The organism is Variovorax flavidus (genome assembly GCF_030317145.1).
GTDB classification, from domain to species: domain Bacteria; phylum Pseudomonadota; class Gammaproteobacteria; order Burkholderiales; family Burkholderiaceae_C; genus Variovorax; species Variovorax flavidus.
In genome coordinates, this window is the sequence record NZ_JASZYE010000003.1 from 168,023 (window position 1) to 281,817 (window position 113,795).

Here is a 113,795-nt window from a genome sequence, read left to right on the forward strand (position 1 = left end):
GGATCGCCGCGTTGTGCGGCAGCGAAGTGCCCAGCGCCTCGGCCATGCAGGCCATGGTCGAGGCCGTGCCCATGGTGTTGCAGGTGCCGGCCGAGCGCGACATGCCCGCCTCGGCCGAGAGGAACTGGTGCACGTTGATCTCGCCGGCCTTCATCGCCTCATGCAGCTGCCACACGGCCGTGCCCGAGCCGATGTCGCGCCCTTCGAGCTTGCCGTTGAGCATCGGCCCGCCCGTGACGACGATGGCCGGGATGTCGCAGCTCGCCGCGCCCATCAGCAGCGCGGGCGTGGTCTTGTCGCAGCCCGTGAGCAGCACCACCGCATCGATCGGGTTGCCGCGGATCGCCTCTTCCACGTCCATGCTCGCGAGGTTGCGCGTGAGCATCGCCGTCGGCCGCAGGTTCGATTCGCCGTTGGAGAACACCGGGAACTCCACAGGAAACCCGCCCGCCTCCGAGATGCCCCGCTTCACATGCTCGGCAATCTTGCGGAAATGCGCGTTGCAGGGCGTCAGCTCCGACCAGGTGTTGCAGATGCCGATGATGGGCCGCCCGTCGAACTCGTGCTCGGGGATGCCCTGGTTCTTCATCCAGCTGCGGTACATGAAGCCGTTCTTGTCGGCCGTGCCGAACCATTCGGTCGAACGCAGTTTTCTCGGGGAGTCGGACATGCGATGGGTTCCGTGAAATGGGAGAGGGAGAAAGCCGTCAGTGACGCTCGGCCGCACGCGCAGAGAACAGGCGCTGCAGCAGGCAGAACACGAAGAGCAGCACGCCGACCACGATGCGCGTCCACCAGGAACTCAGCGTGCCGTCGAAGGAGATGAGCGTCTGGATGATCCCCAGCATGAGCACGCCGAACAGCGTGCCGACCACATAGCCGACCCCGCCCGTGAGCAGCGTGCCGCCGATCACCACCGCCGCGATGGCGTCCAGTTCAAGACCCACCGCGTGCAGCCCGTAGCCCGACAGCATGTAGAAGGTGAACACCACGCCGCCCAGCGCGGAGCAGAAGCCGGAGAGCGTGTAGACACCGATCACCGTGGAACGCACCGGCAATCCCATCAGCAGCGCGGATTGCTCGTTGCCGCCGATGGCATACACGGTGCGGCCGAAGGGCGTGTAGTGCGCGACGAACACCGCGATCGCCACCACCCCCAGCGCGATCAGCCCGCTGATCGTGATCGATGCCCCGCCCCACACCGGCATGCGCCACTGCGACACCTCCGAATAGAACTCGTTGGTGATGCTGATGGAGTCGATGCTGATCAGGTAGCAGAGCCCCCGCGCGAGGAACATGCCCGCCAGCGTGACGATGAAGGGCTGCAGGCGGAAGCGCTCGATCAGCACGCCCATGAAGGCGCCGAAGAGCGTGCCCATGACCAGCACCAGCGGGATCACGATCGCCGGGCTCCAGCCGTGCTTCTCCACCAGCGAGGCCGAGACCATCGTGGTCAGCGCGATCACCGAGCCCACCGAGAGATCGATGCCGCCCGACAGGATCACGAAGGTCATGCCGACCGCGACGATGCAGAGGAAGGCGTTGTCGATCAGCAGGTTCAGGAACACCTGCGGCGAGAAGAAGCCGTCGTAGAAAACCGAGCCCAGCGTCGCCATCAGCACGAAGAGCGAGATGGTTGCGCCCAGCGGCAGGTACTTGGGATTGAGGCGCGTGCGCGGTCGCTGCACCGACGTGCTGGACTCCGGCCCGCGCGCTGTGGACTCGGGCACCACGGCGCTCATCGCACCACCTCCCCACGCGCCGGCCGCTGCACGAGCTGGCGAAGACTCGCGCGGAACTCGGCCGACTGCAGCAGCATGACGACGAACACCACCGCCGCCTTGACGACCAGGTTGATCTCCGGCGGCACGCCCAGCGAATAGATGCCGTAGGTCAGCGTCTGGATGATGAGCGCGCCGATCACGCTACCTACGAGGCTGAAGCGCCCGCCGGTCAGCGCCGTGCCACCGAGCGTGACCGCGAGGATCGCGTCCAGTTCCAGCAACTGCCCCGCGTTGTTGCCATCGGCGCTCTTGACGTTCGAGCTGATCAGCAGCCCGGCCACGCCTGCGCAGAAGCCGCAGAACATGTAGGCGCCCACGATGATCCGCCGCGCCCGCACGCCCGCCACCCGCGCCGCGTTCGGGTTGATGCCCACCGACTGGATGAACAACCCGAGCGCGCTGCGCGTGATCGCGAGGTACAGCACGATGAACACGAACGCTGCGATGTAGACCGAGAACGGCAGCCCGAAGAGATAGCCGCTGCCGATGAAGAAGAACGGCGCGTAGTAGATCGTGATGATCTGCCCGCCCGTGATGAGCTGCGCGATGCCGCGCCCCGCGACCATCAGGATCAGCGTCGCAATGATCGGCTGCATGCCCACCCGCGCGACCAGCAGCCCGTTCCACAACCCGCACACCGCCGCCACGGCGAGCGCAGCGACGATCGCCAGCCACATCGGGAAGCGGCTCACCTCGGCCGCTGCACCATTGCTCACCACCAGCGACCCACCGATCATCCAGGCCGCGAGCGCCGCCGCAATGGCGACGACCGCCCCCACCGAAATGTCGATGCCCCGCGTGGCGATGACGAGCGTCATGCCGAGCGACACCAGCACCAGCGGCGCCGCGCGGTTGAGGATGTCGATCAGGCTGCCGTACAAGTGCCCGCTGCGCACTTCAATGTGCAGGAAGCTCGCGTTGAACGCGGCATTGATCGCCAGCAGAAGAAGAAGCGTGACCACCGGCCACGCCAGCCGATGCCGAAAGATGGCGCTCATGCCCGCACTCCAAAGAATCGCGCCTGAAGGCGCAAGCGAAAAGTCCCGCGGAACCGGCTCCGCCGGGCCGCCGGGGCTGCCCCCGGCACGGGGGTGGGCGGCCACACGAAGTGGGCAAGCCTGGGGGCGAGCTCAGTGACTCCGCGGAGCCGGCTCCGCCGGGCCGCCGGGGCTGCCCCCGGCAGGGGGTGGAGAGCGACACGAAGTGCGCGAGCCTGGGGGCGAGTCATATTTCAGCGATCAGGTCGTACACCGCGTCCTCGCTGGTACCGGCCGGCAGCTCGCCCACCTTGCGCCGCTCGCGCAGCACCGCGATCCGGTGCGACACCCGCACCACCTCGTTCATCTCCGACGAGATGAACAGCACTGCCATGCCACTGCGCGCGAGGCGCAGGATCTCGTCCATGATTTCCTGCTTGGCCGCGACGTCGATGCCGCGGGTCGGCTCGTCGAGGATCAGCAGCCGCGGCTCGATCGCCAGCCAGCGCGCCAGCAAGGCCTTCTGCTGGTTGCCGCCAGAGAGCAGGCCGATGGGCGTGTCGACGCTGGCCGTCTTGATGCCCAGCGCCTTGACGAAGCGCTCCGCGAGCGCGGTCTGTTCCGCGCGCGACAGCGTGTTGCGCACGCCGAGCCGTGCCTGCAGCGCCAGCGCAATGTTCTCGCGCAGGGACAGGTCGGCCACGATGCCATCGGTCTTGCGCTCCTCGGGGCACAGCGCGAGGCCGTGCTTCACCGCATCCGCCGGGCTGCCCAGCTCGACCGCGACGCCGTCGATGCGCAGGCTGCCGCCATCGGGCTTGGCCAGGCCGAACAGCAGCCGCGCCAGTTCCGTGCGGCCGGAGCCGAGCAGGCCGGCCAGCCCCACGATCTCGCCTGCGTGCACGCTCAGGTCCACGGGCTGCAACTGCCCGCGCTGGCCCACGCCCTCGGCCTGCAGCACGGCGGGCGCGCCCTCCTCGATCGGCGGAAGCTGCGCGTGGCCCGTGGCCTGAGCCGCGAGCTCGCGCCCGACCATCGCGGCGATCAGCGCCTGCGGCCCGAGGTCGCCCGTCGCCCACTCGCCGACCCAGGCGCCGTTGCGCAGCACCGTGATGCGGTCCGACACGGCGTAGACCTGGTTCAGGAAGTGCGTGACGAACAGGATGGCCAATCCCTCACCACGCAACCGGCGCAGCACGGCAAAGAGGCTCTTCACTTCGTCGTCGTCGAGGCTCGAGGTCGGCTCGTCGAGGATCAGCACCTTCGACGACAGGCCCAGCGCCCGCGCGATCGCCACCAGTTGCTGCACCGCGACCGAGTAGCTGGAGAGCAGCCGCGTGACATCGATGTCCACGTCCAGCCGCGCCAGCAGCGCGCGCGCCTGCCGGTTGACTTCGGCCCAGTCGATCCGGTAGCCCTGCGCCAATCCGCAACGCGGATAGCGCCCCGAGAAGATGTTCTCGGCCACCGAGAGGTTCGGGCAGAGATTCACTTCCTGGTAGACCGTGCTGATGCCCATGCGCTGGGCTTCCAGCGGCGACGCCGGGCGGATCGGCTGCCCGGCCAGCAGCATCTCGCCGCTGTCGGCAGCGTAGACGCCCGTCAGCACCTTGATGAGCGTCGACTTGCCCGCGCCGTTCTGCCCCATCAACGCATGGACCTCGCCGGCCCGCAGTCGCAGCGCGACGCCGCGGAGTGCCGGCACGCCGTTGAACTGCTTGTCGATGCCCGTGAGTTGCAGCACGGGTGCATCGGTTGAGGATTCGTTGGTCATTTGTTTTTGTTGTAGACGTCGATGAAGACTGCGGCCAGCAGGACCAGTCCCTTGATGACCTGCTGGTAGTCGATGCCGATGCCGAGGATCGACATGCCGTTATTCATCACACCCATCACGAAGGCGCCGATCACAGCGCCCATGACCTTGCCCACGCCGCCCGAGGCCGAGGCGCCGCCGATGAAGCAGGCCGCGATCACGTCCAGTTCGAAGCCAAGCCCGGCCTTGGGCGTCGCCGTGTTGAGCCGCGCCGCGAACACCAGCCCCGCCAGCGCCGCGAGCACGCCCATGTTCACGAAGGTCAGGAAGGCCAGCCGCTGCGTCTTGATGCCCGACAGCCGCGCCGCCTTCTCGTTGCCGCCGAGCGCATAGATGCGGCGGCCCACCGTCGTGCGGTTGGTGACGAAGTCATAGGCCACGATCAGCACCGCCATCACGATCAGCACGTTCGGCAGCCCTTTGTAGGTCGCCAGCAGGTAGCTGAGGAGCAGGATGGCCGCCGCAAAGAACAGGTTCCTGCCGAGGAAGAAGGCGAACGGCTCCTGTGCCATGCCATGCTGCGCGAGCCTGGCGCGGCCGCGCAGCTTGAAGAACACCAGCGCGGCGGCCGCCAGCGCACCGAGCAGCAATGAAGTGGTGCGCAAGCTCTCGCCGCCGAACACGTCGGGCACAAAGCCCGAACTCAGCTTCTGGAAAGCCTCGGGGAACGGCCCCACCGACTGCCCTGCCAGCAGCGCCAGCGTGAGCCCCTTGAACACCAGCATGCCCGCCAGCGTGACGATGAAGGACGGGATCCGGAAGAAGGCCACGAACCAGCCCTGCGCCGCGCCGATCACGCCGCCCGCGATCAGGCACACGATGAAGGTCGGCACGAAATGCCATTCGTATTCCACCATCAGCACCGCCGCGAGCGCGCCGACGAAGCCGCACACCGAGCCCACCGACAGGTCGATGTGCCCGGCCACGATCACCAGCAGCATGCCCAGCGCCATGATGACGATGTAGCTGTTCTGCAGCAGCAGGTTGGTGAGGTTCAGCGGCCGCATCAGCGTGCCATCCGTCAGCACCTGGAACAGCACCATGATCGCGACCAGCGAGATCAGCATGCCGTACTCGCGCAGGTTGTTCTTGAGGAAGCCCGCGTGCTCCCCGCCGGTCGAGGCCGGTGCGCTGATCGGGGTGGCCGGCTTCACGGCATCGACTTCAGGCGGCATGGACGCTGCTCCCGGACGCGACGATGACACGCATGATCTTCTCCTGCGAGGCCTCGGCCGCTGGAAACTCTGCGACGAAGCGCCCCTCGTTCATCACGTAGATGCGGTCGCACATGCCGAGCAGTTCCGGCAGTTCGGACGAAATCATGAGAATGCCTTTTCCCTCGCTCGCCAGCTGGTCGATGATGGTGTAGATCTCGTACTTGGCACCGACGTCGATGCCGCGCGTCGGCTCGTCGAGGATCAGCAGTTCCGGCTTGGCGAACAGCCACTTGCTCAGCACCACCTTCTGCTGGTTTCCACCCGACAGGTTGACCACGCGCTGGTCCACCCCGGCGCAGCGGATGTTGAGCGCCCGCCGGTAGTCGCTCGCCACCTTGAACTCGCGGGCGTCGTCGATCACGCCGCGATCCGACACCGCAGCCAGGTTGGCGAGGCTCACGTTCTTGCGGATGTCTTCCTCCAGCACCAGGCCCGCGCTCTTGCGGTCCTCGGTGACGTAGGCGATGCCGTGGTCGATGGCCTTGCGGATGGTGCCGACGTCCACCTCCTTGCCATGCATGAAGACCGAGCCGCTGATGCGCTGGCCGTACGAGCGGCCGAACACGCTCATCGCGAACTCGGTGCGGCCCGCGCCCATCAGGCCCGCGATGCCGACGATCTCGCCGCGCCGCACGTGCAGGTTCACGCCCTTGATCTGCTCGCGGTCGGCGTGCAGCGCGTGGTGCACGTGCCAGTCGCGCACCTCGAAGAGGGTCTCACCGATGTCCGGCGTGCGGTCCGGGTAGCGGTGTGCCATGTCGCGCCCGACCATGCCGCGGATGATGCGGTCCTCGCTGATCGGGGCCGCGCGGCATTCCATCGTCTCGACGGTCGCGCCATCGCGCAGCACCGTGATCGAATCCGCGACCTTGGCGATCTCGTTGAGCTTGTGCGAGATCAGGATGGACGAGATGCCCTGCGCCTTGAGTTCCAGCAGCAGGGCCAGCAGCGCGTCGCTGTCGCTCTCGTTCAGGCTCGCGGTCGGCTCGTCGAGGATCAGCAGCTTGACCTCTTTGGAGAGCGCCTTCGCGATCTCCACCAGTTGCTGCTTGCCGACTCCGAGGTTGGTGATGAGCGCGGTCGGCTGCTCCTTGAGCCCCACCTTCGCCAGCAGCTCGCGCGTGCGCGCATAGGCCTCGAACCAGTCGATCACGCCGCCGCGCGCGGTCTCGTTGCCGAGGAAGATGTTCTCCGCGATGGACAGCAGCGGCACCAGCGCCAGCTCCTGGTGGATGATGATGATGCCGAGCTTCTCGCTGTCGGCGATGCCCCTGAAGCGGCGCAGCTCGCCCTCGAAGTGGATCTCGCCCTCGTACGAGTCGCAGGGGTACACGCCGCTGAGCACCTTCATCAGCGTGGACTTGCCCGCGCCGTTCTCGCCGACCACCGCATGGATCTCACCCGCGCGCACCGCGAGGTTGACGTTGTCCAGCGCGTTCACACCCGGAAAGGTCTTGGTGATGCCGCGCATCTCCAGAATCACTTCGTTCACCCTGTCTCCTTCGAGCCTGCGGGGCCGGACGGCCCCGCATCGCATCCGGCGGCCGCTACTTGATCTGGCTCTCCTTGTAGTAGCCGCTGTCGACCAGCGTCTGCTTCCAGTTCGATGCATCGACGCTCACCGGCTTCAGCAGGTAGGACGGCACGACCTTCACGCCGTTGTTGTAGGTCTTGGTGTCGTTCACCTCCGGCTGCTTGCCCGCCAGCATGGCGTCGACCATGCCCACCGTGACCTTGGCCAGTTCGCGCGTGTCCTTGAACACGGTGGAAGTCTGCTCCTTCTTGAGGATCGACTTCACCGAAGGCACTTCGGCATCCTGCCCCGTCACCACCGGCATCGGCTGCTGCGCCGTGCCGTAGCCCACGCCCTTGAGCGAGGAGATGATGCCGATCGACAGCCCGTCGTAGGGCGAGAGCACGGCATCCACGCGGTCCTTGGTGTAGTAGGCCGACAGCAGGTTGTCCATGCGCGCCTGCGCGACCGCGCCGTCCCAGCGCAAGGTCGAGACCTTGTCCATGCCCAACTGCTTGCTGCGCACCACCAGCTTGCCGCTGTCGATGTAGGGCTTGAGCACCGACATCGCACCGTTGTAGAAGAAGAAGGCGTTGTTGTCGTCCGGCGATCCGCCGAAGAGCTCGATGTTGTAGGGGCCCTTGCCTTCCTTGAGCTTCAGCGCCTGCTCGATGTAGCTGGCCTGCAGCACGCCGACCTGGTAGTTGTCGAAGGTGGCGTAGTAGTCGACGTTCTTCGAGCCCTTGATGAGCCGGTCATAGGCGATGACCTTCACGCCCTTGTCCGCCGCCTTCTGCAGCACGTCCGACAGCGTGGTCCCGTCGATCGCGGCGATCACCAGCACCTTGGCGCCCTTCGTCACCATGTTCTCGACCTGCGCGAGCTGGTTGGGAATGTCGTCGTCGGCGTATTGCAGGTCGGTCTTGTAGCCCTTCTCGTTGAAGTACTTGACCATGTTCGACCCGTCGGCAATCCACCGCGCCGACGACTTGGTCGGCATCGAGATGGCGATGAGCCCCTTGTCCTGGGCATGGACCCACGGCGCGATGCCGACGAGCAGCGTGGTGGCCGCCCCGGCCAGCAGGGTCTTGAGAAAGTTGCGTTTCATTTGAAGCTCTCCATCATTCAGTTCATCTCGATCCGCCTGACGGCGGCCGCGCAGCGCGCCGCTGCTCGTGGGCTGCCGCGGATCCGGCTCCGCCGGTCCGCAGGCAGCGCCCCCTGAAAGGGGGTAGGCGAAGCGACACGAAGCGCGCAGCCTGGGGGTCAGTACTTCCGGTTCGGGAACTCGGCCTTGGCGACTTCCATGGGGAAGATGCCTTCCTTGGTCAGGATGCGCTTGGGAATGGGCTTGCCCGCCTTGATGTCCTTCACCGCGCTCATCAGTTGCGGGCCCAGCAGCGGGCTGCATTCGACCGACACGTTGAGCTTGCCGGCCATCATGGCCTCGAAGGCGCCCTTCACCGCATCGATCGAGATGATGATGATGTCCTGCGCCGGCTTCATGCCTGCTTCCTCGATGGCCTGGATGGCGCCGATCGCCATGTCGTCGTTGTGCGCGTAGAGCACATTGATCTTCTTGCCCTCGGCCTTCAGGAAAGCCTCCATCACTTCCTTGCCCTTGGCACGCGTGAAGTCGCCGGTCTGCGAGCGGATGATCTTGAACTTCGGGTCGGCCTTGATGATTTCCTCGAAGCCCTTCTTGCGGTCGATGGCGGGCGCCGAGCCCACCGTGCCCTGCAGTTCGACGATGTTGATCGGGCCGGCGTTGCCCTTCTCCTTCTCGACCAGCCAGCGGCCGGCCTTGCGGCCTTCCTCGACGAAGTCCGAGCCCATGAAGGTGACGTAGAGCGAGTCGTCCTTGGTGTTGACGGAACGGTCGGTCAGCACCACCGGGATGTTGGCGGCCTTGGCCTCCTTCAGCACGGTTTCCCAGCCCGATTCGACCACCGGCGAGAAGGCGATGACATCGACCTTCTGCGCGATGTAGGAGCGGATCGCCTTGATCTGGTTCTCCTGCTTCTGCTGCGCGTCGGAGAACTTGAGATCGATGTCGGACTCCTTGGCCGCCGACTTGATCGATTCGGTGTTGGCGGTGCGCCATTCGCTTTCCGCGCCGACCTGGGCAAAGCCCAGGACGATCTTCTTCTGCGCCAGCGCCGTGACGGGCAGCAGCGAGGACAGCGACGCGGTGGCGAGCGCAATGTTGAGCGTGCGACGGTTCAGTTTCATGTTGTCTCCTGGTTGACGTGGTGAAAGAAACTCTTCTTCTCTTGTTATCTGCTTCTCTTGTCGCTCAGGCCAGCACGTAGCCGGTCTTGACGGTGGTGTAGAACTCCGCGGCGTGGCGGCCCTGCTCGCGCGGCCCGTAGCTCGATGCCTTGCGGCCGCCGAAGGGCACGTGGTAGTCGACGCCGGCGGTCGGCAGGTTGACCATGGTCATGCCGACCCTGGCGTGGCGCTTGAAGTGCATGGCCCGCGCCAGCGATGTGGTGCAGACGCCGGCGCACAGTCCGAAGGGCGTGTCGTTGGCCAGCGCCAGCGCGTGCTCGTAGTCGTCGGCGCGCAGCACGCAGGCCACAGGCCCGAAGATCTCGTCGCGCGCCACGCGATGCTCGGGCCTGGCGAGAAAGAGCGCCGGGCTCATGTAGTAGCCCGGGGTCGCGCGGTTCAGGCGCTCGCCGCCGCCCATGTGCTCGGCGCCTTCGGCCGTGGCGCTTTCGATGGCGGCGAGGTTGCGTTCGAGCTGGTGGCGGTCGACCACCGGTCCGATGTCGGTGCCCTGCGCCAGCGCGTGGCCGATCTTGAGTGCCGCGAGGCGGTGGCGCACGCGCGAGACGAAGGCGTCGTGCACGGACGCTTCGACGATCAGCCGGCTCGACGCGGTACAGCGCTGGCCGGTCGAGAAGTACGCACCCTGCACCGCGCAGTCGACGGCGCGATCGAGGTCGGCATCGGCGAGCACCACCAGCGGGTTCTTGCCGCCCATCTCCAGCTGCACCTTGGCGCGCCGTCGCGTGGCGGCCTGCAGGATGTGTTCGCCAGTCGCGACCGAGCCGGTGAAGCTGATCGCATCCACGAGCGGGCTGTCGACGATGGTCTGCCCCACTTCGCGCCCGCTGCCCATCACGAGGTTGAAGGTGCCGGCCGGCAATGCCGCGCGGCTGATGATCTCGGCCAGCGCCCAGCCGCAGGCCGGCACCAGCTCGGCCGGCTTGAAGACGACGCAGTTGCCGTAGGCCAGCGCGGGCGCGATCTTCCATGCCGGAATGGCGAGCGGAAAGTTCCAAGGCGTGATGAGCCCGACGACGCCAAGGGGTTCGCGCGTGATGTCGACCTGCACGCCCGGCCGCACGGAGGCGAGCGTCTCGCCGTCGCCGCGCAAGGCCTCGCCGGCGAAGAACTTGAAGATGTGGCCGGCGCGTGCCGCCTCGCCGATGGCTTCGGGCAGGGTCTTGCCTTCTTCGCGGGCGAGGAGCGTGCCGAGTTCTTCGCGGCGCGCAAGGATCTCGCTGCCGATCTGGTCGAGCACGTCGGCGCGCCGTTGCGGCGTGGTCTGGCTCCAATGCGGAAAGGCATCGGCGGCCGCGCGAATCGCCAATTCGGTCTGGTTGCGATCGGCGCGTGCATATTCCGCGACGACTTCGCGGGTGTCGGACGGGTTTTCACTGATTCCCGTGGTGACACCCGTCTCCCAACGGCCGTTGATGTACTGCCGGGCGTTCTGTTGGAGGTCGCTGCGCTTCAAAGTGGGGCGAGTGTAGGAATCGCCCTCATATCTTTCCAATCAATATTTCGGTGGAATAGATATCAGAACCAGCATTCAGGTAAACCCCATATGACCAACTACACGCACTGGTTCATCCGTGCGCGCCTCAAGACCCGGCAACTGCTGTTGCTCGTGGCACTGGCCGAAGAGGGCAACATCCATCGCGCGGCGCAGGTGCTGAACATGACGCAGCCGGCTGCCTCGAAGCTGTTGAAGGACCTGGAGGACGTGCTGGAGGTGCCGCTGTTCGATCGTCTGCCGCGCGGCATGCGGCCGACCTGGTATGGCGAGACGATGATCCGCCACGCGCGCATCGCGCTCGCGAGTCTCAACCAGGCGCATGACGAACTCACCGCCCTCAAGGCGGGGAGCGCGGGTCAGGTCAACATCGGCGCGATCACAGCGCCCGGGCTGGTGCTGCTGCCGCCGGCGGTGGCAGCGGTGAAGCGCGATCATCCGAATCTGCGGGTCTCACTGGAGATCGAGACAAGCCCGGTGCTGCTGGAGCGGCTGGAGCAGGGCAAGCTCGATCTGTTGGTGGCTCGGCTTTTCGCGGAGCACGACAAGAACAACCTGCGCTACGAGGCGCTCACGGAAGAGCCGGTTTGCGCGCTGGTGCGGCCGGGACATCCGCTGCTAGGCATGACGGGGCTCGGCCTGCGCGACCTGGTGTCGGCGGGCTGGATCGTGCCGCCAGCAGGCAGCGTGCTGCGCCATCGCTTCGAACTGATGTTCCAGGAGGAAGGACTGGCGCCGCCCATCAACGTGATCGAGACGGCGGCACTGCTCTTCATCACGCGGATGCTGCAGCAGAGCGACATGGTGGCGGTGCTTGCTACGGACGTGGCGCGCTATTACGCGGCGCATGGGATCGTGTCTCTGCTGCCGATCGAGATTCCTTGCCACATGGATGCGTTCGGGATCATCACGCGCACCGACCGTTTGTTGTCGCCTGCGGCCAAGGTGATGATGAAGGCTTTGAAGGCGCAGAGCTTTGCGGCTTATGGGCGGCGGCTTGAGGACTGACCCTGCTTTTTTCGGCCGTTGGGGAGGCGTCGTCGGGCGGTGTGCCCTGGGCTGGCCGACGTCACCGGCCGCTTCGCGGCTGCCCTGCGCTGCTCACGACAGGCGGGGTCCGCGCAAACTCGCTTCGCTCAAACACGCGCGGCCCTTATCCGCCTGTCGCTGCGCTGCTCGGCGGTGCCTCAACGGCCGGCCCAGGGCACACCGCCCGACGACGCTGGGGACGCTGCGGTTGAACTGTCCGCCTCAACGGTTGTGGATACGCGCAGGCTGTGAGCGTTGGAGGCGCGCAGAACCGTTGCACACCCCAAAGCCCGGCAGGCGGTGCGGGCTGGCCGACCCCTCTGCGCCGCTGAGGAGCGCAGCTTCAGGCGGATCAGGGCCGCGCGTGTTTGAGCGAAGCGAGTTTGCGCGGACCCCGCCTGAAGCGAGCACCGCAAGGAAGCCCGAAGGGCCGGCGCAGCGGGGTCGGCCAGCCCGCACCGCCTGCCGGGCGTCCACCCCAGCGGAAACCCCGGCGGACAAGACACTTCCCTTGCCCCCTAGATAAGTACACAGTGCGGAACCTCCCGCCCCCAGGAGACATCCTTGAACGCAACACCCTCTGCCACCCGCCCCACAAACCCCGCAATCCTCGAAGCGCCGCGTTGCGTCTGGCCTGCAGGTGCGACCTTGGGCGAAGGCACCCTGTGGTCCCAGTGCGAGCAGGTTCTTTACTGGGTCGACATCGTCGACCGCCGTCTGCATCGCTTCGACCCGTCGAGCAACGGCCAAACGAGCTGGAACTTCGACGAAGAGATCTCCGCGGTCGCCGAACGAGCCAGCGCGCCCGGCCTGATCGTGACGTTGCGCCGCGGCTTCGCCCTGTTCGACCCCTCCACGAGCGACGTCGCACCCAAGTACCTGCATCAGCCCGAACCCGAACTCGCCGACAACCGCTTCAACGACGGCAAGTGCGACGCTCAGGGCCGCTTCTGGGGCGGCACCATGGACGTCGCGTGCGTCGCCCCCACCGGCTCGCTCTACCGCTTCGATCCCGATGGAAGGTGCAGCCGGCACGACCAGGGCTTTGCGGTCACCAACGGTCCCACGTGGTCACTCGACGGGCGGACGATGTACTTCAACGACACCGTTACCAGCCGCATCCACGCCTATGACTTCGATGAGGCCGAAGGCACCCTCTCCAACAAGCGACAGTGGCTTCGCCTTGCACGCGGCGACGGCTTTCCCGACGGCATGACCACCGATGCCGCAGGCCGGCTCTGGATCGCGCACTGGGGCGGCGCCTGCGTCACTTGCCACGATCCGGTGAGCGCCGACGAACTCTGCCGCATCCAGCTGCCGACCAGCCACATCACCAACTGCGCATTCGGCGGACCCGACCTGCGCACGCTCTACATCACGAGCGCGACCAGCGGCCTCACGCCCGCGCAGCGCGAGGCCGAGCCCGAAGCGGGCGGCCTCTTCGCCGTTCAACTCGACGTCCCCGGCCTGCCCGCATCGCTGTTCGGCGGCTGAGGCCGGGCTGTTCACGCTCGCAAGCGCAGGTCATCGGCGGCCGGTCGCCTGCGCCGCGCCGCCCCCGGCGACACACCGATGTAGCGCTTGAAAGACCGGCTGAACGCCGCCTCGGACTGATAGCCGAAGCGGCTTGCGAGATCGCAGAGCCTTGCATCCTTCTCCTGCAGCGAATTGAGCGCCAGATGCATGCGCCAGCGCGCCACGTAGCGCATGGCTGGCTCGCCCACCAGCGCCGTGAAGCGCGCTGCAAAGGCAGAGCGCGACATCGCCACTTCGCGCGCCAGCGCCGCCACGGTCCAGGGCCGCGCGGCGTCGCGGTGAATCAGCGAGATGGCGCGCCCGATCTGCTTGTCCTGCAGCGCGCCGAGCCATCCGGTCTGTGCGGCCGGGTCCTTCGCCATCCATGAACGGATCGCCTGCACCACCAGGATGTCCGCCAGCCGCGTGATGACCGTCTCGCCGCCCGGCTGCAACTCGCGCGCCTCCATGGCCATCAACCGGAGCAGGCTGCCGACCCAGTCGAGTTCGCGAGCGCCCGGCGCATCGATGCGAATCAGCGGCGGCAGAAGCTTCACGAGCTGGTGCGCGGCCGGATGGTCGAAGCGCACCGCGCCGCAAACCAGATGGGTCTGCGCCCCGCCGCCGCCGTGCTGCAGGATCTCGTAGCGTTCGCTGACCTGCTCGCGCGGCAGGTCGAACAACTTCGCGGTGCCGGCACCGGGCTCGCACGTGAGACGGTGGCCCTCGCCGTGCGGCACGAGTGCGAACTCGCCCGGTTGCAGCAGATGCGGTTCCGCGCCGTCGACCTCGAGCCAGCACTGGCCCGACGTCACGACATGGAACATCAAGCTGTCTTCCATCGGCGGCAATGCGAGTCCCCACGGCGCTGTGAACTCCGAGCGGCAATAGAAGATGCCGCTCATCCGCAGGAAGTGCAGCGCCTCGCCGAGCGGGTCGACCGGGGCCAGCGCTTCCTTGAGGTTCATGCGGCGCAGTATGCGCAGGGTGCATCTCATCGTCCAGCATGCCTGGACGCATGAGCATGAAAGCGCGACCGTTGGACATTGATGCGCCGGCCGCCGCGCACGATAGTGGACTTCATGCAAACAACCTGCTGGAGCAACGAAGCATGAACACCACCACCCACACCGTCACCGTCATGGGCGCGACCGGGCACACCGGCATGAAGATCACCCACCGCTTGCTGCAGTCGGGCGCCAAGGTCCGCGCTCTGGGCCGAAGCCAAGACAAGCTCGCGGCACTGCAGGGCGCTGGCGCCGAAGTGCGGGCCGGCAATGTGGCCGATGCCGGCTTCCTCGCCGAGGCCTTTCGTGACGCGGACGCCATCTACACCCTGCTGGCGACGGATCGCCACGCACCCGACTACACGGCTCGGCAGGCGCGGGAAGGCGAAGCCATCGCGAACGCCGTCCGCGAAAGCGGTGTCTCCCACGTCGTTGCGCTCAGCAGCCTGGGCGCGAACCTGCGTGAAGCAACGGGCGTCATCGCAGGCCTGCACGCGCAGGAAGAACGGTTGCGGCGTATCGCTGGGCTGAACCTGCTGCTGCTTCGCCCGGCGTCATTCTTCGAGAACTTCTTCGAGGCACTGGATGCCGTCAGGCAGATGGGCGTGCTGGCCGATTCCGTCGCGCCGGACATCGCGATGCCCATGGTCGCCGCCGACGACGTCGCCGCGGCCGCGGCCAAGGCACTCATGGCGCGGGATTGGAGCGGCATCGCCGTGCAGGAGCTGCTCGGCCCGCACGACCTCAGCCATGCCGAAGTCGCCCGCATCCTGGGCCGGCGCATCGGCCAGCCTGATCTCCCCTACGTCCGGCTTCCCGATGCCGAGATGACGGATGCACTCGTCGGCGCCGGGCTCTCGGCGGACTTTGCCGGTCGCTACATCGAGATGACGCGCGCCTTCAACGACAACAGGGTCCACCCGCTCGACGGACGCACCGCCCGAAACAGCACGCCGACCACCTTCGAGGCCTTCGCCGGCGAGCTCGCCGGCGCCTACATCGCGTTACTCGAAAACCGTTAAATCATTAAGACAAATTAGCTACATTTTCAAGTCCCTTCGTGGTGCCTTACACCAAAGGGCAGGTTGTCATGCACCTTGGCTGCGTGTTCAATGCACGTCCAGTCCTCGCTGTTTCAGCGCCCTACCTTGTACGGCCGCCGCGTGCGCCGGCCCGGGAGATGTGGAATGAGTGAAATGACGGCTTTGAATTCAGCGGAAGAAACCCCGGTCATTCGCTTGATCGATGACGATGTGTCCTTCAGGCGCGCGGTGCAGCGGCTGCTGCGGGCAGCTGGTCATCGGGTGGCGGAGTACGGCTCCGTGGGCGAAATGCTTCTGGAAGGCATCGGCAGCGCACCGGGCTGCCTGGTACTGGACATCCACATGCCCGGCCCCAGCGGGCTCGATCTCCAGGAGATGGTCGCCACGCAGCCCGAGCCCTTGCCTGTGATCTTCGTGACGGCCGAGGCGACCGTGCATGAAACCCTCCGCGCCATGAAGGCCGGCGCGGCGGACTTTCTCTTCAAGCCTGTCGATGGCGAGGCGCTGCTGTCCGTCGTGAACAAGGCTGTCCACGAGGATGCCATCCGGCGGCAGGCGCACCGGCGGCTGTCCGCCTTGCAGACCCGCTACTCGCGCCTGAGCCCACGCGAACGGCAAGTGCTCGATATGGTCGTCAACGGCGCGCTCAACAAGCAGATCAGCGCCGAACTCGGCGCGGCGGAGCGCACCGTCAAGGCGCATCGCGCGCATGTGATGGAGAAGATGGAAGTCAGCTCGCTGGCCGACCTCGTTCGGGCGGTCGGGCAACTCGGCGCCACGTCCGAGTCCTACAGCCGCGTCGGCGCCTGAGCGCTCGCGTCCCAGACCTCACCAGGCGCCATTCCACATGTCGCCCAAGCCCGCCGCAGGGATCGCGGTCTCGGCGTTGATCGCCTTGCTGCTGGCAAGCGCGTGGCCCGCATGGGTGTCGAGCCATCGGCGCGCGTCGATGGGGGGCCGGACAACGCAGCGGCGACCGTTCATCGCCGCGAGCACCAGCCCGATCCATGGCGTCGACGAACTGACGGCGTCCATCACCCACGAGATCAACCAGCCGCTGAGCGCCATCCTCGCGAACGTGGATGCGGGCGCCCTGCTGTGGAAGCAGCAGCCGCTGCCGGCGGAAGAGCTCAAGAGCATCCTCACGGACATCCGTGACGACGTCCTGCGGATCAGACAGATCATCCAGAAGCTGCGGACGCTGCTCGGCAAGCGTTCGCTCGAAGCCACGGTGCTCCAACTGAACGACGTGATCGCTGCAAGCAAGGGCCTGCTCGGCCAGCTTGCCCAGCGACACCAGACTCGCCTGCAGTTCGACCTCGCGCCCGGCCTGCTGCCGGTGATGGGCGACGGCATGCATCTTCAGCAAGTGCTGGTGAACCTCGCGACCAACGGCATGGAAGCGATGAGCCATCTGCCGCCCGGCCAACGCACGCTGAAGTTGACAACAGAAAAGGGCGACAAGGGCACTGCGGTCTTCACCGTGGCGGACACCGGTCCCGGCGTGGGCGCGAGCAAGCTGCCGGAGATCTTCAAGGTCTTCTATTCGACGAAGCCGGAAGGCATGGGGATGGGGCTCTCCATCGTCAAGACCATCGTCGACGCGCACGGCGGCAAGATCGAGGTCGGCACCAATGGCCGGGCCGGTGCGCTGTTCAGGGTCTCCTTGCCGACCATCGGCGTGGTGCGCAAGCGCGCAGGCCGCAAGCCGGCCACCGCGATCCCGTCGGCCTAGGACGCGCGCATTGACTGCGAGCGCAACGTTTCGCCCGATTGCCCCAAGGTGCAGGCCGTGTTGCCCATCGGGCCGATGGGCAATGCACGCCGGCCACTCCATCATCGATTCACCGAGACTGGCGATCCTTCATGACGACTGAACTACAGAGCAGGACGCGGACCGATGGCATGGTCTGGATTCCCGACGGTGCCTTCCTCATGGGCTCGGACCGGCACTACCCGGAGGAAGCCCCCCCGCACAAGGTGGCCGTGAAGGGCTTCTGGATCGACACACACACCGTGACCAACACGGAGTTCAAGCGCTTCGTCGAGGCGACGGGTCACGTCACGCTGGCCGAGCGCCCGGCCAATGCGGAGGACTACCCTGGCGCCGACCCCGCACTGCTCGCGCCTTCCTCGGTCGTGTTCCGCAAGACACCCGGGCCGGTAGACATGGGCAACCCGTACAACTGGTGGACCTACCAGCGTGGCGCCGACTGGCGGCATCCGCGCGGGCCCGGCAGTTCGCTGCAGGGCCTGTGGAAGCACCCGGTGGTGCATGTCGCCTTCGAGGATGCGGAGGCCTATGCCAAGTGGGCCGGCAAGGAACTGCCGACCGAAGCCGAGTGGGAATACGCCGCACGCGGCGGCCTTGAAGGCGCGCAGTACACCTGGGGCGACGAATTCAGTCCCCGCGGCAAGTTGATGGCCAACACCTGGCAGGGCGACTTCCCCTGGCAGAACCTGCTGCAGGACGGCTACGAATGGACCGCTCCGGTCGGCTCGTTCCCACCGAACGGCTACGGGCTGTACGACATGGCCGGCAATGTCTGGGAATGGACGACCGACTGGTACCAGGAGCACGGCAAGATCACCCACGCCTGCTGCACGCTGGACAACCCGCGCGGCGGCCCGATCGATGGCAGCTACGACCCGCGCACGCCGGAGGTCCGCATACCGCGCCGGGTGATGAAGGGCGGCTCGCATCTCTGCGCGCCGAACTACTGCCATCGCTACCGGCCGGCGGCCCGGATGGCGCAGCCGATCGACACCGCGACCTGCCATCTGGGCTTTCGCTGCATCGTGCGCAAGGAGCAGGCGCACCCATGAAAGGAAGAACGATGACGAAGCGCCTTGTCCGGCACACGTTGTGGTCGGCGCTGATGCTGGCCTCCTTCGGGGCGGCGGCGACCGAAGGCGGCATCGGGCGCCCCATCACGGGCCAGCAGGTGTACTCCGATGCCGGGATCGTGCCGCCAACGCCGGGCTTCGTGCTGTCGCTGGCCAGCATCTACTTCAGCGGAGATCTCGGCGGTTCCCGCCAGGTTTCGCTTGGCCGGACCCTCGCCGTGGGGCTCGACGCGACGGCGGTCTACAACATCGCGAACCTGACCTATGTGTGGAACACGGGCCCAGGCCGCTGGAACTTCGCGTCGTCCATCGGGCTGCCGGTGCAATACACCAAGGCCGAGATCGGCGTCTCCGGCCCCCTGCGCGGCGGATCTGTCAGCGACAGCAACACGCACTTCGCCGACATCCTGGTCAACCCGGTCGTGGCGGGCTATCACATCAGCGAGACGGAGCATCTCGCGCTGTCGGTGCCCTTCTATGCGCCGACCGGTTCGTACGACCCCGATCGCCTCGCCAATGCGGGCCAGAACACGTGGACCTTCTCGCCGACGATCGCATACACCAGGCTGCTCACCGGCGGGGGCGAATTCACCACGGTGGCCGCGTTCGACTTCTACACGCGCAACGACGACACCGACTACAAGAACGGCGCCGTGTTCCGCGTCGATGCCATGTGGACCACCACCATTGCGCCGCAATGGCACCTGGGCGTGGTCGGCGGCTGGATCGAGCAACTCGAGGACGACACGGGACCTACGGCGGACAAGCTCAACGGCTTCAAGGGTCGCTCGGTCGGCCTGGGGCCCATCGTCACCTGGAGCGGAAAGATCGGCAACCAGCCCGCAGCTTTCTCGGCGCGATGGGTCTATGACGTGGAAGCCAAGAACAGGCCCAAGGGCAACGGCGTGTCGGTGAGCCTCACGCTGCCGTTCATGTAAGGCCTGCGCGCCGCCGCCTCAATCGGGTTTGACGCCCAGCGACTTCAGCAGCACCTGGAATTCCGGCGAGCGCCGCAGCACGTCGCGACCCGCCTCGATCAGTTGAGTGACTTCCCAGCCGCTGATGGAAAACGCCGTCGGCGTCTGGAGCAGCTCGCGGCGCGTGTCGCCCTTGGCGTCGCGCAGGTTGACGGCCACCACATGGATTTCCGCATCCGCCGCGAAGGCATCGGAACCGTCGCCGCGATTCGCCTTGAGGTCTGCACGCCACTGGCGCGTGATGTCGGCGAGGAACTCCTGCGTCTCGATGGTCGCGCGGGAGCCGGTGCCGAACAGCAGCGCATCGCCGACCTGGGCGAGGCTGGGCACCTTGTCGTCCGCATCGATGTTGTTGGCCGGGTCGCGCTCGGAGTTGACGGTGACCAGCACCAGCTTGCGCACGCTGCCGGGCGGCAGCCCCGCCTCGGACAAGCTCTTGCGCAAGCCGCCTCCGGCCAGCGCGCGGTCGAGCATTCTGCGCACGCCGAGGTTGTCCGCCAGTCCGCCGTCGACCAGGTGAATGTAGGGACGCCGCTTCGCATCGAGGTAGCTCTTGGCCTGCGAGCGGTACATGCGCGCACGGTAGTCCGTGCCGGCACCGAAGACCTCGGGCGCGCGGATGCCCTGCTCGCGGCACTCGCCCGCGTAGTTCTTCAGCCCCATGGGGCTCAGCACGATCGGCACGGCCGATGAGGCCGCCACCGCAAAGGCCAGCGGCACGCTGCGCAGGTCGGAGCAGATCAGCGCGAACTGCTCCGGCGTGAACTCGAAGGTGGTGCCCAGCGACATGTCGGTGGCCGCGATGACGAGTTGCGTGCGCGGCGGGTTGTCCTCGACGTCGGCGAAGGTGCGGCCCTCGTAGAGTTCGTCGAGCCGCTCTGCGAGCACGTTGCTGCGGCCATACCAGGGCGAGGTCATCTTGTAGAGATGCACCGGGCGCAATGTCTGGGTGATGAGGCCGTTCTGGAAGTTCTGCCGTAGGAAGTCACGTTCGAAATCCGGCAGGCGGTCGGCGCCGAAGGCCGCGTAGTACGCGGCGAGGATGCTGCCGCCCGACACGCCGGTGATGACGTCCGCGGATGTCAGCAGGTCCGTCTCCCGGCCGTTCCACTTGAAAGTGGTGCGATGCAGCTCGGTCAGCACGCCGTAGCCGAAGGCCGCGGCTCTCGCGCCGCCGCCGGACAGGGTCACTGCAACGACGATGCTCGGGTCGGCAGAGGCGGCGATGGGCGGGGTGGTCGCGCCGTCGGCGACCAGCGGCGCATTCATCCACGGCCGCACGGACGAGCAGCCCGCAAGGCACGCGGCGATCATCACGCCGCAGAGGACGACGGTGCGGATCGCGGCGGCCAAGCGTTCAGCTCATGGGGCGCGGCCCCACGCTCACTGCGGAAGGATGCGGGCGCCCTCGCCGCTTCCTTCGATGTACACGCGCTGCCCGACACGCAAGGCCGGGTTGACCGGCTGGGTCACCGTCACCAGCACGCCGCTCTTGGTGCGAACGATGACCTGCTGACCCGGCTGCGGACGGTCGTAGCGCTTGGCGACCTGTGACCCGGCGATGGAGCCGCCGATGGTGCCCAGCACCATGGCCACGTCGCGTCCCGTCCCGCCGCCGATCAGGCTGCCGATGCCGAGGCCCGTCAGGCCGCCGACGACCGCGCCCACGCCCGTGTGCGAATCGCTCTGGATGTCTGCCGGTGCGATCTGCTCGATCACGCCCTGGCGCACTTCCATCGAACCGGACTGGGAACCGGGCGCCGCACAGGCCGCCAGAACGAGGGCCATTGCCAATGCTGCGATGCGAGAGAAAAGTTGAGTCATTTTGCGTCTGCTCCTTCTACGTTGTTGAAATCAGCCAAGGGGTTCAGGGGCGTTTCAGCCGAAGACCCGTCACCAGGTACGTCAGGCCCGTCGCCAGGGCGAAGATGCCGATGAGCGTTCGCCGCCCGTCCGCGGTCGAGAATCCGAACATGAGGGCGATGCCGAAGGCCAGCGTGCATGCGCTCGCGATGGCCGCCGGCATGTGCCCTTCGCGCGGCCCTTCGGGCGAAGCGCCGCGATTCATCATCACGTAGATCAGTCCCACGACGCCCAGCGCGATGCACACCGTGATGAGCGTGCCGAAGAACGCGACGGCGCCGACGATGCGCGCCTCGATGTTCGGATACGCGAAGGCCACCACGCCGATCACGAGGCGCATCAGGGCGTCGGCCAGCACCAGCGCGAAGAGCCATTTGCCCGGCGCATAGCGGGTCAGGACGAATGCCAGCGCGAGAGCGATCAGGCCGTCGACGATGCTGAAGTAGCCGTTCCGGCCGAGTTGCTGCCCCAGCTGCGCCACCGGGGGCGCGATCATCACGTACAGCCCGAACAGGACGCCCAACGCGCCTCGCACCAACAAGACGGATCGCAGGTTCATGATGGGTCTCCCCCGTCAGTTGGCGACCCAGGGGCCGACCACTTTCCAGGGCGTGGCCTTGACGGTGTTCGGGTCCTTGTTCCTGCAGAAGATGAACGACCCCGTGTTCTGCAACGAGCCGTGGCGGTTCTCTACCCGCGCCAGCTTGCAGTCGGCGCGACCCTGCGGGTCCTTGGCGGGCGTGACGCTGCCGCTGTTGGGCGTGCCCGGGTTCTCCCATTTGACCGTGACGCCGTCCTCGCCCGAATCCAGGGCCCGGAAGACCGTCCGCTTCATCAGGTCGACGTCGGCCTTCTGGAATCGCGTGATGGGCGTGTCACGCATGGAGTTGTAGATGTCCAGCGGCCTCGCCGCGGCCGGGAGCGCGGCCCCCATCGCCACGGTGATCGCCACCCACTTGATCCCCTCGCTGACTCGCATGATGGGCTCCTCATTTCGGCAGAATGAAATTGACCTGGAAGCGCACGAACCAATCCGATGCATTGTCCGGCCGAATGACGTTGTAGCCCGCTCCGGCCACGAAGTTCATCGGCACAAAGCTCTCCGGCTTGACCAGAAGCGAATACGACACGCCGAGCGGCACCGTCCAGCGCTGGCTCGACCGCTTTTCGTTCCAGTCCGCGGTGATGATCCCGATGTAGCCGATCGACTGCTTCGCGTCCAGCCGGTAGCTGACGATCGGCTGCAGCGAAAAGGCGTTGACGTTGGGCCGGCTGTCGTCGCCCGCGAAGGACCACACCTGCGTCGCCAGCGCGCCGACACTCCATGCACCCGTTTCCTTCAGCGCGACCACTGCCGGCCCGAGGGACCACTTGCCCTGGCCCAGCCGTTCATCGGTGGCCGTCCGCATGATCAGCGCGGGCCCCACGCCCCAGATCAGGCCGCCCTCCTTGGCTGGCGGCGCAAAGAAGCCCTCGTAGGTGATGTCGCCCAAGCCGTACTCACGGTCCTGCCCCGGCAGCACGGCCGGGTTGGACAACAGCGGCACGATAGCGCGGTTGATGAGCGACCAGCCGCCATCGAGCCTGACCGGATAGACCGGCTGGATGTTGAGCGTGTGCTGCGGCTTGCTGAACGGCCCGGTGTCGAAATTGGTCGTCCACTGGAACGGCAGCGTCACGATGTCGGCGATCGGATTGACGAGTTTCTTCTGCAGGTCCTCGTCACTTTGCTGTGCGCATGCGTCGCAGGCCACGAGCCATGCCGCGGCCGCGACACAAGTCGTTCTCCACGGCGGGTGCGGCGTTCGGTGCATGACGCACCGATCTTGGGGTGTGGGCGCGAAAGCTGCAAATCGGCCCAACGGGCAAGCGCTTCTGCACCTTCGGGCAATGGCCGGCATGAACGCCAGGTGCCGGCGGCGGCGCACTTTCATGCCGTTCGCGACGCTTCGACTCGAAAGGCGAACCTGATCCGCAATAGTTCACATGGTCGATGGCGCAACACGCAGACGCCCCCTTAGGATGCAACCGCAAGAAGCGTGATTGGATTCAGGGGGGTCGTATGAAAGCGCATTTCGAAATCGGTGCCGTCGTTGCGGCGTGCGTCATCGCCGTCCCGATGACGGCCAACGCCCAGTCGACGGGAAGCTTGGGCTCGATGGTGTCCAGCGAACAGCAGGAGGCCGACTACCGCGTGGTCGCCGCGCGATGCGGCACGCCGGCGTACGAGAAGGCCTTCTTCAAGCAGTCGAAGGCGGCGGTCGCAGCCGGCCTCGTCTCCAAGGGCCGCGATCCGGCGGAAGTCGAGAAGACCATCACCGCCCTGCGGCGCAGCCCCTTCGTGCTGGTCGCGGCGCCCGCCGACTGCCCCGAGCAACTGAAGATGCTCGCGGAGCTCCGCAACAGCCGGAGCATCCTCCTCAAGTCCAGACGCCTCCAATGAATCCGCGTCCCGAGCCGGCAATGTAGGCGGCCGGGCGCGGCACGGATGGGCCTCTTCCTACGCCCGGAATTCCGGGCGCGGTGCATCAAGCTCCTGGCGTCGGGCAACTCGTTCGGCGCATTGAAAACAGGAGACATCCATGCGCATCGGCGGAGTTGAATCGCGGACATCGACAACCTTGGCCCGTCTGGCGGGCATGGCCGTCGCCGTCGGGCTGGCGGCCTGCGGCGGTGGCGGAGGGCACGGCGGTGGAGGCTTTCCGGTCGTTCCCGGCCAGGCCAAGCTGACGTGCGACGAGTCGATGAAGACGCGCTTCACGCCGGACCCGCTCACGCAGGTTCTGCTCGTCAAGTCGTTCAAGGCGGGTGATCCGCTCCTGCTCTCGGGCACGGCCGGCGCCAACACGCCGGTGGCCACGAGCGATGTGTGCGTGGTGAAGCTGCTGGTCGGCCCCGGCAATACGGGACCGGCGGACGCGCCTTCGACCTCGCAGGGCATCGGCATCGAGATCTGGCTTCCCAGCGAGAGCAAGTGGAACCAGAGGATTCACGTGAAGGGCGGCGGCGGCTGGGCCGGCGGCGTGCACACCTCGCTGACCGCGCTCGCGGGCACGTCGGGCGGTACCTCGGGCGCGCCGGCAACGACCGCGATGGTCGAAGGCGCGGTTTCCGCCAGCACCGACACCGGCCATGCCAACACTGCCAACGGCGGTTCGTTCGCGATGAATCCGGATGGCTCGATCAACACCGTGCTCTGGAACGACTTCGCGCAGCGCGGCATCCACGAGATGGCCGTCAAGACCAAGGCGCTCACGCAGGCCTACTACGGCACACCGGCCAAGCGCGCGTACTGGAACGGCTTCTCGACCGGCGGTCGCCAGGGCCACATGGAGGCGCAGGCCAATCCGGCCGACTTCGACGGCATCCTGGCCGGCGCGCCCGCCATCAACTGGACGAAGTTCATCACCTCCGAGCTGTATCCGCAGATCGTCTACCAGCGCGACCTTGGCGGCGTGCCCCTGACCAGCGGACAGGCGGCGGTGCTGGGCAATGCCGCGATCGCTGCCTGCGACGCGGTCGGCAACCGGCATCTGGGCTACATCCCCGATCCGTTCCAGTGCCGCTACGACCCGACGCAGGATCTGAACGTGATCTGCCAGTCGAGCGGCGGCAACGCGCCCTCGGGCGACTGCGTCACGCAGGTGCAGGCCGTGGCGATGAACAAGATCTGGTACGGCCAGACGGCCGACGGCTCGGTGCCCTCGCCTTCGGCAGACAACGGCACCGCCGTCGAACCGCAGGGCGCGCAGCGCTGGTACGGCCTCACGCGCGGCACGAACATCGGCGGCCTCGGCGGGGCGACCCCGTTCACCATTGCGAGCGACCTGGTCGCGCTGGAATTGCAGAACGCCAGCTATGCATCGAGCAACTTCATCAACGCCACCCGCAACGGCGCGGACCTCTGGAAGACGCTGTCGTACCTCGACCTGTCGAACGCGTATGACAGGGGTGTGGCGCTGCAGGCGTCGTTCGCCAACATCAACACGGACGACAACAACCTCGGTGCGTTCGCGGCGCGGGGCGGCAAGATGCTGGTCTACCACGGCCTCTCGGACACGCTCATTCCACCGCAGGGCACGCTCAACTACTACAACCGGCTGACCGCGAAGATGGGCGGCGACACAGTGGTGAAGAACTTCTACCGGCTCTTCCTCGTCCCGGGGATGGCGCACGGCTTCTCGAACGGCACGAGCAACCCGGCCGCGAATCCGCCGCTGCCGACGATCGACCAGCTCTACCTGGCCCTCACGACCTGGGTGGAGGAGGACCAGCCGCCGAGCCGGATCGACATCTCGTCTCCGGTGACCGCGGCCAATCCGACCGCCACCTCGCGGCCGATCTGCATGCATCCGACAAAGCCTGCGTTCGTGGGCACGGACCCGCTGGTCGCGACTTCATACAACTGCTCTTGAATGGGCGGCGGCGTTCGCGCCACCAAGGACCCGCGTGGCTGCGGGTCCGGCTCAACGGCTAGAGCTCGCCGTAGATGCTCGCGTCGGGCTCGGCCCGGTCATGCTTCTTGGAGGCCGTGCGCAGGCTCATCACCCACAGCCGTGCGTGACGCTGTTCGCGGCTTTCGAAGCGTTCGGTGAATCGTCGGATGCCCGGCCGCTCGATGGCAGCGATGGTCATCCAGTCGGTTCCGCCGAAGGAAGCGGAGTCACTGCTTCGTTCGACCAGCGCCGGCCGCAGCGACATCACCCATTCGGTGGGAACGCGCGGGTCCCGGTCCAGCATTCGCAGCGCGATCTTTGCGGCCTTGGGGCTGAGCGCCTGAACCTTGTGCAGGTGGAAATCAACATCCATGGGGCGTCCTTTTTGAGACACACGAGGATACATGTGTAGCAAAATGACGCAAGAGTGGTAACTAGGATCCGCCGCTTTCCATCCGCTTGTATTCGTTGCGTTTCATCGACAGGTAGTCATTCCGTTCTACCTCATGCAGTTGGCGCGCGTAGCGCTCGGTGCTGTCGAACCAGGTGGCGAGCCGCCCCGGCAACTGTTTTGCATCGGGCGCGCCCAGATAGGCATCGATCGCGAGGTAGTAGCGCATCGTGTTGCGCTCCACCACGCCGCGCACGCCACCGACGTAGTCCTGCTCGCCCGACGCATTGGTGCCGGTGGCGGTGAAGCCGACCTTGTCGCTGCCGATCGTCGCGAGATAGCCCTGCATGGCGATGCGCGCCGCCGTGCCGTACGCGTAGCTGTAGCCGAGATGGATGAAGGTCTTGCCGCCGTCCAGCGGGGTCGCTTCCAGCTCGATGCGGTAGTCGCGGGTGGAGAGCGGGCCCTTGTCGGCGCTCAGACGCGCGCTGAAGTAGTCCGGCGAGACGGTCGCCGGCTGCCAGACGAAGTCGACCTTCTGGGCCTCCGACAGCGGCTGGTCGAACTTGCGGCCGACCGCGACCGCCACGGTCTTGGCGCTGTCCGTCTCGCGCACCGCGCAGTGCTTGGTGTTGAGGTGCAGCATGAGCACCTCGCACCAGCCGGAAGGCTTGCCGAGTGCGGCGCTGACCTGGTCGAAGGGATAGGCCACCACGGCGAAGATGTTGCCGCTCAGCTGGCCGGACGCCTCGGTGGATTCGAGTACCAGCGGGCGCCCGAAGACGTTCTTCTCGAGTTGGCCTTTCACGGAAGCATGCTTGGCCTGCATGGCCGCAGCGCTCCCCAGTTGCGTCTGCGCCAGCGCCAGGGCCGGCAGCAGCAGCAACCAGACCCAGAGCACAGTCCGGCGAATCGTCGCGTGATTCATGATGCCGCGCATTGTCACGCGGGATCACGCATCTGGCTAGCGACCGCCGCCGGACGGCGCTGCCGGGCGTCAGACCGCCATGATCGACACCGCCTTGGTGATCAGGTAGGCCTCCATGGCTTCCGGTCCGCCTTCGGAGCCGTAGCCCGAATCCTTCACGCCGCCGAAAGGCATCTCGGGCGACGGGGCTGCCGGCTGGTTGATCCACAGCATGCCGACTTCCATCTGCTGCGACAGCAGGTGCGCGTTCTTGATCGACTGGGTGAAGGCGTAGCCGGCCAGGCCGTACGGCAGGCGGTTCGCTTCCTTGATCGCTTCCTCGAGCGTGTCGAAGCCGCGGATGGCCGCGATCGGGCCGAAAGGCTCGTTGTTGAACACGTCGGCTTCCAGCGAGACATCCGTGAGCACGGTGGGCGCGAAGAAGTTGCCGTCCGTTCCCACGCGTTCGCCGCCGGTGGCGACCTTGGCGCCGGTGGCGCGCGCATCGTCGAGCACCTTGGCCATGGCGCTGAGGCGCCGTGAGTTGGCCAGGGGGCCGAGCGTCGTGCCTTCGGCGAGGCCGTCGCCCAGCTTGAGGCTTTCGGCGTGCTTGACCATCGCGCGCGCGAATTCATCGCGGATGCTGTTGTGCACCAGGAAGCGCGTGGGCGAGATGCAGACCTGCCCCGCGTTGCGGAACTTCGCGCCACCTGCAGCCTTGGCCGCCAGGGCGACGTCCGCATCGGCAGCGACGATCACGGGGGCATGGCCGCCGAGTTCCATCGTCGCGCGCTTCATGTGCGCACCCGCCAGCGCGGCGAGCTGCTTGCCCACCGGCGTGGAGCCGGTGAAAGTGACCTTGCGGATGATCGGGTGCGGGATGAGATAGCTGGAGATCTCGGCCGGATCGCCGAACACCAGGCCGACCGTGCCCTTGGGCACGCCGGCGTCGACGAAGGCCTGCAGCAGCGCGGCAGGCGATGCCGGGGTTTCTTCCGGCGCCTTGACCAGGAAGGAACAGCCGCTGGCCAGCGCGGCGCCAAGCTTGCGCACGATCTGGTTGATCGGGAAGTTCCAGGGTGTGAAGGCGGCGACGGGGCCCAGCGGCTCCTTGATCACGAGCTGCTGCGCCGACAGGTTGCGCGACGGCACGATCCGGCCATAGACACGGCGGCCTTCGTCGGCGAACCATTCGATGATGTCGGCGCCGGCCAGCACTTCGCCGCGGGCTTCGACGAAAGGCTTGCCCTGCTCCTGCGTGAGGATGCGGCCGATGTCGGCGGCGCGTTCACGCAGCAGGCCGGCTGCCTTGCGCATGGTCGCCGCGCGCTCGTTGGCCGGGATCCGGCGCCAGGCTTCGAAGCCGCGCTGCGCCGCGTCGAGCGCGCGGTCCAGGTCGGGGATGCCGGCGTGCGCGACCTTGCCGATGGGCTTGCCGGTCGCGGGATTGATCACGTTCTGGGTCTTGCCGCTCGCGGCGTCGCACCACTCGCCGTCGATCAGGAGGCGGGTGTCGGGGTAGCTGGGGGTCGTCATGCGAAGTCCTTGAATACGCTGAAGGGTGGGTCGAATCTCACCGATCCTAGCGCCCTTTTCCGGACCGCCTCGCCGCCGGCTAGGTGGGGTTGCGCCTTGTTTCAGCCGCCGACGACTCCGCGCGCACCCAGTAGAACTGCCGCGGCACCGGCATGGACGGCGCCCGCATGCGCCGCGTCGGCGTGAGCCGGATCGAGCCGTCCACCGCGCAGTAGAGCGGCTCGCCTTCCGGCAGCGTGCGATGGGCATCGAGCATCTGGCGCAGCGGGATCTCGGCGCTGTCGCACCACGGGTTCATCGAGCGGACGATGAAGAGTTCGCGCGTGGCGATCAGCTGGCTGGGAAAGGTCGAGTCGGCCTCCATATCCGGCGACCCGATGCCTTTCCACGTCGCATCGACATCGAAGGCCAGCATCACGGCATCGGGCGTTTCCATGCCGTGGAGCGAACCGCTCTGGGCAGCGGCCAGCCAGCCCAGCAGCTGCGGGGTGAGGTCGAACCGGACCGAGGCGGAAAGCGCCGAGCCCGGCACGTCGACGAACACGCTGCGCGACGTGCGCAGCGCTGCCTCGGCCTTGAGCGTCTGCTTCCGGCGCCGCGACGAGCGCACGTGCGCCACCGCCACCAGCCCCGCCACGGGGCCGGCTGCCGCGAGCACCTTCAAGGCGTCGATGCCATAGCCGGACAGGGTCATGCCAGTTCCCCCGCTCGAATGCCGCCACGGCTGTTTCCGACTCTCACGCTCACTCCTCGCAGGGCAGGCTCGTCCGACACGACGAGTTGCATGCACGCGATGGATATATCGGCGGGGTTCCCGAAAACTTGAGGCCTGCCCGAAGGGGCAGGCGGAACTGCACGTTCGGCCAATTGCCCGGTGCGGTCGGGGTGCCATCATGAAATTGACAACAACCCACCTCAGCAAAGGAAAAAGCCCATGGCAACCCGACTCTTCTCGCGCCTCGCGGCATTGGCCCTGGCACTCGTCCTGGGCGCCTGCGCGGCGCCAGGCGGCCCGGCATCCGGTTCGACGATCATTCGCCAGGGCGTGGTCGAGCAGATCTCGCCGACGACCATCCGCAGCCCGGCCCATACGGGCGTCGGCGCAGTGGTCGGCGGCCTCACCGGCGTGGGCCTGGGGAGCCTGATCGGCGGCGGAACGGGTCGCGACGTGGCGATGGTCGCAGGCGCCATCGGCGGCACGCTGGCCGGTGCCGAGGTCGCGAACCGCTCGGCCCAGTCGATGCCGGGACAGGAAGTCTTCGTGCGCACCGACAGCGGCGTGCTGATCGAGGTGACCCAGCCGGTGCAGCCCGGCCTGCGCGTGGGTCAGCGTGTCTTCATCCAGGGCAACGGCGACGCCGCGCGCGTCATTCCGCAATGAAGGCCACGGGCCGCGGCGTGATGGCGTCGGCGATCTCCACCCAGCCGCCGCCCATGGCCTGGTACACGTTGACGACCTGCGTGTAGCGGTCGGTCGTCAACGCCACCGATGCGAGTTCGGCGGCGAAGAGTTCGGTCTCGGCCACCAGCACTTCGAGGTAGCCGATCAGGCCGCTCTCGAACTTCAGCCGCGACAGCCGCGCGAACTCCCGCAGCGCCTTCACACGTTCGCGCTGCAAGGCCACGCCCTCGATCGTCTTCTGCGAACCGGTGAGCGCATCGTTCGTGTCGCGGAACGCGTTCAGGATGGTCTGCCGGTAGACAAGCTCCGCCTGCTCCTTCTGGGCCTCGGCCGACTTCACCTGTCCTTCGATCGCACCGAACGTGAAGATCGGCCCGGCCAGGCTGGCCGCCGCCTGCCATGCGGTCGCCGGCCCCGACAGGAAGTTGCTTGCGGCGGTGCTCGTCGATCCATAGGCGCCCGTCAGCGAAATGGTCGGGTAGTACAGCGCACGCGCCGCGCCGATGCTGGCATTGGCGGCCACGAGGTTCTGCTCGGCCTGCAGGATGTCGGGCCGCCGCCGCAACAACACTGAAGGCAGGTCGGCAGGGATGAGCGGCGCCGCGAGCTGCTCGATGGTCTTGCCGCGCGGGATCGGGCCCGGATTACGGCCGAGCAGGATCGAGATGCGGTTCTCCACCGCGGCGACCTGCTGCTCGATGGCCGGAATGGCGGTCAGCGCCTGCTGGTACTGCGAGCGCACCTGGTTGACTTCCGTCTTCGAGACGATGCCCGACTTGAAGCGCAGATCGAAGATGCGCGCCGTCTCGCCGAAGTTCGCAGCCGTGGCCACCGCGATCTCGCGCTGCCGGTCCAGCCCGCGCAGGGCCAGGTAGCTTGTCGCGACACCCGCCACCAGCGTGAGCACGACGCCGCGCTGCGCCTGCTCGCTCGCGTAGACCTGCGCCTGCGCGGCTTCGCTCAGCCGCCGCACGCGGCCGAAGAGGTCGATCTGCCAGGTCGCGCCGAGCGCCGCCTGGTAGAGCGAGAAGTAGGGATTGGCGGGTTCGGGGATCGGCGGGAACCCTTCCCGGCTCGCACGGGTGCGGCTCGCCGCGCCGCTGTAGCCGATCTGCGGGAAGGCCTGGGAGCTGGCCGTGCCGAGCGTGCCGATGAACTGGTCGACCCGCGCCGCCGCGACACGCACGTCGAGGTTTTCGCGCAGCGCCGTCTCGATGAGTTCGTTCAGCACCGGGTCGCCGAACTGCTCCCACCACTTCGTGTTCGCGACCTCCACCGCCTTGGGGTAGTCGATGCGCCAGGCCGTCGGCGCCTCCACCGCGGGTCGCACATAGTTCGGGCCGACGGTGCAGGCGGTGAAGGAGAATGCGGCGGCGACCAGCGCTGCGACCGTGTGCGTCCTCATGGCGTGTTCCTCGATGAAATAGGGATGGTGGGCATGTCAGGCCAGGAGCGTCCAGCCGAACAGCAATGACACTGCCAGCAACGCGATGCTGGCGACCGGCCAGCGCCGCAGGAAGGTGTCGGTGCATTCGAAGCGCGCGGCGGTCGCGCTGCATGCCCATTGCAGATGGCCCAATGCGATGCCCAGGTCGCCGGCGGGAATGCGCGGCAGATGCCGACCCGCCCGGTCGAGCACGACGGCCAGCACCGCGCCGATCAGCATCGGCCAGAGTGCCGACCAGAGCGCGGCCGGGGCCAGCGCGTCGGGCCGCATCTCGCCCGGGATCGCCAGATAGAACGCCCAAGGCACCGCCACCGACGCCACCGCCATCGCGAGCCACGACACCACGAGCACGGCAGGCGCCCGCGCATCGGGGTCCGGCGCCGCGTCCGCACTCAGGCGGCGGATGAAATGGATCATCAGCAGGGTGGAGGCCACCGAGGACACGACGGCCATGGTGCCGGCAAGCCCGTCGCCGAGGATGTCCTTGGCCGCGTACTTCGTCAGCGCGCCACCGGTCAGCGGCAGGCCGGCCAGCCCCAGCCCGATCACCGCGGCGGGAATGAGCATCGGCCACAGGTGCCGGCGGCCCGTGAGCACGATCACGCCGACGGCCAGGAACAAGGCGCCCTTCACCAGCAGATGATGCGCGGCATAGAAGGCGGCGGCCATGGCGGTGGAGCCGTCGCCCGCGGCGAGGCCCATGCCGATCACGGCAGCGACGAAACCCATCTGGCTGACGCTGGAGTACGCCAGCACGACCTTCGGCTGCGTCTGGGTGATGCCGATGGCGACGCCATAGAGCGCACCCACCATGCCGATCGCGGCGAGCGGGAGCCCGAAATCCGGCAACGCCACATCGAGCGGCAGGAACCGGATCAGCGCGATGACACTGGCCTTGACCACCGCGCCGCTCATGACGGCGGCGGCCGGTATCGGCGCGGCGCCGTAGGCGATCGGCATCCAGAAGTGCAGCGGCACCAGCCCCGCTTTCATGCCCAGGCCGACGAGCAACAGCACGAGCGTGAGGTCGCGCGTGGGAGACGTGGGCAATGCGGCTGCGGCATCACGGATCAGCAGGCTCCCCGCCGGCGTGGCCTGCGCCAGAAGAATGAGACCGGCGAGCAGGAAGGCCTCGGCCAGCAAGGCAAGTCCCAGGTACAGGGCGCTGGCGCGCAGGGCATCCGGCCCCTCGCCCTGGAGCACGAGCCCGCTGGCGCCCACGCTCAGCACCGCCAGCAGGAAATAGAAGGCGATGAGGTCGGCCGCGAGGAACACGCCGACGCAGCCGGTCAGCGTCATCAGCCAGCAGACGATGAACCCGTCGGCGTCCGGCCGGTCGCGCAGGGAGCGCGCGGCGTAGAGGCCCGCCAGGCTCCACAGCAGCGCCGCGACGGCGAGCAGCATCGCGCCCGGCGCATCGAGCGTGAGCGTCAGCGCGTAGCCCGGGTTGCCGATGATCAGCGCGGAGTCGCCCCCGGCGAAGAAGGCCGCCACCAGCGCGGGCAACGGCGCCAGGACGAAGAGCGCGGGCATTCGGCGACGCAGGACCGGAACCGCGCAGGCCAGCAGCAACACCAGCGGAACGGCGATGGCAGCGGCCAGCAGCCCCGCGGCGCCCAGGAAGATCACAAGCAGGCTGGCGGACCCGATGATCATCGCGCCCCCGCCAGCGGTATGTAGGAGCGGCCGATCTGCGTCATGTCGACCGGGCACAGCGCGGCCAGACCCAGCAGGAACGAACACAGGGCCAACGCCAGCACGGCCAGTTGCTGGTAGCGCGGAACGCGCGCCTTCGGCTCCCAGCCGGCCTCCGCGGGCGTCATCGCGCGCACGACGACGAGGAACACGTAGGCGCTGGTCAACAGGCCCCCCGCGAGCATCACCAGCACCCACCACCATTGCGCCGTCGCGATCGCCGCCGACAGCAGCAGCCACTTCGCGAGAAAGCCACCCGATGGCGGCAGCCCGATCAGCGATGCGCCGCCGAGCGCGAAAGCGACCATCGTCATCGGCAGCGCGCGCCCTGCCCCGCGCAGGTCCGCGACGCGGTCGTGCCCGAGCGTCGAGTAGATGAGTCCGGCGGCCATGAACATCGCAGCCTTCGCGGTGGCATGCGAGATGGCCTGCAGCATCCCGCCGCTGACGGTCGATGCACTGTCGAGCTGCGCGGCATCCATGCCGAAGACCAGCGGGAACATCAGGAAGAGGTAGCCGATCTGCGCGACGGTCGAATAGGCGATCAGCAGCTTCAGGCGCGCCTGCCGCAGCGCCACGACATTGCCGACCAGGATCGCCGCCGCGCCCAGCGCCGCCAGCAATTGGACGGAAGGCCAGGTCACGACATTGGCGAAGACGTCGAGCCAGAGACGCACCACCAGGAACCACCCGCCCTTGATCACCAGCGCGGAGAGCACCGCGCTCGCCGCCGCAGGCGCCCCGGCATGCGCGGGCGGCAGCCACAGGTGCAGCGGGAACAGTGCAGTCTTCGCGAGCAGCCCGCCCGTCATCAGCGCCGCCGCGGCCCAGGTCAGCGGCTCGGGGCGGACTTGGGTCGCCAGAAGCGAGATGTCCAGCGTGCCGTAGGCGCCGTACAGCAGAAAGGCACCGAGCAGATAGAGCATGGAACCGAGCAGCGCATAGACCAGGTAGCGCAGCGCGGCCTGCAGGGTCTCGCCCCGGCCATCGAGGCTGACCAGCGGAACGCCGGCGAAGGTCAGCAGTTCGAGCGCGACATACAGCGTGAACACGTCGCCGCTCACGAACACCAGGTTGAGCGACCCCCACACCGCGAGCAACAGCAGCCAGAACATGAACGGCGCCCGTGCCTCGCGCGTGCCCTTCGGCGTGCCGAAATCGCCGCACGCATAGATGCCGATGACGCCGATCACGACCGCGACAGCCACCAGCATGACGACCGACAATCCGTCCGCGCGCAGCGCCACACCGAGCGGCGGCGTCCAGCCGCCGAGCAGGTAGACGAGCGCATCGCCGGTCTGCACCAGCGCGCGGGCGATGGCGAACGCGATGCCGAGCCCGAGCACCAGCGTGACCATGGCCACCCGCTGCGCATTGCGCCCGCCCAGGAGCAGCCCGACGAACACGCCCACGAAGGGCACCAGCACCGCCAGCACGAGCCACAGGCCGTCGGGTGTCGTCAGGTCCATCGATGCGGAAGCGGGCACCTAGACCTCCCCATCGGCAGCTTTCGCCTGGGGCGGCAGATTGCCGGACAGCGTGACCGAACCGGCTTCCTCGAACAGCCGCAGCAGCAGCGCGACGGCGAGCGCGGACGCCGCGAAGGCCACGACGATGGCGGTGATCAACAGCGCCTGCGGCACCGGATCGCCGTTCATGCCGGCGGCCGCGCCCCGGCGCGCGATCACCGCGCACACCACGAAGATGCCGTTGCCGATGAGGTTGAACGCCAGGATCTTGCGCAGCGGCTGCGGGTTGACGATGAGCCCGTACACGCCCAGGCCGACGAGCACTGCACCACACAGTCCGAACAGCGTGGTCGGGCTCATGGAGGTGTCCTGCGTTGCGGCGCGCCGGCCAGCAGCAACGCCAGCGTCATAGCGAGAGAGGGCATCAGCGCCACTTCGATGACCACAATCAGCGGCTTCGCGTAGCCCTCGGGATAGGCGAGGAACGCACCCGCGATGGCAACGCCCGTGAACCCGATGGCAATGAACACCGCCGGCCCGGCCACCAGCACGGTGCGCAGCCAGACGCGGCTGACGGGCGGCGCATCGGCCAGGCCCGCCATCATCACGAGCAGCCACATCGCCGCGAGGATGGTCGCGCCCTGGAACTTGCCGCCCGGATCATCGGCGCCCACCCACAGGATGTAGATGGCGACGACGATCCCGATGGGCGGCAGCACCCGCGCGAAGTACGCGAGGATGCCGTTGGGGTCGGCCGGCTGCGCGGGGCCGGGACGACCGCCCCATGCGCGGTCCGGTGCCAGCGACCACACGCCGACCAGCGCGAACAGCAGCACGACGGCTTCGAGCAGCGTGTCCATCGCACGGAAGGAGAGCAGCACCGCCGTGATCGGGTTGCCGACGCCGGTCGAGGCGATGTTGGCGGCCACCTGGGGCGCGAGCGTCGGCGAGGGATCGGGCAATGCGAGCACGCACACGGCGATGACCCCGGCGACGCCGACTGCAGCCACCGCGGCCAGCACGCGCGTGAGCAGCCCCGGCCGGTCCGCGAGCGCTGCGGCCTCCGTCCGGCGCAGGCGCGAGGCGGCACCGACCAGCAACGCACCGGTCAGGCCGGCGCCGATCGCGGCTTCCGTCATCGCCACGTCGATCGCCGACAGCTGGAGCCACACCAGCGTGAGCAGCAGCCCATAGGGAATGAAGCCCGCGACCGCCGCGAAGGTGTCGCGCGCGAAGACGGTCCAGGCCGCCAGCCCGAGGAACAGGAGCGCCAGTGCGATGTTCAGGGTCAGGCTCATGGCTTCGGCCCCTCGCGGCGCACGGCGCGCGCAATGAGCTGGGACACCGTGGCGGAACCCAGCAGGACGAGAAACCAGACGAGCACCAGCTTGCAGGCCGTCGAGAGGCTGTCCACCTGCGGGAGCAGCCCCAGCACCACGAGCCCCAGCCCCAGGTTGTCGGCCTTGGTGAGCGCGTGCAGCCGCGTGAAGGTGTCGGGAAAGCGCAGCAGGCCCACGCTGCCGGCGAGAAAGAAGAACGCGCCCGCGCAGATGGCGACGATGGTGAAGATGTCGGCGGCGAGGTTCGTGGTCATCGGTCGCTCCCCGCATCGTCCCGCACGGTGGTGGCGCCGGCCTTCACGAAGGCGATGGCGGCAAAGGCCGCGAGGATCGACAGCGTCAGCACCACGTCGATGACGGCATCCATGTCGATCGCCGCGCCCGCCAGCAGCAGCGCCGCGATGCCGCCGGTGCCGAAGAGCTGCACGGCCATCATGCGATCGACGTTGCCAGGGCCGCGCAGGATGCAGATCAGGCCCAGCGCGACCATCGCGAGCACGAAGGCGGTGGCGCCGATCAGGAAGCTAGTCATGGCCCTCCCCCACCATCAACGCCTTGGTCAGCAGCTGTTCCTCTTCGGCCATGTGCTGTGCGAGCGGCTGGTCCATGTCCAGGCAGTGATAGACGATGGCGGTCTCGGTCTCGCCCACCGGAACGGAGCCCGGCAGCAGGCTCATGATCGAGGCGAACTCGTTGCGAGCCAGCCCCGGCGGAAAACCCACCGGCGCCGAGACGAACCCCGGTCGCATCGGCATGCGCGGATCGAGCGCGCGGCGGGCCACGTCGATGCCGGCCAGCACCGACTGCCACAGGAAATGCGGCACGAACCCCAGCAGCGCGCGGAAGCGCACGTGCCCCGCCTCGCGCGGAAGAAGGTGCAGGCTCGTCCAGGTCGCGGCGACGGTGGACAGCACGCCGAAGCCGAGGTCGGCCGGCTTCACGCTAGGCATCAGCACCAGCCACAGCGCCAGGAACATCAAGCCGCGCGTCAGCACGGTGCCGGCCAATGTGGGCGTGCGCGTCATGACGACGCTCCTTCGGCGCCTGCGCAGACCAGATGCACGTCCATGCGGCTCAGCCGCTCGTACAGCCGCATCTCCTCGCGGATCGGCCACCAGTCGTACAGGAAGATCTCCATCGGCCGCCACAGGGCGACCCAGCCGCCGATGACCAGGCTCTCCTGTACGAGCCGCGTGTAGCGCTCCTTGTCGAAGAGGCCCGCGATGAATTCGCCGACGAAGAAGGCGATCGCCAGGAACACGAGCCCGATCAGCAGGCTGATGCGGCCCAGACGCAGCAGGCGCCGCATCTGCCGCCGGGTGGCAAGCGCACGCTGGCGGAAGTACTCGCCGACGGCATCGCGCAGCATCGAGGCGGCTTCCGGTGTCGCGGTGTGGCTGTCGATGCGCACGACCAGCGCCAGCGGGCGGCTCGCCTGCACTTCGCGGGCCCAGTCGACGATGTAGTCCTGCGCCTTCGGATCGAGGTCACGCTCCCGGAACGGCGCCGGGTCCATTGAGTTGAAGAGTTGCCGCAGCTCCGCGACGTGCAGTTCGAGCACCGCGCGGCCGTCTGCGACCGGGCCCTCTCCGGAGGGCAGCCCGGCGGTTGCTGCGGATGCGGGGATCGGAGTCAAGCGGATGCCCCTCGTCCATCACGCCGGATCTGTCGCGGGACCAAGGGCCTCATCACGCGGCGGCGGCTTTTCCTTGCCGAACACCGTCACGTACACCGTCGGCAGGAACACCAGCGTCAGCAGCGTGGCCACCAGCAGGCCGCCCATGATGGCGAAGGCCATCGACCCCCAGAAGACGGTCGGCGCGATCGGGATCAGGCCCAGCACGGTCGATATCGAGGTCAGCATCATCGGGCGCATGCGCGACGTGCCGGAGGCCATGACCGCATCGATGACGCTCTGGCCTTCGGCGCGGTAGGTCTCGATCTGCACGATCAGGATCACCGCGTTCTTCGCGATCATCCCGATCAGCGCCAGGATGCCGAGGATGGCGACGAAGCCCAGCGGCCGGTTGAACAGCAGCAGCGTAAGGACCACGCCGATCAGCCCCAGCGGCATGATGCAGACCACCATCGCCAGCCGCCGGAAGCTCACCAGCAGCACCATCATGCTCACCAGCATCAGCACGATCATCAGCGGCACGACGGCGTACACCGAGGCGCTCGACGCGGCGCTCTCCTCGAACAGGCCGCCGGTCTCGACCTTGTAGCCCTTCGGCAGCTTGGCGTTGAACTCGACCATCCTCGGCGCGAGTTTCTCGACCACCTCGTCCGGCAGCACGCCGTGGATGACGTCGGCGCGCACCGTCAGCGTGGGCAGGCGGTTGCGCCGCCAGATGAGCGGCAGCTCCTGCTCCTCGGTGAAGGTCGCGAACTGGCTCAGCGGCACCATGCGCCCGGTGGGCGTCGGCACCTGCAGCGAACTCAGGGTCTGGAAGGACACGCGCTGCTCGTCGGTGGCGCGGGCGACGACGTTGATCAGGTAGATGTCGTCGCGCACCTGCGTGACCGGCGATCCGGTGACCGCCGCGTTCAGGATGCCCGACAGCGTGCGCGTGCTCACGCCGAGTTGCCGCGCCTCGTCCTGGTTGATGTGCACCCGGACCTGCCGGGCGGGTTCCATCCAGTCGTAGTTGACGTGACGCACGCGCGCATCGGAGCCCAGCACGTCGGCCAGTTCGAGCGCGTACTTGCGCACCTGGTTCGTGTCCGGCCCGGTCACGCGGTATTGCAGCGGCCAGCCCACCGGCGGCCCGAGTTCGAGCGGGGACACGCGCGCCACCACATCGGGGAACTGCTCGGCCAATGCCTTCTCCAGTTTCAGCTGGAGCCTGTCGCGCGCATCGAGATCCTTGGCGACCACGACGAACTGCGCGAAGAACGGATTGGCGAGCTGCACGTTGAGCGTGAGGATGAAGCGGATCGCACCGCGCCCGACGTAGGTGCTGAAGTGGTCGACATCGGCGTCTTCCTTCAGCAGGGCCTCGAAGCGCTCCGCCTGGGCCTGCGTCGCATGGATCGAGGCGTTCTGCCGCAAGGTCATGTCGATCGTCAGCTCGGGACGGTCCGATGCCGGGAAGAACTGCCGCGGCACGAACTGCAGCAGGAAGATCGTCACGGCGAACGCGGCGATGGTCAGCCCGATGGTCAGCCACTTGGCGCGAATCGCGCCCCGCAGGAAGCTGCCGTAGATCTGGACCACCTTGCTCGGCTTGGGCGGCTCGGCATCGGGCTTGGGCGCCTTCAGGATCGCCTTGCCGACCAGCGGCGAGAAGATCACCGCACCGAGCCAGGACACGATGAGCGCAATGGCGACGACCGCGAAGATCGAGAAGGTGTACTCGCCCGCGGAACTCCTCGCGAAGCCGATCGGCACGAAGCTCGAGATCGACACCAGCGTGCCGATCAGCATCGGCGCGGCCAGCGTGCGGTAGGCGAAGGTCGCGGCCTGGTCCTTGGTGTCCCCGGCCGCGAGCCGGTTGATCATCGCGTCCACGGTGGTCATCGCGTCGTCGACGAGCAGGGTCAGCGCGATGATCAGCGCGCCGAGCGAGACGCGGTGCAGGTCGATGTTCAGCACGTCCATGATGGCAAACACGATCGCCAGCGTGAGCGGGATCGACAGCGCCACCACCGTGCCCGGACGCACGCCGAGGCTCACGAAGCTGCACACCAGGATGATGATGATGGCCTGCCACAGCGAGGCCATGAAGTCGTTGATGGCGACGTCGACCGTGACGGCCTGGTCGGCGACCAGCGTGGGCTGGATGCCGTGCGGCAGGTTCGCCGTGATGTCGGCCATCTCGACGCGGATGTTGCGGCCGAGCGCGAGGATGTCGCCGGCATCGCGCATCGCGATCGCCAGCCCGATCGCCGGCTTGCCGTTGACGCGGAACATCGGCTGCGGCGGATCGACGAAGCCGCGCCGCACGGTCGCGATGTCGCCGAGGCGGATGATGCGGTTGCCGAGGACGAGATTGACCGCCTCGATGTCGCGCTCCGAATCGAAGGCGCCGGTGACGCGCATGAACACGCGCTCCTGCTCGGTCTGGATGGTGCCGGCCGGCCGCACGATGTTCTGCGCCTGCAGCGCGCCGACGATGGTCGGAAAGTCCAGCCGCAGGCCGGCGAGCCGCTCGGTGGAGAACTCGATGTAGATCTGCTCGTCCTGCGCGCCCATCACCTCGATCTTCGAGACGTCGGGCACCTGTAGCAGGCGCGAGCGGGCGGACTCGACGTAGTCGCGCAGTTCGCGGAAGGTGAAGCCGTCCGCCGTGAAGGCGTAGATGATGCCGAAGGTGCTGCCGAAGTCGTCGTTGAAGAACGGCCCGACCACGCCGGCCGGCAATGTCTGCCGCATGTCGCCGATGTTGCGGCGCACCTGGTACCAGATGTCCGGGACCTCGCCCGGCGGCGTCGACTGCTTCAGGTCGACGAAGATCGTCGTCTGGCCCGCGACCGTGTAGCTGCGCACCCGGTCGAGATGGTTGGTCTCCTGCAGCGTGCGTTCGAGCCGCTCGGTAACCTGCTGCAGTGTCTCGTCCACGGTGGCGCCGGGCCAGCCTGCCGCCACCACCATGGTGCGGAAGGTGAAGACCGGATCTTCCGCTCGCCCCAGCCGGATGAAGGACAGCGTCCCCGCGATCACCGCGATGATCATCAGGAAGATCACCAGCGAGCGCTTGGAAAGCGCCCACTCCGACAGGTTCGGGCCGATCACTGCGCAGCCTCGAGCATCCGGACCTTCTGGCCGGGCCGCAGCGCCTGCACGCCCGCGGTCACGACCACATCGCCGGGCGCAAGCCCCGACGTGACCTGAACGCGCGAGGCGTCATACGCACGCACCTCGATCGCGCGGGCCGATACCGTGCCGGCCTTCGGATCGACCACCCACACGGATGCGCTCTTGCCCGACCGGGTCAGCGCCGACGCCGGTATGTCGATGGCGGGAGCGCTGTCGAGCTTCATGCGCCCGTTCACCGTCGTGCCCAGGCGCATGGCGGCGGGAGCGTTGAGCAGGCGGACCCTGACGCTGAACGTGCCGGTCACCGGATCGGCCCGGGGCGAGACCTCGCGCACCTGGCCCTTGGCGGTGATGTTCGGATCGCTCACGAGCGAAACGGTGATCTCGGGGTTCGACGGCGTAGTGTTCTTGACCTGAGCGGGCACATCGAAGACGGCATCGCGCGCGCCCTCCCTCGCCACCTGGATGATCATCCGACCGGCTTGCACCACCTCGCCCGGCTCCGGCCCGCGTGCCGTCACGATGCCGGACACGTCGGAGACCAGGCGCGTGTAGCTCAGCCGGTTCTGCGCGAGCGTCACCAGCGACTGGGCAGACTCGACCTGCGACTGCGCCACCTTCAGCAGCGCCTCGGCCTGCTCGAAGGAAGCGCGCGAGACCGCGTCCTCCTTGAGCAGGTCTCGCAGGCGCGCGTGGTTGTTGCGGGCCTCCACGCCCTGGGCCTGCGCTGCCGACAATTGCGCCCGCGCGGACTGCAGGCTGCTTTCCTCGTTCAGCGGATCGAGCCGTGCCAGCACCTGGCCGGGCTTCACCCGGTCGCCGATCTCGACATTGCGCTCGATCAGCCTGCCGTCGATGCGGAAGGACTGGTTGATCTCGGTCTGCGCCTGCACGGTGCCGGTGAGGGTCACGGTGTCGCCGATCGAGCGCGTCTCGATCGTCATCACGCGGACCGGCCGGATCTCCGCCACCGGCGCTTCGTCGCCGCGCTTGCACGCCGAGAGCAACGCCAGCGCCGCCAGCGCCGCCAGCGCGAGGACGGTTGTCGTTCTGTGTAGATGGCCAACTCGCTGGACAGTGGATTTCACAGACACGGGGGTCGTCCTATCAATAAATGAACAGGGGCGGCTGCTTGCTGCCGCCCTGAGCTCAGAAGTCCACCGGATCGCGGACGATGGGGCAGGTCATGCAGTGGCCGCCGCCACGACCACGGCCCAGTTCGGCGCCGACGATCGTCACCACTTCGATGCCCTGCTTGCGCAGCAGCGTGTTGGTGTAGGTGTTGCGGTCGTACGCATAAACCACGCCCGGCGAGGCGCACACCAGGTTCGCGCCGCTGTCCCACTGGGTGCGCTCGCGCTGGTAGTCGCTGCCGCCGGCCTCCACGACGCGCAGCTTCTTGAAGCCCAGCGCCTGCGCCACGACGTCGACGAAGGGCTTGTTCTCCGCATGCAGCTCGACCCCGCTCGGATGGCTGCTCGGGCGGTAGGAGTAGGTGCGCGTCTGGTTCATGAAGTCGGGCGCGAGCAGCACGCAGTCGCGGTCTGCGAAGGTGAAGACGGTGTCCAGGTGCATCGCCGCACGGATCTTGGGCATGGCCGCGACGATCACGCGCTCGGCCGCGCCTTTCTTGAACAGCGTCGCCGCGAGCTGGCTGATCGCCTGGCGCGAGGTGCGCTCGCTCATGCCGATGAGGACATTGCCCTTGCCGATGGGCATCACGTCGCCGCCTTCGAGCGTGGCGAGGCCGTGGTCCTGGGTCGGGTCGCCCCACCACACGTTGACCTTGCCTGCGAAGTCGGGATGGAACTTGTAGATGGAGGTGGTGAGGATGGTCTCCTCGTGGCGCGCGGGCCAGTACAGCGGATTGAGGGTGACGCCGCCATAGATCCAGCAGGTGGTGTCCCGCGTGTAGAGGGTATTGGGCAGGGGTGGCAGCAGGTACTCGGTCGCACCGGCGGCTTCGCGGGCGACTTCCAGCGCCTTGCCGCCGTGCGCATCCGGAAAGTCATGGGTCGACAGGCCGCCGATCAAGGTCTCGGCCAGCGCGCGGTTGTCGAGCCCTTCGAGGTAGCTGCGCAATTCGTCGATGAAGCCGAGGCCGACCTGATTGGGCACGACCTGGTTGTCGAGAATCCACTTCTTGCCTTCCGGCACCGCAACGGTCTCGGCGAGCAGGTTGTGCATCTCCAGCACCTCGACGCCGCGGTCCCGCATCTTGGTGACGAAGTCGAAGTGGTCGCGCTTGGCGTTTTCCACCCACAGCACGTCGTCGAAGAGCAGCTGGTCGCAGTTGCTCGGGGTGAGGCGCGAGTGCGCCAGGCCCGGCGCACACACCATCACCTTGCGCAGCTGGCCTACTTCGGAGTGGACCCCGAATGCGGTGGGTTTTGTCTCTGTTGCCATGACGTTCTCCTGTGTGAGTACCCAGCCGGAGTGGCTAGATGGTGATGTAACCGGTCGCGAGCCAGTAGATGCCGACGACGGCACCGATGACTGCGAGGATGAAGATGATCCAGTCTGATGCCTTGGTGAACACCGGCAGGTTCTGCTCGCGGCGACACCAGAAGTAGAGCGCCGTGCCAGGCGCATACAGGACGGCAGACAACACGATGAACTTCATGCCGCCGGCATAGAGCAGGAAAGCCGTGTAGGCCGTTGCCACGATCGCAATGACGAGATCGCGCGTGCGCTCCTCGGGCCGTACGTCATAGCCTTCCCGACGCTTCGTCAATTGCAGGCCGTAGCCCGCAACCAGGAGGAAGGGGATCAAGGCCATGGCACTGGTCAGGTTCAGCATCAGCGAGAACGCATCCCGCGACCAGTAGGTGGTGATGACGATGAGCTGCACGATGATGTTTGTCGCCCACAGGGCCACCACTGGCACCTTGTTCTTGTTCTCCGTGGCAAAGGCCTTCGGCATGTCCTTGGTCTTCGCTGCGGCGAAGAGCACCTCGGCGCAGATCAGCGACCACGCCAGGTACGCGCCCAACACCGAGACGATGAGCCCCAGGCTCACGAAGACTGCGCCCCAGGGCCCGACCACGGCCTCGAGCACGGTCGCCATCGACGGCTGACGCATGACGGCCACGTCCGGCCGCTCCAGCACGGCATAGGGAAGCAGCGTGACCAGCACCATGAGGGTGGTCACCACGATGAAGCCGGTGATGGTGGCGGCGCCGACGTCGGAGCGCTTCTTCGCGTAGCGCGAATAGACGCTCGCACCTTCGATGCCGAGAAAGACGAAGACGGTGACCAGCATGGTCGCGCGCACTTGCTCGAAGATGCCACCTTCCAGGCCCGCCCCATAGAAGTTGAAGCGGAACATGTCCATCTTGAAGGCGAAGATCAGGATCACGATGAAGACCAGGATCGGAATGACCTTGGCGATCGTGACGACGGTGTTGATGAACGCCGCCTGCTGGACGCCACGCAGGATCATGAAGTGGAAGAGCCAGATGCCTACCGATGCCACCAGGATCGCGACCACCGTGTTGCCGTCGCCGAAGACCGGGAAGAACGCGCCCAGCGTGGACTTGATCAGAACCCAGTACGAGACGTTGCCGATGCAACTGCCGATCCAGTAGCCGAACGCGGAGAGAAAGCCGGGGTAGTCGCCGAAGCCGGCCTTGGCATAGGCGAAGACGCCGGCATCGAGGTCGGGCTTGCGCTCGGCAAGAGATTGAAAGACCCGCGCCAGCATGTACATGCCGGTGCCCGCAATGAGCCACGCAATGACCGCGCCGAACGGCCCGGTGGCATTCGCAAAGGTGCGCGGCAACGAGAAGATCCCCGCGCCGACCATGCCACCCACCACCATCGCGGTGAGCTGCATTCGCGACATTTTTTGTTCAGTCGAAGCCATGGAATTTCCTCACTCGTTTGAAATGATTCGAACTTCAATCCCTGAAGACCCGTGCCGCGCCTGAGCACCCATCCATGCTGTTTTTCAGGGGAAACAGCGGAGGCCTTGCGCGTTCACGGCCCTTACTTCTGGCCCGGTTCGAATGAGCATCAGTGGCTCATGGGCCTTTGTCAATAGCACCATCGGGCACCACGAAACGCAAGAACTCAGAAGCCCTTGCGCACGTTGATCCACACTTCGGTCGAGCTGTAGTTGGCGCCGATCGAATTGCTCTGATCCCGTATCCAGAGAATCTCCGGACGCAAGGTCCAGGTCGGCACGAACTCCCAGACCAGATAGGCGCCGACCTCGTAGAGGTTGTCCCTGCGCCGCAGGAGGATGGAGTTGTCGAGCGTGTCGGGGTGAAAGTGGATGTTGTCCGAAGCGAACATGTCGCGCTCCCACCATACGAAGCCGCCCCAGCTCAGGGTCTTGCTCACCGTGTAGTCCAGCGCGGCCGTGGCGCCGAACACGTTGGAATCGCCATCCGGCCGGCTCGTTGCGTAGTTGCGGCCGGCGTGTCCCGTCAGGGAGAAGCTGCCCTTGCCTTCCATGAACGAATTCACCCATCCCGCCGACACCAGTGCCGTGGTCCGGCTCCGATCGCGCTCCGGGCCCTCCGGATAGCGGCGCCGGCGGACGTCCGCGCCGACCGTGAACTGGTTGTCCGGGTCGTAGCGCATGCGATAGTCCGTGAAGATCGAGACATCGTTGCGGTAGTTGCCATCGCCGCGATAGCTGGTCCGGCCCCTGAAGCCGGCAGAGAGATTGTTCTCGCCCAGGGCCTTGCTGCCGGCGAGGCGCCAGCGCAGGTCGGAATCGTCCCTGCTGTCGGGGTTGTCGTAGTACCTGAAGCGGTAGTCGAGGGTCGCGTCGATCGAATAGCCGTTCTGCAACGCGTAGTTCGCGCCGCCGCCGACGCGTGCGTTGTAGAAGGTGTCGCTGCGATCGCCGCCGCCGAAGGTCCGCGTCCCGACGGTCTCGTTGACACGGTAGTGACCGACGCCGGTTTCGGCGTAGCCGAATCCCGTCAAGGACTTGCCCTCCTCCAGGGACTGCCGCGCCGCCTGGTCGTAGATCCCGACCTGGGACAACACGTCGGGCGGCAGGTTGTCGAAGCGCAGCACCGTCTCGAACTCGATCTTCGCTTCGGCGTACTGGCCGAGCGCGAAGTAGGCGCGGCCGAGTGCGAGATGCGCGGCGACGTTGTCCGGTCGTGTCGCGAGACTGCGCTCGAACAGCGCCTTGGCCTTCTCGCCCCGCTGGGTGCCCAGCGCGGCACGGCCGAGCAGGTAGGTGAAGGTGGCATCGTTCGAGTTGGCATCCTCGAACGGCGAGAGCAGATCGTAGGCTTCCTGGTACTTGCCTTCGCGCACCAGTTGCTCGGCGCGAGGGACATCAGGATCGGCGGCGAACGCCGCCTGGGCAGCGAGCATCGCCATCGAGACGGCGAATGCGCGAGCGGCGGAACGCCACGGTGAGCTCGCTTGGCCACGGCAGTCGGAACGGATCTTGATCATCGTCAATGTCTCCTTACGCTTGGAACCCGGCGTAAAACATTAGACACACGACTGCGGTCGCCTGCAACGCGACCAAAGTGGGGTTGTCAGGGCTGGCCGTTGCGCGACAGGAGCACGGCGAAGGGCCGGGTGCCGGGAAACTCCGAGAAGATGATCGTCAGCATCGCGGTGATCGGCACCGCCAGGAACGCGCCCGGCACGCCCCACAGCGCCACCCAGACCGCGAGGCTCACCAGGATCGCGAACGGGCTGAGATTGAGCGAGTTGCCCATGACGTACGGGTCGATGAAGTTGCCGATGACGAACTGGATGACGGTCAGCCAGAGCAGGATCGGGACGACGTGCGACGCATCGCCGAACTGCGCGATCGCCATCGCGCCGGGCAGCAGCACGCTCAGGAACGAGCCGATGTACGGGACGAAGTTCAGCAGCACGATCATCACCGCCCAGAACGGCGCGAACTCCAGCCCCGTGAACCGCATGACCGCATAGCTCAGCACGCCGAGCAGCACGCCGAGGAAGGTCTTCAGCGCGAGGTAGGCGCCCACTCTGGAGTTGATGTCGGCAATCACCTGCTTGATGCGCTGCGCATGCAGCGGGCTGCTCGCGATGCTGGAGATCTTCGCGTCGAGATGGGTTCGTTCGACGAGAAGGAAGCAGGCGTAGAGCGCCACGATCACCACGCTCGCGAAGATCGACGACACGGACGACAGCGCCGAGCCGACCAGTCGCTGAAGGCTCACCTGCGCAAGAAAGTCGCGCCGCAAGGTGGTCCATGTCGGCTCCGCCTCGACGTGGAAGAAGACCGCCACTTGCTGCACCGCCGCAAGCAGCGATTCCTGGTAGCGCGGGGCCTGGGCGATGACGCTGTCCTTGTTCGCGAGGATCGTGTAGACCACCATGAACAGGCCGAACGCGATGATGAGCACCGAGAGGATCGAAATGACGAAGGGCGGAAGCCTCGGCCCGACCAGCGGGATCTTCGCGATCAGCCGCGCGAGGCCGAGGATCACGTACACCACGAAGACGCTGAACATGATCGGAACGAACACGTCGCGCCCGATGAAGCAGATCCAACCGATCATCAGCGCAATGGCCGTGCCATACACGAAGGTTTGAAACCGGTGGTTCATCTTGAGTGCAGCTCCGCGGGTCGGGCGAGGCCGGGGTCGGCCATGCCAAGGCGGGCTCATCTTATGTGAAGGGCCGTCAGCAGCGGATCTGCCGGGCCCGTCGGTGACTCACCGGTTTCCGCGAGTTGCAGCCCGCGAAGTACAGGCCACCATGCGCTCCTTAACAGAATGTAAGCGGCGCGCGATGCGCCGGTGGCACCCGCATCCGCTTCAAAGGTCCTCGATGACCAGCATGCGATAGCGCTGCGCCATGGAATAGGGGCCGCGGCGCACGACCTCCATCATCCGTTCGGCCGCTTCCTCGTCCGGCGTCTTCACCAGCAGCCCGTGGTGCCCCTCCTTCGCCAGCTTGGTGTAGGCGCGCACAGTGGCGCCCTCGGTGCCGGCAGAGGGCAGCGGGTCGTCGGCGTCGCTGACGGTGGGCGTGATCTGCGAAAGGATCGCCGCCGGGGTCAACAGGAAGACCTCGCTGTCATCGAGACGTGTGCTCAACTCCGTGCCGACCGACACCGCCGTGGCTTCGTCCGGGAACATCACCATCGAATAGCCCGTGGGGTAGAAGGTGCCGCCGATGGTGGCGATCATCGAAGGGTCGAGGCTGAATGAAGTCAACATGACGGGTCTCTGGTTGTGTGAGAGCCTTCATGCTGCTTCGGCCGGGCAGGCCCCCGGGTAGGAATAGCCCGGCATCGCGCGACGGCCGCCGCCAGACGTGCCCCGAGAAGAGGCCGCCTAGTTGAGCGTCTGCTGCGGGGGTGGCGACGTGATGAAGAAGCGCATCGGCACCTCCCGCCAGACCACGCTGCCATCGTCGGGCGTCGGCTTGAACTTCCACTTCCAGACCGTCTCGGTGGCCGAGCGATCCAGGCGTGCGTAGCCGCTCGATTGCTTGACCTCGACGGCTGTCGGCTGGCCTCCCGGCGTGGTCCGCACGCGCAGGAGCACCATTCCCTGCTCACCCTTTTCGCGCGATTCGGCCGGATAGGGCGCGTTCGGGTTGGGCGGGTTCGGCGCCCATTCGCCAGGTTGCGCGCCGGGCGTCGCCGCGCAGCCGACCAACAGCGCAGCGGCGCCGCTCAAGACAATTGCCCTGCCGGCTTTCCAATTCCAGGTTTGCATCGAAGTCCTTTTGGCCTGCCCCAATACGGGCGCGCGTCGATGCTACCCGGCAAGCTCAGCGTGCTTCGGAACTCTCCATGCCCGCGTCGTACTTCCCTTCGCTGGCCGCACCGTTGAGCCGCGCACGCTTGCGCAACGCATCCTGCGCCTGGCGCGCCTGATCGGCCTTTCCCTGCCAGGCCTGCAGCGCGGGATCCTGCAAGGCGCGCCCATAGGAAAAGCTCAGATTCCAGGGCTGCGGCCCCAGCCGGTTCAAGGCGTCCAGGTTGGCCGTCGCTTCGGCAGGGGACTGGCCTCCCGACAGGAAGTTGATGCTCGGCACCGCCGCGGGCACGGTGCGCCGCAGCACGCGAAGGGTTTGCGCGGCCACTTCCGCCGGCGTCGCCTGCTGCGCGTGGTCCTTGCCGGGCACCACCATGCTCGGCTTGAGGAGCATGTGTTCGAGCACCACGTGGTGCCGGTGCAGCGCATGGAACACCTCGTGCAGCACGTCCTGCGTCACTTCGGCGCAGCGCGCCATCGTGTGGTCGCCGTCGATCAGCACTTCCGGCTCCACGATGGGCACCACGCCCTGCTCCTGGCACACGGCCGCGTAGCGCGCAAGCGCCTCCGCGTTGGCTTTGATCGCGGCCCGGCCGGGCAGCGCATCGGAGACGTTGTAGACCGCGCGCCACTTGGCGAAGCGCGCACCCTGCTGCCTGTAGCCCTGCAGGCGTTGCGCCAGACCGTCCAGCCCCAGCGTGATCTCATCGCCCGGCGCCAGAGCCAGCGGGATCTTGCCGGCATCCACCTTGATGCCCGGCACGATGCCCTGCCGCGCCGCCAGTTGCGCCAGCGGCTCGCCATCGTCGGCACGCTGGCCCAGCGTCTCCTCGTACAGGATGACGCCGCTCACGTGCTCGCCGAGTTTCGGCGTCGAGAGGAGCAGGCTGCGATAGGCGCGCCGGTTGTCCTCGGTGGATTCCACGCCGATCGACTTGAATCGCTTGGCGATGGTCGGACCGCTTTCGTCGGCGGCGAGGATGCCTCTGCCCCTCTGGACCAGCGCTTTGACTGTGGCTTCAAGTTCGCTCGAATTGGCCATGGTGCATCTCCGTTCGGGGCGGCCAGTCTCCTGCCGGCACGCACTTGGACGCAAGTGCCCCTTCCGGCCGTGATGCCAAATGGGGCTAGTCCGTCGCGCGCGGCAGGTAGCGCGCCGACAGCACCCCGTCGATGGAGGCGATGTCGGCCAGCACGGCCGCGCTCACCGCGCTGTCGATATCGACCAGCGTGTAGGCCATGTCGCCGCGCGACTTGTTGACCATGTTGTGGATGTTCAGCCCGGCATTCGCCATCGCGGTGGAGATCTGCCCGAGCATGTTGGGCACGTTGGCGTTCGCGATCGCGACACGGTAGGCCGATTCGCGGCCCATGCTGACGCTCGGGAAGTTCACCGCATTGGCGATGTTGCCGTCCTCCAGGAAGTCGCGCAGCTGGTCGGCGACCATGACCGCGCAGTTCTCCTCCGCCTCGCGCGTGCAGGCACCCAGGTGCGGCAGGCACACGATTCGCTCATGCCCCAGCAGCGCCGCACTGGGAAAGTCGCACACATAGCGCCCCAGTTGCCCCGCAGCCAGCGATGCCAGCACCGCCTCGTTGCTGACCACGCCCTCGCGCGAGAAATTGAGCAGCACCGCGCCGGGCGGCATCAGGCGGATGTTGTCCGCATTCACCATGTTGCGGGTCGCGTCCACCAGCGGCACGTGCAAGGTCACGAACTGGGCGTTGCGCAGCACGTCCGCCACGCTGGCAGCCTTGCGCACCTGCGACGGCAGGCTCCACGCGGCATCGACGGTGATGTCGGGGTCGTAGCCGAGCACGTTCATGCCGAGCTTGATGGCCGCGTCGGCCACCAGGCAACCGATCTTGCCTAGACCCGCGATGCCCAGCGTCTGCCCCGCCAGCTCGAAGCCGGCAAAGGCGCTCTTCCCGTTCTCGACCGTCTTCTCCATGTCGGCGCGTCCCGGTCCCAGCTCGTCGACGAAGCGCAAGGCGCCCGAGAGATTGCGCGCGGCCATCAGCATCGCGGCCACCACCAGTTCCTTGACGGCGTTGGCGTTGGCGCCCGGTGCATTGAACACCGGCACGCCGCGCTCGCTCATGGCCTTGACCGGAATGTTGTTGGTGCCCGCCCCGGCGCGGGCGATGGCCCGCACGCTGTGCGGGATGTCCATCGCGTGCATGTCGGCCGAGCGCACCAGCACCGCGTCGGGTGCCGTCACGTCCTTGCCCGTCACGTAGCGATCGGCCGACAGGCGCTGCAAGCCTCGGGCAGACACCTCGTTGAGCACCAGGATCCTGAGCCGGTCAGCCATGGCTGACCTCGAACTCCTTCATGTACTCGACGAGCGCCACCACGCCTTCGATCGGCATGGCGTTGTAGATCGACGCCCGCATGCCGCCGACCGACCGGTGGCCCTTGAGCTGCACCATGCCGCGCGCCTGCGCCCCCTTGAGAAAGGCCTCGTCGAGCGACTCGTCGCGCAGCTTGAAGGGCACGTTCATCAGCGAGCGGTCCTCGCGCGCCACCGGGTTGTAGAAGAAGGAAGTGGTCTCCAGGTGGTCGTACAGCACCGCGGCCTTCTTGCGGTTGTGCGCCTCCATCGCCTTCAGCCCGCCCTGCGCCTTGATCCAGTTGAACACCAGGCCGGCGATGTAGATCGTGTAGGTCGGCGGCGTATTGAACATCGAGTCGTTGTCGGCCTGGATCTTGTAGTCGAAGGCGGAGGGCGTGATGGGCAACGCCTGCCCGATCAGGTCGTCGCGCACGATCACCATGGTGACGCCGGCTGGCCCGACGTTCTTCTGTGCGCCCCCGTAGATCAGCCCATAGCGGCTCACGTCGACCGGGCGCGACATGAAGTTGCTCGACATGTCGGCCACCAGCGGCACGTCGCCGGTGTCGGGCGTCCAGTGGTATTCGACGCCGCCGATGGTCTCGTTCGAGCAGATGTGCACGTAGGCGGCGTCGGGGTCGAGCTTCCAGGTCTCCCGAGGGGGCACGCTGGCGTAGCCGCCCGCCTCGCTGCTGGCGGCCACGTTGACCTTGCAATACTTCTTGGCTTCCTTGATCGACTTCTTCGACCATTCGCCGGTGTCGATGTAGTCGGCGCTCGCGTGGCCGCGCAGCATGTTCATCGGCACGATGGCGTTCTCGCCGATGGCGCCGCCCTGCAGGAACAGCACCTTGTAGTTCGCGGGCACGCCCAGCAACTCGCGCAGCAGGCGCTCGGCCTCGGCGTGGATGGAGATGAACTCCTTCCCGCGGTGGCTCATCTCCATGACCGACATGCCGCTGCCTCGCCAGTCGAGCATCTCGTCGGCCGCCTGGCGCAGCACGGATTCGGGCAGCGTCGCGGGGCCTGCGCTGAAGTTGAAGACACGCGTCATGAATGAGTCTCCTGGAAATGGCGAGGAAGCTCGCCATTCGACAGGACGCCGACGCAAAAAGCAACGGCTTACGTCGCCGACTCCCGCAGCAGCCGGCGCAGCACCTTTCCGGTCCCGCTGGCCGGCAGCGAATCACGGAGCTCCACCTGGCGCGGCACCTTGTAGTGCGACATGTTGTCGCGCGCCCAGCGCAGCAGCTCGTCCTGGTCGAGACCCTTCGCGCCCGGCACGACGAAGGCCTTGATGACTTCGCCCTTGTCGGCGTCGGGCACGCCGATCACCGCCACCTGCCCCACGTCCGGGTGCAGGATCAGGATGGACTCGACCTCCTCCGGGAAAACACTGAAGCCCGACACCTTGATCATCTCCTTCACGCGCCCGATGAAGGTGAGGTAGCCCTGGTCGTCCATCTTGCCGATGTCGCCGGTGTGGACCCAGCCGTCGCGCAGGACCTCCGCCGTGGCGTCGGGCCGGTTCCAGTAGCCGTGGAACACGCCCCGGCTCCGCACGGCGATCTCGCCCGTCTCGCCGGTCGGAAGCTCGCGCCCATCGGGGCCGAGGATCTTCAGCTCGACGCCACGGCCCGGAATGCCGTTCGTTCCCCACCGCACCGCGTCGCGCGGCATGAGCACGTCGTTGGTGTGCGTCTCCGAAAGACCATAGCCCGCCTCGTACACCAGGCAGTCGTTGGCGAAGGCGCTCCAGCGTCGCGCCAGCTCCTCGGTCAGCTTGATGCCGAAGCTCGTGCCCATGGTGGTGTGCAGCGAGGACAGGTCGAAGCGCTCCGCGCCCGGCTCGTTCATGGCGGACACCAGCATCGGCGCCATCGCATACCACCAGCTCACGCGATGCCGCTCGATGGCCTGGAGCACCGCCAGCGGGTCCATCCGGTTGAGCAGCACCACCGTCGCGCCCGTGTAGGCCAGCATCGTGACGCCGCAGATCATGCCGGCGATGTGATAGAGCGGCGCCACCGCCAGCATCACGTCCTCGTTGCGGATGCGGAACATCTCCTGCCCCACGGCCGTCTTGTAGAGCGCATTGCGATAGCTGAGCATCGCCCCCTTCGGCATGCCCGTGGTGCCGGAGGTGTAGGTCATCAGCGAGACGTCGTCCATCGACAGCTCGACCGCGGGCGCGACCGGGTTCGCAAGAGTCACGACCGCGTGGAAGTCGATCGTGCCGTCCGGTAGCGGCCGGCGGGCCGCGACGTCGTCGGGCACGCGCAGGCTGGGCGTCTCCGGCAGGAAGTCCGCATAGCGCACGCTGAAGACGTGCGGCACCTTCACCCGGTCGGCCACCGACTGCACGATCGGCACGAGATGGTCGGCCACCACGATCGCCTTGGCACCGAGGTCGCCCACCTGGTAGGCGAACTCATGCGCCTTGAACATCGGGCTGCACGGACTGACGATGGCGCCGAGCTTCTGGATGCCGAAGTGCGCGACCAGGTATTGCGGGCAGTTCTGCATGAAGAGCGCCACGCGGTCACCCTTCGACACGCCGCGCTCGTGCAGGGCCTGCGCGAAGGCGTCGCTGCAGCGGTCCAGCTCGGCATAGCTGATCTCGCGGCCGTACCACACCAGCGCCGTCTTGCCGGGCTGGCGGTGGGCGTGCCCGCGCAGGTACTCGTGGAGGGGCTTCTCGCCCTGGAGGTAGTCAATGTCGTCGTTCATGTTCTAGAGACCCAGCGCATGCTTGGCCATGATGTTTTTCTGAACCTCGGTGCTGCCGCCGTAGATGGTCATCGCGCGGCAGAAGAGATAGGTCGCGACCGGCCCGAGCGCATGCGCCGGCCCGATCAAGGCGTCGTCGTTGTGGCCGAAGAGCGGGCCGGGCTGGTAGCGCAGCGCATCCGGGCCACTCGCCTGCACCAGCAGTTCGGTGATGCGCTGGGCGATCTCCGTGCCGCGAATCTTGATGAAAGACGACTTTCCCGGCCCGGCCGGCGCACCGGCATGCATGTCCGAGAGCGTGCGCAGCAGGCCGATCTCCAGCGCCTTGAACTGCACTTCCACCGCGCTCACCTCGGCCATGAACGACGGGTCGTCGGCCAGCCGCCGACCGTCGCTGCGCACTTCCGACGCCACCCGGCGCAGCTTCTGCAGCTCCTGCGTGATGAAGCGCAGGTTGGCGTTCTCCACGCGCTCGTGCTCCAGCAGGAACTTGGCATAGGTCCAGCCGCGGCCCTCCTCGCCGATCAGGTTGCGCTTGGGCACCCTCGCGTCGTTGAAGAAGACGGCATTGAGGTAGTGGCGCCCGTCCATCATGCGGATGGGCTGCACCTCGACACCCGGCGTCTTCATGTCGATCAGCAGGAAGGAGATGCCCTGCTGCCGCTTGGCCTCGCGGCCCGTGCGCACGAGGCAGAACATCCAGTCGGCATGGTGCGCGAAGGAGGTCCAGATCTTCTGGCCGTTGACGATGTAATGGTCGCCGCCGTCCTCCGCCGCCGTCTGCAGCGCGGCCAGGTCGGAACCCGCGCCGGGCTCCGAATAGCCCTGGCACCACCACACCGACGAGTCGCGGATCGCGGGCAGGTGTTCGGCCTTCTGCTCCGGCGTGCCGAAGGTGTAGATCACCGGGCCCACCATCGCCGGCCCGAAGACCTGCAGCTCGGGGCAATGCATCTCCCCGGCGATGCGGTTGAAGATGATGGTCTGCATGGCGCTCCATGCCTGCCCGCCATGCTCGCGCGGCCAGGCACCGGTGAACCAGCCCTTGCGCCCGAGGATCTTCTGCCAGCGCATGTAGTCGTCGCGTTCGAGGTGCCGGTCGAGCCGCACCTTCTCGCGAATGTCCTGCGGCAGCTCGCGCGCGATGAAGTCGCGCACCTCCGCTTCGAAAGCCCGCTCTTCAGCCGAAAGATTCAGGTCCACGCCGTTCCTTTCTGCTCGTCGGGGTCAGGCGTGCGCATGGCGCTGCAGGTGCCAGCTCATGTCGCCGAAGGTGACGCCGATCATCGACAGGCGCTTGAAGTAGTGGCCGACGGCGAGCTCCTCCGTCACGCCCATCGCGCCGTGCAGTTGCACCGCCTCCTGCCCGACGCGGCGCGCGGTGCGGTCGATTTCGATCTTGGTGGCCGACAGCGCCTTGCGACGCACGGCCGGGTCGGCCTCGCCGAGCATCAGCGCACCGTACAGCGCCATGGAGCGGGCCTCGTCGAGCGCGATGTACATGTCGACCATGCGATGCTGCAGCGCCTGGTTGGTCCCGATCGGCCGGCCGAACTGTTGCCGCGTCTTGAGATAGTCGAGCGTCATGTCGACCAGCGTGCTCATTGCGCCGACGGCTTCCGAGGCGATGGCGGCAATGGCCTGGTCGATCACGAGTTCCAGCGCCGGGTAGGCCGCGCCCTCTTCGCCCAGGCGCCGCGAGGCATCGACGCGCAAGCCTTCGAGCACGAGGTCGGCCGCCCGGCTGCCGTCGTGCGTGGCATAGGGGCGCACTTCGAGGCCCGGCGCCCTGGCATCGACGACCAGTGCGGTCAGCCCGGCGCTGTCGGACGACTCGCCGGAGGTGCGCGCGATGACGACGTGGAAATCCGCCACGCCGCCGCCGTGCACGAAGGACTTGCGCCCGTCGATGCGATAGCCCTCGCCCTCGCGGCGTGCGGTGGTCTCGCAGTGCGCGAGTTCGTAGCGCGAGGCCGGTTCCGCGTAGGCCAGCGCCAGCTTGTGGGCGCCGGTCATCATCGGCTGCAGCCATTCCGCCTTCTGGCCGGTGCTCCCGAGCGCGGACAGCACGCCGCCCGCGAGCACGACATTCGCCAGGTAGGGCTCCAGCAGCAGGCCGCGACCGATGCCTTCCATCACGATCCCGGTGTCGGTCGCGTCACCGCCGATGCCGCCGTCCTCCTCGCTGAAGGGCACGGCGAGCCAGCCGAACTCGGCGTAGCTGCGCCAGCAGCGCTCGTCATGGCCGCTGTCGCTCGCGACCAGCTTTCGGCGGTGCGCGAAGTCGTATTCCTCTCGCACGAAGCGCTCGACGCTCTCGCGCAACTGGTTCTGTTCGGGGGTGTACTGGAGATCCATGGAAGCCTGGAAGTTGACGTTGAAACGATGAGGATTCGGACGGAGGCTCAGAGCGCGAGGTAGCGCTGCTGCACCTGCGGGTTGCGGTCGAAGTGCTCCCAGTCGCCCTCGAACACCACGCGGCCGGTGTCGATCACGTAGACGTACTGGGTGCAGCGGCGGGCGAACCAGATGTTCTGTTCGCACAGCAGGAGCGCGACATTGCCTTCGGTGCAGGTCCGCACGACGTCGCGCGCCATCTCCTCGACGATGATGGGCGCGAGCCCTTCAGTCGGCTCGTCGAGCAGCAGCAGGCTCGGGTTCGCGGCCATGGCACGCGCCACCGCCAGCAACTGCTGCTGGCCGCCGCTGAGCTGGCCGCCGTAGCGCTGCTGCAGCGGCGCCAGCATCGGGAAGCGGGCAATGATGTCGGCCACCGGCACGGCCGGCCGCGTGGGCGAGGCCCCGTAGCGCGCAATGGCAATGTTCTCCGCTACCGTCAGGTGCGTGAAGATGCGACGGTCCTCCGGCACCAGCGACAAGCCCATGCGGGTGCGCTGGTGCGTCGGCACGCCATGCAGGTCCTTGCCGTCGAAGCGCAGGATGCCGCGCACGCGCGGGCCGGCATTCATCACGCTCTTCAGCAGCGTCGACTTGCCCGCGCCGTTGCGCCCGAGCAGCGCGACGCGCTGGCCGGCCTTCACCGAGATCTGCGCGCCGAGCAGGATGTGGCTGTCGCCGTAGAAGGCGTCGAGTTCGCGGACTTCAAGCACCGACCATCTCCTTGCCGAGGTAGACCTCGCGGACCTTCGGATCGCCACGCACTTCGTCGACCGTGCCGGTGGACACGACCTCGCCGTAGTTCATGACCATGATGCGGTTGGCCAGCCCGAACACCACGTCCATGTCGTGCTCGGTCATCACGACGGTGATGCCGCGCTCCTTCTGCGTGCGCGAGACCAGTTGCGCGATGTCGGCGCGGTCGCTCGGCGACATGCCGGCGGTCGGCTCGTCGAGCATCAGGATGGTCGGCCTGCCGGCCAGCGCGATCACGAATTCGAGCCGCTTCTTGTCGCCGTGCGACAGGAAGCGCGCCGCCTCACCCGCCAGCGAATGCAGCTTGACGTCTTCGAGCAGCGCCATCGCCTCGTCCCGCACCTCGCCCGATGGCGCGCAACGCCAGCGGGAGCCCAGCGGTTCGCGGCGGTACTGCCGGCGCGCCTCGACCGCCGCGATGACGTTGTCGAGCACGGTGAAGTCATGAAAGACGCGCGCGACCTGGAAGGTGCGGCCAAAGCCTTCCCGCACGCGGTCGTGCGCCGGCATGCGCGTGACGTCCTTGCCGCCGAAGTGGATGGTGCCGCCGTTGGACGGCACCTCGCCGGTCATGACCTTGAACATCGTGGTCTTGCCGGCGCCGTTCGGACCGATGATGGCGAAGACCTCGCCGGCAGCGACCGACAGGCTCACGCCGTGCAGCACCTCGATCGGCCCGTAGTTCTTGCGCACGCCCTCGACGCGCAGCAGCTCGGTGCTCATCGCGCACCTCCCGCTTCGAGCTTCGCGACGGGGGACACGCGCGCATCCTTGACCGGCTCCGCTGCCGCCGGTGCACGCGGCCTGCGGCCCCACAGCCGCTCCTCGACATTGCGCCAGAGCCCGACCGCGCCATTGGGTGCCAGCAGGATGATGGCGAGCAGGCCGGTGCCGACGATGAGTTCGGACAGCCCGACCAGCGTGCGCGTCGCATAGGTGATGGTCGCGAAGAGCCCTGCGCCGACGACAGGCCCCCAGAAGGAGCTGACGCCACCCAGCAGCGTGTTCAGCATCGGCTGCGCGGACGCCAGCCAATGCACCTCCTCGACCGTGACGATGCGCGACCATGGCGCATAGAGCGCGCCGGCCACGGCGGCGACCGCGCCCGAGATGACGAAAGCGGCGAGCCGGTAGCGCGCGACGTTGGTGCCCATGAAAGCGGCGCGCTCCGCGTCCTGCCGCACGGTCTGCAGGGTGCGGCCGAAGCGGCTGTGCAGCAGCCACCACAGGAAGCCGGTGATCAGCACGGTCGCGACCAGCAGGAACCAGTAGTACGCGTTGGAGCTGGCGAGATCGATGCGGAACACGCCGAAGTCCAGCGCGGGGCGCGGGATGTCGGTGATGCCGTCCTCGCGGCCGAGGAAGGTCGAGAAGCCGATGATGAGCCGGAGGGCCTCGGCCAGCGCCACCGTCAGCACCGCGAGGAACACACCGCTCATGCGTCGCAGCGCCAGCACGCCGATGACCCACGCCGCGATCGCTCCCAGCAATGCGGCGCCCGCGAGCACGCCGAGAAAGGGCACGCCCGCGATGTGGCGCAGTGCCAGCGCCGCGAGGTACGCACCGATGGCGAAGAAGCCCGCGTGCCCGAAGGACACCAGCCCCGTGTAGCCGAACAGGATGTTCCACGACAGCGCGAAGATCACCTGGACCAGCACCGTGCCCACCACATACAGCGGGCCGGCATTGACCCACAGCGGCAGGGTGGCCAGCACGCCGACCGTGGCCACGCCCAGCACCTGCCATGCACCGCGCGAAATCCTCGGGCGATGCAACGCACCCGAGCCATGGGACTCGGCCCCCGCCTCGGCCTGCGCACCGACGGCCGGGAACAGTCCGCTGGGCTTCCACAGCAGGAAAGCGGCCAGCACCACATAGATCGCAAGGCCGGGCACCGACGGCAGCAACACCGTGTTCAGGCTCTGCACCAGCCCCAGCACCAGCGAGCCGATGAAGGCGCCGCGGATGTTGCCGAGCCCGCCGATGATCACGGCGAAGAAGGCGTACATCAGGTAGGAATCACCCAACCCGGTCGACAGGCTCTGGTTCGGCAGCAGCAGGCCACCCGCGAGTCCGGCAAGGAAGAAGCTCGCCATCACGCTCAGCGCGATGCCGAAGGACACGTTGAGCCCGAGCACACCCGCCATCCACGGGTCGGCCGCGAGCGCCTGCATCAGCTTGCCGAACCACATGCGATGGATCGCCAGTTCGAGCACGATGTACACCACCAGCCCCGCCGCGATCACGAAGATCTGGTAGGCCGAGAAGAACATGCCGAAGGGATTGAGCGGCTGGTCCAGGCCCGGCGGCGGGTTGACCGAGAAGAAGTCCACGCCCCAGATGAGCTTGGTGACGCCCGTGCAGACCATCATCAGCGCGAAGGTGGCAATGAGCACGTAGTGCGGATCCACGTTGCGCAGCCGGCGCAGCACCAGCCGGTCGGTCACCAGTCCGAGCAGCGCCACGACGATGCCACCCACCAGCGCGGCGAGCAGGAACATCCACAGCGACTGCACGTCACGTCCCATCACCGAATAGGCGGTGTACGCGCCGATCATGAAGAAGCCGCCCTGCGCCATGTTGAGCAGGCGCATCAGGCCGAAGATGAGCGTCAGGCCCGCGGCGACCACGAAAATCGCCATGCCGAACGCCGCGGCATTGAACACCGCGAACATGAGTTCGTTGACCACGCTCAGCCCTCGTACTTCTTGCCCGGTGCGGCGGGTTCGACGATCTCGGTTTCGTCCAGGCGGACCACCTGCTCCAGCCCATAGCCCGGCGCGGCGTCGCGCGCACCGATCTTGGCGAAGTAGAAGGAGCCGATGCCCTGGTGGTCTTCCTTGCGGATGCGGTAGGGGCCGGCGGCCGTGTCGAACTGCAGGCCTTCGAGCGCCTGGATCACGGCGTCCGTCTCGGTCGAGTTCGCCTTCTTCACGGCGTTGAAGATCGCGAGCGCCGAACGGTGCGAGGCTTGCACGATGCCCGGCACGAAGGGCGTGCCGGCGACCTTCACGATGTACTCGCTCAGGTCCTTGCTCACGGGGAACTGGCTCTTGAAAGGCTCCAGTTCCGGCGCCCAGAAGGTCACGCCCCACAGGTTTTGCGGCGTTGACTTCTGCATGGCCTTGGCGATCATCAGTTCCGTGCCGGCTTCGCCGATGACCTTGAATTTCTTGTCCATGCCCACCGCCCTGCCCTGCTGCAGCAAGCTCACGCAAGGCGCCGCGGTGAGGCCGATGAACAGGCCTTCGGCGCCCGAGTTCATCAGGTTGTTGATCTCGATCTTGTAGTCGGCCTTGTTGAGGCTCGCGAACACGGGCTCCATGACCTTGACCTTGCGCCCCGCCTTGGCGGCGGCCTGCTCGACGCCGGCCTTGAAGTAGCGCGCCACGTCGCGGCCGTTCTCGCTGTCGGGCGCGATCACGGCCCAGGTCTGCACGTCGGCGAACCTGGTGGTCATCAGGTTGCCGATCCCGCCGTAGAGCATCAGCGCGTTCGACGACAGGCGGAAGAAGTTGCGGCTGAAGTTCTCGTGCGTCACCGACATCACGCTCGGCGCGGGTGCGACCACCACGCTCTTGAGTTCGCCGAGGATGGGCGCGATCGCCAGCGCCATGGGCGACTGGCCGGCTCCGATGGAGACGTTGACGCCCTCGCCCGCCAGCTCGCGCACCGCGCTCACGGCGCCGGCGCTCGTGAACTTGTCGTCGCGCACCACGATCTCGATCTGGCGGCCGAGCAGGCCGCCGTTGGCATTCCACTGCAACTGGGCGGCCTTGATGCCGTTGAGCCAGGCGGCGCCTGCCTCGGCCCCGATGCCGCTCATCGGCAGCATGGCGCCGATCTTGACCGGCGTGCCCTGCGAGTGCGCGAGGGAGGAGAACCGCGTGCCGGCGGCGCCCAGCACGGCGGCTGCGCTCGCGGCCTGGATGAGGGTTCGGCGATTCAGTGATGTCATGGTTGTGTCTCCGCGTTCACGCTCACATCGAGATGGCTTTGCCGGGCGATGGCGGCTCGGCCACGTCGGCTTCGTTGTAGGCAATGGCATCGACGATGCCGTAGCCCGGATCGGCCTCACGCGCGCCCACCTTGGCGATGTAGGCGGTGCCGAGGCCTTGGTGGTCTTCCTTGCGCACGTGGTAGGAGCCCACCGCGGTGTCGAAGGTGAGGCCCTCCAGCGCGGCGATGACGGCATCCGTATCGGTGCTGCCGGCTTTCTGGATGGCGTTGAAGAGCCCGAGCGCGCAGCGGTGACTGGACTGCACGATGCTCGGCGGATTCTTGTCGCCGGTGAGCTTCACGTAGCCGTCGTAGAGCGGCGTGCTCAGCGGGTTGCGCTTTCCGGCTTCGGTGCCCGGCACCCAGTAGCTGATGCTCCAGAGATTGGCGGGCGTGGATTTCTGCATCGCCTTGGCGATCATCAGCTCGGTGCCGGCGTCGCCGATGACCTTGAACTTCTTGTCCATGCCGACCGAGCGCCCCTGCTGCAGCAAGCTGATGCACGGGGCGGCCGTGAGCCCGACGAACAGGCCCTGCGAGGGTGCGTTCATGAGGCTGTTGATCTCGACCTTGTAGTCCGACTTGTTGAGGCTGGCGAACACGGGGTCGAGCACCTTCACCTGGCGCCCGGCCTTCGCGGCCGCACGCTGCACGCCGATGGTGAAGAAGCGCGCCATGTCGCGGCCGTTCTCGCTGTCGGGCACGATGCACGACCAGGTCTCCACTTCCTTGAAGCGGTCGGTGAGCATGTTGCCGATGCCGGCGAAGGCGATGTAGGCATTCCAGGACAGGCGGAAAAAGTTGCGCTGGAAGTTCTCGTGCGTGAGCGACATCACGGTCGGGCACGGCGCGACCATCATGGCCTTGAGTTCGGGGAGGATCGGCGCCGTGGCCAGCGCCATCGGAGACTGGGAGCCGCCGATCAGCAGGTTGACGCCGCTGCCGGCCAGTTCGCGCGCCGCCGCGACGGCGCCGGCGCTGGTGAACTTGTCGTCTCGCACGACCAGCTCCACCGGCCGCTGGAGCACGCCGCCCTTCGCGTTCCATTGCTCGGCGGCGACTTTCGCGCCTGCCAGCCAGGCCGCGCCGGCTTCGGCACCGATGCCGCTCATCGGCAGCATCACGCCGATCCGCACGGGGCCGGCCTGGGCCCGTGCGGATTGCAACGCAGGCAGGCCCAGCACGCCAACGGCAGCGGCGGTGGACTGGAGGAAGTGGCGCCTCTTCATGGACATCGATGTCTCCTTCGTTGACGCTCCGGGAACTCCGTTGAGCGATATTTGTTATAACAGATGTCAATTTACGAGCGTGCACAAAAAGACGTACTGGCGTAAACCCTCATGCGAAACATTCAGGCGAGCGCGAGCACGGCGCGAATCGACTGCGCCGGAACTTCCGGGAGGACGGGGAAGGCGCCGCCGCGCTCAGCGCACGCAGCAGCGCATCAGCACCGAGCGCAGCCAGCGGTTGGCGGCGTCGTTGTCGGTGCTGGCATGCCAGTACATGTAGGCATCCATCGAGGACAGCGGCACCGGGAAGGCCATCACCTGGTTGCCGAACTGGCGGTTGGCCATGTGCGCATAGCTCTCCGGCATCGTGAGGACGAGGTCCGTCTCCGACACCGTGCGGCAGGCCGCGAAGTAGAACTGGCATCGCAACGCGACCTGGCGCTGCACGCCCATGCGGCGCAGCTCGATGTCCTCGAAACCCGGCCCCTGGCGCCGCGAGGTCACGAGGATGTGGCGCTGCGCGAGGTAGGTGTCGAGGTCCACCGACCCATGGATGGCGGGATGCCCCTTGCGGGCCACCACGGCCATGCCGTCGACGCTGATGCGCTTGACCTTGACGGCATCCGACAGGGGCAGCAGCACGTCCACCGCCACATCGAGCGTGCCGGCCGCCAGCTCGCTTTCGAGGCTGCGCCGGTTGGCGCGCACGCCGGAGACCTCGACCTCGGGCGCCTCGATGGCGAGGGCGCGCATCAGCGGCGGCATCACCGTCGATTCCATGTAGTCGCGCAGGCCGATCACGAAGCGCTTCTTCGCGATGGCCGGCTCGAAACTCTGCGTGTCGTTGAGCAGCGAGCCGATCGACTGCAGCGAGCCGCGCAGCGGATCGATCAGGCGCTTGGTGAGCGGCGTGGGCACCATCTTGTGGCCCTGCCGCTCGAAAAGGGGGTCGTTGAACAGGTCACGCAGCCGGGCCAGCGCATGGCTGATGGCGGGCTGCGTCAGGTGCAGCTTTTCCGCCGCCTTGGTGATGCCGCCTTCGGTGTAGATGGTGTCCAGCACCACGAGCAGGTTGAGATCGACTCTCGAGATATGCATTCGCTGTATCCAGGTCCATTCCAAGCGTTCATTGGCTTGCGCGCACCGGTGCCCTTAGGCTGTCTCCCGAGAACGCGCACCATCATGCCGCGAGTTGGCCCGTGCGCGCATTCACCGAGGAGACAAGCCCCATGATCCCTTTGATTCACCCGCGGCCGCGCGGCCCCCTTGCCCCATGAGCGACGAGTTCAGCGGAACCACGGCAGTCCAGGAGCGGCAGCGCTTCGACGAGGCGTCCCTTCGGCGGTGGTTCACATCGCATGTCGACACCGGTGCGGGCAAGGGCTTCCGCGTCTCGCAGTTCAAGGGCGGGCAGTCGAATCCGACCTTCCTGGTCGAGGCCGGCCAGCGCCGCTACGTGGTGCGGCGTAAGCCATCGGGCGAACTCCTGCCCTCGGCCCACGCGGTGGACCGGGAGTTCCGGGTCATGAAGGCGCTGGCCGACACGGACGTTCCGGTCCCGCGCGTGCATGCGCTGTGCGAGGACGACACGGTCATCGGCACGTCCTTCTACGTGATGGACTACGTGGACGGCCGCATTCTCTGGGACCCAAAGCTGCCGGACGCGAGCAATGACGAGCGCACCCGCATCTGCGACGACATGAACAGGGTGCTCGCCGCGCTGCACGAAGTCGACGTCCAGGCCGTGGGCCTTGGCGACTACGGCCGCACCGGCAACTACATCGAGCGCCAGATCGCGCGCTGGTCGCGCCAGTACCGGTCGAGCGAGACCGAACGCATCGAGGCCGTGGAGAACCTGATCGAGTGGCTGCCGCGGCACATGCCGCCGGAGACGGCGACACGCATCGTCCACGGCGACTTCCGGCTCGACAACCTCGTGTTCGCGCACGATGCGCCGAGAGTCGTCGCCGTGCTCGACTGGGAGCTGTCGACCCTGGGCGACCCGATGGCCGACTTCGCCTACCACTGCATGGCATGGCAACTGCCGCCGCCGTTTCGCGGGCTCGGCGATCTCTCCCGCGTGCAACTGGCGGCGCTGGGACTGCCGTCCGAGGAACGCTACCTTGCGCGCTACTGCGAACGCCGGCGCCTCCCCGCGGTGACGACGGCGGCTTGGCGCTTCTACACGGCCTTCAATCTGTTCCGCGCGGCAGCCATCGCGCAGGGGATCATGGGGCGGGCCCTGGCGGGCAATGCCTCGAACGCCCATGCGCTGGAGGCCGGGAAGCAGGCCCGGCAGCTGGCGGAGCTGGGCTGGCAACGCGCCGCGCAAGGCTGATCCCCGGATGCCGGCCGCGCTGCAATCGCCCTCCTTTCGCGGACTCCGGCTCGCGGGTGATGACGACGGTGCGGCGGCATCGGTGTTCGAGCGGGTCTTTGGCGCGCCGGCCATGCGCGCGGAATCCTCGGGCGGGCCGCGCTTCCTGTTCGATGACCAGTGGATCGAGATGCGTGCCGCGCACGACGCTGCCGTGGACCTGCGGTGCGATGACCTCGACGCACAGCGCACGCATCTGCAGCGGCTCGGCATCGAGGCGCTCGACGGTTCGGCGCTGGGCTGCACGCCCTGCCTGCGGCTCGACGCCATGGACACAGGCGCCTGCACGGTCGATCTCCGCGAGCACTCCCTCGTGAACGACCGTCCCTCCGGGGACTGCATCGCGCGCCTGTGCGGCCTGGAACTGGCGGTGCGGGCACCTGAGCGCGTGGCGCTTCACTGGACTCAGCTTTTCCACGCACAGCCCTGCCGCGATGCCGACGGCGTGCCCTCCTTGAAGCTGGGCCCTTTCAGCCTCCGCTTCGCCTCGGCCCCAGACGGGCGCACGGGCGTGACTGCGCTGGATTTCGTCACGACCGCATTCGACGCGCTGGTCCGCAATGCGTCATCGCAAGGCTTCAACGTGCAGGGCGAAGCCCGTCATGCCGCGTTCATGGCACTGGGCATCGCGTTCCGGCTTCGACCGGATACATAGAAGCCCGAGCGCAGATCAGCTGAACGACTTGCCTTCGGCCACCAACTTCCGGATCAGCGCCGCGGGCTGCCAGAAGCTCGCGTCGTCTCGCGGGTTCCTGGCAAAGCGCTTCATCGATTCGGCCACGTTGTACAGGCCCACCTGGCTCGCGTAGTGCATCGGGCCGCCGCGCCAGATCGGGAAGCCGTAGCCCGTGAGGTACACCATGTCGATGTCGCCGGACCTGGAGGCGATGCCATCTTCGAGGATGCGAGCCCCTTCGTTGACCAGCGCATACACCAGACGCTGCACGATCTCTTCGTCGGTGATCTGGCGCGGCGCGACGCCCGCCTCCTTGCGCCGGACCTCCCCGTCGGCAACGTGGCCCATGCGGAACGGCCCCATCGCGAAGCCGAACTTCTCGATGGCCTTGTCGACCTGTTGCGGCGTCGCGCCTTCGTCCAGCAGGAAGCCGGCCTGGCGCGAGTACTGCTCGATCATGCGGTTGCCGATGAAGCCGTCGCACACGCCGGAGACGACCGCGGTCTTCTTGATCTTCTTGGCCGTGGACATGACGGTGGCGAGCACATCCTTGGCCGTTTCCTTACCGCGCACCACTTCGAGCAGCTTCATCACGTTGGCCGGGCTGAAGAAGTGCATGCCGACCACGTCCTGCGGACGCTGGGTGAAGGCGGCGATCTTGTCGACGTCGAGCGTGGAGGTGTTGGAGGCCAGGATGGCGCCGGGCTTGGCCACGCGGTCGAGTTCCCTGAAGACCTTCTCCTTGACGCCGAGTTCTTCGAACACGGCTTCGATGATGAGGTCGGCATCCTTCAGGTCGTTGTAGTCGAGCGTGGTGCTCAGCAGCGCCATGCGTTGCTCGTACTTGTCCTGCTTGAGCTTGCCCTTCTTGACCTGGGCTTCGTAGTTCTTCTTGATCGTGGCGATGCCGCGGTCGAGCGCTTCCTGCTTCATCTCGAGGATCTTCACGGGGATGCCCGCGTTCAGGAAGTTCATCGAGATGCCGCCGCCCATGGTGCCGGCGCCGATCACGCCGACGGCCTGGATGGCGCGCCGGGGGGTGTCTTCGGGCACGTCGGGAATCTTGCTCGCCGCGCGCTCGGCAAAGAAGGCGTTGCGAAGTGCGGCGCTCTCCGGCGTCCACACGAGTTCGGTGACCGCCGCGCGCTCATAGTCCACGGCCGCGTCGAAGCCGAGGCGCACCGACTGCGCCACGCAGTCCAGACAGCGAAGCGGCGCGGGATAGTTGCGCGAACTGGCCGCGACCATGTTGCGCGCGAACTGCAGGTACGCCTCTGCGTTCGGGTGCTCGACCTTCAGGTCGCGGGAACGCGGCAGCGGCCGAACGTCCGCCCTGGCATGCGCGAGCTCAATGGCTGCTGACACCACATCGTCCGGAACGATCCGGTGGAACAGCTTCTGCGACGGCATCGCGGCCAGCACATCGCTCATGACGGTGTCGCCGGTCACGATCATGTTGAGCGCCGCTTCGAGGCCGATCAGGCGCGGCAGGCGTTGCGTGCCGGTGGCGCCGGGCAGGATGCCGATGCGGACCTCCGGCAGCGCGACTTGCGTGCCGCCTTGCACGACACGGTAGTGGCATCCCATCGCGAGTTCGAGGCCGCCCCCCATCACGACGCCGTGGATCGCTGCCACCACCGGTTTGCTGCAGCCTTCGACGAGGCGGATCACATCGACCAGATCGGGCGCCGTCGTCGCCTCGGGCTTGTTGAACTCGCGGATGTCGGCGCCGCCGCAGAATGCACGGCCTTGCCCCGTCAGCACGATCGCGCGGATCGCGGGGTCGTCCTGCGCGCGCGACACGGACTCCGCGATGAAGCGGCGGTTGCCCAGCCCGAGGCTGTTGACGGGCGGGTTGTCCATCGCGACAACGGCAATGCCGTCGCGCACCTCGTAGCTGGCTGTCACGAATGTTCCTTTCGAAGCGGATGCGAAGCGATGTTCCCGCACGCGCGATGAGGCCGCATCAACAAGCCGCATGCGGCGGATGAAAAGCCTTCATGCGCCGGGCCTCTCGGCGCGCCCGAGTCGAGGCACCATCGATGCATCACCATTCCCGCCTGTGCGCCATGCCCCTCCTGAATCGCGACAACCTGCAGCAATACGTCGGCCAATCGATCGGCACCTCATCCTGGGTCGAGGTGCCGCAGTCGCGCATCGACGCCTTCGCGGACTGCACGGAAGACCGCCAGTGGATCCATATCGACGTGGATCGCGCGAAGCGTGAAAGCCCGTTCGGCGCGCCGATCGCACACGGCTTTCTCACGCTCTCGCTGCTGCCGATCACCTCCTACGAACTGCTGGGCGGTCTGAAGCCCACCAAGTCGGTCAACTACGGGCTCGACAAGCTGCGCTTCATGTCGCCGGTGGCGGCGGGTTCGCGCGTGCGCAACCACATCAAGCTGCTGGCCGCCGAGCCCCGCGAGGACGGCTGGACGCTGCTGCGCACGGAGAACACCGTCGAGATCGAAGGCCAGCCCAAGCCCGCGCTCGTCGCCGTCTCGCTGGGCCTGTTCTCCTGGGCCTGACCCCCATCCTTCCTTCACCCATCCTTCACTGACGCCGACACCATGCAATTCGAATACACGCCCAAGGTCCAGGACCTCCGCACCCGTCTGCTCGCCTTCATGGACGAGTACATCTACCCGAACGAGAAGCGCCGCGAGGAAGAGGCCCACCAGTCCTACCTGAACGCGCAGAAGGGCGGCAGCTACACCACGCTGCCGCTGATGGAAGAACTGAAGCCCAAGGCGCGCGCCGCCGGCTTGTGGAACCTGTTCCTGCCCGAAGCCGGCCACGGCGCCGGCCTGACGAACCTCGAATACGCACCGCTGTGCGAGATCATGGGCCGGCGGTACTGGAGCGCCGAGGCCTTCAACTGCAGCGCGCCCGACACCGGCAACACCGAGGTCATCGCCCGCTACGGCTCGCCGGAGCAGCAGGAGCGCTGGCTGCGCCCGCTGCTCGACGGCCAGATCCGCTCGTCCTTCGCGATGACGGAGCCGGCCGTCGCCTCGTCGGATGCCACCAACATCGAGTGCAGCATCCGCCGCGATGGCAACGACTATGTGATCAACGGGCGCAAGTGGTACATCACCGGTGCGATGAACGAGCGCTGCAAGCTCTTCATCCTCATGGGCAAGACCGACCCGGACAACGCCGACCGGCACCGCCAGCAGTCGATGATCATCGTGCCGCGCGATACGCCCGGCGTGACCGTGCTGCGCGACATGGCGCTCATGGGCCACTACGACGCGCCCTTCGGCCACCCGGAGGTGCTGTTCGACAACGTGCGCGTGGCGGCGTCGAACCTGCTGCTGGGCGAAGGCCGCGGCTTCGAGATCGCGCAGGGCCGCCTCGGGCCGGGGCGCATCCACCACTGCATGCGCATGATCGGCATGGCCGAGTCGGCGCTGGAAATGATGTGCGAGCGCGTGGTCTCGCGCGTGGCCTTCGGCAAGCCGCTGTCCGAGCAGGGCGTGTGGCGCGAGCGGATCGCCAAGGCGCGCATGCTGATCGACCAGACGCGCTGGATGGTGCTGCATGCCGCCTGGCGCATGGACACGGTCGGCAACAAGGTGGCGGCGAAGGAGATCGCGATGATCAAGGTCATCGCACCGAACAACTGCGTGCAGGTGATCGACGACGCGATGCAGGCCTTCGGCGCGGCCGGCCTGAGCCAGGACACGCTGCTGACCTCGTTCTACGCCTATGCGCGCCACCTTCGCGTGGCCGACGGCCCGGACGAGGTGCACCGCAACGCCATCGCCAAGCACGAGCTGGCGGGCTATCGCGCACCGGCCGCGGCGCGCTGAGCCGGCTCAGTTCACCGCCATCGAGGCGGCAGGGTCTCGCAGCATCCGCCGCAGCAGCTTGCCGTTCTTCGATGACGGCAGGCCGTTGCGGAAGATCACGGTGCGCGGCACCTTGTAGTGCGACATGTGCTGCAGGCACCACTCGATGATCTTCTGGTCGGCCCGATCGGTCTGCTGCCCGGCGCGAACGCGGGCCGCGGCCTCGTCCTTCAGCACGACATAGGCCTGCACGGCCTCGCCCCGGTCCGGATCGGGCAGGCCGACGACCGCCGCCTGCCGCACGTCGGGATGCATGGCGAGGATGGCCTCGACCTCTTCCGGAAAGACGCTGTAGCTCCACACCTTGATCATTTCCTTGGTGCGGCCGAGGAAGGTCAGGTAGCCCTCGTCGTCCACCACGCCTACGTCGCCGGTGCGCAGCCAGCCGTCGAGCTGCATGGCCTGGGTCGCCTCGGGCTGCAGCCAGTAGCCCTTGTACTTGATGGGGCCGCGCAGCAGGATCTCGCCGCGCTGGCCTGTGGGCAGGTCGCAGCCGGTCTCGGTGTCGACGATGCGCAGCTCCACGCCCGGCGCCGGCTTGCCGTTGGTGCCCCACTTGATCGCGTCGGGCGGCATCAGCGTGTCGCAGGTGTGCGTCTCGCTCAGGCCATAGCCGGCCTCGTAGACGAGGCAGCCGTTGGCAAAGCGGCTCCAGCGTCGGGCGAGCGATTCGGTGAGCTGCACGCCGAAGCTGGTGCCCACCGTGGTACGCAGCGAGGACAGGTCGTAGGTCGCGGCGTCATCGCAGGCCATGGCCGACGGCATCGAAGGCGCCATGGTGTACCACCAGGTCACGCCGCAGGCCTCGATGGCCTGCAGCACGGCCGTCGCGTCGAAGCGGTGCAGCAGTACGACGGTCGCGCCGCAGTAGATCGGCAGCGCCAGGCCGGTCATCATCCCGGAGATGTGGTGCAGCGCGACATCGGCCAGCATCACGTCGTCGGTGCCGAGCCGGAAGCTGTCGGCGCTCACCGCGGTCTTGAAGAGCGCGCACTCGAAGCTGATCATCGCGCCCTTGGGCAGGCCGGTGCTGCCCGAGGTGTAGGCCATGAGGGAGACGTCGTCCATCGCGATGGTGTCGACCGGCGTGAAGGCGTCCGCCTCGGCCAGCGCATCCGCGAAGTCGATGACGGCGCCCGGCAGCGGCGGCGCCGGTTCGTGCCGAAGACGGATGTTGGACGGCACGTCCATCGCGAGGGTCGCCGGCAGCATCTCGCCGTAGCGCACCGCGAAGACATGCGCCACCGTGCGCATCACGCTGGAACCCAGCACGACCTTGAGAAGCTCCTCGCCCGCCACGATGGCGCTGGCGTCCAGCTCGGTCAACTGGTGTTCGAGTTCGTAGGCCTGGGCGTCCGGGTTGCAGGGGCTCACGATCGCGCCGAGCTTCTGCACGCCGAAATGCGCGATGAGGTACTCCGGACAGTTGTGCAGGAAGAGCGCCACCACGTCGCCCTGCCCGATGCCCCGGTCGCGCAGGCTCTGGGCAAAGCGGTCGCTCATGTCGTCGAGTTCCGCGTACGAGATGCGGCGCCCGTACCAGATGAGGGCGGGCTTGTCGGGCGTGCTGCGGGCGTGCAGGCGCAAATACTCATGCAGCGGCTGAGAGCCGTGGCGGTAAGCGATCATGCTGACGTGTCTCCGAGGCGGTCTGCTCGTCCGGGTTCGGCCCGCGCTGCGGGGCGCCCGGTGTGTCCACGATCATGCGGCCTGGCGCCGGAAGCAACAAGCGAAGGTCATGAATATTGAGCATGCAGGTGCATTTCCCTGCTGCATGGACTGGCAGGCACGCTCCCTTTCCGGGGCGCACCGACGGCGCGTTGGCGCGGATCCTCAGGCGACGTGGCTGGCGGCCCGGCGTGAGGGCTTCACGGCCTGCGCCGGCTCCTGTGCGCTGCGTTCGCGCAGATACGCGAGGATCGGCGCCGAGGTGCGCTCGATCTCGTCGTGGATGCCGCGCCGCGCCACTTCGCCGTCGTGCTTGCGCAGGCCGCGCATCACCATGTGATGCGGATGCTGCTTGCGCGGCTGTCCCAGCGCATGGGTCTGCAGCGCCTTCATGAGCGGGCCGCACTGCAGCCACAGGCTTTCGACGATGCACTGCAGCACCGGCATGGCGGCCAGCGCATAGACCGCCATGTGGAAGCGCTCGGATTCGAGCAGCTCGCCGGCCGTATCCCCCGCTTCGCGCAGGGCGGCCATGCGGTCGTGGATGGCTTCGAGCTTCTTCACGTCGTCGCTGCCGGCATGCTCCGCGGCGCGCGCCGCCGCCTGCCCTTCGAGCATGAGGCGAAGCTCTCGCACTTCGGCGAAGCGCTCCTCGCTCATGACAGGCACCCGCACCGAATGGTGGCCGACCTGTTCCAGCGCCTGCTCGGAGATCAGCCGCGCCAGGGCCTCGCGCACCGGCGTCGGGCTGATGCCCATCTCGGCCGCGAGATCGCGCAGCTTGAGCTTTTCGCCGGGCGCGAACCGGCCTGCCTTGAGGTCGCGGCACAGGCGGCTGTAGGCCTGGGCGTTGAGGCTGTCGCGGGTGAGGATGTCTTCCATCGGAGTGGGAGGCATGCGGGTCGCACACCTGTTTTTGATAGCGTATATGTTATTTCAACGGTGCCGTTTGTATCAACGGCCGGTGAAGGCGGGAGCACGCTTTTCGAGGAAATGCGCCACACCTTCGCGGAAATCCTCGCTCGCGAAGGACGCCTGCATTTCCTCGTCGGCACGGCGCCACGCGGTGTCCAGGTCCTGGAACAGGCTGTCGTACACCTGCCGCTTGATGACGCCGATCGAACGCGGGGAGGCGTTGTCGGTCATGTCGCGGGCGACGGCCTGCACCGCCGCGAGAAAACCCTCGGCGGGCAGCGCCTTGACCAGGCCCAGCGATGCCGCCTCGGCCGTGACCAGCGTGCGCGCGGACAGCAGCAGGTCGAGCGCGTGGGTCGGCCCGACCAGCCGCGGCAGCATCCACGAGATGCCGTGCTCCGCGATCAGCCCGCGCTTCGCAAAGGCGGTCGTGAGCTTCTGGCCCTCAGCCATGTAGCGGAAATCGCAGAACACGGCCATGCACAGGCCGATGCCCGCAATGGGCCCGTTGATGGCCGCGAAGATCGGCTTGCGCACGCGCAGCAGGTAGCTGAAGCGCCAGGCGTAGTTGGCTTCGATGCCGGTGGCCCCGGACGACGCGGGAGGCGACGGGATCGTGGTGTCGGCCGCGCCGGCCGCTCCCGCTTCGAGAATGTCCATGTCGGCCCCGGCGCAGAAGCCCCGGCCCGCGCCCGTGACCACGACGGCGCGCACGGCCTCATCGGCCTCGGCCGCTTCGACGGCTTTGCGAAACTCGGATTCCATCCGGTGCGTCCACGCATTGAGCCGGTCGGGCCGGTTCAGCGTGATGGTGAGAACGCGGCCTTCGGTCGCGACGGTGATGTCCTGGTAGGTCATGGATGCTCCGGGGTCCGTCAGGCTTCGCCGCCGATCGTGGCGCCGCCGTCGATGACGATGGTCGTGCCCGTGATGAAGCGCCCCGCGTCGGAGCCCAACAGCAGCGCCGCACCGGCAATGTCCTCCGGATCGCCGATGGCGTTGAGCGGGCTGGAGGCCAGCGCGGCGGCCAGCGTCTTGGGGTTGTCCCACAGCGCCTTGGCGAAGTCGGTCTTGATGAGGCCGGGCGCAATGCAGTTGGTGCGCACGCCCTGCTTGCCCCATTCCAATGCGAGGTTGCGAGCGAGTTGCATGTCGGCCGCCTTCGAGATGGCATAGGCGCCCAGCACCCGCGAACCCGTCAGGCCCGCGATCGAACTGATGATGACGATCGATCCGCCGCCCCGCTCCGCCATGCCCGGCGCGACCCGGTTGACCATCCAGAGGTTGGAGCGGATGTTGACGTCCATCACCTTGGAGAAGGCCTCGTCGGTGATGCCCGACATCGGCCCGTAGTAGGGATTGACGGCCGCGTTGCACACCAGAACGTCGACCGGCCCGTAGGCCTTCTCGGTCTGGTCGACGAGCGCAGTCACCTGTTCCTTGCTGGAGATGTTGCAGGCGACCGCGGTGGCTTCCAGCCCTTCGCCGCGCAGTTGCTCGACCACCGCGTTGCAGGCATCCACCTTGCGGCTGGTGACGACGACCCGGGCGCCCGCACGGGCGTAGGCGATGGCGATGGCACGGCCGATGCCGCGCGACGAGCCGGTGACGATGGCGGTCTTGCCCTTGAGAGAAAAGCGGTCCATGGCGGGTTCCTTCAACGGTTGACGAACTTCGGCGTGCGCTTCTCGACGAAGGCGCGGGCCGCTTCCTGGTGGTCTTCGGTCATGCCGCAACGGATGTGGCGGATGGCCTCGTGGTCGAGCGCCTGCGCCAGCGTGGCGCCCTGCTCCGCCGCATTCAGATTGGCCTTGATATGGCCGAGCGTGATCGATGGGCCGTCCGCCAGTTGCTGCGCAAGCTTGCGGCCTTCGGCGTCGAGCTCGCTGTCGGGCACCACGCGCGTGACCAGCCCGAGCTGGAGCGCCTCGTCCGCCTTGAGCACGGGCGAGAGCAGCGCGAACGCACGCGCGCGCTGGCCCAGCAGCTTGGTCAGGAAATAGGTGCTGCCGAAATCGCCCGAGAGACCGACCTTGGCAAAGGCCGAGGTCAGCTTGACCGTGTCGCTCGCCAGCAGCAGGTCGCACGCCAGCGCAAGCGACAGGCCCGCGCCGGCCGCCGCGCCCCGCACCACGGCGATCGTGGGCTTGGGCATCTCGTGCAGCAGCCGCGAACACTCCATGTGTTCGCGCAACTGCAGGGTGCGGGATTCGAGCGTGTGCCGCGTCGCATCGTCCTCGGCCATGGCCTTGACGTCGCCGCCGGCGCAGAAGGCGCGCCCTGCGCCGGTCAGCACCACGGCACGAACCTCGTTGTCGACCGCGGCGCGGCGCAACGCAGCGAGCAGCGCCTCGGTCATGAGCACGGTCAGGGCGTTGAGGCGTTCCGGCCTGTTCAGGGTGAGCGTCAGTACGCCCGCTTCGAATTGTTCGATGAGTTCGGTGGTCAAGTGCGTGTCTCCTTGTGGGCGTGTGCAGGGTTAGGGTTCATCAGATGGCGCCTTCGGCCTGCAGCGCGGCGATCTGGTCTGACTGGAAGCCGAGCCACTGCTGGAGTACCTCGGCGTTGTGTTCGCCGACTTCCGGCATCGCGCGTTCGATCGCGAGCGGGGTCGCCGACAGATGGATGGTCACGCCCTGCACGGGCACCCTCGTGTCGCCGAACGGAATGTCCGCGATGGCGCCGCGATGGCGCAATTGCGGGTTGTCGACCACCTCGTCGATCGTCGCGATCTTGGCGCAGGGCACGCCCTCGGCTTCGAGGCGCGCCACGATTTCGTCGGCATCGTGCGCGAGCATCCAGCCCGCCACGATGCCCTCGACCGCAGCGCGGTGTTCGAGGCGGGAGGCCATCGAGACGAAGCGCGGATCGTCCAGCAATGCGGGCTGCTTCATGGCGCGCACGACGCGCGGGAACATGTTGTCGTCGCCGCCCACCATCAGCACATAGCGGCCGTCGCCCGTCGCGAAGGTATTGGATGGCGCCACGAAGCGATCGCGGCTGCCGACGCGCGTCATGGTGGTGCCGAAGAGTTTCTGCTGGGGGATCGCCGTCATGAGCATCGATGCGGCGCTCTCCAGCAAGGACACGTCGACCAGCTGGCCTTGACCGGACGCATGCCGCGCATTGAGCGCCGCAAGGATGCCGAGCGCGGCGTACATGCCGGTGGTGTAGTCGCACATGAAGGAGCCGATCATGGTCGGCGGGCCGTCCTCGGCGCCGGTCATGTCCATCAGCCCGCTCATGGCCTGCGCCACGCCGTCGAAGCATTGCTTTTGCGCGAGAGGCCCGTCCTGGCCGAAGCCCGAGATGCGCGCCATCACCAGCCGCGGGTTGAGCGCGTGGACTGCCTCCCAGCCCAGGCCCATCTTCTCCATCGTGCCCGGACGGAAGTTCTCGACCAGCACGTCGGCCTGCGCGATGAGGCCGCGCAGCACCTTCAGACCGCCATCGCTGCGCAGGTCGATCGCCAGGCTCTTCTTGTTGCGGTTGACGATGAAGGTGTAGAGGCTCTGGCCGTTCACGGCCGGCGTGGCGCGCCGCGCGTATTCGCCCTCGCCGGGGGGTTCGATCTTCACGACCTCCGCGCCCATGTCGCCGAGCATCATGGCGCAGTAGGGCCCGGCGATGAAGCGCGAAAGATCCAGTACGCGCAGTCCGGCAAGCGATGTCATGGGCTGTGGCCTTGTCTCTTGTGATTTGTATATTTGTTATATCATATTCAAAACCAAGCTCGTTGGGCGAGCACAAGGAGACAACGTTTTGACAACGACCTATCTGAGACTTCGCCAGCTTTGCCTGGTGGCCGCGCAACTGGCGCCGGTGGAGGAAGACCTGTGCGCCGTCTTCGGCGTGAAGGTCTGCCACCGCGATCCCGAGGTGGGCCAGTTCGGCCTGCACAACGCGCTGATGCCCTTCGGCACGAGCTTCGTCGAGGTCGTCGCACCGCTGCGCGAGGGCACCACGGCCGGGCGCTACATCGAACGCCGCAAGGGCGATGGCGGCTACATGGTGATCCTGGACAGCGAGGCGCTGCCGCGCTGGCGCGCGCACGTCGATGCGATCGGCGTGCGCATCGCCGCGCCGCTGGCGATCGGCGACTACGAGGGCATGCAACTGCATCCGCGCGACACGGGCGGTGCACTGCTGGAGATCAACACGACGCTCAACGGTGCGGCCCTGACCGGCCCCTACTGGCCCGCCGGGCCGCATTGGCGCGATGCCGTCTCGGAGGTCCGCGTGCGGGGCATCACCGGGGCGGTGCTGCAGGCGGACGACCCTGCGGCATTGGCGACGCGCTGGGGCGGCATCCTCCAGCGGCCCGTCGAGCGCGGCGATGCCGGCTGGCATCTGCGCCTCGACAACGCCACGCTTCGCTTCGTCGCGCCGCGCGACGATCGCGGCGAAGGGCTCGCAGGCATCGAACTGGCGGTGCGCGACGCCTCCGCCATCCGCAACACCGCGGAAGCCCGCGGGCTCGCGTCGGATGCGACCGGCGTCACGATCGGCGGCGTTCATTTCGCCCTGCATTCACAAGACTGACGGAGATCTCAGATGGAACTGGCCTTTTCGAAGGAAGAGCAGGCGTTTGCCCATGAAGTGCGCGCCTTCATCACCGAGAACCTGCCGCAAGACATATCGCGGCGCGTGGAGCACGACCTCCACCTGCATCGCGAGGACTTCATGCGCTGGCAGCAGATCCTCGGCCGCCGCGGATGGCACGCCTACACCTGGCCGGTGTCGCAGGGCGGGCCGGGCTGGAACGCGACGCAGCGCTACATCTTCGAGACCATCAGCGCCGAGCTGAACTGCCCCACCATCCAGCCCTTCGGGCCGCGCATGGTCGGTCCGGTGATCTTCAATTTCGGCAACGAGGCGCAGAAGGCGCAGCACCTGCCGGGCATCCGCGCCTCGACGACATGGTGGTGCCAGGGCTACTCTGAGCCGGCCTCGGGGTCGGACCTCGCCTCGCTCGCCACGCGCGCCGAGGACCGGGGCGACCACTACCTCGTCAACGGCCAGAAGATCTGGACCTCCTACGCCCACTACGCCGACTGGATGTTCTGCCTCGTTCGCACCAGCCGCGAGGCCAAGGCGCAGCGCGGCATCTCCTTCCTGCTGATCGACATGAAGTCGCCGGGCATCGTGGTGCAGCCGATCCCGATGCTCGAAGGCACGCACTCCTTCAATGCCGTGTTCCTCACCGACGTGAAGGTGCCCAAGGCCAATCTGGTGGGCGAAGAAGGCAGCGGCTGGACCTACGCGAAGTTCCTCCTCGAACACGAGCGGGTCGAGAACTCGAACATCGGCTTTTCCACCTTCGCGATGCGCAGGCTGCACCGCATCGCGTCGGGCGTGCGCCATCGCGGCCGCCCGCTCATCGAAGACCCGGTGTTCCGCGCCAAGGTGTCTGCCACCGAGGCGCAACTGAAGGCGCTCGAAGTGACGACGCTGCGCGCGCTGTCGAGCATGGGCACGGGCAGTTCGCCCGGCGCCGGACTGGCTTCGGCATTGAAGATCCGCGGCACCGAGATCGGCCAGCGCATCACCGAGCTGATCTTCGAGGCCTCGGGGCCCGATGGCCAGGTGCTCGACCCGGCCCAGATGCGCGGCGAAGGGAATCTCGAAGGCATCGAGGCGAGCGTTCGCGGCGCAGCGCCCAACTACTTCTGGCGGCGCGCGATGTCGATCTACGGCGGCAGCAACGAGATCCAGCGCAACATCATCGCAAAGCAGGAGCTGGGCCTGTAGAGGCCGGCGTCGGTGTCAGCGGGTCGCCCAGAAGGCCCGCTGCATCTCGATGGTTTCCTGCGCAATCTCGACCACCGGCCCGATCAGCTCCACGGGCTTCTGGCAGTGGTCGAAGACGTAGCGCGACGGCACGCTCATCGTCGGGTTCTCGGCATGACTGCCGGTCTCGGCGAGCAACTGGGCCTCGGTCATGCCGTACACCACGCGCCCGATGTTGGCCCAGTAGGCCGTGCCCGCGCACATGCAACAGGGCTCGACGGCGGTGTAGAGCGTGCAGCCCCAGAGGAACTCGGGCGTGTAGTTGGTCGCGGCCACGCGCGCCAGCGTCGACTCGGCATGGTTGACGGTGTCGATGTTGCATTGCTCCAGCAGCACGGTCTCGTTGTCCGGGCCGACCAGCACGGCGCCAAAGGGGTGATGGCCGAGGGCGATGGCGCGGCGGGCCACTTCGTTGGAGCGGCGCAGGTGGCGCACCATCTGTTCGTGCGTGGGGCGCGGGCCCTGGGTTTGCAGGGGATGGGTTTCGGACATGGCGTGTACTCCTCGATGGCCGCGATGCTCTCACACCGGGTTTCGAAACTTGACCGGGGCGTCCACGCCGCGTTCACGGCTGCTTGCTCCAGATGATTAATTCGATTATTCTCGAACGATGGAATCAACCCAAGTCGTCCAGGCCCTCGCAGCGCTGGCCCACCCACTGCGCCTCGAGGTGTTCCGCGCGTTGGTGGTTTCCGGCCAGAGCGGCCTTACCCCCGGCGTCATCCAGGAAGCCACGGGCGTACCCCCCGCCACCTTGTCGTTTCACCTCAAGGAACTGGCGAACTCCGGGCTCGTGACTCAGGAGCGAGCCAGCCGGAACCTCATCTACCGGGCCGAGTACGACAGCATGAATGCACTGCTCGGCTACCTCACCGACAACTGTTGCCAGGGTGCCGCGTGCGCGGTGGACGCGACCGGCGACGCCTGCCAGTGCTGACGCTGCCGACCGCCCCATGAGCACTCCGCCCATCACGGTCGAGGGCGCGCCGCCCGCGAGGCCGGCCATCAGCTTCTTCGAACGCTACCTGACCCTGTGGGTCGGGATCTGCATCGTCACGGGCATCTCGCTCGGACAGGCATGGCCCAGCCTCTTCCAGGCCGTGGCGAGGCTTGAGGTCGCCAAGGTGAACGTGCCCGTCGGTGTCCTGATCTGGGTCATGATCATTCCGATGCTGCTGAAGATCGACTTCGGCGCGCTGGGCCAGGTCGCTTCGCAGTGGCGTGGCATCGGCGTCACCTTGTTCATCAACTGGGCGGTGAAGCCGTTCTCGATGGCATTGCTCGGCTGGATCTTCATCCGCCATGTGTTTGCGCCCCACCTTCCCGCCGACCAGCTGGACAGCTACGTGGCCGGACTCATCCTGCTTGCAGCGGCACCTTGCACCGCCATGGTGTTCGTGTGGAGCCAGCTCTGCAAGGGCGACCCCTATTTCACGCTGTCGCAGGTGGCGTTGAACGACGCGATCATGGTGGTGGCATTCGCGCCCATCGTCGCGCTGTTGCTGGGGCTCTCCTCCATCGCAGTGCCGTGGGACACGCTGCTCGTATCGGTCGGTCTCTACATCGTGGTGCCCGTCGTCATTGCACAGCTCTGGCGCAGGGCCTTGATGCGCCGAGGCGTCGATCGCTTCCAGGCGGTGGCCGAACGGCTCGGGCCGCTGTCGATCTCGGCGCTGCTGCTGACGCTCGTTCTGCTGTTTGCATTCCAGGGCGAGTCCATCCTGGAGCAACCGCTGGTGATCGCACTCCTCGCAGTGCCCATCCTCATTCAGGTCATCGTGAACGCGGGCCTGGCCTATCTGCTCAACCGCAGGCTCGGCGTCGCGCATTGCGTGGCCGGGCCGTCGGCGCTGATCGGGGCAAGCAACTTCTTCGAGCTGGCGGTGGCGACCGCCATCAGCCTCTTCGGGTTCCAGTCCGGCGCCGCGCTGGCCACGGTGGTCGGCGTCCTCATCGAAGTCCCCCTCATGCTCGCAGTGGTGGCCGTCGTGAACCGGACGCAAGGCTGGTATGAAGACGGCCAACGACCCACCTGAGCGGAAGTCCATCTGCATCCCATGACTGAAATCACCATCTATCACAACCCGTCCTGCGGGACCTCTCGCAACACGCTGGCACTGATCCGGCACGGCGGCCTGGAGCCGCAAGTGATCGAGTACCTCAAGACACCGCCGAGCAAGGAGCGCCTTCGGGCGCTCATCCAGTCGATGGGCATTCCCGTGCGTGCGCTGCTGCGCGAAAAGGGAACACCCTACGCCGAACTGCGTCTGGAGGACCCGAAGTGGTCCGATGAGGACCTCCTCGATTTCATGCTCGCACACCCCATCCTCATCAATCGGCCCATCGTCGAGACGCCCCTGGGCACCAGGCTCTGCCGCCCCTCGGAAGCCGTGCTGGAGATTCTCCCGGTGCCGAAGCTCACGCCCTTCGTCAAGGAGGACGGGGAGCTTGTGGTCGACGAGGGCGTGCGTCGTGCTTGAAAAGCCGCCCACCTTCCCGGCGCTGGACGCGTCGCTTTTCGAGGTCCCGACACGGGAGCGGCTCGTTGTCCGCGAGCCCTCCGTGCATCGTCCACGCTTCCTGATGCTCTACGGCTCCCTGCGCCTGCGCTCGTACAGCAAGCTCCTGACGCTGGAGGCGGCACGGCTGCTCGAAGCCATGGGCGGCGAAGTGAAGATCTTCGATCCGGCAGGCTTGCCCCTCCCCGACAGCGTTCCGGACACCGACCCGAAAGTCCAGGAGCTGCGCAGGCTCGCCGAGTGGTCGGAGGGCATGGTGTGGACCTCCCCCGAACGGCACGGCGCGATGTCCGGCATCATGAAGGCGCAAATCGACTGGATTCCGCTGGCGCTCGGCGCGGTGCGGCCGACGCAGGGCAAGACGCTGGCGGTCATGGAGGTCTCCGGCGGTTCGCAATCGTTCAATGCCATCAACCAGATGCGCGTGCTCGGCCGGTGGATGCGGATGCTGACCATCCCCAACCAGTCGTCCGTCGCCAAGGCCTACCTCGAGTTCGACGAAGCCGGCCGCATGAAGCCTTCGAGCTACTACGACCGGGTGGTCGACGTGATGGAGGAGCTGTTCAAGTTCACCCTGCTCACGCGCGACGTCAGCCCCTACCTGGTGGACCGGTACAGCGAGCGCAAGGAGAGTGCCGAAGAGCTGTCCAGGCGGGTCGGCCAGCGCTCCATCTGAGCCGCGCGGCCGCACGCGCATCGCCGGTCAGGACGAAATTCACGCCGTTCGGCGGCGCCGTGCCGCGCGCGCGTCTTGCGCGTCTTGAAAGTGGCCGCGCCGGACGTACACTGCGCCGGGCATTTCCCGTGCCTTCCAGTCCAACATCGCTGTCCATGAACATCCGCTTTGCAGATTCCGTTCCACAGGCCCTGTCCGACGAGGCCGCCGCCATTGCGCGGCAGAAGAAGGAACTACTCACTCGCCCGCAGAAGCTGCCCGCGTTCTCGATGGAACTTCGCGCGCGGGAAGGTTATGCCTTCAAGGTCGGGCAGCGGTTGACGGTGGCGCTTCCCGCCATCGATCGCTATCTCGCAGCACCGACGACGGACGTTCCGCTGCATGCGCCCGATGGCGAGGACGTGCGCGCGGTTCCGACGGCCACTCAGCTCAAGGTGATGCTGCGCGCGCACTTCAGCGGCGCCACGGTCAACGTGATCATCCTGTCGGTGGAGCCTGCGCCGGTCCACGCGGGCAACCGCGAGGCGGTCTGGAAGGAAGCCGCGGCGACCGCGCGCGTCGTTTTCCAGTAAGCCGCCTTTTTCGCCGGTGATCCGGCAGCTCAATCCGGCTTGATGTTGGCTTCGCGGATCAGCTTGCCGTAGCGCGCGGCGTCGTCCTTGACCAGCTTGCCGAACAACTCGGGCGCGCCTGGCAATGCCACGCCGCCAGCCGCAGCCAGCTGGTCGCGCACTTCGCTGGATTCGAGCGCCTTCTGCACGGCCTCATGCACCTTCGCCAGGATCGGCTTCGGCAGGCCGGCCGGAGCGACGAAGCCGTACCAGACGCTGGACTCGAATCCGGGATAGCCGGACTCCGCCACGGTCGGCACGCCCGGCAGCACCGCGGAGCGCTCGGGGCTCATGACGGCCAGCACGCGCAGCTTGCCGCCCTTCACCAGCGGCAGCGCCTCCAGCGCATTCACCGCCACCACGTCGACGTGGCCGCCGAGCACGTCGGTGAGTGCCTGCGCGCCGCCCTTGTAGGGCACGTGCCGCCATGAGAGCCCGGCCGTGTGCTGGAACAGTTCCATCGCCAGATGCGGTGTCGAGCCGTTGCCCGGCGTCGCCACGCTGATGGTGCCGGGCTTGGCCTTGGTCGCTGCCGACAACTGCGCCAGCGTCTTGATCTCCGATCCCTCGCGCACGGCCAGCACCACGGGCACCCTTCCAACCAGTGACACCGGCGTCAGGTCGCGCTCCAGGTCGTAGGGCACCGGCTGGAACAGCGACGGATTCACGGCGAGCGCGTTGGCCGCCAGCAGCAGCGTGTAGCCGTCGGGCGGGCTGGCGATGAGCGCCTTGACGGCGATGTTCGTGCCGGCGCCCGGCTTGTTCTCGACGATGACGGGCTGCCCGAGGGTGGCGGCCATGCGCTGGCCGACCGAGCGTGCGATGGCATCCACCGCGCCGCCGGCGCTGTAGCCGACAAGGATCTTGATCGGCTTGGATGGATAGGCATCGGCCGCCGTCGCGCTCAAGGCGGCGAGGGGCAGCGATGCGACGAGCGCGAATGCGCAACGAAAGAAAAAGGATCTCATGGGTAGTTCCGAAGGTTCAACGAATGGAGGGCAAGAAAGCCCGCGGAGAGGGGTAGGCGGCCACACGAAGTGGGCAAGCCTGGGGGTGGTTCATTTGTTCCACGTCTGTGCCTTGGCATCCTTGCCGGCGACCGAATAGAGGGCGCCGGGGGCGTTGCGCGTCTGCTGGAATGCTTCCAACGTCTGGCCGCGCATGGCGGCATAGATGTGCAGGTTCGACACGCCGATGACCGCGCCGAGCTTCTCCAGCATGAAGAAGATGACGCCGTAGTGGATCAGGCCTCGCCAGTCGCGCCGGCGCACCAGGTCGCGCTCCTGCGCGGTCAGCTCCGCCGCCTCGAACGCGGCCTCCTCGTCCGCGAGGAACTGCGCCCGGTGCTCGGGGCGCGTCATGCCATGCAGGAACTTGTTGAGGCGGTAGGCGCGCACGCTGGTCTCCAGCGAGAAGGGATAGGTGCCCTCGAGTGCTTCGACGCCCGCGAGTTGCTCGTTCATGTGGCGCCGATGCCGCTCCACCTCGCCGGCGACCGGCGGGCTCGCGAGGTTCTCGTAGATCTGGGTCGCGATGCCGGTCATCGACGGCAGGTAGTAGCTCTGGTGCGTCTTGCGCACGTTGGCCGACAGGGCGCCGCGCATGACCAGCCACATGATGACTTCGGCGCCTTCCATGCCGCCGAGGGTTGCCAGCTCGGCCTGCGTCATTTCGGTGAGTCGCACCGGGTCGTTCTCGATCAGGTCGAGGAACTGCGCGTCCCACGCCGTGTTGTTGAAGCCCGCGCGCTCGCCGTGCACCTGGTGCGACAACCCGCCGGTGGCGACGATGGCGACCTTCAGGTCTTCCGGGTAGCTCTCGATGGCGCGACGCAGCGCCTGCCCGAGGCGGTAGCAGCGCCGCGCCGATGGCACGGGCGACTGCAGCACGCCGACCTGCAGCGGGATCACCGGCACCGTCCAGTCGGGCTGGTGGGGGCACAGCAGCGACAGCGGCGAGAAGACGCCGTGGTCCAGCGCCCGGTCCTGGAAGAAGGACATGTCGAACTCGTCCGCCACCAGCGAACGGCCGATGTGCCGCGCCAGCGCGGGATGTCCGGCAACCGACGGCAGATCCCTCGCGCCACCGCCCTCGTCCGCCACCGCATGACGCTCGCCCACACCCAGGGCGAAAGCCGAGTAGTGGTCGAAGAAGAAGGAACTGACGTGGTCGTTGTAGATGAAGAACAGGACGTCCGGCTGTTGTTCGGCCAGCCAGCGCTGCACCGGTTCGAAGTCCTTGAAGATGGGGGCCCAGACCGGGTCGTCCTGCTTGTTCTTGTCGAAGGCGAAGCCGATGGTCGGGGTGTGGGAGCAGGAGACGGCGCCGATGATGCGAGCCATGATGAATCCTTGTTGGTTTCAGTCGAGCGAGACGTTCGCCTGCTTGATCACCGCGGCCATGCGCTTGGACTCGCCCTGCACGTACAGCTCGAACTTGTCGCGCGTGACCGGGAAGGGCTCATAGCCGAAGGCGACGAACTTGGCCTTGAAATCGGGGTCGGCCAGGGCCTTCTCCACATCGCGCCGGATCTTGTCGCTCACGGCGCGCGGCAGGCCGGCCGGTGCGGCCAGCGTCGTCCAGCCGACGACCTCGAAGCCTGCGGGACCGCCGGATTCAGCCACCGTCGGCACGTCCGGGAACGCCGGATGGCGCTGCGGCGCAGCCACGGCCAGATAGCGCAGCTTGCCGGCCCGCTGCATGGCGCCCGCCGAACCCAGCGTGCCGAGCGCGAAGGACAGCTCGTTGGTCGCGACGCTGGTGTAGAGCTGCGTGGTCTCCTTGTAGATGACGTGCGTCATCTGCGTGCCCGTCATCGTCTCGAACAGCGCCGAGCCCAGGTGCACCGGATTGCCGATGGACCATGAGCCGTAGTTGAGCTTGCCGGGGTTGGCCTTGGCATCGGCCACGATCTGCCCGACCGACTTGTACTTGCTGTCCGTCGCCACGGTGAAGAAGAAGTTGGTGCGGAACAGCGGCGCAATCTGCTCGAAGTCCTTCACCGGGTCGTAGGGCAGCTTCTTGAACAGGTACGGATAGGCGACGAGGTGCACGTTGTCGAGCTGGATCAGGTCGTGCCCATCGGTCGCACCACGCCTGAAGGCATCGATGGCGATGAAACCATTGCCGCCCGGTCGGTTCTCGACCGTCACCGGCTTGCCCCAGGTACGGCTGAGCTTGTCGGCCAGCAGGCGCACCACACCTTCAGGGCCGCTGCCGACCGGGAAGGGCGTGATGATGCGCACCGGCCGGGTGGGGAAATCCTGCGAGTGGGAAGGCGTCGCGGCCAGGGTCAGCACGGCTGCAGCGAAAGTCCCCAGGGCCATGGATGCGTTGAGCTTTTTCATGGTGTCTCCAGTCAGTCGATGTAGCGCAGGCCCGCCTTGGCCAAAGGCTCGCGCATGGCGTACATGTCGAGGCCGAGTTCGCCGGCCGCGAAGCGCGCACGCTTGCTTGTCTCGTTGGCTTCGCGGGCTTCGGCCGCGTCGGCCACCTGCTGCGCGCGCGCGGCCGGCACCACCACCACGCCGTCGATGTCGGCCACCACAACGTCGCCCGGTTGCACCAGCGCGCCAGCGCACACCACCGGCACGTTGACCGAACCGAGCGTCGCCTTGATCGTTCCCTTGGAATGGATGGCGCGGCTGAACACCGGGAAGTTCATCGCGGTGAGGTCGCGCACGTCGCGCACGCCGCCGTCGATCACGAGGCCCTTGCATCCGCGCGCTTTGAAGGAGGTCGCGAGCAGGTCGCCGAAGAAGCCGTCGGTGCTGTCGGCGGTGCAGGCCGCGACCACCACGTCGCCGGGCTGGATCTGCTCGGCAGCCACGTGCAGCATCCAGTTGTCGCCCGGCTGCAGCAGCACGGTGACGACGGGGCCGCAGAAGTGCGCTTCAGGGTAGATCGGGCGGATGCGCGGTTGCATGAGCCCCAGGCGGCCGAGCGCCTCGTGCACGGTGGACACGCCGAAGCGCGAAAGCTTCTCGACGGCGGCCGGGTCGGCACGCGTGATGCGGCGATGGACGACGCCGAGTTCCTGGAGGGTGCTGGATGAGGTCATGTGTTCAGAGTCCCTTGGCAGTCAATGCGCGATCGAGGCGCGGATAGACGCGGCGGGCATTGCCCTCGTAGACCTTGTAGCGCGCGTCGTCGTCGAGCATCGGCGTCGCGTCGATGTAGCGGCGCGTGTCGTCGTAGGGGAAGCCGGTTTCCGGATCGATGCCGCGCACGGCGCCGATCATCTCGCTGGCGAAGAGGATGTTGTCGACCGGGATCACGCGCGTCAGCAGGTCGATGCCCGGCTGGTGGTAGACGCAGGTGTCGAAGAAGATGTTGTTGAGCAGGTGGTCCTTCAGCAGCGGCTTCTTCAGCTCCTGCGCGAGACCGCGGAAGCGTCCCCAGTGGTAGGGCACCGCGCCGCCGCCATGCGGGATCACGAAGCGCAGCGTCGGGAAGTCCTTGAACAGATCGGAAGTCAGGCACTGCATGAAGGCCGTGGTGTCGGCATTCAGGTAGTGCGCGCCGGTGGTGTGGAAGCAGGCATTGCAGCTCGTGCTCACGTGCACCATCGCCGGGATGTCGTGCTCGACCATCTTCTCGTAGATCGGATACCAGTGGCGGTCCGACAGCGGCGGCGAGGTCCAGTGCCCACCGGACGGATCGGGGTTGAGATTGATGCCGACGAAGCCGTAGTCCTTGACGCAACGCTCCAGTTCCGGAATGCAGGTGCGCGGATCGACGCCAGGCGACTGCGGCAGCATGGCCGCGCCGATGAAGTGGTCCGGAAAGAGCTGCGCGACGCGGTGGCACAGCTCGTTGCAGATCGCGGCCCAGGTGGCGCTCGTCTCGAAGTTGCCGATGTGGTGCGCCATGAAGCTCGCACGCGGCGAGAAGATGGTCAGGTCGCTGCCGCGCTCGCGCATCTTCTGGAGCTGGTTGCTTTCGATGGATTCGCGCAGCTCGTCGTCGCTGATCTTGAGCGACGAGGGCGATGGCGTCTCCGCCGGATTGCCGAGGCTGGCGATCTGGCGGTTGCGCCATTCCTCCAGGGCCTTGGGGGCAGTGGTGTAGTGACCGTGGCAGTCGATGATCATGCAGTTTCCAGTCTTCTCTTCGATTCAGGGGTTGCGTGGCACCAGCACCTGGCCGCGAAAGAGCGGACGTGCGGTGCGCAGGAGTGCGGCGCCGGCGATGGCGAGGCCGCTCTCGTCCATCAGCAGGCGCACGGTGAATTCGCCGGTCGGGTGCTCCACCGACAGGTCGTGCCGCGGCGCCGGCCCCAGGCGGCACAGCGGCTCGGTCACGGTGCCCGGCAGCACGCAGGCCGAGGCCACCGAGACCGCGCCCAGCACGCCGATGGCGTCGTGGCACTTGCGCGGGATGAAGGTGCGCGTGTTCAGCGAGCCGCCGGCTTGCGCGGGCGACACCAGCGTCATCTTGGGCACGACCTTGGCGCTCACGTCGCCCAGCCCCATGCGCTGGCCGGCCTGGAGGCGGATCGACTCGATGCGCGCCTTGAGCGCTGAGTTGGCGTCCAGTTCGGCCGGCGTCTCGTTGCCGGTGCAGCCGAGGTCCGCAGCACGCATCACGACGACCGGCATGCCGTTGTCGATGCAGGTGACGTCGACGCCGTCGATGCGATCGGTGGCCTCGCCCGTCGGCAGCAATGCGCCGCAGCTCGAACCCACGATGTCGGAGAAGCGCAGCTCGATCGGAGAACCTTCGCCGGGTACGCCGCTGATGTGCGTGTCGCCGCTGTAGGCCACCCGACCGCCGGGCGTCTGCACGACGGCGTCGCAGTAGGAGTTGGTGTTGACCATGCGGATGCGCACCACGGATTCCTGCGGCTGCGTTGCGACAAGGCCCTCTTCCAGCGCGAACGGCCCGACGGCCGCGAGGATGTTGCCGCAGGTGGGCGCATAGTCGACACGCGACTCGCCCGCCACCACCTGGCCGAACAGGTAGTCCACGTCGGCGCGCGAATCCTTCGAGCGCGAAATGATCGCCACCTTGGTGGTGAGCGGATTGCCGCCGCCGATGCCGTCGATCTGCCGTGCGTCGGGATGGCCCATCGCGGCGAGGATGAGCGCGTCGCGCGCGCCCGGTTCGCTGGGCAGGTCGCCCGCGTGGAAAAAGGCGGCCTTGGAGGTGCCGCCGCGCATCCACACGCAAGGGATCGCATCGAGGCTGCTGAAGGAGATCGTCGACATGGGCCGTAGTCTCGGCCGAAAGGGCTGCGTCCGGTGTGAGTTCTAATTTCGCTGCGTTCTCACTTTTTTATTGACCGAGGGTTTACCCTTTACACCTCACACCCCGTCCGTTACTTGAAGCTACCCTGCCGGAGCCTTCACCTTGCCATCGACAAAAGTTATCGAGAAGCCCCGGGTTGCGCAGCCGGATCCCTTTGCGATCAACCTGCGGCACCTGCAGGCTTTCGCGAGCGTCGCGACGAGCGGCAGCGTGACGCAGGCCGCCGAGAACCTGTTCCGCGTGGCATCCGCGGTCACGCGCGCGGTCGGCGAACTGGAGGCATCGCTGGGCGTCCCCCTCTTCGAGCGCAGGGCGCGAGGCATGCTGCTGACCGTCTACGGCAAGGCCGTGTTCGCGCGCGCGGTGCGTGTGGAGCAGGAATTCGTCGCGGCCAGCCTGGAGTTGCTGCCGAGCGATGGCGCGCGCAGGCTGGATGCGCGGGGCCTGCTGACGGCCATGTTCAGCGGGCGACGGCTGGCGCTCTTCGCCGGCCTGGCCGAAATGCACAACATGCCTGCCGTCGCGCGCGCCTTCGGCGTGACGCAGCCCGCACTCAGTGCACTGGTGCGTGATCTGGAAGAGCGATCCGGCTGCGCCCTCTTCACGCGTTCGGCGCGCGGCGTGCGGCCGACGCGATCCGGCGAGCTGCTCGCGTTCCGCTGCAAGCGCGCATTGGCCGAACTGCGCAGCCTCGATTCCGATCTGGCGGCGATCCAGGGCGTCGTGCAGGGCAGCGTCATGGTCGGCGCGCTGCCGTTGTCGCGGACGCTGGTGCTGCCTGCGGCCATCTCGGCGCTGCTGGCCGAGCATCCACGGGTGCACGTCGGCACCGTGGAGAGCCCCTACGAGGTGCTCGCCGCCGCATTGCGCAGCGGCGAGGTGGACTTCATCCTGGGGGCGTTGCGGCCCGAGGCCGAAGCAAGGGATCTGGTGCAGGAGCCCCTGTTCGACGACCGCATTTCATTGATTGCCCGCGCGGACCATCCGCTCGCCACGGCGCCGGACATCGGCTTCGCGCAGTTGCGGCAGGCGGGCTGGGTGTTGTCGCGGCGGGGCTCGCCCTCGCGCGAACTGCTGGAGCGCTTCTTCCATCACGCGGGGCAATCGGCGCCGGAGCCCGCCGTCGAGACGGGCGACCTGGCGCTGCTGCGCGGACTGCTGCTGCGAAGCGACATGGTGACGGCCATCTCCGCGCATCAGCTTCACTACGAGATCGAGGCCGGGACCCTGGTGGTGCTGAACTTTCCGCTGGCCAGCACCCGGCGGCAGATCGGGATCACGCAGCGCGGCGGCGCCCTGGCGGCGCCGTGCGCACTGGCACTGATGGAAGAGATCCGCCATTGCGTGAAGCGGCTGCCTTCCTATTGAGGACAAGGAGCGACGGGGCCGGACCGGTCGGCTCTCCGAGGGCTCGATTCGGAGGAATCTTATGTCTCCGCAATGGCACGAACAGCACAATCCGCCTGCTGCTGTCACGCTTCATCTGTCGGGCGCAGTCCACGGGAACGAAGCTCCTTGGACTGCGGCCTCGACTTCACCCACTCCCCGCCTTTTTCAGAACCTGCCGCCCGGCTCCTGGCCGGCCGAACGCTTTTCAGGCTGCAACGAAACGGAGGTGCGCCTCGTGCGCCAGCCCGTCGCGAACGATGTCCCGGGCGTCGTCATCGGCAAACTCGAACAGGGCGTCGGGGATCTCGTCCTCGTCCAGCGCGAAGAGGATCTCGATCGCATCCTGTTGCGCCTCGGAGAAGGCACCCACCTGGGTCAACCGATTGAACCTTGCGGCCGTCTCCTTCGGGGCGAGCGGGGACAACTCGAGCAGTTCGAGCACGAGCTTGATCTGGGACGGTGTGAGCGGCTTCGGGGCAGCAGACTTCTTCATGGCGATGAATCCTTTTTCGGTCGGCCTCAGGACGATTTCCTTTGCCATGAAATCAGTCTCCGCGCCGATCCTTAAGCATTGCTGAAGACGGTCCCGGGATGTTTCTCCCGCCCCGCAGAAACCCAAGCGGGGCGTGAGGAAAGTCTCGCCATCGCGGGCTACTCGCGGGCTACTGCATGTGCGCCAGGTCGCGCACGTCAGAGCGGATCGCCGCCGGGTCCGCGCTGTGCAGCGGCAGGCTGGTCAACAGCTCCAGTCGACGGCGCAGCGCATACAGCATCTGGAGTGCTGCACGATCGATTTCCCCGGCGCTGTCGAGAGCGGCGATATCCGGAAAGGACCACAAGGCCGCATCAGGCTGCCCGGGCCAGTTGGGTTGGACCGGCAAGGTGGTTTCGTCGAGGGTGATCACGAAATTCGCGTGCGGAGAACTCCACCGGATCATGTCGTCCCAGCCATGAGGCTGCGACAGCGGCACCGGCATGCCCGCGCTGGCGAGTGCGGCGATGGCGGCGGGATGGACCCGGTCGCTGACGTGGGCCGGGTGGCCGCACGAATAGGCGGAAAAGCGATCCCTGCCAAGGTGCGCCAGGCAGGCCTGGGCCAGGATGCTGCGCAGGGAATTGCGGCGCGAGACGAAGATCACCACGAAGCGCTTTGCGATCATTGCCGATGGATGGAAGCGAACGACAAGACGTAGCGTAGAGGCGCGAAGGCCATCTCCGCAAGGCGCCAAACCCGCTGCGTGCGAATTGAAGGACATCCACCCATCGGTGGATGCCGACATGGCCCTGACAGGACTACGATGCCGCGTGCGCCCGGGTCGCGGAGGTCCGGCGCATGCCCTGACCGCTCCGCACGTCCGCCCCGGAGGCATACATCATGGCAAGCTCCAAGAAGAAGAAGGGCCAGCCGGCCATCGAAACCTTTGTCGCCCACGCCAGCGTCAAGGCGAACGCGAGCGCAGCCGCCATCAAGTCCGCCTACAAGATCGAGGTTCGCTTCGTCGCCGGGCTGACGGCCACACAGAAGAATGCCTTCAAGACCGCGGCGAAGCGTTGGTCGAAGGTCATCATCGGCGACGTGCCGAGCGTGACCGTCAGCGGCGAGGTCATCGACGACCTGCTGATCATGGCCCAGGGCGTTGCGATCGACGGGCCGGGCAAGATCCTGGGGCAGGCGGGGCCGACGCACCTGCGGCCAGCCTCCGCAGGCGTCCACGCGTTCCTCCCGGCCAAGGGGCTGATGTCGTTCGACACGGCGGACCTCGCGGCGATGCAGGCGGATGGGACGCTGGTCGATGTCATCACGCACGAGATGGGCCACGTGATCGGCATCGGCACGGTGTGGGAACTCAAGAAGCTGCTCTCTGGAGGCACCACGACCAATCCTCGCTTCACGGGAGCCGCGGCCAAGAAGGAGTTCGGCGCGCTGAAGGGCGCCGGGCCGACGGCCGTCCCCGTGGAGAACACGGGAGGCCCCGGAACCATGAACAGCCACTGGCGCGAGACCGTGTTCAGGAACGAACTCATGTCGGGCTTCATCGCCGCCCCGAACAATCCCCTGAGCCGCGTCACCGTCGCGAGCCTGCAGGATCTGGGGTACGTGGTCGACCTGGCTGCGGCCGAGCCGTACGCATTGCCCAATCTGCAGGCGCTGGCGGAGGCCGGCTTGATGGCGGCCCATGGCGGCGAAGAGCCATTGCACGCACTTCCGATCTTTGCCCCCAAGGTGCTGCCGGACGACAGCCTGGTCTGAGTGGGACGGCGATGCCCAGGATGCTGCGCCCCCCGATGATGGTCCTGCCGGATTCAGCGCTCGTATCCAGCCCGAAGAAAACGAGCGTCCAACCTCGCAACCGGACAAACGCCACGGAGGAACCCAAGGTGCATCCGTTCGACCCAGGCTACACGGCCGAGCCCTTCCTGACGCTGTGCGCGGAATACCCCGAGGAGACCGTCTATCCCCCCGGTCAGTTCAGGGTGGAATGGGGCCCGATCTTTCACCGGGGCCGTCTCGACGGATCGGCGCGAGTCCTCGTGATCGGACAGGACCCGGCCCAGCACGAAACCGTCATCCGGCGCATCCTCGTCGGCGAGGCGGGACGGCGGGTGCAGGGTCTTCTCGCCAAGCTCGGCATCACGAAGAGCTACGTCTGCGTCAACACCTACCTCTACAGCGTCTTCGGAAGCGTGAAGGCGGCAACGTCCAGGAACCCGGCGCTCGTCGACTATCGCAACCGTTGGCTGAAGGCCCTGCTCATCGGCCAGAACATCGAACTGGTCATTGCGCTCGGCCAGGCCGCCCAGACCGCATGGACGCTGTGGCAGGCCAGCGCCGATGGACAAGGCCTGCAGGTTCCCTTCGTCGCGATCACGCATCCGACCCAGCCGGAGAGTTCGTCGAACAACGACAAGGCCAAGCTCGCGGCCGCGACGAAGAAGATGCTGCAGAACTGGAATGCTGCGCTGCAGGCAGTCCATCAGAACGTCACGCATCCGGATGTTGCGACTGCGCTCGCGCTCTACGGCGACACCTGGGCGGCCAACGACCGGCTGAGGATTCCGGACCAGGACTTTCCCGCCGGCCTGCCGCTGTGGATGCGCGAGAACGACGGATGGGCGCGGCGAGCCGGCGCGGACGCCCTGGCCAAGCGGCGCAACATCACGATCACGGTCAGCACGGGCGTTGTGTCATGAAGCACGTGGAGCGCCAGTGGTACCCCTTGAGCGGCCAGCAGCCCGCGGCACAGCCACGAGGCGCCGCCGCAGCGGCGAGGAAGCCGCCGCCCATCGACCCGCTGACCGGCCCCAGGTTTGCCCTCGCGGGGCGCGTCGTGACGATGGACGATGCGTTCACGGTCCTGGATGACGGCGTGGTGTATGTCGATCGCGGCACGATCGTCGCCGTGCAGGACAGGGCAAGGAAGCCGCCGGCCGATTTCGCCGGCGTCAAGGTCGTGGAGACGGGCGGAAGCATCTACCCTGGGCTCATCGAGCTTCACAACCACCTGAGCTTCAATGCCCTGACGCTCTGGAGCCCGGTGCCCAAGCTCTACCAGAACCGGGGCCAATGGCCGAAGCATCCCGACTACCGGCGCCTGATCAGCGGGCCGATGACGGTCGTCGGCGAACACCGCGATGCGAAGGGGAACGCCGCGCTCATCGCGCCGCTCGTGCGCTACGTCGAATGCAAATGCCTCCTGGGCGGGGTGACGACCAGCCAGGGGATCATGCTCAACAGCAATGCCGGCATCCGGCGCTACTACCGCGGCATCCTGCGCAACGTGGAGCAAACGGACGATCCGCTGCTGTCGGAAGCGCAGGCACGAATCGACGACGTGGATGCGAAGAACGCGCGATCCTTCCTCAAGCGGCTCAACAAGGAAGACAGCTGCTTCCTGCTGCACCTGAGCGAAGGCATCACGCCGGACGGCGAAACCGAATCCCCGGCCCGCAAGCATTTCCTGGCGCTGGAGGTGGCACCCGACGAATGGGCCATCAACGACCGCCTGGCGGCGATCCATTCCGCCGGTCTCCTGGCGGAGGACTTCGAGGTCATGGGCAAGCTGAAGGGCTCGATGGTCTGGTCGCCCCTGAGCAACCTGCTGCTCTATGGCGCCACCGCGCGCGTCGACGCCGCCCGCGCGGCAAAGGTCCGCATCGGGCTCGGAAGCGACTGGTCGCCCTCCGGCAGCAAGAACCTTCTGGGCGAGCTGAAGGTGGCCTGGCTCTACTCGCAGCACATGCTCAACAACCTCTTCACGGCGCGCGACCTGCTGGCCATGGCGACTCGCGACGCCGCCAAGATCCTGAAATGGGAACAAGCGCTCGGCTCCATCGAAGCCGACAAGCGCGCCGACCTGGTCGTGATGGACGGTGCGGCCGGAGAGCCCTGCGAGGCCTTCATCCGGGCCAGGGAGACCGACATCCGCCTGGTGGTCATCAACGGCGTCGCCCGCTACGGCATCCCGTCGGCCATGCAGGCACTCGGCGCCAAGGGCGAGGCGTTGAAGGTCGGCGGCCAGAGTCGCCAGGTGTTCCTGGCGCAGGAAACCGGAGACCCCGACGTCGGCCAGGTGAGCCTGAAGGCAGCGACCGCAGCGTTGAAGAAGGCGTTCAAGAACCTGAAGAGCCTGGCGCGCGACATCGAGAAGCCGAAGGTCAGAAAGCCGGCGCTGATGTCGGCGGATGCTCCGAGACGCGCCGTCTGGGGATTGGCACTGGACGAGATCAAGGACACGGGCGTGGACCAGCGGCCTCGCCTGCCATTTGCCGGGCCTCGCGACTTCACGGGCCCGAACCTGCAGGCGGCGAGCGCCAAGTCGCCGCCCCTGTCGACCATCCTCGGACCGATCGAACTCGATCCGCTCACCGTCGCCGACGATCCCCACTTTCTCGCCCGCATCCTGAGCGAACCCAACGTGCCGGCGGCAATTCGCGCAGGCTTGCCGCAGCTCTACTAGCGGCGCCGCGCCCTGCCCCGAGCCGGGGCGTATTGCACAACGACCGTCACGCAGTCAATGAGGAAATGATCGCGGTTGTCGTGTCGATGCGGACGGAGCCAAATGGTACGGACAGGCAATTTCGCCGACCGAGGAGAGAAGATGGATTCGAATCAAGACGAAAGCCGATTCACTCGCTCGGACCGCGAAAGATGCGATCCGCAGGGCTTCCGGCGCACCACCAGGCTGCGCGAGATCCTGCGGGTGGTGACCTTGCTGGTCGCCGGAGTCGCACTGGTTGCTTCAATCCCCTGCCTGAGCAATGCGAGCTTTCCGGTGACCAGCCTGATCATCTACACGGCGGGCATGGTGTTCATCACCATGCCTCTCTGCCTGATCTATGAAAGCTCCCTCCAGGTCCACGAGCTGACCGTCGCGCACGGACTCGGAGAACCGGCTCCCACCCTCGTCTAGGGCTGCCGCGCCGCGATCGGCCCCGGGCCTGCGCTCGCGACCTGGCGCAGGACGGCCAGCGCGGGTTCAACGATTTTCGGATCGGCACCGACGGCATACACAGCGTAGGCCGGATACAGGAATTCAGGCGTGTCCGGCACCCGGCGAAGATGGCCCGATTCCAGATGGGCGCGGACCACATCGAGCCGGAAATAGCCCGTGCCGCCAGCGGCAAGAAGGAACTCACGGCCGAGCGGACCGAGGCCGGCACTCACTGCGGCATGCGAGAGCTCGGGAAACGCGAGGTCGTGCTGCGTCGCGAACTCGGGGCCCCAGTCGACATAGACGTAGTCCGCCGGCTGCGGAATGCGCGCGTGTTTCGCCGTGGTCACCATGACGAGCTTTTCCTCGATGAGAAGCTCCACCCGGAGACCGGGACGCTGCTGCGGCGCGTACGCGATGGCAATGTCGAGCACCCCGGCGGCGACCTTGTCGAGCAGGTCGTGCGGAAAGCCCACCTCGGTGCGGATCGCCAGGCTGGCGTCTGCGGCGCGAAGTTGCAGCAGCCATCGCAGCAGCAGCGGGTCCCAGAGGCTGATCTCGCACCCCGCGGCCAGCACGGCGCGGCTGCCGACCGGCACGGCCACCTGATGGCGCGCACGCTCCCAGACCTGCACGAGCATGGTCGCGTGCGGCAGGAACTGCTCGCCGGCCCGGGTGAGCGCCGCGCCGGCCTTGTTGCGCACGAAGAGCCGGCGCTCCAGCAATTGCTCCAGCGTCCGCACACGCGCGCTGATGGAGGTCTGCGTGACGTTCAGCTTCTGCGCGGCGCGCTGGAAGCTCTGCGTCTCGACGATCTCCAGGAAGGTCCGAGCTAGAGTGATGTCCATGCCAACCCTTTGGATGCAATATTTTTGCATTCAACTGGCAATAAATCTCGTTTTACTTATCGAGAAGCCGCGACGAAGATGTTGTTCACTCGGGCCTGAACCTTGCACGCCACAGTCCCGATCCACTCGAAAAGGAACTCCTTGATGTCCGTCGTTCACCGATCAGCAAAAATCGCGGGTATGTCCGACCGCTTGCTCCGTGCACTGAACACCCTTGCCGAAGAAACCCAGACGCTTGTGCAAGCGCTGTTGAGCCCGCGCTCGATCATCGAAGAAGTGGAAGAAATGCGCGCCCTGCAGGTGAGGGCCAATGCCATCGAAGCCCGGGACCCCGCGCGTGCAGCGGTGTTGCGGTGGCACGCCTCGCGAGTCGGCCTGCGCTGAGGGCGAAGCCGCGCCGCCCGCGGCGAATCAGAGGCTCGGCACCGGGACGATCTGCGAGATCAGCGCAGTCCCGTCGCTCACGAGAAAGTCCTTGAAGGCCTGTGCCACCGGAGGCAGGCGCTTGCTTCTCCGATGCACGACATACCAGTTGAGGATCAGCGGAAGTCCCTGCACGTCGAGAACACAAAGGCTGCCGGACCTCAGTTCCTGGCTGACCGTGTGAGCGGACACGAAGCTGACGCCCATGCCGGCAATCACGGCCTGCTTGATCGTCTCCGTGCTGCGGATCTCCATGGCGATGTGGATTCCCGCCAGCTGTCCACCCAGGGCTTCTTCCATGGAGTTCCGGGTGTCCGAGCCCTTCTCGCGCACGACGAAGGGCTCATGCATCAGCCTTGCGAGCGGAATCCGTTTCACGCCGACCAGCGGATGACCTGGCGCCGCGACCACGACATAGGGGTGCGGCGCAAAGGGCTGATTGACAGTGTCGAGATCGGCAGGCGGCCGCACCATGATCGCCAGGTCGGTCAGGTTCTCGGTGATATGGATCAACAGCCCTTCCCGGTTGTGGACCGTGAAATTCAGCTTCACGCCTCGATGGCGACCCGCGAAGTCCACGAGCAGACGCGGAAAGAAATAATCGCCGGCGCTGATGACGCCGACATTGAGCCGGCCGCCCGAGACGCCCTTGAATTGCGTCATCGCGCTCTCGGCCGCCTCGAACTGCAGGATGATCGCGCGAGCGATCTGGAGCAACTCCGCGCCCGCCGGAGTCAGGTAGATCTTCTTTCCGAACTGCTCGAACAGCGCGTTGCCCGCGTGCTCCTCGAGCTTGCGCACCTGCGTGGACACGGCGGGTTGGGTCAGGTGGAGTTCCTCCGCCGCGCGCGAGAAGCTCAACAGTCTCGCGACGGCCTCGAAGACCTTCAGCTGCCGCAACGTGGCGTTCTTCACCCGGATGCGGCGAGGTCAGGCGAGTTCGCGCAGACGCACGTGGCCCCGTTGATCCGCCATCGACCGCGCGAGCAGCTTGACCAGTGAATGCACCGTGTCGATGTGCGGCGTGGGCGTGTCGGTGAGGCGCGCCAGTTCGACCACGGCGCCCACCAGCGCATCGATCTCCGGGGCGCGTCCCGCTTCCACGTCCTGCAGCATGGAGGTCTTGTGCTTGCCGACTTTCTCGGCGCCGGCAATGCGCTTTTCAAGTGACACGCGGAACTCGATGCCCAGCTTGCCGGCAACGGCCTGCGCCTCTTTCATCATCGCAGTGGCCAGTTCCCGCGAGGGCGGAAACTGGCAGATGTCGACCAGCGTCGCATGCGAGAGGCTGCTGATCGGATTGAAGGTCAGGTTGCCCCACAGCTTGAGCCATATCTCGGAGCGGATGTTGTCGAGCACCGGGGCCTTGAACCCGGCACCTGTCAGGCAGGCCGAGACGCGATTCACGCGCTCGCTCGACGACCCGTCGAGTTCGCCCACGGGAAAGCGATCGCCCTCGATGTGCCTGACGACTCCCGGCGCCAGCAGTTCCGAGGCCGGATACACCACGCAGCCGATGACCCGCTCGGCCGGGATCTTCGCGGCGACCCTTCCGTCGGGATCGACGCTGCGGACCGGCGAGCCCTCGAGCGCGCCACCGTGCTTGTGGAAGTACCAGAACGGTATGCCGTTCTGCATCGTCACGACCACGGTGTCCGGGCCGAACAGTCTCGGAACGTCGTCGGCCACCGCTTCGACCTGGTGCGCCTTCATGGCGAGGATGACGACGTCCTGCGGGCCGGCCTCGTCGTAGCGGTCGGTGGCCTTGACGTTGCGCGCCACCTCCTCCGCGCCGTCGTGCGCGATGAGCTTGAAGCCGTTGCGTGCAATGGCCTCCAGGTTGGCGCCGCGCACGATGAAGGTGACGTCCTCGCCGGCGAGCGCGAGCTTCGCGCCGACGAGTCCCCCGATGGCGCCCGCGCCGATCACAGCAATCTTCATGTCGATTCTCAGTAGTTGAATCTCTGTGGCGGGCTCACTCGAAGTAGTTGCCCAGCTTGCCGATGCCGTCGATCTCGACCTCGATCAGGCTGCCGGACTTCATCGACCCGACGCCGATCGATGTGCCGCACAGGATGACGTCCCCGGGATGCAGCGTCATGTCGTAGGAGATCAGGCTGACCAGTCGCGGCACCGGGAAGCGCATGTCGCTGATCGGGTAGTCCTGGCGGACTTCGCCGTTGAGCCGGGTCGTCACCGTGAGCTTCGACGGATCGAGCCCGGTGGCGACCACCGGGCCCATGGGGCAGAAGGTGTCGAAGCCCTTGGCACGCACCCATTGTGGAAAGGATGCATCGCGGTGCAGGATGTCGGCCGCCGTCACGTCGTTCGAGCAGGTGTAGCCGAACACGTGGTCCAGCGCATCGGCTTCGGCGACCGCCGTGCAGACCTTGCCGATGACGATGCCGAGCTCGCCCTCGAACACGATCTTTCTCTCGCCCTGCGGCTTGCGAATGAGTTCGCCGTGCGCCAGGTACGAGTTGGGCGCCTTCAGCAGGTACAGCGGCTCCAGCGGCACCGGCAGGCCCAGCTTCTCGCCGAGCGCATGGAAGTTGTTCCACAACGCGATGACCTTGCTCGGCTCGGTGGGTGTGCGCAGCCGCAGGTCGGCAAGGGCCAGCACGCGGCCCGTGGGCTCGCAAGCGCCGAACATGTCGCCCCGGTGCTCCCGGACCTGATCGCCATGCAGTGTGCCGAAGCCTGTCTTGCCGGCGTGGTCGAAACGGAGCCATTGGTGGTGCATGTCGCGTCCTCAGTCGAAGGGGAGGTAGTCCGGCATGACGAGCGACGCCAGCAGCTTGCCGATCTCCGCCGGGTTGTGCGTGACGTGAATGCCGCATTGCTTCATCAGCGCCATCTTTTCTTCCGCGCTTCCGTTGACGCTGGTGGCGATGGCGCCCGTGTCGCCCGCGCGCCAGTGCGGCGGCGCAGCCGCGCCGGCGACGAAGCCGACGACCGGCTTGCGCATGTGCTCGCGGATCCAGCACGCGCATTGCTCCTCGGTGTCGCCGCCGATCTCGCCGACCATGATCACCGCGTCGGTGCGGGGGTCGTCGTTGAACATCTTCAGCACGTCGACGAGTTGGAGCCCGCCAGGCAGGTCGCCCCCGATGCCGACCACGGTCGACTGCCCGATGCCGAAGCTCCTGAGCTGGCTGGCTGCTTCATGGGCCAGCGTGCCCGAGCGCGACACGATGCCGATGCGGCCTCTCTGGTGGATGTCGCTGGGCATGATGCCGATCTTGATTTCGTCGGGCGTGATGAGGCCCGGGCAGTTCGGCCCGAGCAGCAGCGTCCGGCTGCCCTTGAGCCGCCCGAGCGTGCGGATCATGTCGCGGACCGGGATGCCCTCCGTGACACAGATGACCAGGTCCAGCTCGGCATCGATCGCTTCGTCGATCGCCGCGGCGGCCAGGTCCGGCGGCGTGTAGATGACGGAGACCGTGGCGCCGGTCGCGGCACGGGCATCCCTCACCGTCGCGAAGACCGGGACGCCATCGAAGAACTCGCCCGCGTGGTCCGCGCTCACGCCGGCGACGAAGCACTTCCTGCCGTTGCCGTAGGCGCGGCACAGGGTCGTGTGAAAGCGCCCCGTCTCGCAGGCAATGCCCTGGGTCATCACCAGCGTGCGCTTGTTGACGAGGATCGACATCTCAGATCTTTCGCCGGGCCGCGGTCACGACCAGCTCCGCGGCCTCGGCCATGCCGTTCGCGTTCATGACCGGGAGGCCCGACTCCGCGAGGATGGCCCTGCCGAGCTTTTCGTCCGTCCCCCGCATGTGCACCACCAGCGGCACCGTCCGCCCGGCCTTGCGGATCGCGGCGATCACGCCATGGGCGATCACGTCGCAGGACGTGACGCCGCCGAAGATGCTGAGGAGGATGGCCTGCACCCTGGGATGCGTCGACATCCATTCGAATGCCTCGGACAACTTCCCGTCGGTCGCGGCGCTGCCCACGTCATGGAAGCTCGCCGGGGTCCCGCCGTAGAACCGGATCATGTCCATCGTCGCCATCGTCAGGCCCGGTCCGTTGACGATGCAGCCGATGTTGCCGTCCGCCGCTTCGAATTCCGCGGGGTCTTCTTCGTCGCGATCGCGCATCGCCGCGATGGCGGGTTGGCGGAACAGCGCGTTCGAGTCGAAGTCGAAACTGGCGTCCAGCGCAATCAGGCGGCCCTCGCGGGTCAGCACCAGCGGATCGATCTCCAGGCGCGACGCATCGCTCGCGTCGAAGGCCTGGTAGAGGTTCCGCAGGAGGACATTCGCCTCTGCGATCGACTTGCCTGCAAGGCCGATGTCCCGCGCGAGGGCATCCGCGTCGGCTGCCTTCAGGCCTTTGGCCGGATCGATCAGCAGCTTGTGGACCTTCTCCGGCAACGAGGCTGCCTTCTCCCGAAGCTCGATGCCCGCCTGTCCCGACGCCATCACTGCCACGCAGCCGGACTCGCGGTCCACCGCCATGCCGAGGTAGAGCTTCTTCCCGATCTCGACGCCCTCCTCCACCAGCAGGCGTTTCACGACGCGGCCTTCGGGGCCCGTCTGCTGCGTCCTCAGCGCCGAGCCGAGCAAGCCCTCCGCGTGCCGCCGGACGTCGGCGACCGACCAGGCCTGCTTCACACCGCCTGCCTTGCCACGGCCACGCACGTGCATCTGCGCCTTGACCACCCAGGCCCTGCCGCCGAGGCGGGTGGCAGCCTCCGCGGCTTCGTCGGCCGACGAACACGGCAGGCCGCGCGGCGTGGCAACACCGTACTTCCGCAGCAACTCCTTGGCCTGGTATTCGTGGATGGTCATCACTTTCCGGAACGGGCGACCAGAGGTCGTCGTCCGGAAAGCTTCAGACACCGCGGATTCCTGAACTGTCACTACTGTCTCCTTGAGTCGAACTGGGACTAACGGTCAACTGTAGGAATCTGCAGAAATAATTGATAGTTAAAGAATTCTTTGCAGAGCATTACGCAAGAGTTATGCATGAGGGGTCATTGCTCTGCCCGATGGCTGATGACTCAGATCACGCGCTCTTCGCGCAATGCCTCGATCTGCGACTGGCTGTAGCCGAGTTGCGCGAGCACCTCTGCCGTGTGCTCGCCCAGCAGCGGCGAGCGCTTCACGTGCGTCGGGCTGTCGGACATCTTGATGGGGTTGCCCACCGTCAGGTAGCGGCCGCGCGTCGGATGGTCGACCTCCACGATGGTTCCGCTTTCGCGCAACGACTCGTCTTCGGCGATCTCCTTCATCGACAGGATGGGGCCGCACGGAATGTCGTAGGCGTTGAGGATGTCCATGGCCTCGAGCTTGTCCTTGGTCATCGTCCACTTCTCGATGCGCGCAAAGATGGGCTTCAGGTGCAACAGCCGCGCAGCCGGCGTGGCATAGGCCTCGTCGGTGATCCAGCCCTCCTCGCCGATGACCTTGCACACCGCGGGCCACACGGCCGCTTGCGTGATGAAGTAGATGTAGGCGTTGGGATCGGTCTCCCAGCCCTTGCACTTGAGGATCGAGCCCGGCTGGCCGCCGCCCGATGCATTGCCGGCGCGCGGCACGGCTTCGCCGAAGGTGCCGTCCGGGTACTGCGGGTACTCGTGCATCGTCCCGGTGCGTTCCAGCCGCTGCTGGTCGCGCAGCTTGACGCGGCACAGGTTCAGCACAGCGTCCTGCATCGGCGCCAGCACCTTCTGCCCGCGCCCGGTGTTGTGCCGCTGGAGCAGCGCCGCCAGGATGCCCAGCGCCAGGTGCAGGCCGGTGCCGCTGTCGCCGATCTGGGCGCCGGTGACCATCGGCGGACCGTCGTCGAAGCCCGAAGTCGACGCCGAACCGCCGGCGCACTGCGCCACGTTCTCGTACACCTTGCAGTCCTGGTACTTGCCCGGGCCGAAGCCCTTCACCGAGGCCACCACCATCCTCGGGTTGAGTTCATGGATGCGCTCCCACGTGAAGCCCATCCGGTCGAGCGCGCCGGGCGCGAAGTTCTCCACCAGCACGTCGCAGTGCTTGATCAGGGTCTCCAGCACCTCCCGTCCCTTGGGCTTCTTGGTGTCGACCGTGATCGAGCGCTTGTTGTGGTTGAGCATCGTGAAGTAGAGGCTGTCCACGTCCGGAATGTCGCGCAGCTGTCCGCGGGTGGCGTCGCCCTCGCCGGCCCGCTCGACCTTGATCACGTCGGCGCCGAACCAGGCCAGCAACTGCGTGCAGGTCGGACCTGACTGGACGTGGGTGAAATCAAGGATTCGATAGCCTTCCAGCGCTTTGCTCATACGGGGGTCTCCGGTCTCTGTCTCTGTGGTTTTGCCTAGTGATCCGCCGCCGCCAATCCTTCGAGTTCCGCCAGGCGTTTGCGAAGCGCGCGCTCGTCTTGGAAGCGTTGGGTCTCGTCACGAATGACAGCCACGACCGCGCTCACAGCCCCCTCGGGCGTGAAGAGCATGGCCACCGTGAAAGCGATGGACATCGAGCGCCCGTCCTTGTGCGTGGCCGGTACGCGCAGCAGGTCATTGCCGTATTTCGTGGTGCCAGTATCCATGGCCTTGTGATAGCCGTCCCAGTGCCGCTGTCGCAAACGTTCCGGCGTGATGAGGTCGAGCGAGCGGCCGAGCGCCTCGCTCTCCGTGTAGCCGAACATGCGCTCGGCACCCGCGTTCCACAGCGTGATGGCGCCACTGGCGTCGGACGCGATGATCGCGTCGCCCACCGCCGCGATGAGTGCCTGGCAGTCGATGTTCGTGTTCATGGGGCTGGCTCCTTTTTCTTCATTCAAACGAAAACGGCACCCATCGCGGGTGCCGCCCAAGGACACATCGACCGTGCGACGACGTGTCCCGGCGGTCACACCGCCTTCGTTGAGCGCAACTCGCTGATCTGCGAGCTGCTGTAGCCCAGCTCGGCGAGGACTTCGTCAGTGTGCTCGCCCAGCAGCGGCGAAGCCGTGATCTCGGGCTTCAGGTCCGAGAACTTGATCGGGCTGCCCACGGTGTAGTAGCTGCCGCGTTCCTTGTGCGGCACTTCGACGATCGAGCCGCTGGCACGCAGCGACGGGTCGTGCAGCAGTTCCTTCATGGTCAGCACCGGCGCGCAGGGGATGTCGAACTTGCGCAGGATGTCCACCGCCTCGAACTTGGTCTTGTCGGCCAGCCATCCCTCGATGGTCGCGAAGATGTCGGTGATGTGCGGCTGGCGCGCCTTGGGCGTCATGTAGTCGGGGTCGGTCTTCCACTCGGGCTTGCCGATGGCATCGCAGATCGGCGCCCATGCGTGCCCTTGCACGGTGAAGTAGATGTACGCATTGGGATCGGTCTCCCAGCCCTTGCACTTGAGCACCCAGCCCGGCTGGCCGCCCCCGCCTGCATTGCCGCCGCGTGGCACGACGTCGCTGAAGGTTCCATGGGGGTACTGCGGGTACTCCTCCAGATAGCCGAGTTTGTCCAGGCGCAGCTGATCCCGCATCTTCACGCGGCAGAGGTTGAGCACGGCGTCCTGCATCGCGCAGGCCACGCGCTGGCCCTTGCCGGTCTGCTCGCGGCCAATGATGGCGGTCAGGATGCCGATGGCGAGATGCATGCCCGTGTTGCTGTCGCCCAGGGCGGCGGCGCTCACGGTCGGCGGGCCGTCCCAGAAGCCAGTGGTCGAGGCCGCGCCGCCAGCGCACTGCGCGACGTTCTCATAGACCTTGAGGTCGTCGTAGTGGTGCCCGTCGCTGAATCCCTTGACCGAGGCGACGATCATCTTGGGGTTGAGCTCCTGGATGCGCTCCCATGTGAAGCCCATGCGGTCCAGCGCGCCGGGGCCGAAGTTCTCCACGAGCACATCCGACTCGCGGATCAGCTTCTCCAGCACGAGCTTCCCTTCCGGCTGCTTGGTGTCCAGCGTCAGCGAGCGCTTGTTGCTGTTGAGCATGGTGAAGTACAGCGCATCGACGTCCGGGATGTCGCGCAGTTGCGTGCGCGTGACGTCGCCGGAGCCCGGGCGCTCGACCTTGATCACGTCCGCACCGAACCAGGCGAGCATCTGGGTGCACGCCGGCCCGGCCTGCACGTGGGTGAAGTCGATGATCTTGATGTTGCTCAGTGGTTTGTGGTTGCTGCTCATGTTCACGATCTCCTGGGTTTGACTTGAATTACTTCTTCTTCGCCGCGCTGGGGTTCAGACTGGTGATGCGACCGCTCTCGGTGCCGGCGGTCTCGTCGATCACGGCGTTGATCAGCGTGGGCTTGCCGGAAGCGATGGCTTCGGCCAGGCCGCGCTGCAGTTCGTCCGCGGTCGTGGCGTTCACGCCGACGCCGCCGAAGGCTTCCATCAGCTTGTCGTAGCGCGCGTTCTTGACGAACACGGTCGGCGCAACATCCGCGCCGCCGCTGGCGTTGACATCGGTGCCGCGGTAGACCCCGTTGTTGTTGAAGACGACGACGCAGACCGGCAGGTTGTAGCGGCAGATCGTTTCCACCTCCATGCCGCTGAAGCCGAAGGCGCTGTCCCCCTCGATGGCGATCACCGGCTTGCCGGTCACCACCGCCGCGGCGACGGCAAAGCCCATGCCGATGCCCATGATTCCCCAGGTGCCCACATCGAGGCGCTTGCGCGGCTCGTACATGTCGACAATGCTGCGGGCGAAGTCCAGCGTGTTGGCGCCCTCGTTGACGACGATGGCGTCGGGCCGCGCCTTCACCGCATCGCGGATCACGCTCAGCGCGCTCTGGAAGTTCATCGGCGAGGGCCGGGCCGCCAGGGTCACAGCCATCTTCGACAGGTTCTTGTCCTTGCGCTCGTCGATCGCGGCGGTCCAATCGGCCGGAGGCTTGGCCCAGCCGCTGCCCATGCCCGCGAGCAGCGCCGCGACGCAGGAGCCGATGTCACCGATCACCGGCGCGGCAATGGCGACGTTGCTGTCGATTTCCGTCGGCGCGATGTCGACCTGGATGAACTGCTTCGGCCCGCCCCAGGTCTTGCCCTTGCCGTGCGACAGCAGCCAGTTGAGGCGTGCGCCGATCAGCATCACGACGTCGGCTTCCTGCAGGACGTAGGAGCGCGCGGCCGCGGCGGATTGCGCATGCGTATCCGGCAGCAGGCCCTTGGCCATCGACATCGGCAGGTAGGGGATGCCGGTCTGCTCGACCAGCGCGCGGATGTCGGCATCGGCCTGCGCATAGGCGGCCCCCTTGCCCAGAAGGATCAGGGGCTTCTTCGCCGACTTGAGCAGGTCGAGTGCGCGCCGCACTGCGTCGGTCGCAGGAATCTGCCGGGGCGCGGGGTCGACCACGCGGATCAACGACCTCTGGCCGGCGCCAGCCTCCATGGTCTGGGCAAACAGCTTTGCGGGCAGGTCCAGGTAGACACCGCCCGGCCGGCCCGACACCGCGGCGCGGATGGCCCGCGCGATGCCGACGCCGATGTCCTGCGCGTGCAGCACCCGGTAGGCGGCCTTGCACAGCGGCTTGGCAATGGCAAGCTGGTCCATCTCCTCGTAGTCGCCCTGCTGCAGGTCGACGATCTCGCGTTCGCTCGACCCGCTGATCAGGATCATCGGGAAGCAATTGGTGGTGGCATTGGCCAGCGCCGTCAGGCCGTTGAGAAAGCCCGGCGCGGAAACAGTGAGGCAGATCCCCGGCTTCTGCGTGAGGAAGCCCGCGGCTGCCGCCGCATTGCCCGCATGCTGCTCGTGGCGGAACGAAATGACCCGGATGCCTTCGGCCTGCGCCATGCGGGTGAGGTCGGTGATCGGGATGCCGGGCAATCCGAAGATCGTGTCGATACCGTTGAGCTTGAGCGCATCGATGACCAGGTGGAATCCGTCGATCGTCGTCGGTTCTTCTTGTTCTTGCGAGGTTGCCGGCGGGGTGGCCAGGACAGCGGACATCATGTCTCCTTGAGTTCAAAACCGTGTGTCGTGGCAGGACTATCATTCGGCGTCCCCTGTCCGGCCGTTGACCTCGGTCAACTTTCGGAAAATCAGAACGCGGGGAAAACCCCACGAGAGCGAAGTGACCCTTCTTTCGAATCACCCAGAACACAACGTCATTCGTGTCCAGCTTCGGCAGAACGTCCTGCTCAAGGACTTGAGCGACAGCGACCGCGCCGAGCTGGAGGCCCACCTCACCATCGTGGACGGCAACAAGGGCGAATTCCTTCTCAGTCAGGGCGTGCGCGAGATGGAGCAGTACTTCATCCTCGACGGCATCCTCAAGCGGGTCGTGAGCAATGCGCAAGGCAAGGAGATGATCCTGCGCTTCGCCAACGAGCACGACATGGAGACCAGCTACGCCGCCTTTCGGCTGGGCACGCCCACGCCCTACGGCATCGTCTGCGTGACCAAGGCGCGCGTCGCGAGCCTGCCCTTGCAGGAATGGGTCGAGTTCCTGAAGAAGCGGCCGCACGCGAAGGAACTGTTCGAGTTCACGGTGATGCGGGGGATGAGCGAAATCATGGCGCACACCATCACCCTGCACCTGCTGGATGCGCCCGGACGCGTGCACCGCTTCATCCGCAAGCACGCGGAGCTGATGGACCGCATCCCCAGCAAGGAACTGGCCTCATACCTCAACCTCTCGGCCGAGACGCTCAGTCGGCTCAAGAAGCGCGGCAAGATCTGATGCGCGGCGGTCCGCTCAGGTCTGCTTGGACGACGCGAAGCGCCGTGTCGTCGCCATCAGCTTGAGCTGGTTGTCGACGTCGGTGACGCCGGCGACGTCCGCGGCGACGCTTTGCGTCTGTGTCCGCTCTTCATCGTCGAGCACGATGCCGCGCAGGGTGATGCGCCCCTTGTTCGCCTCGACGGTGATGCTGATGGCGCGCGTCGCCGGATGGTCCTTCAATGCCACGCGCACGCGCGCCGCCAGGGCCATGCCGGACAGGAGCGCGCGCGACTCGGCGGTCTCGGCAAACTCCGGACGGCGCATCAGAAGACTGATCTGCTCCACGCAGCTTTGCACCGAAACCCGGTCGGTGTTCAGGACCAGGTCGTAGAGCAGCGGGTCACCCCAGGTGACGCCGAACTGCTCGTGCATGCGCGACGCATGGGCCTGGTCGCTGCGGCGAATCTCGGCCTCGGCGAATTCGGCGTCATCGGTTTCGAGATCGCGCATCAACCATTCGACGCGCTTGCGCAGCGAGCGCGTGATCCGCACCGACACCACGTGCGGCACCGGGCGCAACAGGCAGGTTGCACCCCAGCCCCGCAGTACGACATCGCCGCGGTCGGCCAGGTCGTACAGCTCCTCGGCCGTGTACAGGGCCACGCTGCGCTGGTCGGTGGTCAGGCGCTCGACCAGCCCTGCCTTGCCCTCGCGCAGGCGGCCGATGAGGCTTTGCGGCACGTGCATCCGGTTGGCCACGTGCTCGGCGATCTCGTGGCGCACGATCTTCAATCCGAGGGACTGGGCAAGCTCGACCGAGACGTCCTTGGCGAGCGAACCCATCTCCTGTGTCATGGCGATGACTGGCATGTCGGCTCCCTGTTCAATCCAGCGGACGCTCGGCGGCCAGCTCGTCCACCTTGATCGGCCTGATCAGCCCCCAGGCCTTCGAGATCAGGGGCCAGAACAGCAGCGTCAGCGCGAGTGTCGTGATCGTGCCGACCAGCGGGTTCGAGAACATGATCATGACGTCGCCCTGCGAGACCAGCATCGCCTGCCGGAACGAGTCCTCGGCCTTGTCGCCGAGCACGAGTGCGAGCACGAGCGGCGCCAGCGGGAAGTCGAGCTTCTTGAACAGGTAGCCCACGATGCCGAAGCCCAGCATGAACCAGATGTCGAGCATCGCGTTGTGCACCGTGTAGGCGCCGATGGCACAGATGACAATGATGACCGGCGCGATGATCGAGAACGGAATGCGCAGGATCGACGCGAACAACGGCACCGTGCTCAGGACCACGATGAGCCCGACGATGTTGCCGAGGTACATGCTGGCGATCAGGCCCCAGACGAAGTCCTTCTGCTCGACGAACAGCAGCGGGCCCGGCTGCAGGCCCCAGATCAGCAGGCCGCCCAGCAGCACGGCTGCCGTAGGCGAGCCGGGAATCCCGAGCGCCAGCATCGGCAGCAGTGCACTAGTTCCGGCAGCGTGCGCCGCGGTTTCCGGCGCGACGACACCTTCCATCTCGCCGGTGCCGAACTTGGCCCCCTTGCGCGACATCTTCTTCGCCAAGCCGTAGCTCATGAACGAAGCCGGGGTGGCGCCGCCCGGGGTGATGCCCATCCAGATGCCGACCAGCGCGCTGCGCAATGAGGTGACCCAGTATTTCGGGAGCTGCTTCCAGGTCTCCAGCACGACCTTGGGGTCGATTCTGGCGGACTTGCCGGAGAACTTCAGCCCCTCTTCCATCGACAACAGGATTTCGCCGATGCCGAAGAGGCCGATCACGGCGATCAGGAAGTCGAAGCCACGCATCAGTTCGTCCTGGCCGAACGTGAGCCGCAACTGACCCGTCACGGTATCCATCCCCACGCTGGCCAGCGCGAAGCCGAGCGCCATCGACGCCAGGATCTTGAAGGGCGACCCTTTCCCCATCCCGACGAAGCTGCAGAAGGTCAGGAGGTACACCGCGAAGAACTCGGGCGAACCGAACTTGAGCGCGAACTTGGCGACCAGCGGCGCCATGAAGGTGATCATGACGACCGCGACAAAGGCGCCCACGAACGACGAGGTGAACGCAGCCGTCAGCGCAGCGCCGGCGCGTCCGTTCTGCGCCATCGGGTAGCCGTCGAAGGTGGTCGCCACGGACCACGGCTCGCCGGGAATGTTGAACAGGATCGAGGTGATGGCCCCGCCGAACAACGCACCCCAGTAGATGCACGACAGCATGATGATGGCCGAGGTCGGCGACATCGTGAAGGTGAGCGGCAGCAGGATGGCCACCCCGTTGGCGCCGCCCAGGCCGGGCAACACGCCGATGAGCACCCCGAGAATGATCCCGACGAACATCAGGAGGATGTTCATGGGGGTGAGGATCACCGAAAAGCCCTGTATCAGGGCACTGACTTCTTCCATGGTGTGCGTTCTCCTAGGAACTCAGTAGCCGAGAAAACGAAGGGGGTCGAGCGAGCCTTTGAAGAGCGGCACCTTGAACCACACTTCGAACATCAGGAAGAAGACCACGTTGACGACAACCGCCACCAGGGTGCTCTTCACGGGGGAGTAGTGGCCCAGGAAGATCATGAACAGCGCGATGTAGATCGCCGATGCAACGTACAGCCCGAGAAAGGCGACAGCGAGCACGTACACCGTTGCAGGCAACAGCACCGACATCACCCGCTTCAACTGCACCGGATCGACGAACACCTCGGTGTTCCTGTTCTTGCCGAGCACGGCCTGGTAGAAGATTCCCACGGCCGACACGACCACGATCACGCCGATCCAGAAGGGGAAGTAGCCAGAGCCCGGGCCATCGCTGGTCCAGCCGGCACCCAGCCGGCGGCTCTCGACGATCACCACGATGCCGATGGCCAGCAGGACCAATGCGATGACGGCGTCGACCACATAGGTCGCGATGCCAGTGCGCGGGGCGGCAACCGAATCTTCGCTCTGCTCCATGGAGCCTCCAATCGATAGGGGGAGAAGACGGGCGGGGTGCCTTGGACACACGCCCGTGGGGACGGCCGGCAGGACGCCGGTCTACTTGCTCGCGCCTGCCATGAATCCGGCTTCGGTCATGAGCGTGCGATGGGTCGCCTCGGCCTCGCCGAGCCACTTGGCAAAGGCGTCGCCGGTCATGAAGGTCGGGTTGAAGGCGCCCTTCTCCATGTATTCCTTCCAATCCGGCGTCGCGGTGATCTTGGTCAGCAGATCGACATAGAAGGCGCGCTGCTCGGCCGTCACGCCGGAAGGCATGAAGATGCCGCGCAGCATCGTGTAGTCGGTCGGCACGCCGGCCTCCTTGCAGGTCGGGATGTCATTCCAGGACATGGTGTCGGTGACCTTGCCCTTGAACGGCATGCGCTGGGCGTCGAAGACGCACAGCGGGCGAAGCTGGCCGGCCCGCCACTGGGCCACCGCCTCGATCGGGTTGTTCACGGTCGAGTTGATGTGATTGCCCACCAACTGCACAGCGACCTCGCCGCCGCCCTTGAAGGGCACGTAGATGAACTTGGTGCCGGTCGCCTTCTCGAGTGCGACCGTGATGATCTGGTCTTCCTGCTTGGAGCCCGTGCCGCCCATCTTGAACTTGTTCGGCCCCGCCGCCTTGACGGCCGCGATGTACTCGCTGGCGTTCTTGTAGGGCTCGCTGGCATTCGTCCACAGGACGAACTGGTCCAGCGCCATCATCGCGACCGGACTCATGTCCTTCCAGTTGAAGGGCACGCCGGTCGCCATGGGCGTGGTGAACAGGTTCGACAGCGAAATGATGATCTTGTGCGGGTCGCCCTTGGCTTCCTTGACCGCCAGGAAGCCTTCGGCGCCGGCGCCTCCCGACTTGTTGACGACGATGAGCGGCTCCTTCATCAACTTGTGCTTGACGATGATGCCCTGCATCAGGCGCGCCATCTGGTCGGCCCCTCCGCCTGTCCCGGCAGGAACGATGAACTCGACGGGCTTGGTCGGCTCCCACGCAAAGGCGGGCGCTGCCACTGCAAGCAGTGCCGCCATGACCGAGACGGCGACGGCGGAAGTCCTTGCGGCGCGAAACTGCGGGCGCGAGAAGAGGCTCTTGATCATGTTGTCTCCTGTAAGTCGTGGAATCACGTTGTTCTTTTTCGCGGAACCTGATCCCAAGTTCCGATGGGTGCTGATGCTGCGACGCCAATGGCGGAATGCGGCTTGACCGTGGTCAATTTTTCGAAGAATCGGTATCGGGGTTACCCGCAGCGGCACGGCCACGACGGGCTCGTGCGCCCCCGCACCGGCGAGCGCCGGCAGCGCCGGAGCAAGGTCGGCTAGAGCGCGGCGGCGTGCGGCTTGTCGATGGCCGCAGCCGGACCGGCAGGGGCTCGTGAGCGCCGCCGCCAGAACGGAGATTCGAAGCGCTGCTCGACCGCGTAGTGCTGCGCCCGCTCGATGAGGTAGTCCGTGCACTCGCTGTCGCGAACGGCGTCGAAGGACGCGATCAACTCATCCACGTGTGCGGGCCGTTCGATCGCTTCACCGATGACGGTGGCCGCTTCGCGCGCGTGCCGAAGCGCTCGCAGCACGCCACTGCCGGACAGCGGATCCACGGCCAGCGAGGCATCGCCCACTGCCAGCCACGGCCCCGGTGCAGGCACCGTCGGACGCAGCAGCCGGTGGCTGTGGGCAAGGTGCACCCGCGGCGCGCCGCAGGCCGCGGCGTCCACGCGGCATCGCGTGGCCACGCTGCGTGCCATGGCTGCACGCCATCCGTCCGCGCGATGCAGGGCGGCGCGGGCGCACAGGTCGCCGTCCGTCATCAGCATCGCGATCGTGGACGGTGCCGGGCCGCCGGGCAGCGGGGCCGAGTACCACCACCCGTCTTCCACCGCCTCCACGAGAAGGTGATGACGTTCGGCATGGCCCGGGTCGGCACATACCGCCGCGATGCCCACGAGCGAATCGAACAGCATCCGGCGCGCACCGATGCCCCGTGCGATGCGCGCGCTGCGCCCGGTCGCGTCGACGATCCAGCGCGAGCGCCACACGTTGCCTCCGGCGTGGACGCACCATGCCGTACCGTCGTGCCGCACGGCGCGCACCCTGCAAGCCTCGATCCACTGCACGCCGGTTTCCCGTGCGGCCTCGGCGAGCATGAGGTCGAAGGCAGTACGGTCGACGTGCCAGCCGCTGCACCACGGGCTGGTCAGGTGCGAGCGAGCCTGCGCTGCGGGCTCGCCCCAGATGCTTCGGGTGCCCCACGACGGCAGCGGCTTCAGCGCCAGGAAGCGGTCCCGCAGGCCGAGGCCGAGAAGCTCGGGTTGAATGTCGGGCGAGAGGCTTTCGCCGATGCGCGCGCGATCGAAGCGGGATGCCTCGATGAGCACGACCTTGCGGCCGTCGAGTGCCAGCCGGCGTGCCAGCGCCGCCCCGGCCGGCCCGGCGCCGACGATCGCCACGTCCTGCAGTTCAGCCGCGTTCATCGGTCGGTGCGCGGCGCGTCGTCGCGGCATGCGCCCGCCATGCACTTGCGGAGCTGGCGCAGGTCGAGGCCAGCCTCCAGCAGGCGCTTCTCGAGTTCGGGCGAGATCACGCCGCCCTCCTTCAGCACGCACGCCACCCAGTCGCACAGGTCGTGGTGTGCGCCTCCGCCCGGCGGCCGGCCGCCGCCCTCGGCATCGCGGTCCCCGCCGCGCCAGACCGCCACCGTCAGCGTGCGCTCTCGGTTGAAGGCCTGACCGGCGCGGCTGCGGCCATGCGCGCGCACCCGCAGCCGGTAGACGCCTCCGGAATCCGCGCGGAACTCGGCAGCAAAGCGGCCCGCCTCCGTCTCCTGCAGGGGGACTTGCAACCGGCTGCCGTCCGGGCGCGTGATCTCGACCCAGACGCTGCTCGGGCTTTGCAGCGGCACGGCCGATTGCGTCAGCGTCGCGGCCAGCCGCACCATCGCACCCGGCTCCCACCCGCCCTGGTGCGCTTCCGCTTGCAGGGAGATGTCGGAGTAGCTGTGCACCACGAGGCTGTAGGGCAGCGTGCGGCGCTGCTCCGTGTCGCCTGCGCCGACACCGGCGAGCCGCGGGATGGCGCCTGCCGGCGCACCGCGTTCATAGTCCTGCGCCACCTCGAAGCTGCGCAGTTGCTCGTTGGGCAGGGCTGCGGGCCTCGGCGGTCTCGCGCGCTGCCGCGCGTCGGCGTGCAGGCCGCGCAGGATCGACAGGTCGATGCCGTCCTCGCGGCCCTCCGTCGGCCTGGTGCGCGGCCGGCCGATCGTCAGCACCGCGTGCCAGGTGCCGGCCTGGTCGAATCGCATCGGCAACAGCTGTGTGGGCAGCACGAGGCGGTAGTAGGCGACGCCGCGGCCGAGCACCCAGCGCATGGTCGGCTCGCTCATCGCGCGCCACGGCTCGATGATGCGACCCGAGGGCGCCTGCAGCCGGAAGTCGAGCAGTTCCGCGAAGGGACTCAGCAGGATCACGTCGACGCCGGCATCCGCATCGGTCAACTGGAAGGGTATGCGCTGCACCTGCCCCGGTGCGATCTCGCCGTCGGGGTCGAGCACGACCTCGGCGTTGCCGACGCCGGCCAGGATCTGGAGGAAATACTTCTGCAGCAGGAAGCGGTTCTGCTGGCCGATCGCGCCGGTGATCAGCAGGAAGCCGCCGTTGTTGCCCGAGATGTTCTGCAGGGCCGCCGCACTGGTGTTCTGCGGCGTGCCCAGTCCGATCGCGTAGGTGTGTTCGTTGATCTCCGGCGCCACGTCCGCGATCCAGCGCGGTTGGTTCTCGATGCCGTCGGTCAGCACGACCAGCGCCTTGACGTCGAAGGTGCCTGCGCTGTCCAGGATCTGGCGGCCTTCGAAGATGCCGTCGCCGATGCTCGTCGCGCCGGCCGGATCGAAACTGTTGCCGCGGATGAGATCGATGGTGTCGGCGCGGTTCGTGTCGCTGATGCCGCCGGCGCCGAGCATCTTGACGGGTTGCACGACCTGCGCGTCGCTGTCATAGCGGACCAGACCCACCCCGTCGCCCTCGAGCATCACGTCGACGAAGATCTCGGCCGCCTGCTGCAGGGAGGCATGCTTGGTCTGGCCGTCGCCGCGGTCGTCCGACATGCTGCCGGAGCGGTCCAGCACCAGGGCGACCGCCGCCGTCTTGCGCGCGATGGTGTTGGCGTCGATGGTGATCGTCCAGCTCTGGCCGCCGGTGGCCTGCACCGTGACGGTCTGCGTGGGGATCGACGACGGCGCCGCGCCGGTCCGGTAGATGACCCACAGCTGCGCGGTGGCGATGCCGGCCCCGCCCGTCGGCCCGACGGTGACGCTGGTGTTGCCCGGCAGCAGCTGCGCATGCGACAGCGCGCCCCCGGGCGCATAGTCGAAGGTGACCGAGGCACTCGGCGCGCTGACCTCGAAGGTGATCGCGAGGGGCTGCTCGCGCACCATGCCCATCGGTCCCTGCGGCACGTCGATGAAGTGGAGGTGCGGGGTCAGCAGCGTGATCGACGCCGTGTCGCAGCGCTCGACTTCCACGTGCTGGGCACCCTGCTCCACCACGAAGCCGAGCTTGTGCCAGTTGGCGACCATCTCCTCGTAGTTGGTGACGCCGCGCGCCCAGTCTTGCGCAGTGGTCGTGCCCTCGGGTGTGACCATCGACGGTCGCGGCACGGGCCACCAGCTGCCGGCGCAGTCCTTGAAGTCCGCCTGCCACGGCAGGGCCATCGAAGCGCTCATCGTGCCGGGCAACACGCTCGCTTGGTCCACGCGAAACGCCTCGACATAGTTCGTGGCGAACAGGATCGGCCGGTTGGAGGGATCACGGCCGCCGGCCTCGATGCCGGGATAGAACGAACCGCCGACGCAGGCCTCCAGCGCCGCGCGGTCCAGTCCCCCGGGGGTGATGTCCGGCTCGACCACCGGCGCGA

General features: G+C 67.0%; 108 protein-coding genes (2 of these 108 running past the window's edge). 28 read left to right on the forward strand and 80 right to left on the reverse strand.

Annotated features, from left to right (window positions below; genetic code table 11):
• From QTH90_RS16070 to QTH90_RS16110, 9 genes are all read right to left on the reverse strand, one after another.
• Nucleotides 1-670 carry the beginning of an IlvD/Edd family dehydratase gene (locus QTH90_RS16070; protein ID WP_286665565.1) on the reverse strand. The gene continues 1,067 nt to the left of window position 1, outside the view, so the window shows 670 of its 1,737 coding nt (coding positions 1-670); it begins with the start codon at nt 668-670; the stop codon falls past the left edge of the window.
• Between the two features lie 37 nt (nt 671-707).
• On the reverse strand, nt 708-1,742 hold the full coding sequence (yjfF, locus tag QTH90_RS16075; RefSeq protein ID WP_286665566.1) for a galactofuranose ABC transporter, permease protein YjfF: 1,035 nt from the start codon (nt 1,740-1,742) through the stop codon (nt 708-710).
• Complete coding sequence (locus QTH90_RS16080) at nt 1,739-2,782, reverse strand: ABC transporter permease (RefSeq protein ID WP_286665567.1); 1,044 nt, start codon at nt 2,780-2,782, stop codon at nt 1,739-1,741. The genes yjfF and QTH90_RS16080 overlap by 4 nt, the downstream gene beginning before the upstream one ends.
• A 226-nt stretch (nt 2,783-3,008) precedes the next feature.
• Nucleotides 3,009-4,535 (reverse strand): sugar ABC transporter ATP-binding protein, encoded by a 1,527-nt coding sequence (locus QTH90_RS16085; RefSeq protein WP_286665568.1) that lies wholly within the window; start codon nt 4,533-4,535, stop codon nt 3,009-3,011.
• On the reverse strand, nt 4,532-5,749 hold the full coding sequence (gene mmsB, locus QTH90_RS16090) for a multiple monosaccharide ABC transporter permease (RefSeq protein ID WP_286665569.1): 1,218 nt from the start codon (nt 5,747-5,749) through the stop codon (nt 4,532-4,534). The genes QTH90_RS16085 and mmsB overlap by 4 nt, the downstream gene beginning before the upstream one ends.
• Entirely contained in the window at nt 5,739-7,262 is a 1,524-nt protein-coding gene (mmsA, locus tag QTH90_RS16095) for a multiple monosaccharide ABC transporter ATP-binding protein (RefSeq protein ID WP_444814742.1), read from the reverse strand. The genes mmsB and mmsA overlap by 11 nt, the downstream gene beginning before the upstream one ends.
• A gap of 76 nt (nt 7,263-7,338) precedes the next feature.
• Nucleotides 7,339-8,412 carry a multiple monosaccharide ABC transporter substrate-binding protein gene (chvE, locus tag QTH90_RS16100; RefSeq protein ID WP_286665571.1) on the reverse strand — a complete coding sequence of 358 codons (1,074 nt, stop codon included), beginning with the start codon at nt 8,410-8,412 and terminating at the stop codon, nt 7,339-7,341.
• Between the two features lie 158 nt (nt 8,413-8,570).
• The gene (locus QTH90_RS16105) at nt 8,571-9,536 is read right to left on the reverse strand and encodes an ABC transporter substrate-binding protein (protein WP_286602865.1); all 966 of its coding nucleotides are present in this window, start codon (nt 9,534-9,536) and stop codon (nt 8,571-8,573) included.
• A gap of 64 nt (nt 9,537-9,600) precedes the next feature.
• Complete coding sequence (locus QTH90_RS16110; RefSeq protein ID WP_286665572.1) at nt 9,601-11,052, reverse strand: aldehyde dehydrogenase family protein; 1,452 nt, start codon at nt 11,050-11,052, stop codon at nt 9,601-9,603.
• Nucleotides 11,053-11,142: 90 nt separating this feature from the next.
• Between QTH90_RS16110 and QTH90_RS16115 the strand changes: the two genes are divergently transcribed.
• Together QTH90_RS16115 and QTH90_RS16120 are read left to right on the forward strand one after the other, a co-directional pair.
• Nucleotides 11,143-12,099, forward strand: a complete 957-nt coding sequence (locus QTH90_RS16115) for a LysR family transcriptional regulator (RefSeq protein ID WP_286665573.1) — start codon at nt 11,143-11,145, stop codon at nt 12,097-12,099.
• Nucleotides 12,100-12,684: 585 nt separating this feature from the next.
• Entirely contained in the window at nt 12,685-13,614 is a 930-nt protein-coding gene (locus tag QTH90_RS16120; RefSeq protein ID WP_286665574.1) for an SMP-30/gluconolactonase/LRE family protein, read from the forward strand.
• Nucleotides 13,615-13,625: 11 nt separating this feature from the next.
• Here QTH90_RS16120 and QTH90_RS16125 read toward each other — a convergent pair whose 3' ends face one another.
• On the reverse strand, nt 13,626-14,633 hold the full coding sequence (locus QTH90_RS16125; RefSeq protein WP_286665575.1) for an AraC family transcriptional regulator: 1,008 nt from the start codon (nt 14,631-14,633) through the stop codon (nt 13,626-13,628).
• A gap of 113 nt (nt 14,634-14,746) precedes the next feature.
• Here QTH90_RS16125 and QTH90_RS16130 point away from each other — a divergent pair, with 113 nt between their 5' ends.
• The 5 genes from QTH90_RS16130 to QTH90_RS16150 all read left to right on the forward strand — a co-directional run bounded on the left by QTH90_RS16130 (nt 14,747) and on the right by QTH90_RS16150 (nt 19,470).
• Nucleotides 14,747-15,664, forward strand: a complete 918-nt coding sequence (locus tag QTH90_RS16130) for an NmrA family NAD(P)-binding protein (RefSeq protein ID WP_286665576.1) — start codon at nt 14,747-14,749, stop codon at nt 15,662-15,664.
• Between the two features lie 174 nt (nt 15,665-15,838).
• The gene (locus tag QTH90_RS16135; RefSeq protein WP_286665577.1) at nt 15,839-16,495 is read left to right on the forward strand and encodes a response regulator transcription factor; all 657 of its coding nucleotides are present in this window, start codon (nt 15,839-15,841) and stop codon (nt 16,493-16,495) included.
• Nucleotides 16,496-16,532: 37 nt separating this feature from the next.
• Nucleotides 16,533-17,420: a sensor histidine kinase gene (locus QTH90_RS16140; protein ID WP_286665578.1), complete on the forward strand. Its 888-nt coding sequence runs from the start codon at nt 16,533-16,535 to the stop codon at nt 17,418-17,420.
• 131 nt (nt 17,421-17,551) lie between these two features.
• Complete coding sequence (locus tag QTH90_RS16145; RefSeq protein WP_286665579.1) at nt 17,552-18,511, forward strand: formylglycine-generating enzyme family protein; 960 nt, start codon at nt 17,552-17,554, stop codon at nt 18,509-18,511.
• A gap of 11 nt (nt 18,512-18,522) precedes the next feature.
• Nucleotides 18,523-19,470: a SphA family protein gene (locus tag QTH90_RS16150; protein ID WP_286665580.1), complete on the forward strand. Its 948-nt coding sequence runs from the start codon at nt 18,523-18,525 to the stop codon at nt 19,468-19,470.
• A gap of 18 nt (nt 19,471-19,488) precedes the next feature.
• On the opposite strand, the gene QTH90_RS16155 is transcribed toward QTH90_RS16150, so the two are convergent.
• From QTH90_RS16155 to QTH90_RS16175, 5 genes are read right to left on the reverse strand one after another with little or no spacing between them, the layout of a single operon-like run.
• Entirely contained in the window at nt 19,489-20,862 is a 1,374-nt protein-coding gene (locus QTH90_RS16155; RefSeq protein ID WP_286665581.1) for a patatin-like phospholipase family protein, read from the reverse strand.
• Between the two features lie 30 nt (nt 20,863-20,892).
• Nucleotides 20,893-21,333, reverse strand: a complete 441-nt coding sequence (locus tag QTH90_RS16160; protein ID WP_286665582.1) for an outer membrane lipoprotein — start codon at nt 21,331-21,333, stop codon at nt 20,893-20,895.
• Nucleotides 21,334-21,376: 43 nt separating this feature from the next.
• Nucleotides 21,377-21,931 (reverse strand): hypothetical protein, encoded by a 555-nt coding sequence (locus QTH90_RS16165; RefSeq protein WP_286665583.1) that lies wholly within the window; start codon nt 21,929-21,931, stop codon nt 21,377-21,379.
• 15 nt (nt 21,932-21,946) lie between these two features.
• Nucleotides 21,947-22,351, reverse strand: a complete 405-nt coding sequence (locus QTH90_RS16170; protein ID WP_286665584.1) for a hypothetical protein — start codon at nt 22,349-22,351, stop codon at nt 21,947-21,949.
• A gap of 10 nt (nt 22,352-22,361) precedes the next feature.
• Entirely contained in the window at nt 22,362-23,186 is an 825-nt protein-coding gene (locus tag QTH90_RS16175; RefSeq protein ID WP_286665585.1) for a transporter, read from the reverse strand.
• Between the two features lie 248 nt (nt 23,187-23,434).
• Between QTH90_RS16175 and QTH90_RS16180 the strand changes: the two genes are divergently transcribed.
• Both QTH90_RS16180 and QTH90_RS16185 read left to right on the forward strand, forming a co-directional pair.
• Nucleotides 23,435-23,815, forward strand: coding sequence for a hypothetical protein (locus QTH90_RS16180; RefSeq protein ID WP_286665586.1), 381 nt, complete (start codon nt 23,435-23,437; stop codon nt 23,813-23,815).
• Nucleotides 23,816-23,954: 139 nt separating this feature from the next.
• Nucleotides 23,955-25,787 (forward strand): tannase/feruloyl esterase family alpha/beta hydrolase, encoded by a 1,833-nt coding sequence (locus tag QTH90_RS16185; protein WP_286665587.1) that lies wholly within the window; start codon nt 23,955-23,957, stop codon nt 25,785-25,787.
• A gap of 58 nt (nt 25,788-25,845) precedes the next feature.
• On the opposite strand, the gene QTH90_RS16190 is transcribed toward QTH90_RS16185, so the two are convergent.
• From QTH90_RS16190 to QTH90_RS16205, 4 genes are all read right to left on the reverse strand, one after another.
• Nucleotides 25,846-26,181 carry a hypothetical protein gene (locus QTH90_RS16190; protein ID WP_286665588.1) on the reverse strand — a complete coding sequence of 112 codons (336 nt, stop codon included), beginning with the start codon at nt 26,179-26,181 and terminating at the stop codon, nt 25,846-25,848.
• A 61-nt stretch (nt 26,182-26,242) separates the two neighbouring features.
• Nucleotides 26,243-27,127 (reverse strand): hypothetical protein, encoded by an 885-nt coding sequence (locus QTH90_RS16195; RefSeq protein WP_286665589.1) that lies wholly within the window; start codon nt 27,125-27,127, stop codon nt 26,243-26,245.
• 69 nt (nt 27,128-27,196) lie between these two features.
• Nucleotides 27,197-28,642, reverse strand: a complete 1,446-nt coding sequence (locus QTH90_RS16200) for an NAD-dependent succinate-semialdehyde dehydrogenase (protein WP_286665590.1) — start codon at nt 28,640-28,642, stop codon at nt 27,197-27,199.
• 79 nt (nt 28,643-28,721) lie between these two features.
• Complete coding sequence (locus QTH90_RS16205) at nt 28,722-29,336, reverse strand: hypothetical protein (RefSeq protein ID WP_286665591.1); 615 nt, start codon at nt 29,334-29,336, stop codon at nt 28,722-28,724.
• A 240-nt stretch (nt 29,337-29,576) separates the two neighbouring features.
• Between QTH90_RS16205 and QTH90_RS16210 the strand changes: the two genes are divergently transcribed.
• Nucleotides 29,577-30,023, forward strand: a complete 447-nt coding sequence (locus tag QTH90_RS16210; protein WP_286665592.1) for an outer membrane lipoprotein — start codon at nt 29,577-29,579, stop codon at nt 30,021-30,023.
• Here QTH90_RS16210 and QTH90_RS16215 read toward each other — a convergent pair.
• The 29 genes from QTH90_RS16215 to QTH90_RS16355 form a co-directional block, all read right to left on the reverse strand.
• Entirely contained in the window at nt 30,010-31,449 is a 1,440-nt protein-coding gene (locus tag QTH90_RS16215) for an efflux transporter outer membrane subunit (RefSeq protein ID WP_286665593.1), read from the reverse strand. The two genes, QTH90_RS16210 and QTH90_RS16215, sit on opposite strands and share 14 nt — an antisense overlap.
• Before the next feature lie 36 nt (nt 31,450-31,485).
• Nucleotides 31,486-33,147 carry a proton-conducting transporter transmembrane domain-containing protein gene (locus QTH90_RS16220; protein ID WP_286665594.1) on the reverse strand — a complete coding sequence of 554 codons (1,662 nt, stop codon included), beginning with the start codon at nt 33,145-33,147 and terminating at the stop codon, nt 31,486-31,488.
• Nucleotides 33,144-34,673, reverse strand: coding sequence for a complex I subunit 5 family protein (locus tag QTH90_RS16225; RefSeq protein ID WP_286665595.1), 1,530 nt, complete (start codon nt 34,671-34,673; stop codon nt 33,144-33,146). The genes QTH90_RS16220 and QTH90_RS16225 overlap by 4 nt, the downstream gene beginning before the upstream one ends.
• Entirely contained in the window at nt 34,674-35,015 is a 342-nt protein-coding gene (locus QTH90_RS16230; RefSeq protein WP_286665596.1) for an NADH-quinone oxidoreductase subunit K, read from the reverse strand.
• Entirely contained in the window at nt 35,012-35,953 is a 942-nt protein-coding gene (locus tag QTH90_RS16235; RefSeq protein WP_286665597.1) for a hydrogenase subunit MbhD domain-containing protein, read from the reverse strand. The genes QTH90_RS16230 and QTH90_RS16235 overlap by 4 nt, the downstream gene beginning before the upstream one ends.
• Nucleotides 35,950-36,249, reverse strand: coding sequence for a cation:proton antiporter (locus tag QTH90_RS16240; RefSeq protein WP_286665598.1), 300 nt, complete (start codon nt 36,247-36,249; stop codon nt 35,950-35,952). Before QTH90_RS16240 ends, QTH90_RS16235 begins: the two co-directional genes overlap by 4 nt.
• Complete coding sequence (locus QTH90_RS16245; protein ID WP_286665599.1) at nt 36,246-36,527, reverse strand: MrpF/PhaF family protein; 282 nt, start codon at nt 36,525-36,527, stop codon at nt 36,246-36,248. Before QTH90_RS16245 ends, QTH90_RS16240 begins: the two co-directional genes overlap by 4 nt.
• Complete coding sequence (locus QTH90_RS16250; RefSeq protein WP_286665600.1) at nt 36,520-37,020, reverse strand: Na+/H+ antiporter subunit E; 501 nt, start codon at nt 37,018-37,020, stop codon at nt 36,520-36,522. The genes QTH90_RS16245 and QTH90_RS16250 overlap by 8 nt, the downstream gene beginning before the upstream one ends.
• Nucleotides 37,017-37,631 carry a hypothetical protein gene (locus QTH90_RS16255; protein ID WP_286665601.1) on the reverse strand — a complete coding sequence of 205 codons (615 nt, stop codon included), beginning with the start codon at nt 37,629-37,631 and terminating at the stop codon, nt 37,017-37,019. The genes QTH90_RS16250 and QTH90_RS16255 overlap by 4 nt, the downstream gene beginning before the upstream one ends.
• A gap of 18 nt (nt 37,632-37,649) precedes the next feature.
• Nucleotides 37,650-40,730: an efflux RND transporter permease subunit gene (locus QTH90_RS16260; RefSeq protein WP_286665602.1), complete on the reverse strand. Its 3,081-nt coding sequence runs from the start codon at nt 40,728-40,730 to the stop codon at nt 37,650-37,652.
• The gene (locus QTH90_RS16265) at nt 40,727-41,848 is read right to left on the reverse strand and encodes an efflux RND transporter periplasmic adaptor subunit (RefSeq protein WP_286665603.1); all 1,122 of its coding nucleotides are present in this window, start codon (nt 41,846-41,848) and stop codon (nt 40,727-40,729) included. Before QTH90_RS16265 ends, QTH90_RS16260 begins: the two co-directional genes overlap by 4 nt.
• Nucleotides 41,849-41,903: 55 nt before the next feature.
• On the reverse strand, nt 41,904-43,160 hold the full coding sequence (locus QTH90_RS16270) for an arginine deiminase (protein ID WP_286665604.1): 1,257 nt from the start codon (nt 43,158-43,160) through the stop codon (nt 41,904-41,906).
• A gap of 34 nt (nt 43,161-43,194) precedes the next feature.
• Nucleotides 43,195-44,619, reverse strand: a complete 1,425-nt coding sequence (locus tag QTH90_RS16275; RefSeq protein WP_286665605.1) for a basic amino acid/polyamine antiporter — start codon at nt 44,617-44,619, stop codon at nt 43,195-43,197.
• A 206-nt stretch (nt 44,620-44,825) separates the two neighbouring features.
• A complete protein-coding gene (locus QTH90_RS16280; protein ID WP_286665606.1) occupies nt 44,826-46,178 on the reverse strand; it encodes a tetratricopeptide repeat protein in 1,353 nt (450 codons plus the stop codon).
• 86 nt (nt 46,179-46,264) lie between these two features.
• The gene (locus QTH90_RS16285; protein ID WP_286665607.1) at nt 46,265-47,311 is read right to left on the reverse strand and encodes an AI-2E family transporter; all 1,047 of its coding nucleotides are present in this window, start codon (nt 47,309-47,311) and stop codon (nt 46,265-46,267) included.
• A 210-nt stretch (nt 47,312-47,521) separates the two neighbouring features.
• Complete coding sequence (locus QTH90_RS16290) at nt 47,522-47,926, reverse strand: hypothetical protein (RefSeq protein WP_353506618.1); 405 nt, start codon at nt 47,924-47,926, stop codon at nt 47,522-47,524.
• Nucleotides 47,927-48,043: 117 nt separating this feature from the next.
• On the reverse strand, nt 48,044-48,430 hold the full coding sequence (locus QTH90_RS16295) for an energy transducer TonB (RefSeq protein WP_286665608.1): 387 nt from the start codon (nt 48,428-48,430) through the stop codon (nt 48,044-48,046).
• A gap of 55 nt (nt 48,431-48,485) precedes the next feature.
• Entirely contained in the window at nt 48,486-49,514 is a 1,029-nt protein-coding gene (locus QTH90_RS16300) for a class I fructose-bisphosphate aldolase (RefSeq protein ID WP_286665609.1), read from the reverse strand.
• Between the two features lie 85 nt (nt 49,515-49,599).
• Nucleotides 49,600-50,787 carry a phosphoglycerate dehydrogenase gene (locus QTH90_RS16305; protein ID WP_286665610.1) on the reverse strand — a complete coding sequence of 396 codons (1,188 nt, stop codon included), beginning with the start codon at nt 50,785-50,787 and terminating at the stop codon, nt 49,600-49,602.
• Nucleotides 50,780-51,862 (reverse strand): 3-phosphoserine/phosphohydroxythreonine transaminase, encoded by a 1,083-nt coding sequence (gene serC, locus QTH90_RS16310; RefSeq protein WP_286665611.1) that lies wholly within the window; start codon nt 51,860-51,862, stop codon nt 50,780-50,782. Before serC ends, QTH90_RS16305 begins: the two co-directional genes overlap by 8 nt.
• A 68-nt stretch (nt 51,863-51,930) precedes the next feature.
• Nucleotides 51,931-53,538, reverse strand: coding sequence for an AMP-binding protein (locus QTH90_RS16315; RefSeq protein ID WP_286665612.1), 1,608 nt, complete (start codon nt 53,536-53,538; stop codon nt 51,931-51,933).
• Nucleotides 53,539-53,541: 3 nt separating this feature from the next.
• A complete protein-coding gene (locus QTH90_RS16320) occupies nt 53,542-54,741 on the reverse strand; it encodes an acyl-CoA dehydrogenase family protein (protein WP_286665613.1) in 1,200 nt (399 codons plus the stop codon).
• Nucleotides 54,742-54,765: 24 nt separating this feature from the next.
• Nucleotides 54,766-55,896, reverse strand: coding sequence for an acyl-CoA dehydrogenase family protein (locus QTH90_RS16325; protein WP_286665614.1), 1,131 nt, complete (start codon nt 55,894-55,896; stop codon nt 54,766-54,768).
• 47 nt (nt 55,897-55,943) lie between these two features.
• Complete coding sequence (locus QTH90_RS16330; RefSeq protein ID WP_286665615.1) at nt 55,944-56,648, reverse strand: ABC transporter ATP-binding protein; 705 nt, start codon at nt 56,646-56,648, stop codon at nt 55,944-55,946.
• Nucleotides 56,641-57,414 carry an ABC transporter ATP-binding protein gene (locus QTH90_RS16335; RefSeq protein ID WP_286665616.1) on the reverse strand — a complete coding sequence of 258 codons (774 nt, stop codon included), beginning with the start codon at nt 57,412-57,414 and terminating at the stop codon, nt 56,641-56,643. The genes QTH90_RS16330 and QTH90_RS16335 overlap by 8 nt, the downstream gene beginning before the upstream one ends.
• Complete coding sequence (locus tag QTH90_RS16340) at nt 57,411-59,381, reverse strand: ABC transporter permease (protein WP_286665617.1); 1,971 nt, start codon at nt 59,379-59,381, stop codon at nt 57,411-57,413. Before QTH90_RS16340 ends, QTH90_RS16335 begins: the two co-directional genes overlap by 4 nt.
• 2 nt (nt 59,382-59,383) lie before the next feature.
• Nucleotides 59,384-60,649, reverse strand: a complete 1,266-nt coding sequence (locus QTH90_RS16345) for an ABC transporter substrate-binding protein (protein ID WP_286665618.1) — start codon at nt 60,647-60,649, stop codon at nt 59,384-59,386.
• Nucleotides 60,650-60,671: 22 nt separating this feature from the next.
• Nucleotides 60,672-61,925 carry an ABC transporter substrate-binding protein gene (locus QTH90_RS16350; protein WP_286665619.1) on the reverse strand — a complete coding sequence of 418 codons (1,254 nt, stop codon included), beginning with the start codon at nt 61,923-61,925 and terminating at the stop codon, nt 60,672-60,674.
• Between the two features lie 189 nt (nt 61,926-62,114).
• Entirely contained in the window at nt 62,115-63,017 is a 903-nt protein-coding gene (locus QTH90_RS16355) for a LysR family transcriptional regulator (RefSeq protein ID WP_286665620.1), read from the reverse strand.
• Between the two features lie 175 nt (nt 63,018-63,192).
• Between QTH90_RS16355 and QTH90_RS16360 the strand changes: the two genes are divergently transcribed.
• Together QTH90_RS16360 and QTH90_RS16365 are read left to right on the forward strand one after the other, a co-directional pair.
• Nucleotides 63,193-64,257, forward strand: coding sequence for a phosphotransferase (locus QTH90_RS16360; protein WP_286665621.1), 1,065 nt, complete (start codon nt 63,193-63,195; stop codon nt 64,255-64,257).
• Nucleotides 64,258-64,264: 7 nt separating this feature from the next.
• A complete protein-coding gene (locus QTH90_RS16365; protein WP_286665622.1) occupies nt 64,265-64,951 on the forward strand; it encodes a hypothetical protein in 687 nt (228 codons plus the stop codon).
• Nucleotides 64,952-64,966: 15 nt separating this feature from the next.
• On the opposite strand, the gene QTH90_RS16370 is transcribed toward QTH90_RS16365, so the two are convergent.
• Nucleotides 64,967-66,880: a 3-hydroxyacyl-CoA dehydrogenase NAD-binding domain-containing protein gene (locus QTH90_RS16370; RefSeq protein WP_286665623.1), complete on the reverse strand. Its 1,914-nt coding sequence runs from the start codon at nt 66,878-66,880 to the stop codon at nt 64,967-64,969.
• A gap of 134 nt (nt 66,881-67,014) precedes the next feature.
• Here QTH90_RS16370 and QTH90_RS16375 point away from each other — a divergent pair, with 134 nt between their 5' ends.
• Entirely contained in the window at nt 67,015-67,500 is a 486-nt protein-coding gene (locus QTH90_RS16375) for a MaoC family dehydratase (RefSeq protein WP_286665624.1), read from the forward strand.
• Between the two features lie 42 nt (nt 67,501-67,542).
• A complete protein-coding gene (locus QTH90_RS16380) occupies nt 67,543-68,787 on the forward strand; it encodes an acyl-CoA dehydrogenase family protein (RefSeq protein WP_286665625.1) in 1,245 nt (414 codons plus the stop codon).
• 6 nt (nt 68,788-68,793) lie between these two features.
• Here the strand turns inward: QTH90_RS16380 and QTH90_RS16385 are convergent, their stop codons facing one another.
• From QTH90_RS16385 to QTH90_RS16410, 6 genes are all read right to left on the reverse strand, one after another.
• Nucleotides 68,794-70,455, reverse strand: a complete 1,662-nt coding sequence (locus tag QTH90_RS16385; protein ID WP_286665626.1) for an AMP-binding protein — start codon at nt 70,453-70,455, stop codon at nt 68,794-68,796.
• A 204-nt stretch (nt 70,456-70,659) separates the two neighbouring features.
• Nucleotides 70,660-71,391 (reverse strand): GntR family transcriptional regulator, encoded by a 732-nt coding sequence (locus QTH90_RS16390; protein ID WP_286665627.1) that lies wholly within the window; start codon nt 71,389-71,391, stop codon nt 70,660-70,662.
• Nucleotides 71,392-71,448: 57 nt separating this feature from the next.
• Nucleotides 71,449-72,267, reverse strand: coding sequence for an enoyl-CoA hydratase (locus QTH90_RS16395; RefSeq protein WP_286665628.1), 819 nt, complete (start codon nt 72,265-72,267; stop codon nt 71,449-71,451).
• A gap of 17 nt (nt 72,268-72,284) precedes the next feature.
• Nucleotides 72,285-73,055: an SDR family NAD(P)-dependent oxidoreductase gene (locus QTH90_RS16400; protein WP_286665629.1), complete on the reverse strand. Its 771-nt coding sequence runs from the start codon at nt 73,053-73,055 to the stop codon at nt 72,285-72,287.
• Nucleotides 73,056-73,066: 11 nt separating this feature from the next.
• On the reverse strand, nt 73,067-73,858 hold the full coding sequence (locus tag QTH90_RS16405) for an enoyl-CoA hydratase-related protein (protein ID WP_286665630.1): 792 nt from the start codon (nt 73,856-73,858) through the stop codon (nt 73,067-73,069).
• A gap of 40 nt (nt 73,859-73,898) precedes the next feature.
• Nucleotides 73,899-75,083 (reverse strand): CaiB/BaiF CoA transferase family protein, encoded by a 1,185-nt coding sequence (locus QTH90_RS16410; protein WP_286665631.1) that lies wholly within the window; start codon nt 75,081-75,083, stop codon nt 73,899-73,901.
• An 88-nt stretch (nt 75,084-75,171) separates the two neighbouring features.
• Here QTH90_RS16410 and QTH90_RS16415 point away from each other — a divergent pair, with 88 nt between their 5' ends.
• Both QTH90_RS16415 and QTH90_RS16420 read left to right on the forward strand, forming a co-directional pair.
• Entirely contained in the window at nt 75,172-75,951 is a 780-nt protein-coding gene (locus tag QTH90_RS16415; RefSeq protein ID WP_286665632.1) for a VOC family protein, read from the forward strand.
• Between the two features lie 12 nt (nt 75,952-75,963).
• Nucleotides 75,964-77,160 (forward strand): acyl-CoA dehydrogenase family protein, encoded by a 1,197-nt coding sequence (locus QTH90_RS16420; protein WP_286665633.1) that lies wholly within the window; start codon nt 75,964-75,966, stop codon nt 77,158-77,160.
• A 15-nt stretch (nt 77,161-77,175) separates the two neighbouring features.
• Here QTH90_RS16420 and QTH90_RS16425 read toward each other — a convergent pair whose 3' ends face one another.
• Nucleotides 77,176-77,691 carry a nucleoside deaminase gene (locus QTH90_RS16425; protein WP_286665634.1) on the reverse strand — a complete coding sequence of 172 codons (516 nt, stop codon included), beginning with the start codon at nt 77,689-77,691 and terminating at the stop codon, nt 77,176-77,178.
• Nucleotides 77,692-77,809: 118 nt separating this feature from the next.
• On the opposite strand from QTH90_RS16425, the gene QTH90_RS16430 reads away from it, so the two are divergent.
• From QTH90_RS16430 to QTH90_RS16450, 5 genes are all read left to right on the forward strand, one after another.
• Complete coding sequence (locus tag QTH90_RS16430) at nt 77,810-78,136, forward strand: ArsR/SmtB family transcription factor (RefSeq protein WP_286665635.1); 327 nt, start codon at nt 77,810-77,812, stop codon at nt 78,134-78,136.
• A gap of 16 nt (nt 78,137-78,152) precedes the next feature.
• Nucleotides 78,153-79,235 carry an ACR3 family arsenite efflux transporter gene (gene arsB, locus QTH90_RS16435; protein WP_286665636.1) on the forward strand — a complete coding sequence of 361 codons (1,083 nt, stop codon included), beginning with the start codon at nt 78,153-78,155 and terminating at the stop codon, nt 79,233-79,235.
• 21 nt (nt 79,236-79,256) lie between these two features.
• On the forward strand, nt 79,257-79,679 hold the full coding sequence (gene arsC, locus QTH90_RS16440; RefSeq protein WP_286665637.1) for an arsenate reductase (glutaredoxin): 423 nt from the start codon (nt 79,257-79,259) through the stop codon (nt 79,677-79,679).
• Complete coding sequence (arsH, locus tag QTH90_RS16445) at nt 79,672-80,394, forward strand: arsenical resistance protein ArsH (RefSeq protein WP_286665638.1); 723 nt, start codon at nt 79,672-79,674, stop codon at nt 80,392-80,394. Before arsC ends, arsH begins: the two co-directional genes overlap by 8 nt.
• A 155-nt stretch (nt 80,395-80,549) precedes the next feature.
• A complete protein-coding gene (locus tag QTH90_RS16450) occupies nt 80,550-80,966 on the forward strand; it encodes a hypothetical protein (RefSeq protein WP_286665639.1) in 417 nt (138 codons plus the stop codon).
• A gap of 29 nt (nt 80,967-80,995) precedes the next feature.
• On the opposite strand, the gene QTH90_RS16455 is transcribed toward QTH90_RS16450, so the two are convergent.
• From QTH90_RS16455 to QTH90_RS16480, 6 genes are all read right to left on the reverse strand, one after another.
• Nucleotides 80,996-81,973 carry a tripartite tricarboxylate transporter substrate binding protein gene (locus tag QTH90_RS16455; protein WP_286665640.1) on the reverse strand — a complete coding sequence of 326 codons (978 nt, stop codon included), beginning with the start codon at nt 81,971-81,973 and terminating at the stop codon, nt 80,996-80,998.
• Between the two features lie 90 nt (nt 81,974-82,063).
• Nucleotides 82,064-83,347, reverse strand: coding sequence for a gallate dioxygenase (locus tag QTH90_RS16460; protein WP_286665641.1), 1,284 nt, complete (start codon nt 83,345-83,347; stop codon nt 82,064-82,066).
• 18 nt (nt 83,348-83,365) lie between these two features.
• A complete protein-coding gene (locus QTH90_RS16465) occupies nt 83,366-84,352 on the reverse strand; it encodes a Bug family tripartite tricarboxylate transporter substrate binding protein (RefSeq protein WP_286665642.1) in 987 nt (328 codons plus the stop codon).
• 11 nt (nt 84,353-84,363) lie between these two features.
• Nucleotides 84,364-85,065, reverse strand: a complete 702-nt coding sequence (gene ligK / locus QTH90_RS16470) for a 4-carboxy-4-hydroxy-2-oxoadipate aldolase/oxaloacetate decarboxylase (RefSeq protein WP_286665643.1) — start codon at nt 85,063-85,065, stop codon at nt 84,364-84,366.
• A 4-nt stretch (nt 85,066-85,069) separates the two neighbouring features.
• Nucleotides 85,070-86,098: an amidohydrolase family protein gene (locus QTH90_RS16475; RefSeq protein ID WP_286665644.1), complete on the reverse strand. Its 1,029-nt coding sequence runs from the start codon at nt 86,096-86,098 to the stop codon at nt 85,070-85,072.
• Nucleotides 86,099-86,122: 24 nt separating this feature from the next.
• Nucleotides 86,123-87,214 carry a 4-oxalomesaconate tautomerase gene (locus QTH90_RS16480; RefSeq protein WP_286665645.1) on the reverse strand — a complete coding sequence of 364 codons (1,092 nt, stop codon included), beginning with the start codon at nt 87,212-87,214 and terminating at the stop codon, nt 86,123-86,125.
• Between the two features lie 142 nt (nt 87,215-87,356).
• On the opposite strand from QTH90_RS16480, the gene QTH90_RS16485 reads away from it, so the two are divergent.
• Nucleotides 87,357-88,622 carry a LysR family transcriptional regulator gene (locus tag QTH90_RS16485; RefSeq protein ID WP_286665646.1) on the forward strand — a complete coding sequence of 422 codons (1,266 nt, stop codon included), beginning with the start codon at nt 87,357-87,359 and terminating at the stop codon, nt 88,620-88,622.
• 226 nt (nt 88,623-88,848) lie between these two features.
• Here the strand turns inward: QTH90_RS16485 and QTH90_RS16490 are convergent, their stop codons facing one another.
• Nucleotides 88,849-89,136 carry a hypothetical protein gene (locus QTH90_RS16490; RefSeq protein ID WP_286665647.1) on the reverse strand — a complete coding sequence of 96 codons (288 nt, stop codon included), beginning with the start codon at nt 89,134-89,136 and terminating at the stop codon, nt 88,849-88,851.
• 169 nt (nt 89,137-89,305) lie between these two features.
• Nucleotides 89,306-89,803: an arsenate reductase/protein-tyrosine-phosphatase family protein gene (locus tag QTH90_RS16495; RefSeq protein WP_286665648.1), complete on the reverse strand. Its 498-nt coding sequence runs from the start codon at nt 89,801-89,803 to the stop codon at nt 89,306-89,308.
• A 215-nt stretch (nt 89,804-90,018) separates the two neighbouring features.
• Here QTH90_RS16495 and QTH90_RS16500 point away from each other — a divergent pair, with 215 nt between their 5' ends.
• The 4 genes from QTH90_RS16500 to QTH90_RS16515 all read left to right on the forward strand — a co-directional run bounded on the left by QTH90_RS16500 (nt 90,019) and on the right by QTH90_RS16515 (nt 94,054).
• Complete coding sequence (locus QTH90_RS16500; RefSeq protein WP_286665649.1) at nt 90,019-90,894, forward strand: leishmanolysin-related zinc metalloendopeptidase; 876 nt, start codon at nt 90,019-90,021, stop codon at nt 90,892-90,894.
• A 128-nt stretch (nt 90,895-91,022) separates the two neighbouring features.
• Nucleotides 91,023-91,835 carry a uracil-DNA glycosylase family protein gene (locus QTH90_RS16505; protein ID WP_286665650.1) on the forward strand — a complete coding sequence of 271 codons (813 nt, stop codon included), beginning with the start codon at nt 91,023-91,025 and terminating at the stop codon, nt 91,833-91,835.
• Nucleotides 91,832-93,601, forward strand: a complete 1,770-nt coding sequence (locus QTH90_RS16510) for an amidohydrolase family protein (protein WP_286665651.1) — start codon at nt 91,832-91,834, stop codon at nt 93,599-93,601. The genes QTH90_RS16505 and QTH90_RS16510 overlap by 4 nt, the downstream gene beginning before the upstream one ends.
• A 141-nt stretch (nt 93,602-93,742) precedes the next feature.
• Nucleotides 93,743-94,054, forward strand: coding sequence for a hypothetical protein (locus QTH90_RS16515; RefSeq protein ID WP_286665652.1), 312 nt, complete (start codon nt 93,743-93,745; stop codon nt 94,052-94,054).
• Here QTH90_RS16515 and QTH90_RS16520 read toward each other — a convergent pair.
• Entirely contained in the window at nt 94,051-94,923 is an 873-nt protein-coding gene (locus QTH90_RS16520; protein ID WP_286665653.1) for a LysR family transcriptional regulator, read from the reverse strand. The genes QTH90_RS16515 and QTH90_RS16520 overlap by 4 nt on opposite strands.
• A 144-nt stretch (nt 94,924-95,067) precedes the next feature.
• Here QTH90_RS16520 and QTH90_RS16525 point away from each other — a divergent pair, with 144 nt between their 5' ends.
• A complete protein-coding gene (locus QTH90_RS16525) occupies nt 95,068-95,307 on the forward strand; it encodes a hypothetical protein (protein WP_286665654.1) in 240 nt (79 codons plus the stop codon).
• A 27-nt stretch (nt 95,308-95,334) separates the two neighbouring features.
• Here QTH90_RS16525 and QTH90_RS16530 read toward each other — a convergent pair whose 3' ends face one another.
• The 9 genes from QTH90_RS16530 to oxc all read right to left on the reverse strand — a co-directional run bounded on the left by QTH90_RS16530 (nt 95,335) and on the right by oxc (nt 105,195).
• Entirely contained in the window at nt 95,335-96,261 is a 927-nt protein-coding gene (locus tag QTH90_RS16530) for a LysR family transcriptional regulator (protein ID WP_286665655.1), read from the reverse strand.
• A 15-nt stretch (nt 96,262-96,276) separates the two neighbouring features.
• Entirely contained in the window at nt 96,277-97,287 is a 1,011-nt protein-coding gene (locus tag QTH90_RS16535; RefSeq protein ID WP_286665656.1) for a 2-dehydropantoate 2-reductase, read from the reverse strand.
• Between the two features lie 34 nt (nt 97,288-97,321).
• Nucleotides 97,322-98,089: a fumarylacetoacetate hydrolase family protein gene (locus QTH90_RS16540; protein WP_286665657.1), complete on the reverse strand. Its 768-nt coding sequence runs from the start codon at nt 98,087-98,089 to the stop codon at nt 97,322-97,324.
• A gap of 9 nt (nt 98,090-98,098) precedes the next feature.
• Nucleotides 98,099-98,998, reverse strand: a complete 900-nt coding sequence (gene sucD, locus QTH90_RS16545; RefSeq protein WP_286665658.1) for a succinate--CoA ligase subunit alpha — start codon at nt 98,996-98,998, stop codon at nt 98,099-98,101.
• Between the two features lies 1 nt (nt 98,999).
• Complete coding sequence (gene sucC / locus QTH90_RS16550; protein WP_286665659.1) at nt 99,000-100,142, reverse strand: ADP-forming succinate--CoA ligase subunit beta; 1,143 nt, start codon at nt 100,140-100,142, stop codon at nt 99,000-99,002.
• 212 nt (nt 100,143-100,354) lie between these two features.
• Complete coding sequence (frc, locus tag QTH90_RS16555; RefSeq protein ID WP_286665660.1) at nt 100,355-101,602, reverse strand: formyl-CoA transferase; 1,248 nt, start codon at nt 101,600-101,602, stop codon at nt 100,355-100,357.
• 35 nt (nt 101,603-101,637) lie between these two features.
• Nucleotides 101,638-102,075 carry a PAS domain-containing protein gene (locus tag QTH90_RS16560; RefSeq protein WP_286665661.1) on the reverse strand — a complete coding sequence of 146 codons (438 nt, stop codon included), beginning with the start codon at nt 102,073-102,075 and terminating at the stop codon, nt 101,638-101,640.
• A gap of 95 nt (nt 102,076-102,170) precedes the next feature.
• A complete protein-coding gene (frc, locus tag QTH90_RS16565; RefSeq protein ID WP_286665662.1) occupies nt 102,171-103,430 on the reverse strand; it encodes a formyl-CoA transferase in 1,260 nt (419 codons plus the stop codon).
• 28 nt (nt 103,431-103,458) lie between these two features.
• Nucleotides 103,459-105,195 carry an oxalyl-CoA decarboxylase gene (gene oxc, locus QTH90_RS16570; RefSeq protein WP_286665663.1) on the reverse strand — a complete coding sequence of 579 codons (1,737 nt, stop codon included), beginning with the start codon at nt 105,193-105,195 and terminating at the stop codon, nt 103,459-103,461.
• A gap of 124 nt (nt 105,196-105,319) precedes the next feature.
• Here oxc and QTH90_RS16575 point away from each other — a divergent pair, with 124 nt between their 5' ends.
• Nucleotides 105,320-105,928: a Crp/Fnr family transcriptional regulator gene (locus tag QTH90_RS16575; RefSeq protein ID WP_286568101.1), complete on the forward strand. Its 609-nt coding sequence runs from the start codon at nt 105,320-105,322 to the stop codon at nt 105,926-105,928.
• A gap of 15 nt (nt 105,929-105,943) precedes the next feature.
• Here QTH90_RS16575 and QTH90_RS16580 read toward each other — a convergent pair whose 3' ends face one another.
• The 6 genes from QTH90_RS16580 to QTH90_RS16605 all read right to left on the reverse strand — a co-directional run.
• On the reverse strand, nt 105,944-106,780 hold the full coding sequence (locus QTH90_RS16580; RefSeq protein ID WP_286665664.1) for a cytidylate kinase family protein: 837 nt from the start codon (nt 106,778-106,780) through the stop codon (nt 105,944-105,946).
• 13 nt (nt 106,781-106,793) lie between these two features.
• Entirely contained in the window at nt 106,794-108,323 is a 1,530-nt protein-coding gene (locus QTH90_RS16585; RefSeq protein WP_286665665.1) for a tripartite tricarboxylate transporter permease, read from the reverse strand.
• Nucleotides 108,324-108,344: 21 nt separating this feature from the next.
• Nucleotides 108,345-108,866, reverse strand: coding sequence for a tripartite tricarboxylate transporter TctB family protein (locus QTH90_RS16590; protein ID WP_286665666.1), 522 nt, complete (start codon nt 108,864-108,866; stop codon nt 108,345-108,347).
• Nucleotides 108,867-108,947: 81 nt separating this feature from the next.
• The gene (locus QTH90_RS16595) at nt 108,948-109,988 is read right to left on the reverse strand and encodes a Bug family tripartite tricarboxylate transporter substrate binding protein (protein WP_286665667.1); all 1,041 of its coding nucleotides are present in this window, start codon (nt 109,986-109,988) and stop codon (nt 108,948-108,950) included.
• Nucleotides 109,989-110,206: 218 nt separating this feature from the next.
• Complete coding sequence (locus QTH90_RS16600) at nt 110,207-111,388, reverse strand: NAD(P)/FAD-dependent oxidoreductase (RefSeq protein WP_286665668.1); 1,182 nt, start codon at nt 111,386-111,388, stop codon at nt 110,207-110,209.
• Nucleotides 111,355-113,795: the 3' portion of a LodA/GoxA family CTQ-dependent oxidase gene (locus QTH90_RS16605; RefSeq protein ID WP_286665669.1), read on the reverse strand. 958 nt of this gene lie beyond the right edge of the window; only the last 2,441 of its 3,399 coding nucleotides appear in the window; its start codon lies off the right edge, out of view; the stop codon is at nt 111,355-111,357. The genes QTH90_RS16600 and QTH90_RS16605 overlap by 34 nt, the downstream gene beginning before the upstream one ends.

Bases quoted from the DNA above. Each gene is read 5' to 3' on its own strand.
- QTH90_RS16355 (WP_286665620.1), bottom strand. From the start codon at position 63,017: ATGCATATCTCGAGAGTCGATCTCAACCTGCTCGTGGTGCTGGACACC.
- QTH90_RS16250 (WP_286665600.1), bottom strand. From the start codon at position 37,020: ATGACGCGCACGCCCACATTGGCCGGCACCGTGCTGACGCGCGGCTTG.
- QTH90_RS16140 (WP_286665578.1), top strand. From the start codon at position 16,533: ATGTCGCCCAAGCCCGCCGCAGGGATCGCGGTCTCGGCGTTGATCGCC.
- QTH90_RS16290 (WP_353506618.1), bottom strand. From the start codon at position 47,926: ATGTTGACTTCATTCAGCCTCGACCCTTCGATGATCGCCACCATCGGC.
- QTH90_RS16235 (WP_286665597.1), bottom strand. From the start codon at position 35,953: ATGAGCCTGACCCTGAACATCGCACTGGCGCTCCTGTTCCTCGGGCTG.
- QTH90_RS16125 (WP_286665575.1), bottom strand. From the start codon at position 14,633: ATGAGATGCACCCTGCGCATACTGCGCCGCATGAACCTCAAGGAAGCG.
- QTH90_RS16335 (WP_286665616.1), bottom strand. From the start codon at position 57,414: ATGAGCACCGAGCTGCTGCGCGTCGAGGGCGTGCGCAAGAACTACGGG.
- QTH90_RS16280 (WP_286665606.1), bottom strand. From the start codon at position 46,178: ATGATCAAGATCCGTTCCGACTGCCGTGGCCAAGCGAGCTCACCGTGG.
- QTH90_RS16185 (WP_286665587.1), top strand. From the start codon at position 23,955: ATGCGCATCGGCGGAGTTGAATCGCGGACATCGACAACCTTGGCCCGT.
- QTH90_RS16395 (WP_286665628.1), bottom strand. From the start codon at position 72,267: ATGACCTACCAGGACATCACCGTCGCGACCGAAGGCCGCGTTCTCACC.
- sucD (WP_286665658.1), bottom strand. From the start codon at position 98,998: ATGTCGATCCTCGTCAACAAGCGCACGCTGGTGATGACCCAGGGCATT.
- QTH90_RS16380 (WP_286665625.1), top strand. From the start codon at position 67,543: ATGCAATTCGAATACACGCCCAAGGTCCAGGACCTCCGCACCCGTCTG.
- yjfF (WP_286665566.1), bottom strand. From the start codon at position 1,742: ATGAGCGCCGTGGTGCCCGAGTCCACAGCGCGCGGGCCGGAGTCCAGC.
- QTH90_RS16215 (WP_286665593.1), bottom strand. From the start codon at position 31,449: ATGAGGACGCACACGGTCGCAGCGCTGGTCGCCGCCGCATTCTCCTTC.
- QTH90_RS16520 (WP_286665653.1), bottom strand. From the start codon at position 94,923: ATGGACATCACTCTAGCTCGGACCTTCCTGGAGATCGTCGAGACGCAG.
- QTH90_RS16345 (WP_286665618.1), bottom strand. From the start codon at position 60,649: ATGACATCACTGAATCGCCGAACCCTCATCCAGGCCGCGAGCGCAGCC.
- QTH90_RS16220 (WP_286665594.1), bottom strand. From the start codon at position 33,147: ATGATCATCGGGTCCGCCAGCCTGCTTGTGATCTTCCTGGGCGCCGCG.
- QTH90_RS16580 (WP_286665664.1), bottom strand. From the start codon at position 106,780: ATGCCAGTCATCGCCATGACACAGGAGATGGGTTCGCTCGCCAAGGAC.
- QTH90_RS16165 (WP_286665583.1), bottom strand. From the start codon at position 21,931: ATGAACCTGCGATCCGTCTTGTTGGTGCGAGGCGCGTTGGGCGTCCTG.
- QTH90_RS16350 (WP_286665619.1), bottom strand. From the start codon at position 61,925: ATGTCCATGAAGAGGCGCCACTTCCTCCAGTCCACCGCCGCTGCCGTT.
- QTH90_RS16240 (WP_286665598.1), bottom strand. From the start codon at position 36,249: ATGACCACGAACCTCGCCGCCGACATCTTCACCATCGTCGCCATCTGC.
- QTH90_RS16085 (WP_286665568.1), bottom strand. From the start codon at position 4,535: ATGACCAACGAATCCTCAACCGATGCACCCGTGCTGCAACTCACGGGC.
- QTH90_RS16145 (WP_286665579.1), top strand. From the start codon at position 17,552: ATGACGACTGAACTACAGAGCAGGACGCGGACCGATGGCATGGTCTGG.
- QTH90_RS16180 (WP_286665586.1), top strand. From the start codon at position 23,435: ATGAAAGCGCATTTCGAAATCGGTGCCGTCGTTGCGGCGTGCGTCATC.
- QTH90_RS16560 (WP_286665661.1), bottom strand. From the start codon at position 102,075: ATGAACACGAACATCGACTGCCAGGCACTCATCGCGGCGGTGGGCGAC.
- QTH90_RS16515 (WP_286665652.1), top strand. From the start codon at position 93,743: ATGGATTCGAATCAAGACGAAAGCCGATTCACTCGCTCGGACCGCGAA.
- QTH90_RS16585 (WP_286665665.1), bottom strand. From the start codon at position 108,323: ATGGAAGAAGTCAGTGCCCTGATACAGGGCTTTTCGGTGATCCTCACC.
- QTH90_RS16205 (WP_286665591.1), bottom strand. From the start codon at position 29,336: ATGACCCTGTCCGGCTATGGCATCGACGCCTTGAAGGTGCTCGCGGCA.
- QTH90_RS16390 (WP_286665627.1), bottom strand. From the start codon at position 71,391: ATGCCTCCCACTCCGATGGAAGACATCCTCACCCGCGACAGCCTCAAC.
- QTH90_RS16410 (WP_286665631.1), bottom strand. From the start codon at position 75,083: ATGACATCGCTTGCCGGACTGCGCGTACTGGATCTTTCGCGCTTCATC.
- QTH90_RS16080 (WP_286665567.1), bottom strand. From the start codon at position 2,782: ATGAGCGCCATCTTTCGGCATCGGCTGGCGTGGCCGGTGGTCACGCTT.
- QTH90_RS16540 (WP_286665657.1), bottom strand. From the start codon at position 98,089: ATGCACCACCAATGGCTCCGTTTCGACCACGCCGGCAAGACAGGCTTC.
- QTH90_RS16590 (WP_286665666.1), bottom strand. From the start codon at position 108,866: ATGGAGCAGAGCGAAGATTCGGTTGCCGCCCCGCGCACTGGCATCGCG.
- QTH90_RS16535 (WP_286665656.1), bottom strand. From the start codon at position 97,287: ATGAAGATTGCTGTGATCGGCGCGGGCGCCATCGGGGGACTCGTCGGC.
- QTH90_RS16190 (WP_286665588.1), bottom strand. From the start codon at position 26,181: ATGGATGTTGATTTCCACCTGCACAAGGTTCAGGCGCTCAGCCCCAAG.
- QTH90_RS16170 (WP_286665584.1), bottom strand. From the start codon at position 22,351: ATGCGAGTCAGCGAGGGGATCAAGTGGGTGGCGATCACCGTGGCGATG.
- QTH90_RS16465 (WP_286665642.1), bottom strand. From the start codon at position 84,352: ATGAAAAAGCTCAACGCATCCATGGCCCTGGGGACTTTCGCTGCAGCC.
- QTH90_RS16510 (WP_286665651.1), top strand. From the start codon at position 91,832: ATGAAGCACGTGGAGCGCCAGTGGTACCCCTTGAGCGGCCAGCAGCCC.
- QTH90_RS16315 (WP_286665612.1), bottom strand. From the start codon at position 53,538: ATGAACGACGACATTGACTACCTCCAGGGCGAGAAGCCCCTCCACGAG.
- QTH90_RS16130 (WP_286665576.1), top strand. From the start codon at position 14,747: ATGAACACCACCACCCACACCGTCACCGTCATGGGCGCGACCGGGCAC.
- mmsB (WP_286665569.1), bottom strand. From the start codon at position 5,749: ATGCCGCCTGAAGTCGATGCCGTGAAGCCGGCCACCCCGATCAGCGCA.
- QTH90_RS16305 (WP_286665610.1), bottom strand. From the start codon at position 50,787: ATGGCTGACCGGCTCAGGATCCTGGTGCTCAACGAGGTGTCTGCCCGA.
- QTH90_RS16285 (WP_286665607.1), bottom strand. From the start codon at position 47,311: ATGAACCACCGGTTTCAAACCTTCGTGTATGGCACGGCCATTGCGCTG.
- QTH90_RS16135 (WP_286665577.1), top strand. From the start codon at position 15,839: ATGACGGCTTTGAATTCAGCGGAAGAAACCCCGGTCATTCGCTTGATC.
- QTH90_RS16420 (WP_286665633.1), top strand. From the start codon at position 75,964: ATGGAACTGGCCTTTTCGAAGGAAGAGCAGGCGTTTGCCCATGAAGTG.
- frc (WP_286665662.1), bottom strand. From the start codon at position 103,430: ATGAGCAGCAACCACAAACCACTGAGCAACATCAAGATCATCGACTTC.
- QTH90_RS16600 (WP_286665668.1), bottom strand. From the start codon at position 111,388: ATGCCGCGACGACGCGCCGCGCACCGACCGATGAACGCGGCTGAACTG.
- QTH90_RS16500 (WP_286665649.1), top strand. From the start codon at position 90,019: ATGGCAAGCTCCAAGAAGAAGAAGGGCCAGCCGGCCATCGAAACCTTT.
- QTH90_RS16595 (WP_286665667.1), bottom strand. From the start codon at position 109,988: ATGATCAAGAGCCTCTTCTCGCGCCCGCAGTTTCGCGCCGCAAGGACT.
- QTH90_RS16270 (WP_286665604.1), bottom strand. From the start codon at position 43,160: ATGGCAACAGAGACAAAACCCACCGCATTCGGGGTCCACTCCGAAGTA.
- QTH90_RS16450 (WP_286665639.1), top strand. From the start codon at position 80,550: ATGAACATCCGCTTTGCAGATTCCGTTCCACAGGCCCTGTCCGACGAG.
- QTH90_RS16430 (WP_286665635.1), top strand. From the start codon at position 77,810: ATGGAATCAACCCAAGTCGTCCAGGCCCTCGCAGCGCTGGCCCACCCA.
- QTH90_RS16300 (WP_286665609.1), bottom strand. From the start codon at position 49,514: ATGGCCAATTCGAGCGAACTTGAAGCCACAGTCAAAGCGCTGGTCCAG.
- oxc (WP_286665663.1), bottom strand. From the start codon at position 105,195: ATGTCCGCTGTCCTGGCCACCCCGCCGGCAACCTCGCAAGAACAAGAA.
- QTH90_RS16150 (WP_286665580.1), top strand. From the start codon at position 18,523: ATGACGAAGCGCCTTGTCCGGCACACGTTGTGGTCGGCGCTGATGCTG.
- QTH90_RS16360 (WP_286665621.1), top strand. From the start codon at position 63,193: ATGAGCGACGAGTTCAGCGGAACCACGGCAGTCCAGGAGCGGCAGCGC.
- QTH90_RS16210 (WP_286665592.1), top strand. From the start codon at position 29,577: ATGGCAACCCGACTCTTCTCGCGCCTCGCGGCATTGGCCCTGGCACTC.
- QTH90_RS16200 (WP_286665590.1), bottom strand. From the start codon at position 28,642: ATGACGACCCCCAGCTACCCCGACACCCGCCTCCTGATCGACGGCGAG.
- QTH90_RS16525 (WP_286665654.1), top strand. From the start codon at position 95,068: ATGTCCGTCGTTCACCGATCAGCAAAAATCGCGGGTATGTCCGACCGC.
- QTH90_RS16325 (WP_286665614.1), bottom strand. From the start codon at position 55,896: ATGGATCTCCAGTACACCCCCGAACAGAACCAGTTGCGCGAGAGCGTC.
- QTH90_RS16275 (WP_286665605.1), bottom strand. From the start codon at position 44,619: ATGGCTTCGACTGAACAAAAAATGTCGCGAATGCAGCTCACCGCGATG.
- QTH90_RS16230 (WP_286665596.1), bottom strand. From the start codon at position 35,015: ATGAGCCCGACCACGCTGTTCGGACTGTGTGGTGCAGTGCTCGTCGGC.
- QTH90_RS16425 (WP_286665634.1), bottom strand. From the start codon at position 77,691: ATGTCCGAAACCCATCCCCTGCAAACCCAGGGCCCGCGCCCCACGCAC.
- mmsA (WP_444814742.1), bottom strand. From the start codon at position 7,262: ATGCGCGGCATCACCAAGACCTTTCCGGGTGTGAACGCGCTGGACAAC.
- QTH90_RS16295 (WP_286665608.1), bottom strand. From the start codon at position 48,430: ATGCAAACCTGGAATTGGAAAGCCGGCAGGGCAATTGTCTTGAGCGGC.
- frc (WP_286665660.1), bottom strand. From the start codon at position 101,602: ATGAGCAAAGCGCTGGAAGGCTATCGAATCCTTGATTTCACCCACGTC.
- QTH90_RS16480 (WP_286665645.1), bottom strand. From the start codon at position 87,214: ATGTCGACGATCTCCTTCAGCAGCCTCGATGCGATCCCTTGCGTGTGG.
- QTH90_RS16365 (WP_286665622.1), top strand. From the start codon at position 64,265: ATGCCGGCCGCGCTGCAATCGCCCTCCTTTCGCGGACTCCGGCTCGCG.
- QTH90_RS16460 (WP_286665641.1), bottom strand. From the start codon at position 83,347: ATGGCTCGCATCATCGGCGCCGTCTCCTGCTCCCACACCCCGACCATC.
- QTH90_RS16115 (WP_286665573.1), top strand. From the start codon at position 11,143: ATGACCAACTACACGCACTGGTTCATCCGTGCGCGCCTCAAGACCCGG.
- QTH90_RS16105 (WP_286602865.1), bottom strand. From the start codon at position 9,536: ATGAAACTGAACCGTCGCACGCTCAACATTGCGCTCGCCACCGCGTCG.
- ligK (WP_286665643.1), bottom strand. From the start codon at position 85,065: ATGACCTCATCCAGCACCCTCCAGGAACTCGGCGTCGTCCATCGCCGC.
- QTH90_RS16455 (WP_286665640.1), bottom strand. From the start codon at position 81,973: ATGAGATCCTTTTTCTTTCGTTGCGCATTCGCGCTCGTCGCATCGCTG.
- chvE (WP_286665571.1), bottom strand. From the start codon at position 8,412: ATGAAACGCAACTTTCTCAAGACCCTGCTGGCCGGGGCGGCCACCACG.
- QTH90_RS16385 (WP_286665626.1), bottom strand. From the start codon at position 70,455: ATGATCGCTTACCGCCACGGCTCTCAGCCGCTGCATGAGTATTTGCGC.
- sucC (WP_286665659.1), bottom strand. From the start codon at position 100,142: ATGACCATCCACGAATACCAGGCCAAGGAGTTGCTGCGGAAGTACGGT.
- serC (WP_286665611.1), bottom strand. From the start codon at position 51,862: ATGACGCGTGTCTTCAACTTCAGCGCAGGCCCCGCGACGCTGCCCGAA.
- QTH90_RS16375 (WP_286665624.1), top strand. From the start codon at position 67,015: ATGCATCACCATTCCCGCCTGTGCGCCATGCCCCTCCTGAATCGCGAC.
- QTH90_RS16245 (WP_286665599.1), bottom strand. From the start codon at position 36,527: ATGACTAGCTTCCTGATCGGCGCCACCGCCTTCGTGCTCGCGATGGTC.
- QTH90_RS16475 (WP_286665644.1), bottom strand. From the start codon at position 86,098: ATGATCATCGACTGCCACGGTCACTACACCACTGCCCCCAAGGCCCTG.
- QTH90_RS16490 (WP_286665647.1), bottom strand. From the start codon at position 89,136: ATGAAGAAGTCTGCTGCCCCGAAGCCGCTCACACCGTCCCAGATCAAG.
- QTH90_RS16160 (WP_286665582.1), bottom strand. From the start codon at position 21,333: ATGACTCAACTTTTCTCTCGCATCGCAGCATTGGCAATGGCCCTCGTT.
- arsB (WP_286665636.1), top strand. From the start codon at position 78,153: ATGAGCACTCCGCCCATCACGGTCGAGGGCGCGCCGCCCGCGAGGCCG.
- QTH90_RS16175 (WP_286665585.1), bottom strand. From the start codon at position 23,186: ATGCACCGAACGCCGCACCCGCCGTGGAGAACGACTTGTGTCGCGGCC.
- QTH90_RS16400 (WP_286665629.1), bottom strand. From the start codon at position 73,055: ATGGACCGCTTTTCTCTCAAGGGCAAGACCGCCATCGTCACCGGCTCG.
- QTH90_RS16495 (WP_286665648.1), bottom strand. From the start codon at position 89,803: ATGATCGCAAAGCGCTTCGTGGTGATCTTCGTCTCGCGCCGCAATTCC.
- arsC (WP_286665637.1), top strand. From the start codon at position 79,257: ATGACTGAAATCACCATCTATCACAACCCGTCCTGCGGGACCTCTCGC.
- QTH90_RS16195 (WP_286665589.1), bottom strand. From the start codon at position 27,127: ATGAATCACGCGACGATTCGCCGGACTGTGCTCTGGGTCTGGTTGCTG.